General features: G+C 70.4%; 88 protein-coding genes and 1 pseudogene (2 of these 89 cut by a window edge). 58 read left to right on the forward strand and 31 right to left on the reverse strand.

All coding sequences use genetic code 11. The annotated features are described in order from the left end of the window. The 4 genes from PUR53_RS21245 to PUR53_RS21260 all read left to right on the forward strand — a co-directional run. Nucleotides 1-1,074, forward strand: partial view of a thiamine ABC transporter substrate-binding protein gene (locus PUR53_RS21245; protein ID WP_329909292.1) — the 3' portion only. The gene continues 6 nt to the left of window position 1, outside the view; only the last 1,074 of its 1,080 coding nucleotides appear in the window; the start codon falls outside the window, past its left edge; the stop codon is at nucleotides 1,072-1,074. A gap of 140 nt (nucleotides 1,075-1,214) precedes the next feature. Continuing rightward, complete coding sequence (locus PUR53_RS21250) at nucleotides 1,215-2,813, forward strand: ABC transporter permease (protein ID WP_329909293.1); 1,599 nt, start codon at nucleotides 1,215-1,217, stop codon at nucleotides 2,811-2,813. Further along, nucleotides 2,813-3,847, forward strand: a complete 1,035-nt coding sequence (locus PUR53_RS21255) for an ABC transporter ATP-binding protein (protein WP_329909294.1) — start codon at nucleotides 2,813-2,815, stop codon at nucleotides 3,845-3,847. Before PUR53_RS21250 ends, PUR53_RS21255 begins: the two co-directional genes overlap by 1 nt. An 11-nt stretch (nucleotides 3,848-3,858) precedes the next feature. Further along, the gene (locus PUR53_RS21260) at nucleotides 3,859-4,713 is read left to right on the forward strand and encodes a maleylpyruvate isomerase N-terminal domain-containing protein (protein WP_329898858.1); all 855 of its coding nucleotides are present in this window, start codon (nucleotides 3,859-3,861) and stop codon (nucleotides 4,711-4,713) included. 109 nt (nucleotides 4,714-4,822) lie between these two features. On the opposite strand, the gene PUR53_RS21265 is transcribed toward PUR53_RS21260, so the two are convergent. From PUR53_RS21265 to PUR53_RS21295, 7 genes and pseudogenes are all read right to left on the reverse strand, one after another. Further along, nucleotides 4,823-5,569, reverse strand: a complete 747-nt coding sequence (locus PUR53_RS21265) for an LAETG motif-containing sortase-dependent surface protein (protein WP_329898859.1) — start codon at nucleotides 5,567-5,569, stop codon at nucleotides 4,823-4,825. 105 nt (nucleotides 5,570-5,674) lie between these two features. Continuing rightward, nucleotides 5,675-6,820 carry an LOG family protein gene (locus PUR53_RS21270; protein ID WP_329909296.1) on the reverse strand — a complete coding sequence of 382 codons (1,146 nt, stop codon included), beginning with the start codon at nucleotides 6,818-6,820 and terminating at the stop codon, nucleotides 5,675-5,677. A gap of 151 nt (nucleotides 6,821-6,971) precedes the next feature. Further along, on the reverse strand, nucleotides 6,972-7,379 hold the full coding sequence (locus PUR53_RS21275) for a VOC family protein (RefSeq protein WP_239757509.1): 408 nt from the start codon (nucleotides 7,377-7,379) through the stop codon (nucleotides 6,972-6,974). A 109-nt stretch (nucleotides 7,380-7,488) separates the two neighbouring features. Next, nucleotides 7,489-8,793, reverse strand: coding sequence for a hypothetical protein (locus PUR53_RS21280; protein ID WP_329898861.1), 1,305 nt, complete (start codon nucleotides 8,791-8,793; stop codon nucleotides 7,489-7,491). Nucleotides 8,794-9,239: 446 nt separating this feature from the next. Continuing rightward, nucleotides 9,240-9,953: pseudogene (locus PUR53_RS21285) on the reverse strand (ABC transporter ATP-binding protein); the annotation flags it as partial. Between the two features lie 266 nt (nucleotides 9,954-10,219). Next, nucleotides 10,220-11,584, reverse strand: coding sequence for an aspartate aminotransferase family protein (locus PUR53_RS21290; protein ID WP_329909298.1), 1,365 nt, complete (start codon nucleotides 11,582-11,584; stop codon nucleotides 10,220-10,222). Between the two features lie 19 nt (nucleotides 11,585-11,603). Continuing rightward, the gene (locus PUR53_RS21295; RefSeq protein ID WP_239757512.1) at nucleotides 11,604-12,128 is read right to left on the reverse strand and encodes an Lrp/AsnC family transcriptional regulator; all 525 of its coding nucleotides are present in this window, start codon (nucleotides 12,126-12,128) and stop codon (nucleotides 11,604-11,606) included. Between the two features lie 177 nt (nucleotides 12,129-12,305). Between PUR53_RS21295 and PUR53_RS21300 the strand changes: the two genes are divergently transcribed. The 6 genes from PUR53_RS21300 (at nucleotide 12,306) to PUR53_RS21325 (ending at nucleotide 19,280) form a co-directional block, all read left to right on the forward strand. Continuing rightward, nucleotides 12,306-13,751 carry a gamma-aminobutyraldehyde dehydrogenase gene (locus PUR53_RS21300; RefSeq protein WP_329909300.1) on the forward strand — a complete coding sequence of 482 codons (1,446 nt, stop codon included), beginning with the start codon at nucleotides 12,306-12,308 and terminating at the stop codon, nucleotides 13,749-13,751. 99 nt (nucleotides 13,752-13,850) lie between these two features. Beyond that, nucleotides 13,851-15,008: an ABC transporter substrate-binding protein gene (locus tag PUR53_RS21305; RefSeq protein WP_329898864.1), complete on the forward strand. Its 1,158-nt coding sequence runs from the start codon at nucleotides 13,851-13,853 to the stop codon at nucleotides 15,006-15,008. Nucleotides 15,009-15,130: 122 nt separating this feature from the next. Then, on the forward strand, nucleotides 15,131-15,931 hold the full coding sequence (locus PUR53_RS21310; protein ID WP_329909301.1) for an MBL fold metallo-hydrolase: 801 nt from the start codon (nucleotides 15,131-15,133) through the stop codon (nucleotides 15,929-15,931). 204 nt (nucleotides 15,932-16,135) lie between these two features. Further along, nucleotides 16,136-16,795 (forward strand): YceI family protein, encoded by a 660-nt coding sequence (locus tag PUR53_RS21315; protein WP_329898866.1) that lies wholly within the window; start codon nucleotides 16,136-16,138, stop codon nucleotides 16,793-16,795. Nucleotides 16,796-16,879: 84 nt separating this feature from the next. Next, nucleotides 16,880-17,425 (forward strand): hypothetical protein, encoded by a 546-nt coding sequence (locus tag PUR53_RS21320; protein ID WP_329909303.1) that lies wholly within the window; start codon nucleotides 16,880-16,882, stop codon nucleotides 17,423-17,425. Nucleotides 17,426-17,582: 157 nt separating this feature from the next. Beyond that, the gene (locus PUR53_RS21325; protein WP_329909305.1) at nucleotides 17,583-19,280 is read left to right on the forward strand and encodes a sigma-70 family RNA polymerase sigma factor; all 1,698 of its coding nucleotides are present in this window, start codon (nucleotides 17,583-17,585) and stop codon (nucleotides 19,278-19,280) included. A gap of 58 nt (nucleotides 19,281-19,338) precedes the next feature. Here PUR53_RS21325 and PUR53_RS21330 read toward each other — a convergent pair whose 3' ends face one another. Together PUR53_RS21330 and PUR53_RS21335 are read right to left on the reverse strand one after the other, a co-directional pair. After that, the gene (locus PUR53_RS21330) at nucleotides 19,339-20,043 is read right to left on the reverse strand and encodes a glycerophosphodiester phosphodiesterase (protein ID WP_329909306.1); all 705 of its coding nucleotides are present in this window, start codon (nucleotides 20,041-20,043) and stop codon (nucleotides 19,339-19,341) included. 23 nt (nucleotides 20,044-20,066) lie between these two features. Continuing rightward, the gene (locus PUR53_RS21335) at nucleotides 20,067-21,170 is read right to left on the reverse strand and encodes an adenosine deaminase (RefSeq protein ID WP_443078196.1); all 1,104 of its coding nucleotides are present in this window, start codon (nucleotides 21,168-21,170) and stop codon (nucleotides 20,067-20,069) included. Between the two features lie 205 nt (nucleotides 21,171-21,375). Between PUR53_RS21335 and PUR53_RS21340 the strand changes: the two genes are divergently transcribed. Next, complete coding sequence (locus PUR53_RS21340; protein WP_329909307.1) at nucleotides 21,376-22,599, forward strand: DUF4190 domain-containing protein; 1,224 nt, start codon at nucleotides 21,376-21,378, stop codon at nucleotides 22,597-22,599. 94 nt (nucleotides 22,600-22,693) lie between these two features. Here PUR53_RS21340 and PUR53_RS21345 read toward each other — a convergent pair whose 3' ends face one another. Further along, nucleotides 22,694-23,260 carry an NADAR family protein gene (locus PUR53_RS21345; RefSeq protein ID WP_329898871.1) on the reverse strand — a complete coding sequence of 189 codons (567 nt, stop codon included), beginning with the start codon at nucleotides 23,258-23,260 and terminating at the stop codon, nucleotides 22,694-22,696. A gap of 211 nt (nucleotides 23,261-23,471) precedes the next feature. Between PUR53_RS21345 and PUR53_RS21350 the strand changes: the two genes are divergently transcribed. The 7 genes from PUR53_RS21350 to PUR53_RS21380 all read left to right on the forward strand — a co-directional run bounded on the left by PUR53_RS21350 (nucleotide 23,472) and on the right by PUR53_RS21380 (nucleotide 31,353). Then, a complete protein-coding gene (locus PUR53_RS21350; protein WP_329909308.1) occupies nucleotides 23,472-25,007 on the forward strand; it encodes a gamma-aminobutyraldehyde dehydrogenase in 1,536 nt (511 codons plus the stop codon). 82 nt (nucleotides 25,008-25,089) lie between these two features. Continuing rightward, complete coding sequence (locus tag PUR53_RS21355; RefSeq protein WP_329909309.1) at nucleotides 25,090-26,334, forward strand: polyamine ABC transporter substrate-binding protein; 1,245 nt, start codon at nucleotides 25,090-25,092, stop codon at nucleotides 26,332-26,334. An 8-nt stretch (nucleotides 26,335-26,342) separates the two neighbouring features. Beyond that, nucleotides 26,343-27,503, forward strand: a complete 1,161-nt coding sequence (locus PUR53_RS21360; RefSeq protein ID WP_329898874.1) for an ABC transporter ATP-binding protein — start codon at nucleotides 26,343-26,345, stop codon at nucleotides 27,501-27,503. Then, a complete protein-coding gene (locus PUR53_RS21365) occupies nucleotides 27,503-28,450 on the forward strand; it encodes an ABC transporter permease (protein ID WP_329909310.1) in 948 nt (315 codons plus the stop codon). The genes PUR53_RS21360 and PUR53_RS21365 overlap by 1 nt, the downstream gene beginning before the upstream one ends. Beyond that, the gene (locus PUR53_RS21370) at nucleotides 28,451-29,251 is read left to right on the forward strand and encodes an ABC transporter permease (protein ID WP_329898876.1); all 801 of its coding nucleotides are present in this window, start codon (nucleotides 28,451-28,453) and stop codon (nucleotides 29,249-29,251) included. Nucleotides 29,252-29,281: 30 nt separating this feature from the next. Beyond that, nucleotides 29,282-30,700 carry an NAD(P)/FAD-dependent oxidoreductase gene (locus PUR53_RS21375; protein ID WP_329898877.1) on the forward strand — a complete coding sequence of 473 codons (1,419 nt, stop codon included), beginning with the start codon at nucleotides 29,282-29,284 and terminating at the stop codon, nucleotides 30,698-30,700. A gap of 200 nt (nucleotides 30,701-30,900) precedes the next feature. After that, the gene (locus PUR53_RS21380; RefSeq protein ID WP_329898878.1) at nucleotides 30,901-31,353 is read left to right on the forward strand and encodes a hypothetical protein; all 453 of its coding nucleotides are present in this window, start codon (nucleotides 30,901-30,903) and stop codon (nucleotides 31,351-31,353) included. Between the two features lie 128 nt (nucleotides 31,354-31,481). Here the strand turns inward: PUR53_RS21380 and PUR53_RS21385 are convergent, their stop codons facing one another. Together PUR53_RS21385 and gabT are read right to left on the reverse strand one after the other, a co-directional pair. Then, the gene (locus tag PUR53_RS21385) at nucleotides 31,482-32,168 is read right to left on the reverse strand and encodes a phosphatase PAP2 family protein (protein ID WP_329898879.1); all 687 of its coding nucleotides are present in this window, start codon (nucleotides 32,166-32,168) and stop codon (nucleotides 31,482-31,484) included. 388 nt (nucleotides 32,169-32,556) lie between these two features. Then, complete coding sequence (gene gabT / locus PUR53_RS21390; RefSeq protein WP_329909311.1) at nucleotides 32,557-33,891, reverse strand: 4-aminobutyrate--2-oxoglutarate transaminase; 1,335 nt, start codon at nucleotides 33,889-33,891, stop codon at nucleotides 32,557-32,559. 272 nt (nucleotides 33,892-34,163) lie between these two features. Here gabT and PUR53_RS21395 point away from each other — a divergent pair, with 272 nt between their 5' ends. After that, a complete protein-coding gene (locus PUR53_RS21395) occupies nucleotides 34,164-36,320 on the forward strand; it encodes an ATP-binding protein (RefSeq protein ID WP_329909312.1) in 2,157 nt (718 codons plus the stop codon). Nucleotides 36,321-36,498: 178 nt separating this feature from the next. Then, on the forward strand, nucleotides 36,499-38,322 hold the full coding sequence (locus tag PUR53_RS21400) for a PucR family transcriptional regulator (RefSeq protein WP_329909313.1): 1,824 nt from the start codon (nucleotides 36,499-36,501) through the stop codon (nucleotides 38,320-38,322). A 56-nt stretch (nucleotides 38,323-38,378) separates the two neighbouring features. On the opposite strand, the gene PUR53_RS21405 is transcribed toward PUR53_RS21400, so the two are convergent. After that, nucleotides 38,379-38,981 (reverse strand): TetR/AcrR family transcriptional regulator, encoded by a 603-nt coding sequence (locus PUR53_RS21405; protein WP_329898883.1) that lies wholly within the window; start codon nucleotides 38,979-38,981, stop codon nucleotides 38,379-38,381. A gap of 91 nt (nucleotides 38,982-39,072) precedes the next feature. On the opposite strand from PUR53_RS21405, the gene PUR53_RS21410 reads away from it, so the two are divergent. Both PUR53_RS21410 and PUR53_RS21415 read left to right on the forward strand, forming a co-directional pair. Next, complete coding sequence (locus PUR53_RS21410) at nucleotides 39,073-39,519, forward strand: DUF1772 domain-containing protein (RefSeq protein ID WP_329909314.1); 447 nt, start codon at nucleotides 39,073-39,075, stop codon at nucleotides 39,517-39,519. 184 nt (nucleotides 39,520-39,703) lie between these two features. After that, a complete protein-coding gene (locus tag PUR53_RS21415; RefSeq protein ID WP_329909315.1) occupies nucleotides 39,704-41,200 on the forward strand; it encodes an aldehyde dehydrogenase family protein in 1,497 nt (498 codons plus the stop codon). Nucleotides 41,201-41,345: 145 nt separating this feature from the next. Here PUR53_RS21415 and PUR53_RS21420 read toward each other — a convergent pair whose 3' ends face one another. After that, nucleotides 41,346-44,198, reverse strand: a complete 2,853-nt coding sequence (locus tag PUR53_RS21420) for a glycoside hydrolase family 3 C-terminal domain-containing protein (protein WP_329909316.1) — start codon at nucleotides 44,196-44,198, stop codon at nucleotides 41,346-41,348. A gap of 386 nt (nucleotides 44,199-44,584) precedes the next feature. Between PUR53_RS21420 and PUR53_RS21425 the strand changes: the two genes are divergently transcribed. The 6 genes from PUR53_RS21425 to PUR53_RS21450 all read left to right on the forward strand — a co-directional run bounded on the left by PUR53_RS21425 (nucleotide 44,585) and on the right by PUR53_RS21450 (nucleotide 54,000). Next, nucleotides 44,585-46,276 (forward strand): extracellular solute-binding protein, encoded by a 1,692-nt coding sequence (locus PUR53_RS21425; protein WP_329898887.1) that lies wholly within the window; start codon nucleotides 44,585-44,587, stop codon nucleotides 46,274-46,276. Nucleotides 46,277-46,303: 27 nt separating this feature from the next. Continuing rightward, nucleotides 46,304-47,338 carry an ABC transporter permease gene (locus PUR53_RS21430; RefSeq protein ID WP_329909317.1) on the forward strand — a complete coding sequence of 345 codons (1,035 nt, stop codon included), beginning with the start codon at nucleotides 46,304-46,306 and terminating at the stop codon, nucleotides 47,336-47,338. Further along, nucleotides 47,335-48,297: a carbohydrate ABC transporter permease gene (locus PUR53_RS21435; RefSeq protein WP_329898889.1), complete on the forward strand. Its 963-nt coding sequence runs from the start codon at nucleotides 47,335-47,337 to the stop codon at nucleotides 48,295-48,297. The genes PUR53_RS21430 and PUR53_RS21435 overlap by 4 nt, the downstream gene beginning before the upstream one ends. A 562-nt stretch (nucleotides 48,298-48,859) precedes the next feature. After that, nucleotides 48,860-51,103, forward strand: a complete 2,244-nt coding sequence (locus PUR53_RS21440; RefSeq protein WP_329909318.1) for a 1,4-beta-glucanase — start codon at nucleotides 48,860-48,862, stop codon at nucleotides 51,101-51,103. Beyond that, on the forward strand, nucleotides 51,103-53,103 hold the full coding sequence (locus PUR53_RS21445) for a beta-galactosidase (protein WP_329909320.1): 2,001 nt from the start codon (nucleotides 51,103-51,105) through the stop codon (nucleotides 53,101-53,103). Before PUR53_RS21440 ends, PUR53_RS21445 begins: the two co-directional genes overlap by 1 nt. 171 nt (nucleotides 53,104-53,274) lie before the next feature. Beyond that, the gene (locus tag PUR53_RS21450; RefSeq protein WP_329909322.1) at nucleotides 53,275-54,000 is read left to right on the forward strand and encodes a glycoside hydrolase family 12 protein; all 726 of its coding nucleotides are present in this window, start codon (nucleotides 53,275-53,277) and stop codon (nucleotides 53,998-54,000) included. An 83-nt stretch (nucleotides 54,001-54,083) separates the two neighbouring features. Here PUR53_RS21450 and PUR53_RS21455 read toward each other — a convergent pair whose 3' ends face one another. Continuing rightward, nucleotides 54,084-56,543 carry a glycoside hydrolase family 36 protein gene (locus PUR53_RS21455; protein ID WP_329909323.1) on the reverse strand — a complete coding sequence of 820 codons (2,460 nt, stop codon included), beginning with the start codon at nucleotides 56,541-56,543 and terminating at the stop codon, nucleotides 54,084-54,086. A gap of 310 nt (nucleotides 56,544-56,853) precedes the next feature. On the opposite strand from PUR53_RS21455, the gene PUR53_RS21460 reads away from it, so the two are divergent. The 5 genes from PUR53_RS21460 to PUR53_RS21480 all read left to right on the forward strand — a co-directional run bounded on the left by PUR53_RS21460 (nucleotide 56,854) and on the right by PUR53_RS21480 (nucleotide 63,660). Beyond that, on the forward strand, nucleotides 56,854-57,891 hold the full coding sequence (locus PUR53_RS21460; protein ID WP_329909324.1) for a LacI family DNA-binding transcriptional regulator: 1,038 nt from the start codon (nucleotides 56,854-56,856) through the stop codon (nucleotides 57,889-57,891). A gap of 112 nt (nucleotides 57,892-58,003) precedes the next feature. Next, nucleotides 58,004-59,332: an ABC transporter substrate-binding protein gene (locus PUR53_RS21465; RefSeq protein ID WP_329909326.1), complete on the forward strand. Its 1,329-nt coding sequence runs from the start codon at nucleotides 58,004-58,006 to the stop codon at nucleotides 59,330-59,332. A 2-nt stretch (nucleotides 59,333-59,334) separates the two neighbouring features. Beyond that, the gene (locus PUR53_RS21470) at nucleotides 59,335-60,261 is read left to right on the forward strand and encodes a carbohydrate ABC transporter permease (protein WP_329898896.1); all 927 of its coding nucleotides are present in this window, start codon (nucleotides 59,335-59,337) and stop codon (nucleotides 60,259-60,261) included. An 8-nt stretch (nucleotides 60,262-60,269) separates the two neighbouring features. Continuing rightward, nucleotides 60,270-61,085, forward strand: a complete 816-nt coding sequence (locus PUR53_RS21475) for a carbohydrate ABC transporter permease (RefSeq protein ID WP_329898952.1) — start codon at nucleotides 60,270-60,272, stop codon at nucleotides 61,083-61,085. Between the two features lie 100 nt (nucleotides 61,086-61,185). Next, nucleotides 61,186-63,660, forward strand: a complete 2,475-nt coding sequence (locus tag PUR53_RS21480; RefSeq protein WP_329909328.1) for a carbohydrate-binding protein — start codon at nucleotides 61,186-61,188, stop codon at nucleotides 63,658-63,660. A 78-nt stretch (nucleotides 63,661-63,738) separates the two neighbouring features. On the opposite strand, the gene PUR53_RS21485 is transcribed toward PUR53_RS21480, so the two are convergent. The 4 genes from PUR53_RS21485 to PUR53_RS21500 all read right to left on the reverse strand — a co-directional run bounded on the left by PUR53_RS21485 (nucleotide 63,739) and on the right by PUR53_RS21500 (nucleotide 69,714). Then, nucleotides 63,739-64,926 (reverse strand): sulfotransferase family protein, encoded by a 1,188-nt coding sequence (locus tag PUR53_RS21485; protein WP_329909329.1) that lies wholly within the window; start codon nucleotides 64,924-64,926, stop codon nucleotides 63,739-63,741. A gap of 157 nt (nucleotides 64,927-65,083) precedes the next feature. After that, on the reverse strand, nucleotides 65,084-66,103 hold the full coding sequence (locus PUR53_RS21490) for an AI-2E family transporter (RefSeq protein ID WP_329898953.1): 1,020 nt from the start codon (nucleotides 66,101-66,103) through the stop codon (nucleotides 65,084-65,086). A 374-nt stretch (nucleotides 66,104-66,477) separates the two neighbouring features. Beyond that, nucleotides 66,478-68,529, reverse strand: coding sequence for a glycoside hydrolase family 31 protein (locus PUR53_RS21495; RefSeq protein WP_329909330.1), 2,052 nt, complete (start codon nucleotides 68,527-68,529; stop codon nucleotides 66,478-66,480). 171 nt (nucleotides 68,530-68,700) lie between these two features. Then, on the reverse strand, nucleotides 68,701-69,714 hold the full coding sequence (locus PUR53_RS21500; RefSeq protein ID WP_329898900.1) for a LacI family DNA-binding transcriptional regulator: 1,014 nt from the start codon (nucleotides 69,712-69,714) through the stop codon (nucleotides 68,701-68,703). A gap of 312 nt (nucleotides 69,715-70,026) precedes the next feature. Between PUR53_RS21500 and PUR53_RS21505 the strand changes: the two genes are divergently transcribed. The 3 genes from PUR53_RS21505 to PUR53_RS21515 all read left to right on the forward strand — a co-directional run bounded on the left by PUR53_RS21505 (nucleotide 70,027) and on the right by PUR53_RS21515 (nucleotide 73,677). Next, complete coding sequence (locus PUR53_RS21505) at nucleotides 70,027-70,836, forward strand: GH12 family glycosyl hydrolase domain-containing protein (RefSeq protein ID WP_329898901.1); 810 nt, start codon at nucleotides 70,027-70,029, stop codon at nucleotides 70,834-70,836. 122 nt (nucleotides 70,837-70,958) lie between these two features. Further along, entirely contained in the window at nucleotides 70,959-72,899 is a 1,941-nt protein-coding gene (locus PUR53_RS21510) for an acyl-CoA dehydrogenase family protein (RefSeq protein WP_329898902.1), read from the forward strand. A 151-nt stretch (nucleotides 72,900-73,050) separates the two neighbouring features. Further along, nucleotides 73,051-73,677, forward strand: coding sequence for a DUF6368 family protein (locus PUR53_RS21515; RefSeq protein ID WP_329898903.1), 627 nt, complete (start codon nucleotides 73,051-73,053; stop codon nucleotides 73,675-73,677). Between the two features lie 20 nt (nucleotides 73,678-73,697). Here PUR53_RS21515 and PUR53_RS21520 read toward each other — a convergent pair whose 3' ends face one another. After that, nucleotides 73,698-74,153 (reverse strand): lamin tail domain-containing protein, encoded by a 456-nt coding sequence (locus PUR53_RS21520; protein WP_329898904.1) that lies wholly within the window; start codon nucleotides 74,151-74,153, stop codon nucleotides 73,698-73,700. Between the two features lie 191 nt (nucleotides 74,154-74,344). Here PUR53_RS21520 and dxr point away from each other — a divergent pair, with 191 nt between their 5' ends. From dxr to PUR53_RS21550, 6 genes are all read left to right on the forward strand, one after another. Next, a complete protein-coding gene (dxr, locus tag PUR53_RS21525) occupies nucleotides 74,345-75,628 on the forward strand; it encodes a 1-deoxy-D-xylulose-5-phosphate reductoisomerase (protein WP_329898905.1) in 1,284 nt (427 codons plus the stop codon). Continuing rightward, a complete protein-coding gene (locus PUR53_RS21530; RefSeq protein WP_329898906.1) occupies nucleotides 75,625-76,929 on the forward strand; it encodes a M50 family metallopeptidase in 1,305 nt (434 codons plus the stop codon). The genes dxr and PUR53_RS21530 overlap by 4 nt, the downstream gene beginning before the upstream one ends. A gap of 157 nt (nucleotides 76,930-77,086) precedes the next feature. Continuing rightward, the gene (gene ispG / locus PUR53_RS21535) at nucleotides 77,087-78,244 is read left to right on the forward strand and encodes a flavodoxin-dependent (E)-4-hydroxy-3-methylbut-2-enyl-diphosphate synthase (RefSeq protein ID WP_239757556.1); all 1,158 of its coding nucleotides are present in this window, start codon (nucleotides 77,087-77,089) and stop codon (nucleotides 78,242-78,244) included. Between the two features lie 190 nt (nucleotides 78,245-78,434). Continuing rightward, nucleotides 78,435-79,289, forward strand: coding sequence for a GNAT family N-acetyltransferase (locus PUR53_RS21540; protein WP_329898907.1), 855 nt, complete (start codon nucleotides 78,435-78,437; stop codon nucleotides 79,287-79,289). Between the two features lie 143 nt (nucleotides 79,290-79,432). Further along, the gene (locus tag PUR53_RS21545; protein WP_329898908.1) at nucleotides 79,433-79,963 is read left to right on the forward strand and encodes a GNAT family N-acetyltransferase; all 531 of its coding nucleotides are present in this window, start codon (nucleotides 79,433-79,435) and stop codon (nucleotides 79,961-79,963) included. Nucleotides 79,964-80,065: 102 nt separating this feature from the next. Further along, complete coding sequence (locus tag PUR53_RS21550; protein ID WP_329898909.1) at nucleotides 80,066-81,772, forward strand: proline--tRNA ligase; 1,707 nt, start codon at nucleotides 80,066-80,068, stop codon at nucleotides 81,770-81,772. Between the two features lie 290 nt (nucleotides 81,773-82,062). Here PUR53_RS21550 and PUR53_RS21555 read toward each other — a convergent pair whose 3' ends face one another. Genes PUR53_RS21555 through PUR53_RS21565 form a run of 3 tightly spaced genes read right to left on the reverse strand, consistent with a single transcriptional unit; the run spans nucleotide 82,063 to nucleotide 84,000 of the window. Continuing rightward, nucleotides 82,063-82,995, reverse strand: a complete 933-nt coding sequence (locus PUR53_RS21555; RefSeq protein ID WP_329898910.1) for an aminoglycoside phosphotransferase family protein — start codon at nucleotides 82,993-82,995, stop codon at nucleotides 82,063-82,065. Between the two features lie 40 nt (nucleotides 82,996-83,035). Next, nucleotides 83,036-83,491, reverse strand: coding sequence for a ferritin-like domain-containing protein (locus tag PUR53_RS21560; protein ID WP_329898911.1), 456 nt, complete (start codon nucleotides 83,489-83,491; stop codon nucleotides 83,036-83,038). Beyond that, nucleotides 83,488-84,000, reverse strand: a complete 513-nt coding sequence (locus PUR53_RS21565) for a hypothetical protein (protein ID WP_329909331.1) — start codon at nucleotides 83,998-84,000, stop codon at nucleotides 83,488-83,490. The genes PUR53_RS21560 and PUR53_RS21565 overlap by 4 nt, the downstream gene beginning before the upstream one ends. Nucleotides 84,001-84,246: 246 nt before the next feature. On the opposite strand from PUR53_RS21565, the gene rimP reads away from it, so the two are divergent. The 9 genes from rimP (at nucleotide 84,247) to PUR53_RS21610 (ending at nucleotide 97,493) form a co-directional block, all read left to right on the forward strand. Further along, nucleotides 84,247-84,765: a ribosome maturation factor RimP gene (rimP, locus tag PUR53_RS21570; protein ID WP_329898913.1), complete on the forward strand. Its 519-nt coding sequence runs from the start codon at nucleotides 84,247-84,249 to the stop codon at nucleotides 84,763-84,765. Nucleotides 84,766-84,767: 2 nt separating this feature from the next. Then, the gene (gene nusA / locus PUR53_RS21575; RefSeq protein WP_033527005.1) at nucleotides 84,768-85,754 is read left to right on the forward strand and encodes a transcription termination factor NusA; all 987 of its coding nucleotides are present in this window, start codon (nucleotides 84,768-84,770) and stop codon (nucleotides 85,752-85,754) included. A gap of 148 nt (nucleotides 85,755-85,902) precedes the next feature. Further along, nucleotides 85,903-86,199, forward strand: coding sequence for a YlxR family protein (locus PUR53_RS21580; protein WP_215449264.1), 297 nt, complete (start codon nucleotides 85,903-85,905; stop codon nucleotides 86,197-86,199). A gap of 147 nt (nucleotides 86,200-86,346) precedes the next feature. Beyond that, entirely contained in the window at nucleotides 86,347-89,499 is a 3,153-nt protein-coding gene (gene infB / locus PUR53_RS21585; protein WP_329898914.1) for a translation initiation factor IF-2, read from the forward strand. Between the two features lie 315 nt (nucleotides 89,500-89,814). Continuing rightward, a complete protein-coding gene (locus tag PUR53_RS21590) occupies nucleotides 89,815-90,108 on the forward strand; it encodes a DUF503 domain-containing protein (protein ID WP_152172010.1) in 294 nt (97 codons plus the stop codon). Between the two features lie 63 nt (nucleotides 90,109-90,171). After that, entirely contained in the window at nucleotides 90,172-90,636 is a 465-nt protein-coding gene (gene rbfA / locus PUR53_RS21595) for a 30S ribosome-binding factor RbfA (protein ID WP_329898915.1), read from the forward strand. Continuing rightward, nucleotides 90,633-91,547 (forward strand): tRNA pseudouridine(55) synthase TruB, encoded by a 915-nt coding sequence (gene truB, locus PUR53_RS21600; protein WP_329909333.1) that lies wholly within the window; start codon nucleotides 90,633-90,635, stop codon nucleotides 91,545-91,547. Before rbfA ends, truB begins: the two co-directional genes overlap by 4 nt. 674 nt (nucleotides 91,548-92,221) lie before the next feature. Continuing rightward, entirely contained in the window at nucleotides 92,222-96,385 is a 4,164-nt protein-coding gene (locus tag PUR53_RS21605; RefSeq protein ID WP_329909334.1) for a trypsin-like peptidase domain-containing protein, read from the forward strand. A gap of 154 nt (nucleotides 96,386-96,539) precedes the next feature. Next, on the forward strand, nucleotides 96,540-97,493 hold the full coding sequence (locus tag PUR53_RS21610; protein ID WP_329898918.1) for a bifunctional riboflavin kinase/FAD synthetase: 954 nt from the start codon (nucleotides 96,540-96,542) through the stop codon (nucleotides 97,491-97,493). A gap of 108 nt (nucleotides 97,494-97,601) precedes the next feature. On the opposite strand, the gene PUR53_RS21615 is transcribed toward PUR53_RS21610, so the two are convergent. The 3 genes from PUR53_RS21615 to eccE form a co-directional block, all read right to left on the reverse strand. Then, entirely contained in the window at nucleotides 97,602-100,961 is a 3,360-nt protein-coding gene (locus PUR53_RS21615) for an SCO5717 family growth-regulating ATPase (protein ID WP_329909335.1), read from the reverse strand. Nucleotides 100,962-101,259: 298 nt separating this feature from the next. Beyond that, entirely contained in the window at nucleotides 101,260-102,033 is a 774-nt protein-coding gene (locus PUR53_RS21620; RefSeq protein ID WP_329898920.1) for a hypothetical protein, read from the reverse strand. Between the two features lie 5 nt (nucleotides 102,034-102,038). Then, nucleotides 102,039-103,424 carry a type VII secretion protein EccE gene (gene eccE / locus PUR53_RS21625; protein ID WP_329898921.1) on the reverse strand — a complete coding sequence of 462 codons (1,386 nt, stop codon included), beginning with the start codon at nucleotides 103,422-103,424 and terminating at the stop codon, nucleotides 102,039-102,041. Between the two features lie 205 nt (nucleotides 103,425-103,629). Here eccE and eccB point away from each other — a divergent pair, with 205 nt between their 5' ends. From eccB to PUR53_RS21640, 3 genes are read left to right on the forward strand one after another with little or no spacing between them, the layout of a single operon-like run. Next, on the forward strand, nucleotides 103,630-105,153 hold the full coding sequence (eccB, locus tag PUR53_RS21630; protein WP_329898922.1) for a type VII secretion protein EccB: 1,524 nt from the start codon (nucleotides 103,630-103,632) through the stop codon (nucleotides 105,151-105,153). 25 nt (nucleotides 105,154-105,178) lie between these two features. Next, the gene (gene mycP / locus PUR53_RS21635) at nucleotides 105,179-106,501 is read left to right on the forward strand and encodes a type VII secretion-associated serine protease mycosin (RefSeq protein ID WP_329898923.1); all 1,323 of its coding nucleotides are present in this window, start codon (nucleotides 105,179-105,181) and stop codon (nucleotides 106,499-106,501) included. Continuing rightward, a complete protein-coding gene (locus tag PUR53_RS21640; RefSeq protein WP_329898924.1) occupies nucleotides 106,489-106,713 on the forward strand; it encodes a hypothetical protein in 225 nt (74 codons plus the stop codon). Before mycP ends, PUR53_RS21640 begins: the two co-directional genes overlap by 13 nt. 389 nt (nucleotides 106,714-107,102) lie before the next feature. Here the strand turns inward: PUR53_RS21640 and PUR53_RS21645 are convergent, their stop codons facing one another. Continuing rightward, entirely contained in the window at nucleotides 107,103-107,456 is a 354-nt protein-coding gene (locus tag PUR53_RS21645; protein ID WP_329909336.1) for a DUF4333 domain-containing protein, read from the reverse strand. Between the two features lie 129 nt (nucleotides 107,457-107,585). Then, on the reverse strand, nucleotides 107,586-108,581 hold the full coding sequence (locus PUR53_RS21650) for an ATP-binding protein (protein WP_443080341.1): 996 nt from the start codon (nucleotides 108,579-108,581) through the stop codon (nucleotides 107,586-107,588). Nucleotides 108,582-109,130: 549 nt separating this feature from the next. Here PUR53_RS21650 and PUR53_RS21655 point away from each other — a divergent pair. Continuing rightward, on the forward strand, nucleotides 109,131-110,012 hold the full coding sequence (locus tag PUR53_RS21655; RefSeq protein ID WP_329909337.1) for a helix-turn-helix domain-containing protein: 882 nt from the start codon (nucleotides 109,131-109,133) through the stop codon (nucleotides 110,010-110,012). Then, a complete protein-coding gene (locus PUR53_RS21660) occupies nucleotides 110,009-110,230 on the forward strand; it encodes a DUF397 domain-containing protein (RefSeq protein ID WP_329909339.1) in 222 nt (73 codons plus the stop codon). Before PUR53_RS21655 ends, PUR53_RS21660 begins: the two co-directional genes overlap by 4 nt. 273 nt (nucleotides 110,231-110,503) lie before the next feature. Here PUR53_RS21660 and PUR53_RS21665 read toward each other — a convergent pair whose 3' ends face one another. The 3 genes from PUR53_RS21665 to PUR53_RS21675 form a co-directional block, all read right to left on the reverse strand. After that, entirely contained in the window at nucleotides 110,504-110,977 is a 474-nt protein-coding gene (locus tag PUR53_RS21665) for a hypothetical protein (RefSeq protein ID WP_329909340.1), read from the reverse strand. 92 nt (nucleotides 110,978-111,069) lie between these two features. Continuing rightward, nucleotides 111,070-113,388, reverse strand: a complete 2,319-nt coding sequence (locus PUR53_RS21670) for a hypothetical protein (protein ID WP_329909342.1) — start codon at nucleotides 113,386-113,388, stop codon at nucleotides 111,070-111,072. A gap of 113 nt (nucleotides 113,389-113,501) precedes the next feature. Next, nucleotides 113,502-114,008 carry a hypothetical protein gene (locus tag PUR53_RS21675; RefSeq protein ID WP_329909343.1) on the reverse strand — a complete coding sequence of 169 codons (507 nt, stop codon included), beginning with the start codon at nucleotides 114,006-114,008 and terminating at the stop codon, nucleotides 113,502-113,504. 601 nt (nucleotides 114,009-114,609) lie between these two features. On the opposite strand from PUR53_RS21675, the gene PUR53_RS21680 reads away from it, so the two are divergent. Together PUR53_RS21680 and PUR53_RS21685 are read left to right on the forward strand one after the other, a co-directional pair. Next, the gene (locus PUR53_RS21680) at nucleotides 114,610-115,056 is read left to right on the forward strand and encodes a hypothetical protein (protein ID WP_329909345.1); all 447 of its coding nucleotides are present in this window, start codon (nucleotides 114,610-114,612) and stop codon (nucleotides 115,054-115,056) included. Nucleotides 115,057-115,058: 2 nt separating this feature from the next. Further along, on the forward strand, nucleotides 115,059-115,343 hold the 5' portion of the coding sequence (locus PUR53_RS21685; RefSeq protein WP_329909355.1) for a hypothetical protein. It continues 1,485 nt past the right edge of the window; only the first 285 of its 1,770 coding nucleotides appear in the window; it begins with the start codon at nucleotides 115,059-115,061; the stop codon falls past the right edge of the window.

Consider the following 115,343-nt stretch of genomic DNA (forward strand, 5'->3'; position numbering starts at 1 on the left):
ATCAGAACGTTCGTCGCCGCGGCCGTCGGCCTCGGGCTTGTCACCCTGTCCGCGTGCGGCTCGTCCTCGGACGACACCGGCTCCGACGGCGGTTCCAAGACCGTCACCCTCGTCAGCCACGGCTCCTTCGCCTACTCCAAGGACGTGCTGAAGGCGTTCGAGAAGGAGTCCGGGTACAAGGTCAAGGTCCTCAAGAGCGGGGACGCGGGGCAGGCCGTCAACCAGGCCATCCTGACCAAGGACAACCCGCAGGGCGACGTCTTCTTCGGCGTCGACAACACACTGCTCTCCCGCGCGCTCGACAACGGCCTCTTCCAGCCGTACGAGGCGAAGGGGCTCGACAAGGTCGGCGCCGAGTACCAGGTGGACAAGGACGAGCACCGGGTCACGCCCATCGACTCCGGTGACATCTGCGTCAACTACGACAAGGCGTACTTCAGCGAGAAGAAGATCGAGCCGCCCAGCACCTACGCCGATCTGATCAAGCCCGAGTACAAGGATCTGCTCGTCACCGAGAACGCCTCCACCTCCTCGCCGGGGCTCGGATTCCTGCTCGGTTCGGCCGCGGAGTTCGGCGACGGCGGCTGGGAGGGTTACTGGGAGAAGCTCAAGGCCAACGGTGTGAAGGTCGTCGACGGCTGGGAGCAGGCCTACTACCAGGAGTTCTCCGGGTCGACGGACGGCAAGAAGGCCGGCGGTGACCGGCCGCTCGTCGTGTCGTACGCCTCCTCGCCGCCCGCCGAGGTCGTCTACGCGGAGCCGCGGCCCAAGACCGCGCCGACCGGGGTCGCCGAGGGCACCTGCTTCCGGCAGATCGAGTTCGCGGGGCTGCTGAGCGACGCGAAGAACGCCGAGGGCGGCAAGGCGCTGATCGACTTCCTGATCTCGAAGCGGTTCCAGGAGGACATGCCGCTCAACATGTTCGTGTACCCGGTGGTCGAAGGGGCGTCCGTGCCCGCCGAGTTCACCGAGTACGGGCCCGCGGCGAAGGACCCCGAGACCATGGCGCCGGAGAAGATCGCCAAGAACCGTGACCAGTGGGTCAAGTCGTGGACCTCGCTCGTACTGAAGTAGACGAGGCCGCCGTGCCGGCCGGGACCACAGAGGCCGAAGCCGCCGGGACCGCCGTGGCCGCGCCGCGGCGGTCCCGCCGACCTCGCGGCCCTGGCCGACCGGGTTCCGGTCGGCCAGGAGGCGCGGCCCGGCTCGGGCTCATGGTGGTGCCCGTCGTCTTCTTCGGGCTGTTCTTCGCCCATCCTGTGGCGGCGATCGTCGTCCGGGGGCTGAAGGCCGACGGGAGCTGGGACCTCGGGCGGATCGGGGAGGTGCTGGGGGACCCGGGGATCCGGCACGTGCTGTGGTTCACCACCTGGCAGGCGCTCGTCTCGACCGCGCTCACGCTGGCGATCGCGCTCCCCGGCGCATATGTGTTCGCGCGCTTCGATTTCAGGGGCAAGGAGCTGCTGCGGGCGGTCGTGACCGTGCCGTTCGTCCTGCCGACCGTGGTCGTCGGAACGGCCTTCCTGGCACTGGTCGGGCGCGGCGGGCTCTTCGACGAGCTGTGGGGCGTACGGCTCGACACAACGGTCTGGGCGATTCTCCTCGCTCATGTGTTCTTCAACTACGCGGTCGTCGTACGGACCGTCGGCGGCCTCTGGGCTCAGCTCGACCCCCGGCAGGAGGAGGCCGCGCGGATGCTCGGCGCTTCCCCGCTCGCGGCCTGGCGCAAGGTGACCCTCCCCGCTCTCGCGCCGGCGGTGGCCGCCGCCGCTCTGATGGTCTTCCTCTTCACCTTCACCTCGTTCGGGGTGGTGCAGATCCTCGGCGGGCCGACCTTCTCCACGCTCGAAGTCGAGATCTACCGCCAGACCTCGGAGATCTTCGACCTGACCACCGCCGCCGTGCTGACGCTGGTGCAGTTCGCCGCGGTCGGGCTGATCCTCGCCGTGCACGCCTGGACCGTACGGCGGCGGGAGACCGCCCTGCGCCTGGTGGACGCCTCGCTCACCGCCCGGCGGCCGCGCGGGGCGGGGCAGTGGGCCCTGCTGGGCACGGTCCTCACGACCGTCGTCGTGCTGATCCTGCTGCCGTTGGGCGTGCTGGTGGAGCGGTCGCTCGACGTACCCGGCTTCGGCTCCTACAAGGCGCTGACCAGCGACGAGAGCGGCATCTTCCTGGTCCCGCCGATCGAGGCGGTCGGCAACTCGCTCCGCTACGCGGCCGTCGCGACCGTCATCGCCCTGCTCGTCGGCGGACTCGCCGCCGCCGCGCTCACCCGGCGCGCGGGACGGCTCGTCCGGGGCTTCGACGCGCTGCTGATGCTGCCGCTCGGGGTGTCCGCGGTGACGGTCGGGTTCGGATTTCTGATCGCGCTGGACGAGCCGCCGCTGGACCTGCGGTCGTCCTGGATCCTTGTACCGCTCGCCCAGGCCCTGGTCGGCGTCCCCTTCGTCGTACGGATCATGCTGCCCGTGCTTCGCGCGGTGGACGAACGGCTGCGGGAGACCGCGGCCGTGCTCGGGGCGTCGCCGTGGCGGGTGTGGCGCGAGGTCGATCTGCCCATGGTGCGGCGGGCGTCGCTGGTCGCGGCCGGGTTCGCCTTCGCCGTCTCGCTCGGGGAGTTCGGGGCGACCGTGTTCATCGCGCGCGCCGACAATCCGACGCTGCCGGTCGCCGTGGCACGGCTGCTCGGACGGCCCGGTGAGCTCAACTACGGCCAGGCGATGGCCCTTTCGACGATTCTGATGGTGGTGTGCGCGGTGGCCCTGCTGGTGCTGGAACGCCTCCGTACCGATCGCACGGGGGAGTTCTGATGTTGCTCAGGCTGGAGGGCGCGACCGTAAGGTTCGATGGTCGGCCCGTGCTCGACGGGGTCGACCTGGAGGTCGCCGAGCACGAGATCGTGTGTGTGTTGGGGCCCAGCGGCAGCGGCAAGTCGACGCTGCTGCGGGTGGTCGCCGGGCTGCAACCCCTCGACGGCGGGCGGGTGTCGCTCGGCGGGCGGGACCAACGCGGCGTGCCCGCCCACAAGCGGGGTATCGGTCTGATGTTCCAGGACCACCAGCTCTTCCCCCAGCGGGACGTGGCCGGCAACGTCGCCTTCGGGCCCCGAATGCACGGCGCGACGAAGGACGAACGGGCCCTACGCGTACGGGAGTTGCTGGAGCTGGTCGGACTGCCCGGGGCCGGGCGGCGGCGCGTCGGCGAGCTGTCCGGCGGTGAACAGCAGCGGGTCGCGCTGGCGCGAGCCCTCGCACCGAGCCCCCGGCTGCTGATGCTCGACGAGCCCCTGGGGCAGCTGGACCGGTCGCTGCGGGAGCGTCTGGTCGTCGAACTCCGTGAGCTGTTCGGGGAGTTGGGGACGACCGTGCTGGCGGTCACGCACGACCAGGGCGAGGCGTTCGTGCTGGCCGACCGGGTCGTGGTGATGCGGGACGGGCGGATCGCCCAGTCCGGTACGCCCCTTGAGGTGTGGCGGCGGCCGGCGGACGAGTTCGTGGCCCGCTTCCTCGGCTTCGACAACGTGGTGGAGGCGACGGTGACCGGGCAGACGGCGGACACGGTGTGGGGCAAGGTCCCGGTGCCGGAGGGTTCGCCGCAGGGGGCGTGCGCGCTGCTCGTGCGGCCCGCCGGCGTACGGCTGGTGGACGCGGCCGGCGGGCTGCGCTGCACGGTGGCCGCCCGCACGTTCCGGGGCACGCATGTCGCCCTGCACCTCCAGCCGGAGGGCGCGCCGCGACTGGAGGCGGCGTGCGCGCTGCGGGACGCGCCCGAGCCCGGGGAGGACGTCGGCGTGAGCTTCGACGAGGCCGAAATCGTCGTGCTGGGAGCCGGTGCCGCCGCATAAGGTGCGGCACCATGGCGATGCTTACGCAAGAACCCCGGGCGCGGCATGAGCGCTACTGTGCCGAGATCGAGCTCCAGGTACGGAAGTTGCGGGACCTCGTGACCTCCGGGGCCGATCTGTCGGCGACCGTGCCGACCTGCCCCGACTGGTCGCTGGAACAGCTGCTGCGGCACACCGGAGGCGCCCTGCGCTGGGTCGAACTGAACGTACGGACCCGGGCGAAGGAGGAGGTCCCCGAGACGGACGTCCCGCTCCACGAGGGGCCGGAGCGGCAGGGGGACCCGGCCGCGCTGGACGCGTGGCTGGCGGAGAGCGGGGCGATGACCGTAACCGCACTGCGCGAGGCGGGTCCCGAGGCGCCCGTGTGGTCGTGGGGGTGGGAGCACAGCGCGGGGTTCTGGGCCCGTCGGATGGCGCACGAGCAGGTCGTCCACGGGGCCGATGCCGCGCTCACCGTCGGACGGGCGGTCGAGGTGGCGCCGGAGATCGCCGCGGACGCCATCGACGAGTGGCTGGAGATCGTCGAGTTCGTGCAGCGGACCATGCCGCACGACGAGGCGGTCGAACTGCGCGGCCCGGGGCGCAGCATCCACCTCCACGCCACCGACACGTCCGCTGAAGTCGACGCCGAGCGGAGCGAGATGGGGGTCCCCCCGCCCGAAGGGTGGGGGAGGGTGGTCGAGCTGACCGAGGACGTGGTGCGCTGGCGGCGCGGCCATGAGAAGGCGACGGTGGCGCTGCGCGGCCCGCTCACCGAGGTGCTGCTCGCCTTCTATCGCCGACTGCCGCCGGACGGTGGGGAGTTGGAGGTGCTGGGGGACCGGGAGCTGCTGGACTTCTGGCTGCGGCGGGCCACGTTCGGGTGAGTGCTCCCGGAACAGCGGGTGGCTCGTGCTTCGCGGTGCGCGCCTGGAACAGCGGGTGGCCCGTACCCCGTGGTGAAGGGGTACGAGCCACGGTCCTGACGGACCTGGGTCAGCGGGTGGAGGCTCCACGCCGCCGCATGCTGTAGTACACGGCACCGGCGCCGAGGGCGACCAGGGCCGCCGCGGCACCGGCGATCGTGCCGGTGTTGGAGTCGCCACCGGTCTCGGCGAGGCCCGAGTCACCCTCGGGGGAGGGGGCGTTGTCGCCGTTCGAACCCGCGGGGACGGTGCCCTCGGACGCGGACGGCGTGGGGTCCGTCTTGGTCCGGGACGGCTCGCCCTCGTCCTGCCCCTTCTCCTGCCCCGTCTCCTCGTCCTTCTCCTTCTGCTTCTCCTTGCCCTTGTCGTCGGTGGACTTCCCCGGGGCCTCGGACGCGGCCGGCGGGGTGATGGCTTCGGCCGTGCAGGCGTCGGCGGGGGCCACCAGGATCGGCAGGTCCTCGTCGACGTAGCCCTTCGCCTCGACGTGGATGCGGTACTCGGCGTTCGGCTCCCAGTCCTCGTCGAAGGTGACGGTGACACCCTTGGCGGTGGAGTCCTTGATCGTCCGGCTGCCGACCATGCGCAGGTCGGCGCCGTTGTTCTCCAGGTAGACCGTGATCTCGGCCTTGACGCCCAGCGGGTCCACGTCGGTCACCCGGATGACGCCCTCGTCGCCGTCGCACTCGGCGACGGCGGAGAAGTCCTTGATGCTGCATGCCATGGCGTTGCCCGCGACACCGAGCACAAGTGCGACGGAGGCGAAAGCAACACCGATGGAGCGCGAAGTCCGCGCGCTACGGGGAGATATGGACACGTTTGCCCTTCACGGGAAGCACAGGGGAGTGGGGGTGACGGAGGGCCGCCGGGGGAGCGGCCTCCCCATGTGCCTCACAGGTTTATAAGCGCGCCATAAGTCATGTCAATCCGAAGAAGTGTTTGGACGGTCGCCGAGTCGTGCCAGGGCCTCCGGCGCCTCCTCGATCCGGTCGACGAGGGCCATCCGGGACTCCATCGAACGGCCCCGCGCCAGCGATCGCAGCAGCGGCCAGGTCGGCAGCCTCTCCGTCCAATGTTCCCGGTCCACGAGGACCATGGGGGTCGGTTCGCCGCGCGACTCGTAGTAGTTGGGGGTCGCGTTGTCGAAGATCTCCTGGACGGTTCCGGCGGCCCCGGGCAGGAAGACGACGCCGGCGCCGCAGCGGGCGAGGAGACCGTCCTCGCGGGTGGCGTTGGCGAAGTACTTGGCGATGTGCGACGCGAACGGGTTCGGCGGCTCGTGGCCGTAGAACCAGGTGGGGACGCCGACGGAGGTGCCGCCCCTCGGCCAGCGGGTGCGCACCTCGAAGGCGGCGCTCGCCCAGTCGGTGATCGACGGGGTGAACTTCGGTGCCTTCGCCAGCAGTCGCAGCGACTCGGCGAGCATCTCGTCGTCGTACGGGGCCGCGTAGGCGCCCAGGTTCGCCGCCTCCATCGCGCCCGGACCGCCGCCGGTGGCGACCGTCAGGCCCGAGCGGGCCAGGGTGCGGCCGAGGCGGGCGGCGCCCTCGTACGCCTCCGTGCCGCGTGCCATCGCGTGGCCGCCCATCACGCCCACCACCCGGGCACCGGAGAGGAGTTCGTCGAGGGCGTCCGAGACGGAGTCGTCGTGGACGGCGCGCAGCATGGAGGCGTAGACGTCCCGGTCGGCCTTGGTGCGCTGGAACCAGGCGTAGGCGAGGGCGTCGGGCGTGGCCTCGTAACCGCCGTCGGACAGGGACGCGAAGAGTTCGTCGGGGGAGTAGAGCAGGCCCCGGTACGGGTCGAACGGTAGGCCGGGGACGGGCGGGAAGACCAGGGCGCCGTCCGTGCGTATCTTCGCCGCCGCCTCCGGTCGCATCGGGCAGCCGAGGAAGACGGCTTCCGCCGTGTCGGTGGCGAGCAGTTCGCGCGTACGGTCCGTCAGATCGACGGCCTGGACCCTGAATCCGGCGAGGGAGCCGCGCGCGGAGACGGTCGCGTCGAACTCCTCGATCGTCTCGATCTCGTGGTCGTCGTGGTGGGCCGCGTGGGCGGGCATCGTCTGCACCCCGCCCATGCTATTGCGCTCCGCTGGGCGGGCCGGGCGCCTATGGGGGTGGGGGCGACTGTGCTTGGCGGCTGCGGGTGGGTGGGGGTTGCTCGCGCAGTTCCCCGCGCCCCTGACGGGCGCGGGGGTACGCGGTGGACGAGCGGGGTCCTCAGCCCTCGATCGCCGACGGGTCCATCCATACGACCTCCCAGGTGTGGCCGTCGAGGTCGTCGAAGGCGCGGCCGTACATGAAGTCCATTTCCTGGACCTTGTCCGAGGCGGTGCCGCCGGCGGCGACCGCCTTCTCGACCAGCTCGTCGACCTTCTCGCGGCTCTCGGCGCTCAGACAGAGCATCACCTGGCTGGTCTTCGTGGCGTCCGCGATCTCCTTCGTGGTGAAGGTCGCGTAGAACGGCTTGGTGAGGAGCATCGCCACGATGGTGTCGCTGATCACGACGGAGGCCGCGTTCTCGTCGCTGAACTGCGGGTTGAGCGAGTAGCCGAGCTCCGTGAAGAACTTCTTCGAGGCGTCGAGGTCGTTCACGGGCAGGTTCACGAAGATCATCTGCTGGTACATGGCGAGGTCTCTCCCGTATCCGTCGTATGCGTTCCGGTCTGTTCGCAGGGGTAGACCGAGGGCCCCCGCGAAACTCATCGCCGCGCGCGAACTTTTTTCGTACGAGTTTTCAGGCGGCCAGCGGGAGCGCCGCCAGCTCGGCGATCGTCCAGGTCAGGGGGCCGAACACGGCGAGCAGGGCGCCCGCGCGGAGCAGGGCCGCCTGTCGGGGCAGCGCTCGGGGCGCCCCCATACGCACCAGCGCGGCCGTGGTGTCCGCGTGCGCCCGCCGGGCCTCGACGGCGGCTGTCGCGAGCGTGAGCACGGCGCAGCCGGCCACCACGAGCGCCCCCAGCGAGGCGAGTGGGCCGACGGTGGGGCGCACGCCGGAGGCCAGCGTCACCATGGCGTACGCGCCGGAGGCCACCGCGCACACCACGCCGAGCGGGCGCCCGATGCGCCGGGCGTCCTCCTGCAGCACGCGCCCGGAGAGGAGGCGCAGTGCGCCGGGGCGTACGGACTGGAGCAGGCGTCCGGTGAGGTGGGTGAGGCCGGGCCCGGTGAGGATCAACCCGAGTGCGGTGAGCAGCCAGCCGCCGAGGACACCTGCGGGGCTGTCCGCGAAGCCGCCGGGGAGGGTGAGGCCGGTGCCGTCGTCGAACCGGCCGGCGTAGGTCTCGAGGGCGAGGCCGACGGCGAGCACGGCGACGCCCCAGGGGAGACCGCCGGGGGCGGGGCGCGGAGCCGGTGGTTCCGGCGGCTCCTGGGCAGCCCCGGGGGCGGTCGCGCCCTCCTCGTCGGACTCTTCCTCGTCGAACTTCTCCTCGTACTTGGTGGCGCCCGCCGAGGGCGCGGCGCGGCGGGCGATCGCGAAGGTGTCGTACGCCATGAAGCGGGTCCGGGGGCCGGTGGGCCTGGCCCCGGTGTCCTTGGGGCGCAGGACGAGCGCGGTGGTGACGGAGGCGACGGCCGGCACGAGGGCGAGGAGGGTCAGGGTGGCGGGGAGGGGAAGGGGGCGGTCGGCGGCGAGGAGGTCGGTGGCAGCGCCGTCGAAGGGGAGGCCGGTGAGGTCGCCGCGCAGGTGGAGGAAGAAGAGGAGGGCGAGGAGGGAGCCGAGGACGGTGGACAGCGCCGTGGTGACCGCTGAGATGGCCATGAGCCGACCGGGGCCGAGGCCGATCGCGGAGAGGCCGGGGCGGGGGCGGGTGCCGGGGTCGGTGCGGGCCACCGTCACCGCGAAGTACACGGTGGCGGCGGCGGGCGCCGCGCACCAGGCCAGGCGGAGCGCCGAGCCGGACGGGGCGTGGGGGTGGGCCAGGGCGTGCCCGAGGGCGCAGAGCAGCAGGAAGCCGGTGCCGCCGGCGGCCGCGGCCACGAGCAGCCGGCGGAGCTGGACCACGGGGTGCGCCCGGCGGGCTAGACGGAGAGCGAGCACGCTGCCCGGCCTTCCCCGTCGGTGGCGGAGCGCGCCCCGGCCGGCTCGCCGTCGGTTTCGGCAGGTGGGTGGGCCTTCCCGTCGCCGGGTGGCCGTGCTTCGCCTTCGGCTGCGGGGCGGCCCACTTCTGTGGTGGGGGCCGGTCGGGCGGTGGTTTCGGCAGGCTGGTGGGTCTCTTCGTCGGCGGGTGTCCGGGGTTGGTCCTCGGTTGCGGGGCGGCTCGGCTCCGCGGCCGTGGAGCGGGCTGCCCGGGCTGGGGAGGCGACCCCTTTCGGGGTGGTCGGCCGGGGCTCTCGGGGTGCGGGGCGGCCCGCCTCCGCAGTGGTGGTCGGTGCGGCTTCGGGCGCGGTGTGGACCGGCGTCTCCGGGGTGGGGAGGCTCACGTCGACCGGGGTGTCGGGGGCCGTCCCGGGTGTCCCGGTGCGGCGGGGCCGGTCGGCGGGGATACGGCTCACGGACTCCGCGGCGCCGGGCAGGTGGACCGTCCTCACGTGGCGGCCGTCCAGGAGGGACACCGTACGGTCCGCGAGAGCGGCAGTGTCGGGGTCGTGGGTGGCGAGGACGACCGTGATGTGGTGGGAGCGCGCCGCCGTGGTGAGGGTGCGCAGGACGTGGGTGTGTTCGGCGCGGTGGAGCGGCGCGGTCGGTTCGTCCGCGAAGAGGACGGTGGGGGCGCAGACCAGGGCGCGGGCCACCACCACGCGCTGGCGCTCCGACTGCAGGAGCGCGTGCGGCCGCTTGCGGGCCGTGTCGCGGATGTCGAGGCGCTCCAGCCACTCCAGCGCGGCGGCCTTCGCGGCCCGCCGGCCGGTGCCGCGCAGCAGCAGGGGCAGGGCGGTGTTCTCCCAGGCGTTCAGCTCGGGGACGAGAACCGGCTCGGGGTCGATCCAGCCGAAGCGGTCCAGGCGCAGCCGTTCCCGGGCGTGCGCGCCCATCGTGTGCACGGGGACGCTGTTGAACCAGACCTCTCCCCGTTGGGGCCGCAGCTGTCCGGACAGGCACCGCAGGAGGGTGGTCTTGCCGCTGCCGCGCGGGCCGGTGACGGCGAGGATCTCGCCCTCCCGGACCCCCATCGACACACCGTGCAGGGCGGGCGAGCCGTCGTGCGCGTAGGTCAGACCACGTGCCCAGAGCACGTCGTTGTCCGGCGGGGCCACCATGGGCGTACACCTCGGTTCGGATCAGGATTGCCGGGGGAGCCCCCCGCCCGGGGGAACGAAGGCAGGGCCGATCGGTTACAGGGGCACGCTAGGGAGTCGGGGCGGCAGGGGGCGGACAGCACACGGCCCGGGACGCCCCCATCTCACTCGGATGGGGGCGTCCCGGGCCGTTTGAAAGGCCGTTGCCGTGCGGCCGTCGGAGGGCCTTGTCGTCGGCGGGGCTCGGTGCCCGGCGGGTCTCGGTACCGGAGGGTTTCGTGCCGCGACTACAGCAGCGTCCACGCCTCCGTCAGCGTCGCGCGCAGGATCTGTTCGATCTCGTCGAAGGTCGACTGGTCGGAGATCAGCGGCGGGGCGAGCTGGACGACCGGGTCGCCGCGGTCGTCGGCACGGCAGTAGAGGCCGTTCTCGAACAGCTTCTTCGACAGGAAGCCGTAGAGGATCCGCTCGGTCTCGCCGTCGTCGAAGCTCTCCTTCGTCGCCTTGTCCTTGACCAGCTCGATTCCGTAGAAGTAGCCGTTGCCGCGGACGTCGCCGACGATCGGCAGGTCGTGGAGCTTCTCCAGCGTGGATCGGAAGGCCGCCTCGTTGTCGAGGACGTGCTGGTTGAGCTTCTCGCGCTCGAACAGGTCGAGGTTGGCGAGGCCGACGGCCGCGGAGACGGGGTGGCCGCCGAAGGTGTAGCCGTGCAGGAAGGTGTTGTCGCCCTTGTAGAAGGGCTCGGCTATGCGGTCCGAGATGACGCAGGCGCCGATCGGGGAGTAGCCCGAGGTCATGCCCTTGGCGCAGGTGATCATGTCCGGCACGTAGCCGAACTTGTCGCAGGCGAACATCGTGCCGAGCCGGCCGAAGGCGCAGATGACCTCGTCCGACACCAGCAGCACGTCGTACTGGTCGCAGATCTCGCGGACCCGCCGGAAGTAGCCGGGTGGCGGCGGGAAGCAGCCGCCCGCGTTCTGCACCGGCTCCAGGAAGACGGCCGCGACCGTCTCGGGGCCCTCGAAGAGGATCTGCTGCTCGATCTGGTCGGCGGCCCAGCGGCCGAAGGCCTCCGGGTCGTCGCCGAAGTACGGAGCCCGGTAGATGTTGGTGTTCGGGACCTTGTGCGCGCCCGGCACCAGCGGCTCGAAGGGGGCCTTCAGGGCCGGCAGGCCGGTGATGGACAGGGCGCCCTGCGGGGTGCCGTGGTAGGCGACCGCGCGGGAGATGACCTTGTACTTGGTCGGCTTGCCCTGGAGCTTGAAGTACTGCTTGGCGAGCTTCCAGGCGGTCTCGACCGCCTCGCCGCCGCCGGTGGTGAAGAAGACCTTGTTCAGATCGCCGGGCGCGTACGAGGCGATACGTTCCGCCAGTTCGACGGCCTTCGGGTGGGCGTAGGACCACACCGGGAAGAAGGCCAGCTCCTGCGCCTGCTTGAACGCGGTCTCCGCGAGCTCGGTGCGGCCGTGGCCCGCCTGGACCACGAAGAGACCGGCGAGACCGTCGAGGTACCGCTTGCCCTTGTCGTCGTAGATGTACGTGCCCTCGCCCCGGACGATGGTGGGGACCGGGGAGTTCTCGTACGAGGACATGCGGGTGAAGTGCATCCACAGGTGGTCGTACGCGGTCTGGCTGAGGTCCTTGGGGCTCACGGTTATCGCGTCCTCACGGTTATCGGGTTCCCCACATGTAGGTCTGCTTCTTGAGCTTGAGATAGACGAAGCTCTCCGTCGACCGCACGCCGGGCAGGGTCCGGATGCGCTTGTTGATGACCTCCAGGAGGTGGTCGTCGTCCTCGCAGACGATCTCCGCCAGCAGGTCGAAGGAGCCGGCGGTGATCACGAGGTACTCCACCTCCGACATGGCCGTCAGCGCGTCCGCCACCGGATCCAGGTCGCCGTCGACGTGGATGCCGAGCATCGCCTGGCGCCGGAAGCCCACGGTAAGCGGGTCGGTGACGGCGACGATCTGCATCACGCCCTGGTCGAGCAGCTTCTGCACGCGTTGGCGCACCGCCGCCTCGGAGAGGCCGACGGCCTTGCCGATCGCGGCGTACGGCCGTCGGCCGTCCTCCTGCAGCTGCTCGACGATGGCGAGGGAGACGGCGTCCAACTGAGGAGTGCCGTTCCTGGGCTCCCGGGAGTCCCTGGAGTCCTTCGGGTCTGCGCTTCGACTGGCCACGGCCTCACTGTGCACGACGTCTCGACAGTTCCGCAAGGCTGAACCGATGAAATTCGTTGTTTACGGGGTTGTAGCTTGCGGATTTCGCAGTCAGCGAGGTGTCGGGGGTGTTGAAAACGTGGGGCGGCGGATTAGGGTGGTGTCTCAAAGGATGGACACCCCAACCTGGACACCCCACCTGGAGGGCCGGCAGTGAGCACCGAGCTGGGTCGACTGCGCAAGCTACGAAACTACGTCGATGGTGAATTCCGTGACGCCGTCGACGGACGGACCACCGAGGTGGTCAACCCCGCGACGGGCGAGGCCTACGCGACCGCGCCGCTGTCCGGACAGGCCGACGTCGACGCGGCGATGGCCGCCGCCGAGGCCGCGTTCCCGGGCTGGCGGGACACGACCCCTGCCGAGCGCCAGAAGGCCCTGCTGAAGATCGCCGACGCCTTCGAGGAGCGGGCCGAGGAGCTCATCGCGGCGGAGGTGGAGAACACGGGCAAACCGATCGGGCTGACCCGCTCCGAGGAGATCCCGCCGATGGTGGACCAGATCCGCTTCTTCGCGGGCGCCGCGCGGATGCTGGAGGGGCGCTCGGCCGGCGAGTACATGGAGGGCATGACCTCGATCGTGCGCCGTGAGCCGGTAGGCGTCTGTGCCCAGGTCGCGCCGTGGAACTACCCGATGATGATGGCCGTGTGGAAGTTCGCGCCGGCGATCGCCGCGGGCAACACCGTCGTGCTGAAGCCGTCGGACACGACGCCCGCGTCGACCGTGCTGATCGCCGAGATCATCGGGTCGATCCTGCCCAAGGGCGTCTTCAACGTCATCACCGGTGACCGTGACACCGGCCGGCTGATGGTCGAGCACCCGATCCCGGCCATGGCGTCCATCACCGGGTCCGTGCGGGCCGGTATGTCCGTCGCCGAGTCCGCGTCCAAGGACCTCAAGCGGGTCCACCTGGAGCTGGGCGGCAAGGCGCCGGTCGTCGTCTTCGCCGACACCGACATCGCCAAGGCCGTCGAGGACATCTCGGTGGCGGGCTTCTTCAACGCCGGGCAGGACTGTACGGCCGCGACCCGGGTCCTCGTCCAGGAGGGCATCCACGACGAGTTCGTGGCCGCGCTCGCGAAGGCGGCGGCCGAGACGAAGACGGGACAGCCGGACGACGAGGACGTGCTCTTCGGTCCGCTCAACAACCCCAACCAGCTCAAGCAGGTCGCCGGGTTCATCGAGCGGCTGCCGGCCCACGCCAAGGTCGAGGCCGGTGGCCACCAGGTCGGCGACAAGGGGTACTTCTACGCGGCGACCGTCGTCTCCGGGCTGAAGCAGGACGACGAGATCATCCAGCGGGAGGTCTTCGGACCGGTCATCACCGTGCAGTCCTTCTCCGACGAGGGACAGGCCGTCGAGTGGGCGAACGGCGTGGAGTACGCGCTGGCGTCGTCGGTGTGGACGAAGGACCACGGGCGGGCCATGCGGATGTCGAAGGCGCTGGACTTCGGGTGTGTGTGGATCAACACGCACATCCCGCTGGTCGCGGAGATGCCGCACGGCGGGTTCAAGAAGTCCGGGTACGGCAAGGACCTGTCGGGCTACGGGTTCGACGACTACACGCGGATCAAGCACGTGATGACGTCGTTGGACTGAGGGTTCGTCGACGGCTGAGGGTTGGTTGTGGCTGGTCGCGCAGTTCCCCGCGCCCCTTTTGGGCCTTCGGCCCATCGGGGCGCGGGGGGCCAAAAGGGCATGCTCACGCGTCGCTCCCTGCTGGGCGCGGGCGCGTCTCTCGGTGTACTGACCGGGTGCGGTGTGCCCGCCGCCTACGTGGCGCCGGGCGACCGGGCCGGGGTCGACCTCTCGGCCCGGGACAAGCGGCTGAGCTGGTCGAACTGGCCGCTCTACATCGACACGGACGACGAGGACGACACCCGGCGGCCGACCCTGGAGGCGTTCGAGGAGCGCACCGGGATCGCCGTCGACTACGTCGAGGAGATCAACGACAACGACGAGTTCTTCGGCAAGATCAGCCCGGCGCTGATGAACCACCAGCAGACCGGCCGTGACCTCGTGGTCGTCAGCGACTGGATGTGCGCCCGGTTCGTACGGCTCGGATGGGTGCAGGAGATGGACCGGGCCCGGCAGCCGAACGTCAGCCGTCATCTGGATCCGCAGCTCCGGTCGCCCGCCTTCGACCCCGGCCGGGCCTTCACCGTGCCGTGGCAGTCGGGGATCACCGGTATCGCGTACAACCGGCGGAGGGTGGGCCGCGAGATACGCCGGGTCGCCGACCTGTGGGCGGACGACCTCAAGGGGCGGGTGACCCTGCTCTCCGGGCTGGACGAGGCGTTCGCGTTGCTGATGCAGGGCAACGGAGTCGATGTCACGCGCTGGACGGCGGACGACTTCCACACCGTCTGCGACCAGGTCGCCTCCCGCGTCCGGGGCGGCCACATCCGCCGCTTCACCGGCAACGACTACATCAAGGACCTCTCCAGTGGGGACGTCCTCGCCTGCCAGGCCTATTCCGGGGACGTCATCCAACTCCAGGCCGACGACCCGGACATCCGGTTCGTCGTGCCCGAGGAGGGCGCCGAACTCTGGTCCGAGTCCCTGATGGTCCCCAACCTCGCACGCCACAAGACCAGCGCCGAGCGCCTGGTCGACCACTACTACGACCCCGAGGTGGCCGCCGAGCTCGCGGCCTGGGTCAACTACGTCTGCCCGGTCCCGGCGGCGCGCGACGTCCTGGCCTCCGCCAAGGACGAGGAGACCGCCGCCCTCGCCGAGGACCCCCTGATCTTCCCGGACGATGCCATGCGCGCCCGGCTCGCCGTCGCCCGGGACATCACGTCGGGGGAACGCCGTGAGTTCGCGCGGCGGTGGAACGGGATCGTGGGTCTGTAGGGCGGGCCCCGGCACGTCGGGGGAGCGGTTGGGGCGCGCCTGGGGGCGCCGGGGCGACTGGGGAGCGTGCCGGGGGTTGAAGGGTCACTTCGGGGTGGTGCCGGCGTTGGAGAAGGCGAGGGATGGCTGGGGACGGCCTCGTCGGCCTCGTCGTCCTCGTCGGTGTCGAACGCAGGAGGGCCGTCATGCGGCTGACCGACCATGTCACGCTCGTCGCCAGCGGAGCGTACGGGTTCGATCTCAGCGATCCGCTGGACTGTCATGTCTATCTGGTGCGCGGCACCCGGCACAGCGCGCTCGTGGACGCCGGTGCCGGACGGTCCGCCGAGGCGATCGTGCGCGCCGTGCGGGCCACCGGCGCCGACCCCCGGCATCTCCTCCTCACCCACGGCCACGCCGACCACGCGGGCGGCGCCGCCGCGCTCGCCGAACGGCTGCCCGGACTGCGTGTGCTGGCCGGTGCCGAGGCCAGGGGGTGGATCGCGGCGGGCGACGAGGCGGGCGTCAGTCTGGACCGGGGAAAGGCGTCCGGGTACTACCCGGCCGACTACACCTTCGCCCCCTGCCCCGAGGTCGAGGCCCTGTCCGACGGCGCGGAGATCGACCTCGGCGGCGGCGTGGTCCTGCGTGCCGTCGCGACGCCCGGTCATGCCGACGGCCACCTCTGCTACCACCTGCGCACCCCCGGCCACCAGGCGCTCTTCTCCGGGGACTGTGTCTTCACCGGGGGCCGCATCTCGCTCCAGAACCTGCACGACTGCCGGGTCCCCGAGTACGCGGCCAGTCTGAACCGGCTGGCCGCGCTCGACGTGGACGCGCTGTTCCCCGGCCACCACGAGGTCTCGCTCGCACGGGCGGGCCGGCATCTGGAGGCCGCCCGCGACACCCTCGCCCGTGGACTGCTGCCGAGGAGCACGACCTGACTGCGCGCGACTCCGGATGACTCCGTTTCTCTTCGGGTCGTTCCGGGGCGAATTGCGGCGGGACATTCGTGACCGCCCTGTGGAGATAATGCAATGGTCTGCCGCGCGGTGGCGTTTTATCAGCTTTTCGGGGTCGATTCGGGCCTGATGGATCCGCCGACGAAGGGTTGCGGCACATCCCGCCGTGCCGTAGTTACGTGAATCATGAACCTGTTCACCCGTGCTGCGTCCCTGCGCCGCCCGGCAGCCCCCACAGCCGCGCAACTCCCCCACGAGTCCGCGGCATTCGCTCCCGACGGTACGACCGACCCCGCCCTCGCGATGCTGACCGGCGAATGGATGATCGACGCGGCGCACAGTCGTATCGGTTTCTCCGTCCGGCACGCCCTGGTCACGACCGTGCGCGGGGCGTTCACCGAATATCAGAGCCGGCTCTATTTCGACGGCCGTGATCCCTCGCGTTCACGCGCCGAGATAGTGCTGTCCACCGCGTCCGTCGACACCGGAGTGGAACAGCGCGACGCCCATTTGATGGGTCGTGATTTCCTGGATGCCGCGACTTATCCGCGTATGCGCTTCGTCAGTACGGCTGTGCGGCTCGTCGGCAACGATGTCTACCGCATGGCCGGTGAACTCACGATCAAGAGCATCACCCGCCCCGTCGATCTGGAACTCACCTACATAGGGCACGTCATGGACCCGTTCGGATACGAGCGGGTCGGTTTCGACGGGACCACCACCATCAATCGTTCCGAATGGGGCCTCACCTACAACCAGCGGCTCGCGGAGGGCGGCGCCATGGTGAGCGAGAAGGTGCGCCTGCAGTTCGACATCGCCGCGATCCGCTCGATCCCCGGCGGCTGACGGTTCGACGCGTTCCCGTGGGGCCCGGCCCGGTGCCGGGCCCCCACTTTTGAACACGTTCAAGTGGGGGCGTACGCTCACCGCATGAGCGACAGAGCCGCCCTGCTCAAGGGCATCCGTGCGTGGCTGGTCTTCTTCGTGGTCTGTCTGGTGCTGAGCGGCGCCACGGCCTTCCCCCTGGTCCACGAGCTGCGTTGGACCGAGGAGTTGTTGCGGTCGCTGTCCGTCGGGGAGTACCTGCCGGCGCTCGTCGAGTGGATCGAGCGCGTACGGGCGGGGCTCGACGAGGCCGACGCCGAGTACCCCTTTCTCCTGTACGGCACGGACTGGCTGGCCTTCGCGCACCTGGTGATCGCGGTGTCCTTCTACGGCCCCTACCGCGATCCGGTGCGCAACATCTGGGTCATCGAGTTCGGCATGATCGCCTGCGCGGGGATCATCCCGCTGGCCCTGATCTGCGGGCCGATCCGGGGCATCCCCTTCTGGTGGACCGTGATCGACATGTCGTTCGGCGTCCTCGGGGTGATCCCGCTGTACGTCGTACGGCGGCGGATCAAGCGGCTGGAGGCCCTCACCGGCGGATGGGACCGGAAAACTGTTATCCCCGCCGCCTCCACACCGTCTCCGTAGGCACCCCTGTCTCCCCACATACAGGAGCGAGCCGTATGAGCAGTGTGCGCGGTGTGATCTCCGCCTCGGAGGTTCCCCAGGTCGGAGCGATGGCTGAGAAGGTACGGAACACAGCCGAGTGAACAGGGTGAGCCCAGCGGGACCGAAGGGGACGTACGTGGACGGGCGGCAGTGGCGCGCCACCATCGCGGCCGCGCAGGCGGGGGACCGGCGCGCCCTCGACGAGCTGGTCGAGGGCTGGTTGCCGCTCGTCTACAACATCGTCGGCCGGGCCCTCAACGGCCACGCCGACGTCGACGACGTCGTGCAGGAGACCATGCTGCGCGCCGTCGGCAATCTCGACACACTGCGTGATCCGGACAGCTTCCGTTCCTGGCTGGTCGCGATCGCGATGCGACAGATACGGGACCGGGCGCGCCGCCGCACCGCCGACCAGCTCGACGACCACGACGCCCACGATGCCGCCGACTTCGCCGAACTGACCGTGCTGCGGCTGCAGTTGGAGGGGCAGCGCAAGGAGGTCGCGGAAGCGGTCCGCTGGCTCGACGACGAGGACCGGCAGCTGTTGTCGCTGTGGTGGCTGGAGGTCGCGGGCGAACTCACCCGACGCGAACTCGCCTCCGCCGTCGGCATCAGCCGACAGCACGCCGCCGTACGCGTCCAGCGGATGAAGGCCCGGCTGGAGACCGCGCGCGGCATCGTCCGCGCCCTCGACTCCTCCTGCTCCGACCTGGGCCGCGTCACCGCACGCTGGAGCGGGCAACCCGACTCGGTGTGGCGCAAACGCATCGCCCGGCACATCCGCGGCTGCGCCCGCTGCGACGGTCACGGCCGCCCCGGCGAGGTCGTCGTCCCCGCCGAACGTCTCCTCGTCGGGCTCGCCCTGGTTCCCGTCCCCGTCGGCTTCACGCTGTCCCTGGCGTTCGGCGGCAAGACGGCCGTGGCGGCGACCGCCGCGACCGCCTCCGTAGGCTGGTCCGCCAAGGTGATCGGCGTCCTCACCAAGCCGGTCGTCGCGGTCTCGGCCGGCGCGACGATCGTCGCCGGGGGCGCGTACGTCGTGACGCAACCCCCGCAGGACCGGCCCGCGCAGGCCGCCCCGTCGGCGATGAGCACGGCCCGTGGGCCTGCGGCCCCGACGCCCCGCGCTCCGTCGCCCTCCTCGTCGCCGTCGTCGTCACCCTCGCCCTCGTCCTCCCCGTCGGCCACGAAGAAGAAGGCTCCGCAGGACCTGTACGGCACCGTCGTAGACGCGGCGGACGAGGCACCGGACCCGGACACCCCGCCCGCAGCCCTCCCTCGGCGGCCGGAGTCCGGCGTCACCAGCAGCGGTGGCGCGCGGACCGTGATGAACCACCGTGGCAACCACGTGACGTTCACGGGACAGGGGTACGTCCTGGTGCGCTGGCAGATCTCGCCCCAGTACCGGGCGGGCGGTCTGGTCATGCCGGCCTGGACCGGCCTCGACGGCAAGCTCTTCCACGTCGCCTCGGGCGGCGGGCGCCGCATGGACGACCCGACCTCCGCCGACGGCAGGACGTCGGGCATGGGCGGCCCCGACACCGGTTACACCGTCCTGCCCGACGGCACCCAACAGATGTGGCAGAACGAGTACTTCTACCTCGACGGCACGGTCACCCTCACCCAGAACGAACGCGGCGCCGACTACGGCATCACCGTGGCCCCCTCCAGCTGGGACGCCGTCACCGAGGACATCACCGTCGGACCCGAGCGGGGGGCCATCCGCTACGGCCTCGTCCGCGACGACGGCAAGGACTCGGCGCCGGTGCCGCAGTACGTCACCCGCGAGAAGCCGACGGACGCGGCGACCGTGCCACAGCGGTCCCAGGTGTAGCCGCGTCCGTGCGGACGGAGGCGGGGCCGGGGGCTGATCGCGTGGCTCCCCGCGTCCCTCAACGGGCCGGGCGCGCCTCGCCGGTGGCCCTGAGGGTGCACAGGGCATCGATCCGGTTGGTGGTGATCGAGTCGACGCCCCAGGAGAGCAGGCGGCGCATCGAGCGTCGGGTGTCCGGGGTCCAGGCGGACAGGAGGTAGCCGTCCCGGTGGACGCGGTCCGCCAAGGGGCGGGTGAGGAGGCCGAAGCGGTAGTTCAGCCAGCGCGGACGGATCGCGTCGAGGAGGGCGGGACGCGGTGGCGCGGAGGTCTTCCAGGTGAGGGCGAGCTCGGCCGTGGGGGCGGCGGCGCGGACGGCCAGCACGGTCCGCGGGTCGGCGCTGTAGTAGACCCGGTCCTCGGCATCGCACTCCCGTACGACGCCGAGGATCTGCCGCACCGCCCGGGGGTTCGCCGCACCCGGCAGGTCCACCATGACGCGGCTGCCCCCGGTGGCGAGCAGCGCGTCGGCCAGCGTCGGCACCCCGTCGGCCGTCAGCCCGCGCAGCTCCGCGGCGGAGAGCGCGGCCAGCGGGCGGTCCACCTCCCAGAGCCGGTTCAGCGTCGCGTCGTGGAGCAGGACCGGCACCCCGTCACGGGTCGTCCGCACATCGAACTCGACGGCGTCCGCACCCAGTTCGAGCCCGGCCCGCAGGGAGTCGAGCGTGTTCTCACGGTGGTGGTAGGGAGCGCCGCGATGGGCGACGGCTGTGACGGTGCGCATGAGGTGATTCGGTCCCGATCGGGTCAGGGGGTCAGCCAGGCCGAGGTGTAGGTGTCGATCTCGGCGGTCACCCGGGCCTTGCCGGGCTCGTCGAGGAAGGACGCCTCCACGGCGTTCTTCGCGAGCGCGGCCACGCCCTGCTCGTCGAGGTCGAGGAGGCGCGCGGCGACCGCGTACTCGGTGTTCAGGTCGGTGCCGAACATCGGCGGGTCGTCGGAGTTGACGGTGACCAGCACACCGGCCCGCACGAACTCCTTGATGGGGTGCTCGTCGAGGGTGCGGACCGCGCGGGTCGCTATGTTCGAGGTCGGGCAGACCTCCAGGGCGATCCGCTGCTCGGCGAGATGGGCCAGCAGCTTCGGGTCGCGGGCCGCGCTGGTGCCGTGGCCGATGCGCTCCGCGCGCAGTTCGCTCAGCGCGTCCCAGATCGTCTCGGGCCCTGTGGTCTCGCCGGCGTGCGGCACGGAGTGCAGCCCGGCCGCGATCGCCCGGTCGAAGTGCGGCTTGAACTGCGGCCTCGGCACCCCGACCTCGGGCCCGCCGAGACCGAACGACACCAGCCCCTCCGGCCGCAGCCGGTCCTCGGTGGCGAGCCGCAGGGTCTCGTCGGCCGCGGCAAGACCCGCCTCGCCGGGAATGTCGAAGCACCACCGCAGAACGGTCCCGAACTCGGCCTCCGCCGCCTTCCGGGCGTCCTCGATCGCGTCCATGAAGGCCCGCTCCTCGATCCCGCGACGGGTGGACGAGTACGGCGTGACAGTCAGCTCGGCGTAGCGCACCTGCTGCCGCGCCAGGTCCCGCGCCACCTCGAACGTCAGCAGCCGGACGTCCTCCGGGGTGCGGATCAGGTCCACGACGGACAGGTACACCTGGATGAAGTGGGCGAAGTCCGTGAACGAGAAGTAGTCCGCGAGCGCCTCGGGGTCCGTGGGCACCTGGGAGTCGGGGTGGCGGGCGGCCAGTTCCGAGACAATACGGGGGGAGGCGGAGCCGACGTGGTGCACGTGCAGTTCGGCCTTGGGCAGACCGGCGATGAAGGCGTGCAGATCGCGGGTGCCGGGAGCGGCGGCGGTGTCGGCGACGGCGGGGCTCAGGGGCACGCCCTGCGCGGTGCGGTGGTCGGTCAAGGTTCCTCCCCGGGAACGGCGTCCGCCCAGGACCGTGGTCCACCGCGGGGGACGCGGGTGATCGGCTGATCGATGACTCGGGGATCATCGTAGGCGGCCGTCCGCACGTCGATCCCCGGGCCTTAGCATGACCGAACGTACAGCTGCTCGCGTACGACGGAAAAGACGACGCAGAACGGCACGGAACGTCACAGGGGGACCCGCTATGTCAGCCGACGAGGCACCGATTCCGGACACACCCAACGCCCCACGGCCGGGCCAGTGGGCACCCCCACAGGGCGACGCCGAGCTGTCGCCGACGGTGGTCGACGGCGCCACCCTCCCGACGGTGACCGATGACGCCGCCCCGCTGACGGTGGTCGACGGTGCCGAGCTGCCGACGATGATCGACGACGCCGTGCCGCTGACGGTGGTGGACGGTGCGGCGCTCCCCACTATGACCGAGGACTCTGTTCCGTCGCCGTCGCCGTCGCCGTCGAGCGATGGTGCCGAACTGCTGACAGTGGCCGACGGTGTGCCCCTGCCGACCGCGCCGGACGTTCCGCAGCCAGAGGACGCGATACCGTCCCCGACGCTCGCCGAGGCACCCGCCGCGACAGCGACCCCGACGGTCGCCCTCGACAAGCCGAGCGCGCCGAGCCCTACGACCGCTCCGACCGCTCCGAGCCCGACGATCGCGTCCACCGCCTCCGCACCTCAGGCCCCGTACGACCCCTGGGCCGCACCGGCCGACATCCCGGCTCAGGGCAGCCCCGCGCACACGCCGACCCCCGCGCCGCAGCCCTGGGCGGGCCCGGGGGCGTTCGCACCCCCGGGTGACCGGCAGCCCGCGACGGCGCCCGCCCCCGCCCCCAACCCGTTCGCCCCGCCCGCGCCGGGCGCACCGCACGCGTCCTACCCGCCGCCCGCGGCCGCCGCGCCCTACACGGCCCCCGGCGCGGCCGTCCCCCCTCCGCCCATCGGTCCCGAAGGTCCGGGGCAGGTCCCGTACGGCTATTCCCAGCACCCGGCGTACCCGGGTGTCCACGCGCACCCCGGCGCCGGCTATCCCGCTCCGGGCGCGGGCTACGCCTGGCCCCTGTTGGCGCCGCCGCCGAGCAACGGGATGGGGATCGCGGCGATGGTGCTCGGTATCTGCGCCGCCGTGTTCTTCTGCCTCTGGCCGCTGGCGATCCTGCTGGGGGTCATGGCCATGATCTTCGGCTTCATCGGGCGGGCCAAGGCGCGCCGGGGCGAGGCGACGAACCCCGGGCACGCGCTGGCCGGGATCATCTGCGGAGTCGTCGGCATCCTGCTCGGCATCGGCTTCGTCGTCCTCCTCGTCCTGGCGGCCGAGAACGACGACTACGACTCGGACACCGACCCCTTCGACGACGGCTACTCCACGTCACTGTCCCTGGTGCTGCCGAGGCAAGAAGCCGCCCTGTAGCGCTGGGGAAGCGCGCCCCCGAAGGGGCGCGGGGAACTGCGCGACCAGCCACGACGCACCCGCAGCGGCCCGTCGCCCCGTCAATGGATGGCGCTCACACCTCGACTCCACTCGCGAGTCGCTCCCGCGCCGCCATCAGCGCGAACCCCAGCAGATTGGGGCCCCGCCACCGCGCGGGGTCCATCGCGCGCTCGTCGTCCGCCGCGAGGCCGATGCCCCAGATCCGGTCGACGGGGCTGGCCTCGACGAGCACGCGGCTGCCCGTGCCCAGCAGGAACGCCCGCAGGTCGGCGTGGGCGGCGAACTTGTGGAAGCTGCCCTCGACGACGATGCCGAAGCGCTCCCGCTGCCACAGGGCGTCGTCGAAGCCGCGCACCAGCCGCCCGACCTTCTTGGCCTGTGCGGGGCCCGACGCGGCCACGGCCTTGCGCTCCGCCTCCTGATCCCCGAAGAGACGGGCCTTCGAGGCCATCATCCAGTGCTCCGCCGTCGCGTACTCCACGCCGTCCACCGTGAACGGCGACGGCCACCACTGGCTCAGACAGCTCGCGCCGATGCGGCCGTCCGGCAGGGGACGGTGACCCCAGAAGTGCAGGTACTTGACCCTCGCCCCCGCGCGGACCGCTTCCGTCAGCGTGTCCCAAGAATCGATCTTCTCCATGCCGACGAGTCTGGCAGGAACCACTGACACACCGTCCTCGATTTCCTGTGTCGACTGGACACCTGGTCGACAGATTCCGTCGCGTAACCAAAAGGCAACAACGGAATCACTTGTTGGTGCCGCCTGGCTCTGTCAGGATCGGCACTCAAATCGAGCTGGAGCTACGCACCCGCCCCCGAGGACAGAGGGGGCACCGGCGGAGGAGAGCGACATGCAGAAGCCGGGCACCGCCACCCCGGGCCGATTCCCCGCACAGGACCGCTTCGCGGTCGGCGCGCAGTTCATCGCCGGCCGCCCGACCAAGGGAACATCGGGCCGCACCCACGCGGTCGTCGACCCCGCGACCGGCGAGGAGGTCCTCACCTACGAGCTGGCCGGCCCCGACGACGTGGACGCGGCCGTCGCCGCCGCCCGCGCGGCGTTCCCCGGCTGGGCGGCCACCACGCCCGGTGAGCGGTCGGACGCGTTGCACCGCTTCGCCGCGGTCCTGGCCGACCGGGCGGAGGAGTTCGCGCGGGCCGAGTCCCTGCAGTGCGGCAAGCCGCTCAAGCTGACGCGCGAGTTCGACGTACCCGGCACCATCGACAACACCGCCTTCTTCGCGGGCGCCGCCCGCCACCTCCAGGGCCAGTCGGCCGGCGAGTACTCCGGGGACCACACCTCGTATGTGCGCCGGGAACCCATCGGGGTCGTCGGGTCCGTCGCGCCCTGGAACTACCCGCTCCAGATGGCCGCGTGGAAGATCCTCCCGGCGATCGCCGCCGGCAACACGATCGTCCTGAAGCCCGCCGAGCCGACCCCGCTGACCTCGCTGCTCTTCGCGCAGGCCGCCATGGACGCAGGCATCCCCGACGGTGTGATCAACATCGTCACCGGCACCGGCAGGGAGGCCGGTGAACACCTCGTCGGCCATCCCGATGTGGTCATGACCTCCTTCACCGGGTCCACGGCCGTCGGCAAGCGCGTCGCCGAGGTCGCCACCGCCACCGTCAAGCGGATCCACCTGGAGCTCGGCGGCAAGGCGCCGTTCGTGGTCTTCGACGACGCCGACCTGGAGGCCGCCGTCCACGGCGCGGTCGCGGGCTCCCTCATCAACACCGGCCAGGACTGCACGGCCGCCACGCGCGCGTATGTGCAGCGGCCCCTCTACGAGGAGTTCGTCGCGCGGACGGCCGCCCTGATGGAGACCGTCCGGCTCGGCGACCCCTTCTCCCCGGGCACCGACCTCGGCCCGCTGATCTCGCACGCGCAGCGCGACCGGGTCGCCGGGTTCGTCGAGCGGGCACGCGCGTACGCGCGCGTGGTCACCGGCGGTGAGGCGCCCGGGGGCGAGTTGGAGAGCGGCGCTTTCTATCGGCCCACGCTGATCGCGGACGCCGCGCAGGACAGTGAGATCGTCCAGGCGGAGATCTTCGGCCCGGTGCTCGTGGTCCTGCCGTTCGACAGCGACGACGAGGGCATCCGCCTCGCGAACGACACCCCGTACGGCCTCGCCGCCTCCGCCTGGAGCCGGGACGTCTACCGGACGGGCCGTGCCACCCGGGAGATCAAGGCCGGGTGCGTGTGGGTCAACGACCACATCCCGATCATCAGCGAGATGCCGCACGGCGGCTACAAGGCATCCGGCTTCGGCAAGGACATGTCCGCGTACTCGTTCGAGGAGTACACCCAGATCAAGCACGTCATGTTCGACAATACGGCGATCGCCAGGAAGGACTGGCACCGCACGATCTTCGGGGACCGCTAGTCAGCCCGGGGACCGGCCGCCCGACCCCCGGCCGGTCCCGCCCACCCTCCCGAAAGGGCACCTCCGAAAGGGCACCACGCGCATGGAGCAGTACGAGCCCGACCGCCTCTCACCGGCCCGGGCGGCCGCTGTGCGGCGCAGCCTCACCCACGGCAGGGCCGCGCTCAGCCGCCGTTCACTGCTGCGCGCCGGAACGGGCGGCGCACTCGCGGTCGGCGGGCTCGGGGCGCTCAGCGCCTGCGGCATCCCCGCGGCGAAGAGCACCTCGGGCGGCTCGTCCGAGGACCACTCGGCCAAGGAGAAGGAGGTCAACTTCTCCAACTGGACCGAGTACATGGACGTCGACGACAGCGGCAAGCGCCATCCCAGCCTGGACCAGTTCACCCGCCGCACCGGCATCAAGGTCAAGTACACCGAGGACATCAACGACAACCTCGACTTCTTCGGCAAGATCAAGCCGCAGCTCGCCGCGGGCCAGGACACCGGACGCGACCTCATCTGTGTCACCGACTGGCTCGCCGCCCGCCTGATCCGCTTCGGATGGGTCCAGAAACTGGACGCGTCCAACCTGCCGCATGCCTTCACCAACCTCTCCCAGCAGTTCCGCGACCCGGACTGGGACCCGGGGCGGGCCTACTCGTACCCCTGGCAGGGCATCTCGACCGTCATCGCCTTCAACCGCAAGGCCCTGGACGGCGAGGAGGTGAGGTCCGTCTCCGACATGCTCGACAACCCCAAGCTCAAGGGGCGCGTCGGCTTCCTCTCCGAGATGCGCGACAGCATCGGGATGACCCTGCTCGACATGGGCAAGGACCCGGCGACGTTCGGCGACGACGACTACGACGCGGCGATCGCCCGCCTCCAGAAGGCCGTGGACAAGGGCCAGATACGCCGCTTCACCGGCAACGACTACACCTCGGACCTCACCAAGGGCGACTTCGCGGCCTGTATCGCCTGGGCCGGCGACGTCGTCCAGCTCAAGGCAGACAGCCCCGACGTCGACTTCGTCATCCCCGACAGCGGCTACATGACCTCGACCGACAACCTGCTGATCCCGAACAAGGCCCGGCACAAGACCAACGCCGAACGGCTCATCGACTACTACTACGAGCCGAAACCGGCCGCCGAACTCGCCGCGTACATCAACTACGTGTGCCCGGTCGACGGTGTGAAGGCGGAGCTGGCCGAGATCGACCCGGACGCGGCGAACAACCCGCTGATCATTCCGGACGCGGCCATGGCGGCCAAGTCCCGCGCCTTCCGCTCCCTGAGCCAGAAGGAAGAGACGGCGTACGAAGAGAAGTTCGCGAAGCTGACAGGGGCGTGAGAAGGACGATGACCAGCAAGAAGACGACGGAGCACGGCAGCGGTGACGTCCGCCTCTCCGGCATCGGCAAGACCTACGGCTCCTTCACCGCCGTGCACCCGCTCGACCTGACCGTGCCGGAAGGTTCCTTCTTCGCCCTGCTCGGCGCCTCCGGCTGCGGCAAGACCACCACGCTGCGCATGATCGCCGGCCTGGAGGAACCTTCCTGCGGAAGTGTCCGGCTCGGCGACCAGGACGTGACGAACCTGCCCCCCTACAAGCGGCCGGTGAACACCGTCTTCCAGTCGTACGCCCTCTTCCCGCACCTCGACATCTTCGAGAACGTCGCCTTCGGCCTGCGCCGGCGCGGCATCAAGAGCGTGAAGAAGCAGGTCGAGGAGATGCTGGAACTGGTGCAGCTCGGCGAGCAGGCCCGCAAGAAGCCACACCAGCTCTCGGGCGGCCAGCAGCAGCGGGTCGCCGTCGCCCGCGCCCTCATCAACCACCCCAAGGTGCTCCTCCTCGACGAGCCGCTCGGCGCCCTCGACCTCAAACTGCGCCGCCAGATGCAACTGGAGCTCAAGCGCATCCAGACCGAGGTCGGCATCACCTTCATCCACGTCACGCACGACCAGGAGGAGGCCATGACCATGGCCGACACGGTCGCGGTGATGAACGGCGGCCGGGTCGAGCAACTCGGCTCGCCCACCGATCTGTACGAGAACCCGCGGACCACCTTCGTCGCCAACTTCCTCGGCACCTCCAACCTCATAGAGGCCGAGGTCGACTCCAGGAGCGGCGACGAGCTCGTCCTGAAAGCGGGTGACAGCAAGCTCGTCCTGCCCGAAGCGCGATGTTCCGCGCCCACCCGGACCGGCGGCAAGGTCCTCGTCGGCGTACGCCCCGAGAAGATCACCCTCACCCACGCGGACGACGCCGGGGAGATCCCGGTCGGCCGCAACCGCGTCACCGGCCGGATCACCGCCACCAGCTTCATCGGCGTCTCGACGCAGTACGTGATCGACAGCTCGGTCTGCCCCGGGTTCGAGGTCTACGCGCAGAACATCGACCGCGACACCCGGCTCGTCCCCGGCGCCGACGTCGTCCTGCACTGGAGCCCGGCGCACACGTTCGGCCTGGACGCCGCCCAGGCCATCGACGCGGGCGTGGACGAGGGGGCGGCCGTCTGATGTCGACCGGAACCCTCACCGAGGCCGAGGCGCCACCGCCCGCACCCCTCGCACCCGTCCCGACCACCGGGAAGCCGCCCCGCAAGAGGGGCCGCTGGACGCCGTACCTGCTGCTCGCGCCCGGTCTGATCTGGCTGCTGGTCTTCTTCGCGATGCCGATGGTCTACCAGGCATCCACGTCCGTGCAGACGGGCTCCCTGGAGGAGGGCTACCAGGTCACCTGGCACGTCGCGACCTACTGGGACGCGCTGAGCGAGTACTACCCGCAGTTCCTGCGCTCGGTGCTCTACGCGGGCACGGCGACGGTCCTGTGTCTGCTGCTCGGCTATCCGCTGGCGTACCTGATCGCCTTCCGGGCCGGCCGCTGGCGCAATCTGATCCTGATCCTGGTGATCGCGCCCTTCTTCACCAGCTTCCTGATCCGCACCCTCGCCTGGAAGACGATCCTGTCGGACAGCGGTCCGGTCGTCGGCGCCCTCAACACGCTGCACGTCCTGGACGTCACCAGCTGGCTCGGCCTCACCGCCGGAGACCGGGTGCTCGCCACACCGCTCGCCGTGGTCTGCGGCCTCACGTACAACTTCCTGCCGTTCATGATCCTCCCGCTCTACACCTCCCTCGAACGCATCAACGGACGGCTGCACGAGGCGGCCGGCGATCTGTACGCCAGACCGTTCACCACGTTCCGCAAGGTCACTTTCCCGCTCTCCATGCCGGGCGTCGTCTCCGGGACCCTGCTGACCTTCATCCCGGCCAGCGGCGACTACGTGAACGCCGAACTCCTCGGCTCCACCAACACCCAGATGATCGGAAACGTCATCCAGAGCCAGTTCCTGCGGATCCTCGACTATCCGACGGCGGCGGCGCTCTCCTTCATCCTCATGGCCGCGATCCTCCTCATGGTCACGGTCTACATCCGTAAGTCCGGGACGGAGGATCTGGTTTAAATGGCCTTCGTCCAATGGCTCAAGCGCCGGCTCGTCGTCATCGCGGGACTGCTGACGCTCGGATATCTCCTCCTGCCGAACATCGTCGTCACGGTCTTCTCCTTCAATCAGCCCAAGGGCCGCTTCAATTACGAGTGGCAGGAATTCTCCACCGCCGCCTGGACCGACCCGTGCGGGGTCGCCGACCTGTGCGGCTCGCTCTCGCTCAGCCTCCAGCTGGCCGCTTGGGCGACCCTCGGCGCGACCGTCCTCGGCACGTTGATCGCCTTCGCCCTGGTGCGGTACCGCTTCCGCGCGCGCGGCGCCGTCAACTCGCTGATCTTCCTCCCGATGGCGATGCCCGAGGTCGTGATGGCCGCCTCGCTGCTCACCCTGTTCCTCAATCTGGGTGCGCAGTTGGGATTCTGGACGATCCTCATCGCGCACATCATGTTCTGCCTCAGCTTCGTCGTGGTCGCCGTCAAGGCACGCGTGATGTCGATGGACCCGAGGCTGGAGGAGGCCGCGCGCGATCTCTACGCCGGGCCCGTCCAGACCTTCGTCCGGGTCACCCTGCCGATCGCCGCACCCGGTATCGCGGCGGGCGCGCTGCTCGCCTTCGCACTCTCCTTCGACGATTTCATCATCACCAATTTCAACGCGGGCTCGACCGTCACCTTCCCCATGTTCGTCTGGGGTTCGGCACAACGCGGCACACCCGTGCAGATCAATGTCATCGGTACGGCCATGTTCCTCGTCGCCGTACTGTTCGTCATGGCCGGAATGGTCGTCACCCACCGCAGAAAGCGCCAGAAGGCGTAGCTTCCGATAACGCTGTAGGGAGTTGAAATCATGGCCCCGAGCGCCATGAACCGTTGGACAAAGTCTCTCTCCGACGCACAGCCGGTCCCGTACTGGCTCGAAGACCCGGGCAAGCCCCACCCCGAGCCCGCGCTCACCGGCGCCGAGACCTGCGACCTGCTGGTCGTCGGCGGCGGCTACAGCGGACTGTGGACCGCGCTGAACGCCAAGGAGCGCGATCCGGGACGGGACGTCGTCCTGCTGGAAGGCCGCGAGGTGGGCTGGGCCGCCTCCGGCCGCAACGGCGGCTTCTGCGCCGCCTCACTCACCCACGGCCTGGCCAACGGCCTCGCCCGCTGGCCGGACGAGATCCACAAGCTGGAGGAACTGGGCGCCCGCAACCTCGACGAGATCGAGGCGGCGGTCGCCCGCCACGGCCTGGACTGCGACTTCGAACGCACCGGCGAGATCGACGTCGCCACCGAGCCGTACCAGGCCTGGGAGCTGCGCGACTGGTACGACGAACTCGCCCGCAAGGGCCTCGCCGACGGCATCGAGTTCCTCGACGCCGACGCCGTCCGCGACCAGGTCGCCTCACCCACCTTCGAGGCCGGCCTGCACGACCGCCGGGGCGTGGCCATGCTGCACCCCGCCAAACTCGCCTGGGGCCTCAAGCGCGCCTGTCTGAACCTCGGCGTCCGGGTCTACGAGCACACGCCCGCGCTGAACCTGAAGGCGTACGGCACCGGGATGGCCGTCCGCACCCCCTACGGCCAGGTCCGTACCCGGCAGGTGGCGCTCGGCACCAACATCTTCCCCAGCCTGGTCAAGCGCGTCCGCGCGTACACCGTCCCCGTCTACGACTACGCCCTGATGACCGAGCCGCTCACCGCCGACCAACTGGCGTCGATCGGCTGGAAGAACCGGCAGGGGCTCGGGGACTCGGCCAACCAGTTCCACTACTTCCGGCTCAGCGCCGACAACCGGATCCTCTGGGGCGGCTACGACGCGGTCTACCAGTACGGCGGCCGGGTGCGCGCCGAGTACGACGACCGGCCGGAGACGTACGCCAAGCTGGCCGGGCACTTCTTCACCTGCTTCCCGCAGCTGGAGGGCGTCCGCTTCACCCACGCGTGGGGCGGGGCCATCGACACCTGCTCCCGCTTCTCCGCGTTCTTCGGCACCGCCCACCAGGGCAGAGTCGCCTACGCGGCCGGCTACACCGGGCTCGGCGTGGGCGCCACCCGGTTCGGCGCGGACGTCATGCTGGACCTCCTCGCGGGGGAGCGCACCGAGCGCACCGAACTGGAGATGGTGCGCAAGAAGCCGCTGCCCTTCCCGCCGGAGCCGTTCGCCTGGACCGGCATCGCCCTCACCAAGTGGTCCCTGGCCCGGGCCGACTCCCACGCGGGCCGCCGCAACCTGTGGCTGAAGGCCATGGACCGGCTGGGGCTGGGCTTCGACAGCTGAGGGCGCGGGGACGGAAACCGCGGTCGGCGGGGCGTGCAGGCGCACTCGTGATCAACAGGCGTACGCCCTGTCGGACCGCGTTACGCCATTCACCACCAAGAAGTGGTCGGAACCCGCGTAATGCCCGGCCGGAACCTCTGTCTGTGCTCCTGACGCGAAACCGCGTCCGCAGGAGCTCTAGAGAGAGGAAGGTCCCTGTCATGACTGGGGCCAAGACGGCGGTCGAGTGGCTGGCATCCGTGTCACCGGATCCCGAGGCCTGCCGCTGGGAGTGGGAGCGCAACCCCCTGGGGGTCGCCCTGCTGCCGGCCGGCAGGGCCTGGGACGTGCTGATCCTGCCGGGCGAACTCGGCTATCCCACGCTCGACGTCCTGACGCGCATCATCGATCAACCCGGGCCCGTGCTCGTCGACTTCGGCGACGACCGCATGGGGTTCTTCGTGCCGCCGGGCACGGCGTCACGGTGGCTGGGCACGGGGGTGCGCAGCGCCGGCGGCGGCACCTGGATCGTGGTGCCGTACCCGGGCCGGCAGACCGGCGGTGTCCGCTGGCTGATCCCGCCGGACGGCAGCGGCACCCTCACCGACCCGGCCCTCCTCGAACTGGCGATGCACGAGGCGGCGGCGAACCTGGCGAGGGACGAGGACCGCTAGCCGGGGCCCACCGCCCCGTCTCGTGACGCGCGGCCGTCCCCCGGCCGCACCGCGCTCTCGTCGGCCGCCCGTGCGGCCGACGCGGAAGCGGACATCGAACAGGCGCCGGCGGAGGTGGCCGACGCACGTCATCCGTGGCGGCGCCGCACCCCGAACCACAGCGAGGAGAGCAGCAGCGCGCACACGCACCAGCTCGCGACCACGTCGAGCGGCCAGTGGTAGCCCTGGCGCACCAGGCCGAAACCGACCCCGATGTTCACGACGACCGCGAGGACGACCACCGCGCGGCGCACGAGCACGCCACGCAGCCAGGGCAGCAGAAGCAGGACGGCGGCGCCGTACGCGACGGCGGCGGTCGCGGTGTGACCGGAGGGGTAGAAGCCCGTGCCGGGTCCCATGATCGGCGGGCCGGACCGGGCGATGAGCTCCTTCAGCGGGACGACCCAGAGAGGCACCAGGGCCATGAGGAGGGCCGCGGTGGCGGACGGCCGCCACCAGTGGTCCCGACCGGTGGCACGCATGCGCCACGCGACGAACAGGAGCACCAGGGCGAGCACCGGGACGGCGACCGTGATGTTGCCGAGGTCGGCCAGGAACTGCGTGGGGGCGCCCCGGTGCACGAGGGAGTCGCTGAGGCGTTCGTCCAGACGGGCCAGCGGGCCGCGCGCGAGGACCTGCCAGGTGATCAGCGCGAAGAGAAGGGCCGGGGCGCCGCCGAGAAGGAGGAGAGCGGCGCTGCGGCCCGAGGGGGTGGTCGGCCGTCCACGAACAGGGGGGGTGGTTCGAGGACGGCCGACCGGATCGGTGTGCCGCACGCCCCGGGGGGTTTGGGGCGGGCGGCCATCCGATCGGTGAGGAGATCCGGAGCCGGAAGCTCCGGGTGTGTGCGCGAGGGCACGACCAGGGCGAAGCTGGGGAGGCCCCGACCCGGTGTCACCCACAGTCCCCTGTGGGCGGGGTGTATCTCTCATCTGCGTCAAAACCTACGACAGGGAGGGCGGCGACGACAGGCGGAATCGCGACCCGACATGCACCTTGCACACCTTCTTCACGCCCTCTGACGCTTGTCCACAGGGACCGGAATCCGGGATCGGATTCCGGTTCCGGGAAGCGTGGGACGTCGGGGACGGATGGGGGGTTCCGTATGCGAGCGCCCTGCGTGACGGGGCCCTCGCACACGTGTCCGGCGGTCCCGGACGTGTGTCAGATACGGGTGAACGCCTGCTCGATGATGTCGAGGCCCTCGCCCAGGAGGTCGTCGCCGATCACGAGCGGCGGCAGGAAGCGCAGGACGTTGCCGTAGGTGCCACAGGTCAGGACCAGCAGCCCCTCCTGGTGGCAGGCCTTGGCCAGCGCGGCGGTCGCCTCCGGGTTCGGCTCCTTGGTCGTACGGTCCTTGACCAGCTCGATGGCGATCATGGCGCCCCGGCCGCGGATGTCACCGATGACGTCGAACTTCTCGGCCATGGCGGTGAGGCGCGCCTTCATCGTCGCCTCGATGTTCTTCGCGCGGGAGTTGAGGTCGAGCTCCTTCATCGTCTCGATCGAGCCGAGGGCGCCGGCGCAGGCGACGGGGTTGCCGCCGTAGGTGCCGCCCAGGCCGCCCGCGTGCGCCGAGTCCATGATCTCCGCGCGGCCGGTGACGGCGGCGAGCGGGAGACCGCCGGCGATCCCCTTGGCGGTGGTGATCAGGTCCGGGACGATGCCCTCGTCCTCGCACGCGAACCACTGCCCGGTGCGGCAGAAACCGGACTGGATCTCGTCGGCGACGAAGACGATGCCGTTGTCGGAGGCGAACTTGCTGATCGCCGGCAGGAAGCCCTTGGCCGGCTCGATGAAGCCGCCCTCGCCGAGCACCGGCTCGATGACGATCGCGGCCACGTTCTCGGCGCCGACCTGCTTGGCGATCTGGTCGATCGCCTGCGCGGCGGCCTCCGGGCCCGCGTTCTCCGGTCCGGTCGGCCAGCGGTAGCCGTACGCCACGGGCACGCGGTACACCTCGGGCGCGAACGGACCGAAGCCGTGCTTGTACGGCATGTTCTTCGCCGTCAGCGCCATGGTGAGGTTGGTGCGGCCGTGGTAGCCGTGGTCGAACACGACCACCGCCTGGCGCTTGGTGTACGACCGGGCGATCTTCACCGCGTTCTCGACGGCCTCGGCGCCGCTGTTGAACAGCGCGGACTTCTTGGCGTGGTCGCCCGGGGTGAGCTCGGCGAGGGCCTCGGCGACCGCGACGTAGCCCTCGTACGGGGTGACCATGAAACAGGTGTGCGTGAAGTCCTGGAGCTGGGCGGTCGCGCGGCGGACCACGGCCTCCGCGCTCGCGCCGACGCTGGTGACGGCGATGCCCGAGCCGAAGTCGATCAGCCGGTTGCCGTCGACGTCCTCGATGATGCCGCCGCCCGCGCGCGCGGTGAACACGGGCAGCACCGACCCCACGCCCGCCGCGACGGCGGCGACACGACGAGCCTGCAGTTCCTGGGACTTCGGTCCGGGGATGGCGGTGACTACGCGGCGCTCCTGGGGAAGTGCGCTCATGTGGGGCTCCTGGGGTGGTGCGGACGACGTGGCTTCTTTTCTCGCAGGCTAGGGCGGGGGCCGGTGGGTGGGCATGCTCCATGTGGGCGTTGTCGGGTGTTCGTCTTGTCCGGGTTGGACATGGAGGAACGGTGGGCACGGGTGTGCGCCCGGCCGCGTAATACGGTGAGCACACGGGTTCACCCGGCCGCGTAAACGGTGAACTCCCCATGCGGGAGCGTTAGATTGGCTCGCTGATGGTGGACGGAACGGCTGGTCAGGGGGCAAGCGCGATGAACAGCGACGGGACGCGGGACGCGCGGGGGACACATGCGAATCCTGTGCCGCGTCCGGCGGGGTCGCCGGAGATGCCGGCGGCACCTCCCGTGCCGCCGATGCCCGCGGGGGCTCCAGGCGGGCCGGGCGCGCCGGGTATGCCGGGGGTTCCGCCCAGGCCGGACGGGAACGCCTTTCTGTCCTGGCTGCGGACGCCTCGGCCCGACGCGGCGCTCGGAGTGTGGCGCTTCGGGCACCGGCCGCGGCCGGCGGAGGAGCCGGAGACCGTCCCCGCCCGGCAGTTGCTCGGCGGCGCCCTGATCGCCTTCCTCGTCGGCTGGCTGATCTGGTCCCTGCTCTGGAACGGCTACCTCGGCGGCTGGTGGCTGGTGCCGCTCTACGCGATGATCCCGGACTCCTGGGCGCCGGCCCACTCCTACTCCGCCGTGGTCCTCAGCTACGTCTGGTACACGGTCGTCGCCGTCGCGATCATGATCGGTGTGGGCCGCCTCGGCCGCTGGGGCGAGGTCTGGCGCCGGTACGGTGCCCCGCGCTTCCGGCAGCCGAGGGAGCGACAGGTCGTACCGCCGCCGCAGGACGACCCCGCCCAGTGGAATCAGCTTCGGGAGGCCGGGGCCGGGGAAGCCGCGGAGCGGCTGGTGGCCGAGGCGGGGGCCGGGCTGATGCGGGACGTGGACCACGCGCGGATCATGCGGGCGTGGCAGGGCGTACGCAGCGGCCGGCACAGTATGGCGACGTTCACCGGTGCCGTGCTGAAGGACGGGGCGGCCGCGTGCCTGCACCCCTCCGGAGAGCGGGACCTGCCCGCCCGGCTGGCCAAGCACGACCTGGTCACCGGGCAGGTCCGCCTGGGCGGCACCGTCGACGACCCGCGCAACCCGTACGCCTACCGGGGTACGGGCCTGGCCCTGGGCCCCGAACTGCTCGGCACGTCCCTGCTGGCCGTCGGGCCCGCCGGGTCGGGCAAGACGGGCAGCGTCGTCTGGCCCGTCGCCGAGTCGCTGTGTCTGCACGCGCTCGCCGGGCGGGCCGCCGTGGTGGTCGTGGGGGCGGCGGGCGCGGGGCTGGGGCCGACCGACGCGTACGACGTCGTCGTGCGGATCGGCAACCCGGAGTCCGTGTACGACCTCGATCTCTACGGCGGGACCACCGATCCCGACGAGGCGGCGGCCGTGCTCGCCGAGGCGCTCGTCGGCGATCTCGCCGACCCGCACCCCGGCGGCGACAGCCGGCGCTCCACCACGGTCCTCGCCCAGCTGCTCGGCCCCTTCCGGGCGGTGCACGGACGCTTCCCGTCGGTGCCGCAGTTGCGGCAGCTGCTGGACGGCGCCCCCGGCCCGCTGGGCGAGCTGCGCGAGGCCCTCCAGGACGCCGGGCAGGAGTCGCTGCTGCGGGAGCTGGACGCGCGGGAACGCCAGCTCGGGCACCCCGGGGACCTCGGGAGCGTCCTGGCGGACCGGGTCGCCCTGCTCGACCGGCCCGCCTTCGCCGCGTTCTTCGACACCTCCGGCCAGTCCCGGCCCTTCTCCCTGCGGGCCCTCGACCACCCCGTACGGGTCCGGATCGACCTCCCCGAGCGCGGTCACGCCGACGCCTCGCGCATCCTGGCGCGGCTGGTGCTCGCGCAGTTCACCGCGAGCGTCGCGGTACGGGAGGACAAGTCGCTGTTCGCCTGCCTCGTGCTGGACGACGCCACAGGGGCCGTCACACCGGAGGCCGTGCGCGGCATCCAGCGGCTGCGGTCCACCAACGCGGGGGCGGTCCTCACCCTGCGCACCCTCGACGACGTGCCCCGGCCGTTGCGCGGTCCGCTCCTCGGCGCGACCGGCTGCCGGATGGCGCTGTCCGGGCTCACCCCGTGGGACGGGCAGGACTTCGCCGAGGTGTGGGGCAAGGAGTGGACCGAGGCCCGGGACGTCACCGACCGGCAGATCATCGCCGACTCCCCGGCGGGCAAGGCCTGGCACGCGCTGCGCCGGGTCATGACCGGCCACGCTCCCACCGCGCGGGCCGTGACCGTACGGCAGGTGGAGCGGGAGCGGTGGTCCGCGTCCGAACTGGCGCACGGGGTGCCGCCGGGGCACGCGGTGCTGTCGCTGACGAACGTGCGGGGCGAGCACGCGCCTCCGTTGCTGGTGGACCTGCGGGGCTGAGCGGGGCACGTCAGGGGCGTCGGAGCGGCGTTCGATTTGAGCCATTCGGTGTGCGGTGCGTGGGACTTGTGATCGTACGGTGAGGCAGAATCGGGACAGGCCGTTCATACGCGGCGGCCAAGAGGTGTCTGCCTGTCCCTAGCCCCGCCCCCTCCCCCGTCGTCGACCTGAAGGTCCCATGCCCCCGACGCTCGCCTCGCTCATCCACCACTCCGCGCTCAAGCTGACCGTGCGGGCGGGCGAGGACCGCCTCGACGTGCCGGTGCGCTGGGCGCACGCCAGTGAGCTCGCCGACCCCGTGCCCTACATGGAGGGCGGGGAGCTGCTGCTGATCACCGCGTTGAAGCTGGACGCGGAGGATCCGGAGGCGATGCGGCGCTATGTACGCAGGCTGGTGGGGGCCGGGGTCGTCGGCCTCGGGTTCGCCGTCGGGGTGCATTACGAAGACATCCCCGAGGCGCTCGTCGACGCGGCCGAGGGGGAGGGGCTGCCCCTGTTGGAAGTGCCCCGGCGTACGCCCTTCCTCGCCATCAGCAAGGCGGTGTCGGCCGCGATCTCCGCCGAGCAGTACCGGGCGGTGACGGCGGGCTTCGCCGCGCAACGGGAACTCACCAGGCAGGCGTTGACCGCCGGGCCCGAGGGGCTGCTGGGTGCGCTCGCCGGGCAGGTCGACGGGTGGGCGGCCCTGTACGACGCCTCCGGCGCGGTCGTCGCGGTGGCGCCCGAGTGGGCGGAGCGACGGGCCGGGCGGCTCGTCGCCGATGTCGAACGGCTGCGCGACCGCCCCGCTCCGGCCAGCGCGGTCGTCGGCGGCGAGGACCGCGTCGAACTGCACTCCCTCGGCACCGGCCGCCGGGCCCGCGCCGCCCTCGCCGTCGGCACGGCGGCGGCGCTCGGTACGGCCGAGCGGTACGCCGTCCACTCCGCGATCGCCCTCCTCACCCTCACGACGGAACGGTCGGGCTCGTTGCACGCCGCCGAGCAGCGGATCGGCGCGGCGGTGCTGCGCATGCTGCTGGCCGGGGAGTGCGACCACGCGCGCGCCGTCGCCGGGGATCTGTACGGGGACCTCCTGGACGCCCCGTTCCGGCTGATCCTCGCGGAGGCGGCGTCGGCTTCGGCCGCGCGGGCGCGGGTGGAGGGTGCAGTGGGTGCGGTGAGTACGGCGGCGGCCGTGGAGGGGGTGGCCGGGGAAGGGGCTCGGACCGCAGTCGCCGGCGGAAGCAGGGAAGGGGCCCGTGCTTCCGGGGCGGGAGGTGCGGCTGCGGGCGTGGCCGCCGACGTCGTACGGGCCGCTGCGGGCGGGGCCGCCGGTGGTGACTCGGGTGGGGAACTGCTCGGACAGCTCGTCGAGGTGGTGGAGGCGGCCGCGGCGCGCGCCGGGGAGGCGGTGCTCGTGGTGCCCGACGGGGAGCGCCTCGTCGTGCTCGCCGTGGACGGGGGCGCGGCGGTCGCCGCGTGCGGGGAGTTCGCGGTGGCCTTGGAGACGGCTCGGGCGGCGGGGCGGGACCCGGTGTCCGCCGGCGGGTCCGCGTCCGCGTCCGCCTCCGTCGTGGGCTCGGTCGAGGAGGAGGAGCTCGTCGTCGGGCTGTCCGCACCGGCGGGGCCGATAGCGGCCGCCGCGGCGTACAAGCAGGCCGAGCAGGCGCTGTCCGTGGCTCGGCGCCGGGGGCGTTGTCTGGTCGAGCACGAGGAGCTGGCGGCGGGGTCCGTGCTGCCGCTGCTCGGGGACGACGCCGTGCGGGCCTTCGCCGACAGCCTGCTCCGTCCGCTGCGGGAGCACGACGCGACGGGGCGGGGGGATCTGGTCGCCTCGCTGCGGGCGTGGTTGTCGCGCCACGGCCAGTGGGACGCGGCTGCCGCGGACCTGGGGGTGCACCGGCACACGCTGCGCTACCGGATGCGCCGGGTGGAGGAGATCCTCGGCCGCTCGCTGGACGACCCGGACGTCCGGATGGAGCTGTGGCTGGCCCTGAAGGCGACGGCCGCGGCAGGGGAGTAGACCGCGCCCGCCCGCGAGGTGTGGCCGTGTGCCTGCTGGCGTGCTGGGGTGCTGGGTCAGAGCATGGGGAGTCGGTCCACCAGCAGCTCCACCCTGCGTTCGGTGTCCTCCGGCGGGAGGCGCCGCGCCCGGGTGAGGGTGGCCAGGCCGTGCAGGGCCGCCCAGAACATCTCGGTGAACAGTGCCGGGTGGACCCCCTCCCCGGCGACCTCGCTGAGGTTCTCCAGCAGGGCGGCGAAGGCGTCCTTCAGCGGCTCGGGGGTGTCCTCCTGCGCGAACGCCAGGCCGCCGTCGAGCCGGAACATGGCGTCGTAGACCGCCGGGTTGCGCTCGGCGAAGTCGAGGTAGGCGCGGGCCAGGGCGGTGACCCGGGTGCGGGGGCCGTCCGCAGCGGAGGGCGCGGCGGAGGCGACGGCTGAGGTCGCGGCCCGCAGCGCCGTGGCCATTTCGGCGGCCCCCTCCAGCGCGACGGCCCCGATGATCTCGCGCTTGCCGCGGAAGTGGCTGTAGAGGACGGGCTGGCTGTATTCGATGCGCTCGGCGAGCCGGCGGGTGGTGACCGCGTCCCAGCCCTGCTGCTCGGCGAGTTCGCGGGCCGTGGCCACGATGAGGCGCTCGCGGCCCGCCCGCTCGCGCTCCTTGCGTTCCTGTACCGACATGACGTGATTCTAGCACTGCTAGACAATCGAGCGGCAGTAGTACTAGCGTTGCCACATCAGCTAGCGCCGCTAGATTCCTGGAGGGCTCATCATGCTCGACGCACTTGAGGTGGTCACCACCGTCGTCATCGGACTGATGGTGGGGGTGGAGTTCTCGGTCGCCTTCGTCATCAACCCGATCCTCAACGCGCTCCCCGACGACAGCGCGGTGCTCGGCCGTGCCCACGGGGGGCGGATGCTGGGCGCGGTGATGCCGGTCTGGTACATCGCCTCACTCGTCCTCGTCGGGGTCTGGGCCGTCGCCGGACGGCAGGACGACGGCACGGGCCTCGTGGTCACCGCAGCCGGGCTGCTGATCGTCAGCGTGATCATGTCGCTGCTGCTGCTCGTCCCGATCAACAATCGGGGCAGGACATGGACGCCCGAGAACCGCCCCGAGGACTGGAAGGCGCAGATGAACCGCTGGGACCGCTTCCACTACGCCCGCGTGGCCGTCATCGTCGGCGCCTTCACTCTGCTGGTGGCGGCCCTCGCCTGAGCCCACGGGCCGATTGAGCCCACGGGGCGATGCCGGCTGGGTCTCGGTCCCGTACTCGTCCAATCTGGCGCAACCCCCGGCCGTACTCATACGTGCCGGACAAGCGACCCCTCGTCGTCGCGGCCCTACCGTGGAGCGGACGTCGAAGTGTCATTTATCGAATATCGAAGGGCCGGGAACGACTATGACCGCCACTCACGCCTTCTGGCTCGCCGGCCGTCAGGCCACCGGTGAGAGCACGTTCGATGTGACGTCGCCTTGGAACGGCCGGTCGGTCGGCAGGGTGAGTGTGCCGACGGACGAGCAGGTCGAGGAGGCCGTGGCCGCCGCGTACGCCGTACGGGACGAGCTCGCGGCGACGCCGGCCCATGTGCGGGCCGCGGTCCTGGACCGGGTCAGCAGGCGTCTGGTCGAGCGGACCGAGGAGATCGCGCAACTGATCTCCGCCGAGAACGGCAAGCCGATCAAGTGGGCGCGCGGCGAGGTCGGCCGGGCCGTCTCGGTGTTCCGGTTCGCGGCCGAGGAGGCCCGCCGGTTCAACGGCGGCGAGGCGCAGCGGCTCGACACCGACCTCGGCGGTCAGGGGCGACTGGCCCTCACGCGCCGCTTCCCCAAGGGCGCCGTCCTCGGCATCGCGCCCTTCAACTTCCCGCTGAACCTCTGCGCCCACAAGATCGCCCCGGCGATCGCCGCCGGTGTGCCGATCATCCTGAAGCCCGCCCCGGCCACCCCTCTCTCCGGTCTGATCATCGGAGAACTGCTCGCCGAGGCCGAGGCCCACGCGGAGGGCGCGGCCGGTGCCACCGGTACGGGAGCCGGGACCGTCCTTCCGGCCGGCTCCTGGAGCATCCTCCCCGTTGCCAACGACCGCATGCCCGCCCTCGTCCAGGACGAGCGGCTCCCCGTGATCTCGTTCACCGGCTCCGAGAAGGTCGGCTACGCGATCATGGACTCGGTGCCGCGCAAGCACTGCACGCTGGAGCTCGGTGGCAACGGCGCGGCCGTCGTCCTCGCCGACTACGCCTCCGACGCGGACCTCGACTGGGCCGCGACGCGTATCGCGACCTTCTCGAACTACCAGGGCGGCCAGTCCTGCATCTCCGTGCAGCGGGTGATCGCGGACGCGTCCGTGTACGACCGGCTGCTGCCGCGCATCGTCGCCGCGGTCGAGGCCCAGGTGACCGGTGACCCGTCCGACGGCGCCACCGACGTCGGGCCGCTGGTCGACGAGAACGCCGCCAAGAGGGTCGAGACGTGGGTCCAGGAGGCGGTCGACGCCGGGGCCACCCTCCTCACCGGCGGCAAGCGGGACGGCGCCACGTACGCGCCGACCGTCCTGGCCGACGTACCCACCGACGTGACCCTCTCCTGCGAGGAGGTCTTCGGGCCCGTCCTCACCGTACGGAAGGTGGACGGGGAGGCCGAGGCCTTCGCCGCCGTCAACGACTCCAAGTACGGCCTCCAGGCGGGCGTCTTCACCCATGACCTGCAGACCGCCTTCCGCGCCCACCGCGCGCTGGAGGTCGGCGGCGTGATCATCGGCGACGTGCCCTCCTACCGCGCCGACCAGATGCCCTACGGCGGCGTGAAGCAGTCCGGAGTGGGGCGCGAGGGCGTGAGGTTCGCGATGGACGACTACACCTACGAGCGGGTCATGGTCCTGACGGGGATCCAGCTCTGACGCCCCAGTGAGACCGTCCCGTCCCACCCCTAGCTTCTGATAACCGTTTTCAGGTAGCCTGGGGGCAGATCCCGGGATGAAGGGGCCCGGCACCGATGCCTTCCGGTGCCGGGCCCCTTCTGTGCGTCGGCCTGCTTCCGGACCCTCAACCGGAGAAGCCGACGTGCGCCAGCCGCAGTGGGCCGCGCAGCCTCAGGTGGACGTCGTGCACACCGGCGGCCGTCACGTCGGTGCGCAGCGTGGTGTAGGCATACGGGTCGCCGGTGGGGCGCTCCGGCGTCAGTGTCGCGAGGACCGGGCCGCCGACCAGGGAGAACTCGACGGTGCCCGACCCGGACACCTCCACCTCGACGGACGTGACCCCCGCGCCGAAGTCGCAGCTCTGGAAGATCAGTTCACCGGAGCCGCCGTCCGTCGGCGTCACGGCGTCGCCCGACACCTTGGTGCGGTCGACGATCTCCGTGCCGCGCTGTTCGTCGAAGTCCGCCGCGTCCAGGCCGTGCGTGACGACCGGGCGCGGAGCCACGGCTTCGCCCTCGACGGTGACGGTCGTACGGAGACGGATGTCCTCGCTCGACGCGCCGGCGAGGAGTTCGTACGCGCCGGGCTCCAGGTGCCAGGTGCCGTGGGCCACGTCCCAGAACTCCAGGGCGGACAGCGGGAGTCGGAAGGTCAGTTCCGTCGAGGCGCCGGGGGCGAGAGCGACCCGGCGGTGGCCGACCAGCTCGCGGCGGGGGCGCGGGACCGACGGGTCCACGGCGCGGACGTACAGCTGGGCGACCTCGTCGGCGGTCACCGCCCCCGTGTTGGTGACGGTGAAGGAGACCGTCAGGGCGTCATCACCCGTGTGGGCGACCAGGTTTCCGTACGCGAACTCCGTGTACGACAGGCCGTGGCCGAACGGGAAGAGCGGGGTGCCCTCGAAGTAGAGGTACGTCTGACGGCCGCCGATCACGTCGTAGTCGAGGAGGTCGGGGAGGTCCGCGTCGGCGGCGTACCAGGTCTGCGGGAGGCGGCCGGCGGGGGAGACGTCGCCGGCGAGGACGCGGGCCAGGGCGGTGCCCGCGGCCTGGCCGCCGTGCGCGGTCCACAGGACGGCGGGCAGGTCGGCGGGGTCGACCGCGTACGGGTAGGCCGAGACCAGGACCAGCGCGGTGTTCGGGTTGGCGGCGCGGGCGGCGCGCAGCAGGCGCTCCTGGTGGGCGGGGAGCGCGAGGCCGGTGCGGTCCTCGGTCTCGCGGCCGTTGATGTGCGGGTCGTTGCCCGCGACGACGAGGACCACGTCGGCCTCGGCGGCGACCCTGGTGACGGCCTCCTCACCGGGCTGGACCACCATGAGCTCGAAGATTTCCGGGTTTTCGTCGGCAACCTTCACGCCGTCGGCGCCGACAGCGACGTACCGGCCTGTCCCTGTGTGCTTGAGGAGGTGACCGTTCCCGTGGGATCCGGAGGGCTCCAGGCTGAACGTCTCCTGGACGATCCAGCCGCCCGGCTGATCCACCGACGCGCGCAGGTACCCGTCCTCGGCGACCGAGAGGTAACGGCCGTCGGGGGCGCGGAAGGTGAGGACGCCCCCGCCCCAGTCGACGAGGGCCAGTTCGGTGCCGTCCGCGTCCGTGGTGAGCGGTGGCAGGTCGGTGCGGCCGGCCAGGAGCGCCGGGTCGAGCGCGCCCTCCGCGCCCCGTACCTCGTCGTCGGCCTCGGCGGCCTCGGGCACGGAGACGAACGCGCCGGTGGACAGCGCCCTCAGGCGTACGCGGTCCACGCCCTCCGCGAACGTCACGCGCTCGGCGCCGAAGCGGTCGTACAGGCCTTCGAGCGGAGTGGAGCGGTGGAGGAGGGTGCCGCTGTACCAGTCGAGTTTGCACTCGTCGGCGAGCAGCCCGACGACGGCGATCCGGGTGTCGGCCGCGAGCGGCAGCAGGTCGCCCTCGTTCTTCAGCAGCACGACCGCCTGCTCGGCCGCCTCCAGGGCGAGGGCCCGGTGGGCCGGGGTGTCGAAGTCCGTGAGGCCTGCGTACGGGTCGGTGTCGGCGTCGAACTCGCCGAGACGGAAGCGGACCGAGAGCTGGCGGCGTACCGCCTCGTCGATGTCGTCCTCGGTCAACAGGCCCTTGTCCAGGGCGCCCTTGATGCGGCCGGTCATCGTCGAGCTCTCCGTGCCGTGGTCGGTGAAGCTGTCGACCCCGGCGCGCAGCGAGGCGGCCGTCGCCTCCTCGTGGGTGGCGAAGTAGTGCTCGGAGTCGACGAGGTTCGACGGCGCGCCCGCGTCCGAGCAGACCAGCAGGGGCTCCTCGGTCCAGCGGCGCAACTGCTCGGCCAGGTAGGGCGAGACGTGGTTGGGGCGGCCGTTGACCAGGTTGTACGCGGGCATGACGCCGACGACGGCGCCCGCCTCGACGGTCTCGCGGAAGGCGCGCAGGTCGTACTCGTGCAGGACGCGCGGGCGGACCGAGGAGGAGGTGGTGGAGCGGTCGGTCTCGTTGTTGTGCGCCAGCCAGTGCTTGAGCACGGGGGCCGTGCGCCAGTACGTGGGGTGGTCGCCGCGCAGGCCGCGGGTGTAGGCGGTGGCGATCGCCGAGGTCAGCTTCGGGTCCTCGGAGTACCCCTCCTCGTTGCGGCCCCACAGCGGGTGGCGCAGCAGGTTGACCGTGGGGGACCAGACGTTGAGGCCGACGCGGTCGTCGCGGGCCCGCATCGCGCGGACCTCGGTGGACACGGCCTCGCCGACGCGGTGCACGAGGTCGTCGTTCCAGGTCGCGCCGAGACCCACCGCCTGGGGGAACACCGTCGCGGGGCCCATCCAGGCCACGCCGTGCAGGGCCTCCTGGCCGGTACGGAAGGCAGCCACCCCGAGTCGGTCGACGGCGGGGGCGAACTGGTGCAGGAACGCGATCCTCTCGTCCAGGGTGAGCCGCTGGAGCAGATCGTCGATGCGCTTCGCGAGCGGCAGCTGCGGATCGCGGAAAGGCGGCGTGGGCGTCGTCTGTGCGGTCACGTTGGGGATCCCTTTGCGGTGGAGCGGCGAGGCGCTTTCGAAGCGCTTCGATGCTCATTCGACCGTGGGGTGGGTGTCAAGAGACCAAGGCGCAACAGATCCGTTTCCTCACCGTCATACAGGCCGGGATACCGAAGGTCGGAGGGCGCTGTTCCGGTCGTCCACACCGCTGAGGAATCTAGGAATCGACCCTTGTGCACCCCCGGTCGTTCACTTAACCTCGCAGCAACATCGAAGCGCTTCGACTGTGGAGGGAAACGCTTCGCGTGCTCACCTCCCTCCGCCGCTCGAGGGTTCACCCGCTTCAGCACAGCCAGATCCACTCAGACACCGCAGCCGACGGCCACCGCCGGGTGTCCTGGTGTGCGCCATGAAGGGTTGACGCAATGACGCCGAACTCCGCCACCTCCGCCGCGCCCAGCCGGAGAAGCTTCCTCGCCTCCACGGCGGTCGTCACCGCCGCAGTGGCGGGGGGCGTGCCGCTGCTGTCCGCCTGCGGCGGCTCGGACAGCGGCTCGCGTGAGGGCACCACGTCGGGCAAGGACGCCAAGAAGATCATTCCGACGTACGTGGCCAGCGACGTGGTGAAGCCGGACCTGCCGTCCAAAAACGGTTCGTCGATGGGCTTCACCACCAAGCTCGACGGCTCCGCCCTCAAGACCTCGGTCGCGAAGAAGCTCGGCAAGGGTGGCGAGCTCACCATCATGTCGCCGTTCTGGGGCTCGCCGCCGAAGGGCGACAACGCCTACTACACGGCGATGAACGACCTGATCGGCGTCGACGTCCGGTGGCGCAACCAGGACGGCAACACCTACGACCAGAAGCTCGGCGCGGTCCTCGCCTCCAGCGACGTCCCGGACGTGGTCGTCGTCCCCGGCTGGAACATGATGGGCAAGATACCCAGCGCCATCGTCGGCAAGTTCGCGGACCTCGGCCCGTACCTGTCCGGGGACAAGGTCAAGGAGTACCCGAACCTCGCGGCGATCCCCAGCGGCGCCTGGCAACGTTCCATCTTCGGCGGCAAGTTGATGGGCCTGCCCATGCCGGCCTCGTCCGTGCAGAACATCATTCCCCTCTACCGTCAGGACATCTTCGACGAGGAGGGCTACGAGGTCCCGACCTCCTCGGACGACTTCCTGGCCCTGTGCAAGGACATCACCAACGCCCGGGCCAAGCGGTGGGCGTGCGGTGACATGAAGTGGACCGCCATGAACAACTTCGGCGTACTCCCGGGAGGCGAGAAGCCGCTCTGGTGGAACCTGGTCGACGGCAAGCTGATCAACCGCATCGAGACCCAGGAGTACCTGGAAGCCATCGAGTGGACGCGCAAACTGTTCGCCGCCGAAGTCGTCCACCCCGACTTCAAGCTGGGCAAGAGCCAGGCGAGCGACCCCGCCCCCAAGTTCGCCGCCGGTGAGTTCCTGATCTGGGAGAACAACATCGTCCACTGGTACGGCCAGCAGGCCTCCCAGGCCACCCAGAACCCCGACTTCAAGATCTGGGGCATGGACATCTGGGGCCACGACGGCGGTGACCCGACGCTGTACGCCGCCAACCCGGCCGGCATCTTCGCCTTCATCAGCAAGAAAGCCTCCGAGTCCGTCATCCGCGACGCCCTGGCGGTCGCCAACGTCACCGCGGCGCCCTACGGCACCAAGGAGTGGATGATGACCAACTACGGGGTCGAGGGCACGCACTACACCATCAAGGACGGCATCCCGGTCAAGAACGACCGGGGCAACAACGAGGTCCTCAACGCCTACGTCATGGTGGCGAGCCCCGCCCCGACCACCGCCCACCCCGACCTGCCGGACTACACCAAGGCCATGGTCGAGTGGGAGCAGCGGATGGGCGCCCGCACCAAGAAGACCTCCTTCTGGGGCCTGCAGATCACCGAGCCCTCCCGTTACACCAACCTCGTCAACGACTTCGAGCAGCTCGAGGACGACATCATCCGCGGGCGCAAGAAGATCAGCGACATGCAGCAGGCCGTCTCCGACTGGAAGAGCAAGGGCGGCGACAAGCTGCGCGACTGGTACAAGAAGCTCCTCGACGAGAACGGCTCGGCGGCGAGCTGACCGGGCTCTGAGGCAAGGAGAGCGGCTGTGTCCCACAGCACGGTGCCCCGGAGCAGAGCCGAGGCCGCCACGCCGGAGAGGTCCCCCGTCACCTCGGACGGCGCCACCAGGTCCTCGGGGAAACCCCCGTCGGAGAAGCTGAGCCTCAGGCTCAGGTTCCGCCGCGACCGCGTCCTGCTCCTGATGACGCTGCCGGCCGTCGTGCTGGTACTCGTCTTCAACTACCTGCCGATCCTCGGCAACGTCGTGGCCTTCCAGGACTACGACCCCTACATCAGCGACAACGGCATCGTCGCCATGCTGAACAGCCCCTTCGTGGGCCTGGACAACTTCCAGCGGATCTTCGAGGACTCGGCGTTCTGGAACGCCGTCGAGAACACGCTGGTGCTGTTCGTGGTCCAACTGGTGCTGTTCTTCCCGGTCCCGATCCTGCTCGCGCTGCTCATCAACAGCGTGGTCCGGCCGAGGGTGCGGGCCGTCGCGCAGGCCGTGCTCTACCTGCCGCACTTCTTCTCCTGGGTGCTGGTCGTCGCCGTCTTCCAGCAGATGTTCGGCGGCGCGGGGATGCTCTCCCAACTGCTCAGGCAGAACGGGTACGACGGCCTCGACATCATGACCAACCCGGACACCTTCGCCTTCCTGATCACCGCGCAGAGCGTGTGGAAGGACGCCGGGTGGGGGATCATCGTCTTCCTCGCCGCGCTGGCCTCGGTACCCACGGACCATTACGAGGCCGCGGCGATGGACGGCGCCGGGCGCTGGCGCCGCATGTGGCACGTCACCCTCCCCGCCCTGCGTCCGGTGATCGCCCTCCTCCTCGTGCTGCGCGTCGGCGACGCCCTGACCGTCGGGTTCGAACAGATCCTGTTGCAACGCGACGGTGTCGGGCCGGGCGCGGGCGAGGTCCTCGACACCTTCGTGTGGTGGAACGGTGTGCGCAACCAGGACTTCGGCTACGCGGCCGCGGCGGGTCTCGTCAAGGGCGTGGTCAGCATCGGCCTGGTCCTCGCCGCGAACAAGATCGCTCATCTCATGGGCGAGCAGGGGGTGTACAAGAAATGACCTCCGTCATGTGGGAGCCGCGCCAGGACACCGAGCCGGCCCATCAGGAGAAGGCCCCCCGCTGGTGGCAGGCTCCGCCCCGGCCGTCGTGGGAGGAGGAGCCCTCGAGAGCCGGCCTGGCGGGCAAGAGCATCGCCCTGTCGTTCGCCTGCCTGGCGGTCCTCTTCCCGCTGTGGATCGTGATCGTCACCAGCCTGTCGTCGCGCAAGACCATCGACGAGGCGGGTGGCCTGGTGATCGTGCCCAAGGGCATCACCTTCGTGGCCTACCAGGAACTCCTCAGCGGCGGCCAGGTCACCCGCGCCGCGGTCATCAGCATCGTCATCACGCTGGTCGGCACACTGTTCTCGATGACGGTGTCCGTCCTGTGCGCCTACGGGCTGTCCCGCACCGGATCCTTCGCCCACAGCTGGATCCTGATGACGCTGCTGGCGACCATGTTCTTCAGCGCGGGCCTCATCCCGACGTACCTGCTGGTGCAGTCCCTCGGCCTGATGGACACCTATCTCGCGCTGATCCTCCCGAGCGCGGTGAGCATCTTCAACATCCTGGTGCTGCGCGGGTTCTTCATGGGGATCTCGCAGGAACTTATCGACAGCGCGCGCATCGACGGCGCCGGGGACTTCCGGATCCTCTGGCAGATCGTCATGCCGCTGTCGCGGGCCGTTCTCGCGGTGATCACGCTGTTCTACGCCGTCGGGTACTGGAGTGCCTGGTTCAACGCGTCGATCTATCTGAACGAGCAGGAGATGATGCCGTTGCAGAACGTGATGATCCAGCTCGTGCAGAAGCAGGAGGCGCCGGTCGGGCTGAGCCAGGCCATCAAGACCGGTCAGCTGTCGGGGCTGGCCATCCAGATGGCGGTCATGGTCATGGCCCTGCTGCCGGTGGCCGTGCTCTCTCCCTTTGTCCAGAAGCACTTCAAGAAGGGGATGCTGACCGGAGCGGTCAAGGGGTGACCGGGGCGCCTATGGGGTCGGGGGGTTCGGTGCGTGGGCGGCTGCGGGTGCGTGGGGCTTCTAGCGCAGTTCCCCGCGCCCCTGAAAAAGCAGGGGCTGCGCCCCGTGCTTTTTCACCCCGAGAGCCGGCCGCAGGTATCAAGGGCCGCAGGTATTAGCGGCCGTAGGCATTGAGGGCCGCAGGCATTACGGGCCGCAGGCCTTCAAGACCGTCCGCCGAAGGCCAACTGGCCCAAGGTTCTCCGTCCCAAGGCCGTCCGTCCGAAGGTCGGTTGCCGGAAGGTCGGTTGTCCCGAGGCTGTCTGCTCGAAGGTCGTCCGTCCGAGGTCGTCCGTCCCGCGGTTCTCCGTATCCGTCCCCAGGCCGTCCACCCCCAGGCCGCCCAACCCAAGGTCGTCCGTCCCGAGGCCCTTCGCCCAGGGCCGTCCCCGAAGGGCCGTAGGCCCTTGAGGGGCGCGGGGAACTGCGCGAGACGCCCCACCGGGCCCGCAGTCGCCGTCGCACCCGTACCCCCGAGCTACAAGGCGCTCACCCTCCCCTCCCCGTACGAACGAGGTATGTCATGCGCACCCCCCACCCAAGCCGCCGCACCGTACTCACCGCGACCACGGCCACCGCAGCCCTCACCGCCCTCCCCGCACTCGGCGCCCCGGCCCACGCCACCGAGGCCACCGCAGCCGATGCCAGCCCCACCACCCGCACCCCCACGTACCGTTGGCGCAACGCGGTGATCGGCGGCACCGGATTCGTCACGGGCATCCTCTTCCACCCGGCGAGACCCGGTCTCGCCTACGCCCGCACAGACATCGGCGGCGCCTACCGCTGGGACGACCGCAAGGCCCGCTGGACCCCCCTGACCGACCACCTCGGCTGGGACGACTGGAACCTCCTCGGCGTGGAGGCCATCGCCCTCGACCCCGCCCACCCGAACCGCGTCTACCTCGCCCTCGGCACCTACGCCCAGCCCTGGGCCGGGAACGGCGCGATCCTCCGTTCCGACGACCGCGGCGCCACCTGGACCCGCAGCGACCTCACCGTGAAGCTCGGCGCCAACGAGGACGGCCGGGGCGCCGGCGAGCGTCTCCTCGTCGACCCGCGCGACAGCGACACCCTGTGGCTGGGCACCCGACACGACGGCCTGCTCAGGTCGACGGACCGGGGCGCCACCTGGGCGGCGGCGACCGGCTTCCCGGCGACGCCGAGCGGCACCGGGCAGGGCGTCACCCTCCTCGTCGCCGCGGGCCGCACCCTCTACGCCGGCTGGGGCGACGGCGACGGCACCTCCGCCACCAGGAACCTGTACCGCACGACCGACGGCACCACCTGGGAGGCCGTCCCCGGCCAGCCGACCGGCACTTCCGCCAAGGTCCCGATCCGCGCCGCGTACGACCGGCACACCCGCGAGCTGTACGTGACGTACGCCGACGCCCCCGGCCCCAACGGCCAGTCCGACGGCAGTGTGCACAAGCTCCGCACCACCACGGGCAGGTGGACCGTGGTGACCCCGGTGAAGCCCGGCGGCACCACGACCGACGGCGGCGCCGACAGCTTCGGCTACGGCGGCGTCGCCGTCGACGCCCGCCGCCCGGGCACGGTGGTCGTCTCCACCAACAACCGCTGGGCCGAGATCGACACCCTCTTCCGGTCCACCGACGGCGGCCGGACCTGGACCTCCCTCAAGGACTCCGCCGTCCTCGACGTGTCCGAGACCCCGTACCTCAAGTGGGGAGCCGACAAGCCCAAGTTCGGCTGGTGGATCCAGGCGCTCGCCCTCGACCCGTTCGACTCCGAGCACCTCGTCTACGGCACCGGCGCGACCCTCTACGGCACCCGCGACCTGAAGCGCTGGGCGCCGCAGGTCCGGGGGCTGGAGGAGACGTCCGTGCGCCAGCTGATCTCGCCTCCGACCGGGCAGGCGCATCTGCTGAGCGGCTCCGGTGACATCGGCACGATGTACCACGAACGCCTCACGGCGTCCCCGTGGCGCGGCATGGCGTCGAACCCCGTGTTCGGATCGGCGACGGGGCTGGCACAGGCCTCGACGAAGCCGTCGTACGTGGTCCGCACCGGCTGGGGCGACCACGGAAACGGGGCCTCCTCCCACGACGGGGGCCGTACCTGGGCGCCCTTCGCGGCCCAGCCCGCCATCGCCAAGGACGCACCCGGGCCGATCGCCACCAACGCCGACGGCAGCGTGCTGCTGTGGTCCTTCGTGCACTGGGACGGCACGAAGTACGCGGCCCACCGCTCCGCCGACAACGGGGCGACCTGGACCGAGATCCCCTCCTTCCCGAAGGGCGCCACACCGGTCGCCGACCCGGCCGACGCCACGCGCTTCTACGCCTACGACACCGACACGGGAACGCTGTACGCCAGCACGGACAGCGGTGTCACCTTCACGGCCCGGGCGACCGGACTGCCCAAGGGCGACAGCCAGTTCAAGCTGGTCGCGGCGCCCGGCCGCACCGGGGACCTGTGGCTGAGCGCGAAGACGAACGGGCTGTACCGGTCCACCGACGGCGGGGCCGACTTCTCGAAGATCGACAGCTGCTGGGCCTCGTACACCCTCGGCTTCGGCAAGGCCGCCGACGGCGCCGACTACCCGGCGATCTACCAGGTCGGCTCGACCGAGTCCATCACCGCCGTCCACCGCTCCGACGACGGCGCGAAGACCTGGACCCGTATCAACGACGACGCCCACCAGTGGGGCTGGACCGGCGAGGTCATCGTGGGTGACCCGCGCGTGTACGGCCGCGTCTACCTGGCGACGAACGGGCGCGGCATCCAGTACGGGGACCCGGTCTGATGGCCGGTCCCGCCCGGCCGAGCCTGGCCGACGCCACCCGTGGCCGGATCCTCTTCGGCGGCGACTACAACCCCGAACAGTGGCCCGAGGAGGTGTGGCACGAGGACGTACGCCTCATGAAGGAGGCCGGCGTCAACACCGTCACCCTCGGGGTCTTCTCCTGGGCGAAGCTCGAACCCCGGCCCGGAGCACGGGAGTTCGGCTGGCTGGACCGGCTGATGGACCTCATGCACGAGCACGGCATCGGGGTCGTCCTCGCCACGCCCACCTCCTCCCCACCGCCGTGGATGGGGCGCCTCCACCCCGAGACCCTGCCGCGCGACGAGAACGGCCAGATCGAGTGGTGGGGCTCCCGCCAGCACTTCTCGCACTCCAGCGAGACCTATCGCCGGTACGCCGCCGCCATCACCGAGGACCTCGCCGCCCGCTACGGCGACCACCCGGCCCTCACGATGTGGCACATCAACAACGAGTACTGCACCTACGACTGGGGCGACGAGGCGGCGCGGACCTTCCGGGCGTGGCTCCAGCGGAAGTACGGGACCCTCGACACGCTCAACGAGGCCTGGGGCACGGCCTTCTGGAGCCAGGGCTACGACGGCTGGCACGAGATCCTCCCGCCGCGCCGCGCCCACTACCTGAAGAACCCGAGCCATGTGCTCGACTTCAAACGCTTCACGAGCGACATGCTCCTGGAGTGCTACGTCATGGAGCGCGACATCGTCCGCCGGCACACCCCGCACGTGCCGGTGACCACCAACTTCATGCCGATGTGGGTGGGCCAGGACGCGTGGCGGTGGGCCGAGCAGGAGGACGTCGTCTCGGTCGACCTCTACCCGGACCCGCGTGACCCGCTCGGCGCGCAGCACGGCGCCCTGGTCCAGGACATGACCCGCTCCCAGGCGGGCGGCGGCCCGTGGATGCTGATGGAGCAGGCCGCCGGACCGGTCAACTGGCGTGGCGTCAACCACCCCAAACCCCGGGGGCTCAACCGGCTGTGGTCCTTCCAGGCCGTCGCCCGGGGCGCGGACGCCGTCTGCTACTTCCAGTGGCGGCAGTCCCGGCAGGGCGCGGAGAAGTTCCACTCCGGCATGGTCGGTCACGCGGGCGAGCACGGTCGCACCTACCAGGAGGTGAGGCGGCTCGGCCGGGAACTGGCCGCCCTCGGCCATGAACTGGCGGGTCGTCACATCGAAGCCGACATCGCGGTGCTGTTCGACTGGAACTCCTGGTGGGCCAGCGCCCAGGACGGCCGACTGTCGTCCGAGGTCGATCTTCCCGAGGTCGTACGGTCCTGGCACCGCGCCCTCTGGGAGGCGAACCTCACCACGGCCTTCGCGCACCCCGAGCACGATCTCTCCCCCCACCGGCTCGTCGTCGTACCGCAGCTCTACCTCCTCACGGACGCGGCTATCGACAACCTCCTCGCGTGCGTGCGGGGCGGCGGCACCCTCGTCAGCGGCTTCATGACCGGCGTCGCCGACGAGGACGACCGGATACGCCCCGGCGGCATGGACGCCCGGCTCCGCGACCTCTTCGGCATCCGCACCCTGCACGAGTGGTGGCCCCTGGACGCGGGGGAGGAGGTCGAGTGCGACGGCCCCCGGGGCGTCTTCCGGGGGACCCTGTGGTCCGAGGAGATCGAGACGGCGGACGCGGACGAGGTCGTCCCCTACAAGGGCGGCGAACTCGACGGCCTCCCGGCGGTGTTGCGGAAGGGGCGGGCCTGGTACGTCTCCACGCTGCCCGAACCGGCCGAACTGCGGGCCCTGTTGAGTCGGGTCGCGGCCGACGCCGGGGTGCGGCCGGTCCTGGACGGACTGCCCGGCGGGGTCGAGGCGGTACGGAGAGGCGATGTGCTGTTCGTGCTCAACCACGGCCGCGAGGAGGTCACCGTCGACGTGCCCGACACCCATCGCGACCTGCTGACGGGGGCGACCGTCACCGGATCGCTGTCGCTCGGCCGGTACGGCGTGGCCGTACTGAAGCCGTCACCATGACTTCCCCCGGCGCCGGGCCCTTCGCAGCGGTCGGACGAACGATCGGACGAGCGGTCGGGCGAACGTCCGCGGCGATCGGCCTCGGCGCCGGAGAAGACCGCGTCCTCCCCACGAGGCCGCGGTAGCTCCCCACCCCGCACTTCCCCCCACCCATGGAAGGAACCGACACCCATGGCAACACGCACCCGCACCCGCACCCTGGGCCGGATCGGCAAGGCCCTGCTCGCCCCCGCGCTCGCGCTCGGCGCCACGATCGGGCTCGCCTCCGCCCCCGCCTCGGCCGCCGTCTGGAACTCCTGCGACCAGTGGGGCAACACCAGCCTGAACGGCTACACGCTCTACAACAACATCTGGGGCTCCGGCGCCGGCAGCCAGTGCATCTGGGCCAACTCCGGTACGAACTGGGGAGTCTGGGCCAACCACCCCAACACCGGCGGCATCAAGTCGTACCCCAACTCCAAGAAGGTGATCAACAAGACGATCACCTCGCTCGGCTCGCTCAACAGCAGCTACAACGTCACCGTCCCGTCCTCGGGCGCGTACAACACCTCGTACGACATCTGGGACACGGACTACGACTACGAGATCATGCTCTGGGTCAACTACAACGGGGCCGTCGGTCCGCTCGGCACCGCACAGGGCAATGTGACGCTCGGCGGTCACACCTGGAGCGTCTACAAGGGCAGCAACGGCGCCAACGAGGTCTTCTCGTTCCTGCGCACCTCGGACTCGAACTCCGGCACGGTCCAGATCCTCCCCATCCTCAAGTGGATCAAGGACACCAAGGGCTGGATGGGCAACGAGACCATCGGTGACGTGCAGTTCGGCTTCGAGGTGACCTCGTCCTCCGGGGGCCTGGACTTCACCACCAACAACCTGACGGTCAGCAGCAGTTGACCTGCGGCGGCCGGTGAGCCGTAGCCGGCCCACGTACGAGTCCGAGCCGGTGCCGCCCCCACGCGGTGCCGGCTCGGATCGTGTTAGGCCTCGGTCACGTCCTGCGGGGTCAGACGGATCAGCAGCACACCGGGGGAGCGTGGCACCGACACCCGCAGTTCGCCGGTGGTGGGGTCCCAGGACGCCGCCGAGTCCGCGCGCGCGGCGGACGGGTGCAGGATCTCCGTGCGCACGGGGACGCCCGAGGCCGCCAAGTGCCGTATGGGGAGCCGCACTTCGGACGCGCCGCCCCGCCGCCACACCGACACGTACGTCGGCCCCTGCCCGTCCGGGGCCCGCAGCCCCAGGGCCGACCACTCGTCCGTCCAGCCCGGCAGGCCGAGGGGCCAGAACGGCACGGACCGCGCCAGATTGCCGCGGATCGACTTGTACGTGCCCACCGCCTCGCGTACGAGGGCGAGTTGACGATCCGTCATGCGGTCCAAGTGTCCCGAAAGGTGGATACGGCCGAGAAGGGCGCCGCCGAGGGTGAAGGCGATCAGGTCGTCCTCGTACTCGGGCTGCGGGTAGGCCCAGACGGCGCCCTGTTCCGGGGGGACCGCCGTGGGCGCGGCGGCGGCGATCGGGGGGTAGCGGAGGGGGTCCTGCTGGTCGCTGGTGGACTGGAGCTGGGCCACGGCCAGGGTGGCGCCGTCCATGCGCATACCGCCGGAGGCGCAGTTCTCGACGACGAGGTGCGGGTAGCGGTCCAGGACGTCGGAGAGCCAGTCCAGGTACGCATGGGCGTGCCCCAGGAGGCCGGCGCCGGGGGAGAGGTCGCCCGGGGCGGTCGTACCGGGGTCGATCACGATGTTGTAGTCGAGCTTGAGGTAGCCCACGCCCCAGTCCCCGACGATCCGGTCCACCGTCTTGTCGAGGTGGGCACGGGCCGCCGGGTGGCGCAGGTCGAGCTGGTGACGACCCTGCTCGGCCAGCCGCACCCCGTCACGCTGGAAGAAGGCTTCCGGCGGCAGCTCCGCCGCGACCGCGCTGCGCACGCCGACGACCTCGGGCTCCAGCCAGAGCCCGGGAACCATGCCGCGCTCCCGAATCCGATCCAGCACGGCCCGGATCCCGCCGTCGGAGGGGGCGGCTGCTACGGCCTCGGAGTCGGATCCGTCCTCGGGCCCGGCGCCGGCTTCGGCTTCCGTTCCGGCCCCGCGTTCGGTATCGACCTCGGCTTCCGTTCCGGCCCCGGGTTCGGTGCCGGCTTCGGCTTCGGCCCAGGCCTCGGTTCCGGCCCAGGCTTCGGTTCCGGCCCAGGCTTCGGTTCCGATGCCAGCCTCGAGTTCGGTTCCGGTTCCGGGCCCGGTTCCGGCCTCGGCCGCCGTTCCCGCCCCGCCGCCTCCCCCGGACACGGCCCCGACCTCCGGCGCCGTCCCACCGCCCACGCCCCCCGGCGGGAACCGACGTGCCGACGGCAGCCATGCGCCGACGCCGTCCCACCAGCCGCCGTCCACCGTGTCGTCGTACCAGCCGGAGTCGATGCAGAAGTACTCCGCGCCCGCGTCCGCCGCCGCGTCGATCAGCGGCAGCAGCTTCGCCGTGGTCGGGTCGCCCATCAGGGTGTTCATGTAGTCGTTGAAGACTACGGGAAGCGTGTCGTGGTCGGGATGGGGGCGCCGGACGGCCCGGCGGTACGCGGTCAGCGCCGCCCACGCGTCGTCGAGCCCCGAGCCGCCCCCCGACCCGAGCGCGAGCGCCGCCGCCACGGTCGTGAACGTGTCGCCCGGCGCGAGCCGCATCCGCCACTGGTGCTCCGCATCCGTGGGCCCGTTGAGCGCGAGATACGTGCCGCGCGCGCGTTCCCCCAGGTCCCACCGCCACCCGGCAGGCGACTCCACCTGCCAGACCCAGGCCCGGCCCCGGCCGCCGCTCCCCTCCATGGGGACCGCGTCCCGGTCTCGGCCGCCTCCCCGCTCTGTGAGCGCCCCCATCGCCAGGTGCCCGTCGCTGGGCCAACTCCCGCGTCCGGTGAGGGCGAGCGCCGCCCGGCTGTCGTGCTGATGGGCGTCGACGCTGATGTCGGCGACCGTTGCCCGCAGCGGCTCGGCGTACCAACGGCACTCCGCGAGCCAGTCGTTGCGCGCCCGGTGCACGTCCAGGAGGTCGGGGGAGGGCAGCCCGCCGAGGAGAAGGCTGCTGACGGACTGCACGACGAGCGGCTCGGCCCCGTCGTTGCGCAGCCGCACCCGGGAGCGCAGGACGGCCACCCCGGCGGGCGAGGACAGCTCGACGAACGCGGTCAACCCGGTGGCGGGGTCGCGGAGTTCGACGGTCAGCCGCGCCCAGTCGCCCTCACCCGGGCCGTGATGCTCACAGTGCCCCCGGTACACGAGCCGCGCCCCGAACGCCGTCCCCGTGAACCGCGGCCCGGACCAGCCGCTGCCGTGCCCGAAGGCGGTCAACTCGACGAGCGGCAGCGCGGTCTCGGGATCCACGGTGTCACCGGAAGGCCCGAGCCGCACCAGCCGCAACGTCCCGTCCGAGGCCGTCGCGAACACGCTCTCGACTGCCGGATGCCCCCAGGTGAAGCTCGTGCCCGCACCGCCGGGCCCCGTCGACCCGCCTGTCCTGCCGCCCGCCGAACCCCCCGCCGCCCCGCCCGTAGCACCGCTTCCGTCGAAGTCGTTCGCACCCGAGTCCACGTCGCTTCCCCTCCCGAGCCGTTCCCAGCCGTTCCGTTCCGAGCCCTGCTGAGCTGTCCCCAGCCTCGCCCATCCGCCCGCCGCCGAAGGCGCCCGCGACCGCGCCCGCGTGAATCCATCGTTACGTTCTCTTGACGCCCGCTGTGTGACCGGTCACAATCCTGGCATGAATGTGACCGGTCACACAAGGCGCCCGGCGAGCATCCGGGACGTCGCGACCGCGGCCGGGGTCTCGTACCAGACGGTCTCGCGGGTGATCAACGACCACCCCAGCGTCAAGCCGTCCACGCGGGAACGCGTACTGGCGGCCATCGACGAGCTGGGCTTCCGGCGCAACGCCACCGCGCTCGCGCTGGCCAGCGGGCGCAGCCGGGCCGTGACCGTACTGACCGCGAACACCACGCACTACGGCTACGCCTCGATCCTCCAGGGCATCGAGGAGGCGGCGCGGGCGGCGTCGTACGCGGTCGGCATCGGTGTCCTCGAATCGGCGGACGAGACCGCGGTCGCCGCCGAGGTGCAGCGGGCGGCGGACGCGGGCGGCGGTCTCATCGTGATCGCCTACGATCCGGCCGGGGTCGCGGCCCTCGGTGCCGTGCCCGCCGAACTGCCGGTCGTGGGAGTGGTGGAGACGCCCGCGGCCCCGCCCGGCGGCGACCGCCCCTGGGTGTGGACCGACGACCGCGAGGCCGCCTACGCGGCGACCCGCCACCTCCTCTCACTCGGCCACGAGACCGTGCACTACGTCGCGATCCCGTCGAGCACCCGGCGGACCAGTGCCCGTACCAGCGGCTGGTTGCAGGCGCTCAAGGAGGCCGGTGCGCCCGAACCCCCTTCGGTACAGGGGAGTTGGGGCCCGGCGGGTGGTCACGCCGCCGGCCTGCGACTGGCCGGGGACCCGGCGGTCACCGCGATCCTCTGCGGCAACGACGACCTCGCGCTCGGTGTGCTGCGCGCGCTCCACGAGGCCGGACGGTCCGTGCCCGGGGAAGTCAGCGTCGCCGGTTTCGACGACGCTCCGCACTCGGCCTATCTGACCCCGTCCCTCACGACGGTGCGACTGGACTTCATCGGCCTCGGCCGGGCCGCGTTCGCCCTGCTGCACGGGGTCGTCGAGGAGTCCGCGCAGATCGCCCCGCACCCGGTCTCCGTACCCGAACTGGTGGTGCGGGAGAGCGCGGGACCACCGCCCGCCAGGCCCTGAACCCCGGCCGCCCTCCGCACAGTCCACGAACACGCCACCCGAACTCCCCGCACCAGCACAGCTGTTCCGCATCCTGCCCTGCCCTGAACCACCTGTTCTCGAAAGGCACGCGATGAAGACAAGAGCTCTCCCGACGCTGGCCCTCATATGTGCCCTCGGCCTGGCCGCCACCGCGTGCAGCGATCCCACGGCGGGGGCCTCCGGCGCGGACTCGGACACGAAGCGGACGGCCGTCGATCCCACCGCCCGGCTCGACGGCGTGAAGCTGACCATGTGGACCGCGCAGAACACGGTCACCGCGCCCCGCCAGGTCATCGACGCCTTCGAGAAGGCCACCGGCGCCGAGGTGGAGACCCAGGCCGTCCCGGACCCCTACGAGTCGAACGTGCCGACCAAGCTGGCCTCCGGCGACCGCCCCGACCTGATGTTCTGGCAGCCCTCCGTCTCCACGCTCCCCTTCATCCAGCCGCAGCAGAACCTGCTCACCCTCGACGGCGAGGAGTGGGTCTCCAAGCTCGGCGACACGGAGAAGTCGCTCGGGGTCATCGACGGCAAGCGGTACGCGGCCATCGTCACCAGCCCCGCCATGCTCGGCGTCTACTACAACAAGGACGTCTTCAGGAAGGCCGGCCTCGCGGAGAAGGACTTCCCGAAGTCGTACGACGAGCTGCTCGCCCTCGGCCACAAGGTCGTCGACGGCACCGACGCGGCCGCCTTCTACGAGGCCGGCGGCGACAAGTGGCCCCTGCAGTGGCAGATGCAGGTCCAGCTCACCGACCTCGACCAGCAGTGGTGGACGGATCTCAACGCCAACAAGGAGAAGTGGACCGACCCGGTCGTCGTCGGCGCGATCAAGAAGTACAAGGACAAGCTGCTCGACGCCGGGCTCGCCCAGAAGAACTACCGGACCGGGACCTTCACGGGTCAGGCCGACGCGCTGTGGAAGGGCGAGGCCGGCATGGTCCTCAACGTCACGTCCTTCCAGAGCCAGTTGCAGGCCAAGTACTCCACGAAGGAGATCGACGAGAGGATCGGCTGGTTCCCGGTCGCCAACTCGGCGGCCACCGGCCTGTACTCGCCCGACCAGACCAACGGTGTCGTCGCCTTCAAAACCGGTGACGAGAAGCGGCAGAACGCGGCCCGCCAGTTCCTCGCCTTCTGGCTCGGCCCCGACTACGCCGACTACATCAAGGCGATGAAGATCCCGTCCGTGCAGCCCTCGGTGCCCACTCCGGACGGCCTGCCGGAGGCTTCGAAAGCCCAGGTCGCGGCCCTGCCCACGGCCATCGGCGTCTTCCAGGCCAAGGCGATCGTCGCGCCCGACACCCACCTCTACCTCGCCGACATGCTCTTCGACAAGAAGAGCCCGCAGCAGGTCGCCCAGGCCATCCAGGACCAGTTCGCGCAGGTGGCCAAGGCCCAGGGCGCGCCCGGTTTCTAGCCATGGCGGACACAGTCGTACGCAGCGCGCGCAAGCAGGCCCCCGCGCCAGGCGCATCCAAGGGCGTGGGGCGGCTGCCCCGCGCCGCCGTGCACCACCCCTGGTGGTTCGCGCTCCCCGCGATCGTCGTCTTCGCGGGCTTCTTCCTGGTGCCCAACCTGCTCAACTTCTACTACCCGTTCACCAACTGGTCCTCCTACCACCCGGACATCGCCTTCACCGGCCTCGACAACTTCACGACCGTCGCCGACGACGGCACCCTGGTCCGCGCGATCCGCACCACCCTGCTGTACGCGCTGCTCGCGGCCGTCTTCCAGAACGTCTTCGGGCTGGTGCTGGCGCTGCTGCTGGAGGACGACACCCGCTTCAACCGGTTCTTCCGTGCCGTCTTCTTCCTGCCGGTGCTCATCTCGGCCCTCGCCACGGGCTATGTCTTCCAGGCGCTCCTCGACCAGGACGGCGCCGTCAACTCGACGCTCGGCACGGACATCCCCTGGCTGGGCTCGACGACCTGGACGCTCGTGATCGTCACCCTCATCCATGGCTGGAAGTGGATGGGCCTGTCGATGCTGATCTATCTGGCGGGCCTGAAGGGCATCCCGGGCGACATGCTCGAAGCCGCCCGGATGGACGGGGCCGGGCCCTGGCGAACGTTCTGGTCGGTGCGCTGGCCGATGCTCGCCCCGGCCCTCACCTTCAACGTCACCACGGCGCTCATCGGTTCGATGAACACCTTCGACATCGTGCAGGCCACCACCGGCGGTGGTCCGGCCGCCTCCACCGAGGTCTTCAACATCTACATGTTCCGGATCTTCGGCCAGGGCCTGTACGCACAGGCCTCGGCGATGAGTCTCGTCCTCTTCCTGATCGTGGTGGCCGTCGCGATTCCGCTGGTCATCGGGTTGCGCCGAAGGGAGCAGCTGCTGTGAGCGCGGTGATGTGGCGCTACGGCCGCCCGGCCCTCGTCCTCCTGCTCGCCGGGCTCGCCGTCGGCGTCCCCCTATGGCTGGTCCTCGTCACCTCCGCCAAGCCGCAGGCGGAGGCCATTAAGCCGAACCTGGACCCGCCGGCGCACTGGCAGCCGCGCGCCAACTACGAGGACGCCGTCGCCCAGGGCGAGATGCTGCGCGGCCTGCTCAACTCCCTGCTGGTCGTGGTCCCTTCGGTGGTCCTCGTGCTGATCCTCGGCGCGGGCGCCGCCTGGGTCTTCGCCCGCCGCAAGTCGAAGCTGGTCTCGGCGGCGTACGCGCTGTGCATCAGCGGACTGCTGCTGCCGCCCGCGGTCATCACCGTCGTGATGGAGCTGCGGCAGCTCGGCCTGGCGGGCACCCGGCCCGGAATGATCGCCGTCTACACCGGGATGTACCTCTCCACCTCGATCTTCTTCATGACGGGCTTCATCCGCGCCATCCCGATGGAGCTGGAGGAGGCGGCCCGGATCGACGGGGCGAAGCCGCTGCGGATCTTCGCGCGGATCGTCCTCCCGCTGCTGCGGCCGGTCATCGCCACCGCGACGATCATGGTGATGCTCTACGCCTGGAGCGACATCTTCTACGCCTTTTTCGTCCTCGGCGGCGGCGACCGGGCCACCCTCCCGCTCAACCTCTACAAGGTCGCGAGCGCCCAGCTCTACCTCAACAACTGGCATCTCGTCTTCGCGTACGTCGTGGTGATGAGCCTGCCCATGGTCGCCGTCTTCCTCGTCGGCCAGCGAAAGATCGTGTCCGGAATCACCAGTGGAGCCGTCAAATGACCGGAGGTCCAGCAGCGTGAGCCCCCACACCGGTACGAGCACCCCCATGCGAGCCCGTACCAGAACCGCCCTGGTCACAGCACTACTTGGAGTCACCGCCATGGCAGGCAGCACCCTCCCCGCCACCGGATCGGCAGCGGCAGCGGCCGCCGACCCGCAGCGCCTCACCGTCGACCTCTCGGCCTCCGAGGGCCCGGTGATGCGCGGCGCCAACGGCGCGCTGTACGGGCTCAGCGACGACGGGGTGCCCAGCGACGCGGCCCTCGCACCGCTGAAGATCACCAGCATCTCGCAGAAGCCGGAGGGCGGCGCCCAGCACCCCAACGGCGACGCGCTCACCGTCTCCAAGTCGTTCTTCCGCAACGGCGGGGGCGAGATCAACGTGATGATGCAGGACATCTACGCCAAGTGGCCCTACGAGGACCTCGGCATCGACGACTACCTCCCCAAGGTCGACAAGATCGTCAAGGAGGTGTCGGCGGACCCGAACGGCGACCGTTTCGTCTACATCCCGTTCAACGAGCCCGACCAGATCTGGTACAAGCTCGATGTCGCCGACCAGGCCCAGTACGAGATCAACCGCGACCGCTTCTTCCGCGACTGGAAGACGGTCTACCAGCGCATCCGCGCCATCGACCCCGACGCCCGGATCGCCGGCCCCAACGAGGCCGCCTACCACAACCGCCTGCTCAAGGACTTCCTCGCCTTCGCCAAGCGCGAGAACGTCCTGCCCCAGGTGATGACCTGGCACGAGCTGGGCTCCGGCTCCCTGCGCGACTTCCAGGGCCACTACGACGACTACCGCGCCCTGGAGCGGGCAGCGGGCATCGCCCCGCTGAAGATCAACATCGACGAGTACGCCAACCGCCGCGACCTCTCCGTCCCCGGCCAACTCGTCCAGTGGGTCTCGATGTTCGAGCGCAACAAGGTGTACGCCAACCAGGCCTACTGGGACGCGGCCGGCAACATGGACGGCAATGTCGTCCGCTCCAACATCCCCAACGGCGGCTGGTGGTTCTTCCGCTGGTACGCGGGCCTGACCGGGAACACCGTCAAGGTCACCCCGCCGCAGGCCAACACCGTCGACACCCTCCAGGGCCTTGCCTCCCTCGACACCTCCCGCCGCCAGGCCCAGGTCCTGCTGGGCGGCTCCGCCGGTGACACGGACGTCGTGGTCCGGAAGGTCCCCCGCTCCCTTTTCGGACGCACGGTCAGCGCGACCGTCGCCGAGGCCGCCTGGTCCGGCTACGAGGGCCAGCACGCCACCCCGCGCGTCCTGACCCGGACGAAGGTGCGGATCGCGGACGACGGCACGGTCACCGTCCCGCTGCGCGGCCTGCACAAGATGTCGGCCTACCGCGTCGTCCTCACCCCGGGCGGCACCGGCACCCCGACCACGCCCTCCGTCCCCTGGACCGCCTCCTACGAGGCCGAGGACGCCGCCATCACCGACGGCAAGGTCTACACCCAGGGCACGGTGAGCAACGCCAACGGCTACGCCGCCTCCGGCACCAAGGACGTCGGCTCGCTCAACCAGCCCGGCAGCAAGGTCGACTTCACCGTGTCGGTCCCCAAGGACGGCACGTACGACCTGGCGATCCTGTACGGCAACCAGTCCGGGACCCCGGCCACCCAGAAACTGAGCGTCGACGGCGGCGAACCGGTCACGGTCACCTACCCCTCCACGGAGAACTGGACCTACCGCGCCAAGAAGGACCTCACCGTCCGACTCTCGGCGGGCACCCACCGGTTGACGCTGGCCAAGGGCGACACCGAGGTCACCCTCGACCGGATCGACCTCACCGCCCGCACCGCCGAACCCGCCGCCTCCTACGAGGCCACGCTCGCCGACGTCAGCGGGAAGCCGTCGTACGACTACTCCTCCTCGGCCGGTGTCGGCACCGGCGCGCTCGTGCTGCGCTCCGGCGACAAGGCGGTCTTCGACGTGTACGCCCCGCGCGACGGCTACTACCGGGTGGTGCCCCGGGCGTCGGCGCCCGTGCGGCTCGCCCTGCACGGCCAGTCGGTGGCGGCGGTGCCCGACCGGCCGCTGCGGCTCTACCTGGTCGCGGGCAACAACCGGATCACCGCGACCGCCAAGCACACCGCCGTCCGCGCCCTCGACGTCACGGGCGCCGGCTCGACCACCGGGACCCTGACCTACGAGGGCGCCACGGCCACGCTCGCCGGCGGGGCCAAGCTCGTCGACTCCGCGTACGCCACGGCCGGTTCGTACATCGGCTGGCTCGGCAACAGCGCGGACAGCACGGCCGAGTTCACGGTGAACGCCCCCACCTCGGGCCGCTACGTCCTGGTCGTCCACTACGCGCACAACGACCGCCGCGACAACGGCCACGCCTACAACACCGACATCATGTCCCGCACGGCGGACATCACGGTCGGGGACGGTGAACCGCGCACGGTCACCTTCAAGAACACCTGGAGCTGGGACGACTACTGGACCGTGGGCGTCCCCGTCGACCTGAGGAAGGGGGCCAACAAGGTGACCTTCGGCAACGCGGGCGCCTGGGCGCCGAACATCGACCGGATCGAGGTGGGCCGGGTCGTGGGCTAGGACGCACACCCGACCTCGGCTTCCGGTGGGGGAGCGGCTTCCCCGTCCGGTGGCCGAGGTCCGGCGCGTCCAGGGGCCTCAGGCCCGGTCGACCTCGGCCCGCAGTGCGTTGTACTCCGTGAACTCGGCCTCGACGCCCGCGCGGGTCAGGCCGTAGCGGGCCAGGTCGTAGCGGTGCGGCCGGCTGCCCTTGGCGTGGGTGGCGGCCTCCGGGAGCCGGGCGGCGTCGGCCTCGGTCCAGCGGGCGCCGATGGCCTCGTACAGCTTCGGGGCGCCCGCGGCCGGGTCGGTGCCGAGCGAGGAGTACGGCACGTCCACCACCGCCTCGCGGGGGAGGTCGGCCCGGGCGGCGAGGCCCCGCCGTACCGACCGGCTCAGCAGGTCCAGCCAGGTGGCGCCGAGGTGGTGCGGGTCGACCGTGCGGCGGGAGAGGACCATGCCCACCTCGACCAGGCTGCAGAACGAGGCGACGGCGGTCACCGGATCACGGTGCGTCCACACCAGCGTGGCGTCCGGGAACACGGAGAACAGGGCGTCGAGGTTGCCGGTGTGGAAGGGGGACTTCAGGATCCAGCGGCGGCGCGGGCGTCCGTACTGGAGCACCTGGAACGCCTGCTTGAGGTGGCGGTAGTCGGGGACGAAGTCCCGCTCGAAGTGCCAGGCGTGGTAGCCCGGCAGCTGCGCCTGGGACAGCGGCACCAGGGCGTGCGGCAGCAGGAACGTGTCCTCCTCGGGGCCCTCGGCGGTCATGGGGTGGATCTCACGGAAGCGCGGAGCGAGCCGATGGGTGCCGTCGAGCATCCGGCGCGCCGACGTGATCGCCTTCCGCCGCTGCTCGGGCGACGGTTCGAGGCCCGGAGCGAGCAACTCCCACAGCCGTGGGCAGCGATGGTCGTCCGAGAGGGAGAGGACGCCGTGGGTGAGCGTGGTGGCCGTGCGCGGCAGCCCCACCACGAACACCGGGCGCTCGACGGGTTCCTCCTCGATGGCCGGGTTCTCGGCGATCAGCCGCCGGATCCGGGCCCGGTTGGTGAGATGTCGGCGCACATGGGCCTGCGCCGACTGCCAGCCGACCGGGGACAGGCCCGGGTCCCGCGCCCACTGGCGCAGCAGGAACCGGAAGCCGTCCACGAAGTCCTCCTCACCCTCCGCCCACCCGGCCCGGTCGAGGATCCGTGCGAGGACCCGGTCCGGATCGCGACGGGAACGGAGCGTGGGCCGGAGTAACAGGTTGGCCAGGGCGAGGGCCGACGGCGTGGAGGGCACAGGCGGTGTCCTTTCCGGGGGAGCGACGGACGGCGCGCGCCTCGTCGCACCGGCTGGGACCCCCAGCATAAACGGGGAGTGGTCCCCGGTACGTGTCGGCGTGCATACGCCGACGGTCCCGGTGCCCGCCGCGGGCCCCGGGACCGTCACCTCAGGCCTACTCCGCCGGGACCGTGGCCCCCTGCCCGTCCCCGTACCGCGCCCGCAGCTCCGACAGCACTCCGGTGGCCGCCGCGACGAGCGGCACCGCCAGCAGCATGCCGAGGATGCCGGCGATGGACGCCCCCGCCGTCAGGGCCAGCAGGATCGCCGCCGGATGCATCTGCACGGTCCGGCTGTGGATCATCGGCTGCAGCACGTTTCCCTCGATCAGCTGCACCGCGAAGACGACCCCGACCGCCCACAGCGCCGTCACCAGGCCCCGGTCCGCGAACGCGACGAGGATCGCCACCGCGCCGGAGAGGAACGCGCCGAGATACGGGATGTACGCGCCGACGAACACCAGCGCGCCGAGCCCCACGGCGCCCGGCACCTGAAGGATCAGCAGGCCGATGGCGATCAGGGCACCGTCGATGAAGGCGATGAGCGTCGTCCCGCGCATATAGCCCTCGATCGCCCGGAACGCGCGCCGGGCCATGACCTCCAGGGTGTCCCCGGTGCCGCGCGGCGCGAGCGAGTGCAGGGACGCGACGGCCTTGTCGGAGTCCCGCAGGAAGAAGAACATCAGCAGCATCGCCAGGACCGCGCTGGCCACGAACCCACCGACCGCGCTGACCCCGGTGAGCACCCCGGAGGCGGCGGTGCCGCCGAACTTCGACAGCAGCTCCTTGGCGTTCTTCGCGAGGTCGTCCAACGACGTCCCCGCCAGCCCGAACTCCTCGCTGAGCGACTTCGCCGCGTCCCTGAGCGAGGAGATGATCTGGTCACCGGTGTCGATCAGCGCGGCCACCACGATGTACGCGGCCCCGCCCATCACCACGAGCACGGCCGCGCAGGTCAGCCCGGCGGCGAGGGACTTGTTGAACCGCATCGCCACCAGCCGCCGGTACAGCGGGCCGAGCAACGCCGTGCCCAGCAGCGCGATCAGCAGGGGCGTGACCGCCGTCTGGAACGTCACACAGATCCACACGGCCACGTACACGACACCCGTCACCAGCAGGGTGAGCGCGCTCCACACCGCGATGTGCCGCGCCGGCCCCGGCAGGAATCCCCGGGGCGCGACCGGCTCCGAGGGCGCCGCCACCGCCCGCGGCGCCTCCACGTACCCCCCGCGCCCGTCGTATCCGCCGTATCCGCCGGTGGTACGTATCGTCGTACGCGTCCGATGAACCGGTCTGCGCGCAGGCCCGCCCCCACGACCGCGCCGTCCCCCGCGCACTGCGCCGGAGTCTCCCGTACGGCTGCTCATCCTCTGTCATCTCCACTCACTCGGGGGTCGCGCACACCCCCTGAGGATCATGGGATGGCCGTGGCGCCATAGCGTAGACCGGGGTCGCCAGGGCGCCGTCGACGGCGTCGCCCCCTCACGCAACCGCCCCCACCACAGGCCCGCTACCCGGCGATCGGCAAGGACACCCCGTCCCGCAGGAACACCGGGATCCGCTCCAGCGGAGCATCCACGGTCACGGCCGTACCCCCCTCGTACGTCTCCCCGGTCCACGCATCCGTCCACCGTGCCCCCGCCGGAAGGTAGGCCGTCCATCGCCGCGCCCCCGCCTCCAGCACCGGCGCCACCAGCACGTCCCGCCCGAACAGATACGCGTCGTCCACGGACCAGGCCCGCTCGTCCTCGGGGAACTCCAGGAACAGCGGCCGCATCACCGGCAGCCCCTCCTCGTGGGCCTCCCGCATCACCCGCAGCACATACGGCTTCAACCGCTCCCGCAGCCGCAGGTACGCCTCCAGGATCGCCCCGGCCTCCTCCCCGTACGACCACACCTCGTTGGGCCCGCCGGTCATGTCCGGCCCCAGCGGCATCCCGGGCTCCCGGAACCCGTGCAGCCGCATCAGCGGCGAGAACGCCCCGAACTGGAACCAGCGGACCATCACCTCCCGGTACGCCGGATCGTCGGGGTCGCCCCCGTGGAAGCCGCCGATGTCCGTGTTCCACCACGGGATGCCGGACAACGCCGTGTTGAGCCCCGCCGCGATCTGTCGCCGCAGGGTCGGGAAGTCGGTCCCGATGTCACCGGACCACAGCGCGGCCCCCCACCGCTGACTGCCCGCCCACGCCGAACGGTTCAGGGAGACGATCTCCTCCTCGCCGGCCGCCCGCAGCCCCTCGTAGAAGGTGCGCGCGCTCTCGGCCGGATAGATGTTGCCGACCTCCAGACCGGGCCCCGCCCAGTACCGCAGGTTCTCCTGGAAGCCCGGCTTGAGCTCCGGCTCGCAGGCGTCCAGCCAGAACGCGTTGATGCCGTACCGGTCCAGGTAGTTCTCCTTCACCCGCGACCACACGAACTCCCGGGCCTCGGGGTTCGTCGCGTCGTAGAAGGCGACCTGGACCGTCGACGCGACCTCCTTGTCCGGCCAGTCGGCGTGCGCCATCGGGCCGTACTGCGTCCCGATGAAGTACCCGCGCTGCTCCATCACGGGGTGGTTCTCGCTCAGCGGCGACACCGAAGGCCACACGGACACCACCAACTTGATGCCCAGCTCGTCCAGTTCACGGACCATGGCCGCCGGATCGGGCCACTCGTTCAGGTCGAACTTCCACTCGCCCAGATGCGTCCAGTGGAAGAAGTCGCACACGATGACGTCGATGGGCAGGCCCCGCCGCTTGTACTCCCGCGCCACCGCGAGGAGTTCGTCCTGGGTGCGGTAGCGCAGCTTGCACTGCCAGAACCCGGCCGCCCACTGGGGCAGCATCGGCGTACGGCCCGTCGCCGCGCTGTAGCGGCGCTGCGCGGCGGCCGGATCGCCCGCGGTGATCCAGTAGTCGATCTGCCGGGCCGAGTCCGCGACCCAGCGGGTGCCGTTCCCGGCCAGCTCGACGCGGCCGATCGCCGGGTTGTTCCACAGCAGCGTGTAGCCGCGGCTGGAGGTCAGCACCGGGATGCCGACCTCCGCGTTGCGCTGCACCAGGTCCAGCACCAGCCCCTTCTGGTCGAGCCGTCCGTGCTGGTGCTGCCCGAGGCCGTACAGCTTCTCGTCGTCGTACGCGGCGAACCGCTGCTCCAGGCGGTGGTAGCCGTTGCCGACGGCCGTGTAGAGGCGCGGGCCGGGCCACCAGAAGTGGGCGCGGGCCTCCGACAACAGCTCGCTTCCGTCGGCCGTACGGCTGTAGCGGACCAGACCCTCCGCGTTCACCTCGACGGTGAGCGCGCCGACGGTCAGCCGCCCCAGCCCGTCCTCGATCTTGATGCTGCTCTCGGTGGACTCGGCCTCGTCGAGCAGCGCGCCCGGAAGTCCGTCGAGCACCGGGCCACCGAGGCGGGCGCGGACCCGGACCGCGTCCGGGCCCCAGGGCTCGATCCGCAGGGTCTCCTGACGTCCGCTCCACTCCAGGGCACCGTCCCGCTCACGGAACGTGCCGACGGTGGGGGAGGACTGGGCGAGGCTGACCGCACCCGTCGGGGTCTGGTTCTCGGCAGGCTGATTCACGAGAGGTCTCCTGGAAGGGAGGAGTGAAGGAAGGCGGGTGGAGAGCGAGAAGCGAAAGGGGGAGAAGGGGGAGAAGGGGGGACGAGGAGAGGGGGCCGTACGGCGGCTTCCGTACGGCGCGGTCGGTGGGCGGTGGCCTGTGTACGGCCCCGGCTCGTGTACGACGTCGGCTCAGCCGGTGTGGGACAGCGGCCCCGTGCTCGCGCGGACCGTCAACTCGGGGGCGAGGAGCACCACTTCGTCGGTGTCCCGGCCCTCCAGCTTGGCGACCAGCTGCTCCACGGCCCGGCGGCCCATCTCCTGGGCGGGGATGGCCACGGACGTCAGCCGCACCGAGGCCTGCACGGCGACCTGGTCCGGGCAGACCGCGATCACCGAGACGTCCTCCGGCACCGCGCGCCCCTGCTGCCGCAACAGCGCGAGCAGCGGCTCCACCGCGGACTCGTTCTGCACGACGATCCCCGTGGTGCCGGGCCGTTCGTCGAAGATCCGGGCCAGGGTCGCGGCCATCGCGTCGTAGCCGCCCTCGCAGGGGCGGTGCAGGACGCGCAGGCCCAACTCCCGCGCACGGGAGCGCAGTCCGTCGAGGGTGCGCTCGGCGAACCCGGTGTGCCGTTCGTACACCGCGGGGGCCTCGCCGATGACCGCGATGTCGCGGTGGCCAAGCATCGCCAGGTGCTCCACGCAGAGCGCGCCCGTCGCCCCGAAGTCGAGGTCGACGCAGGTCAGACCGCTGGTGTCGGCCGGCAGTCCGATGAGTACCGACGGCTGGTCGGTGCCGCGCAGCAGCGGCAGCCGCTCGTCGTCGAGTTCCACGTCCATCAGGATCATCGCGTCGGCGAGCCCGCTGCCCGTGACCCGTCGCACCGCGTCCGGGCCCTCCTCACCGGTGAGCAGCAGCACGTCGTAGCCGTACGTACGAGCCGTGGTGGCCACCGCGATGGCGATCTCCATCATCACCGGTACGTACATGTCGGTACGCAGCGGGACCATCAGGGCGACGATGTTCGACTTGTTGCTCGCCAGGGCGCGGGCCCCCGCGTTCGGGTGGTAGCCGAGCTCCTGGATGCTCCGTTCGACCCGCTGCCGGGTGCCGACGGAGATGGACCGCTTGCCGCTGAGGACATAGCTCACCGTGCTCGCCGAGACTCCGGCGTGCTGGGCGACCTCGGCGAGGGTGACCATCCAGCTCTCCAAGCGTGTTTAAGCGCTTCGACTGCGCGTTGTTTCTGAACCGGGCGTGTGAGGGTGGCTCGACAGTAGCTCGGCGGTGGGTGGGTGTCCATAGGTTGTCGAAGCGCTTCGATTATTCGCCGTGCGCCTGAGGGATGGTGGGGGTGTGTGGGGTGGCGGTTGCGGGTCCGTGGGGCTTCTCGCGCAGTTCCCCGCGCCCTTGCAGGGCGCTCTTGGCGCCCCCAGTTTAGGACTCGGCGGCAACTTCAGGAGGGTCCGGCGGCGACCAGCACCCGTAACCGCACCGCCCCCGGAAGGAACCCCATGCAACACCGTCGCCCCCGCCTGACCCGTACCGCCAAGATCGGCGCGGCCGTCGTCACCGCTCTCGCGGTCGGGGCCTCCGTGACCGTCGCGATGGCGGGGGAGGAGGCCAAGAAGTGCACGGACTTCGACACGATCACGCTCGGCAAGTACTACGTGAACAACAACGTCTGGAACCGCGAGAAGGCCACCGGCACCCAGTGCGTCTGGGACAACTCCCACTCGGGCTCGACGATCTCGTGGGGCACCAGCTACAGCCTGGCCAACAGCGGCGCCGGCAAGGACTACGACGTGAAGTCGTACGCGAGCAGCGTGCTCGGCTGGCACTGGGGCTGGAAGGTCGACAAGGCGGCCACCCAGCTGCCCGTCCGGGTCGGCGACCGCAAGCCGGTGCGGACCAGCTGGGAGTTCTCGGTCAGCTCCAACCCCGGCACCATGAACGTCGCCTACGACCTGTGGCTGCACTCCAAGAACACCGCCGACTGGCAGGACCAGCCCACCGACGAGGTCATGATCTGGCTCAACCGGCAGGGCGGCGCGGGCCCCCTCGGCACCAAGTACGGCAGCGTCAGCCTCGGCGGGGCCATGTGGGACATCTACACCGGTGACATCGGCTGGAAGGTGTTCTCCTTCGTCCGCCGCACCAACACCAGCAAGGCGACCCTGAACCTCGACGACTTCACCCAGGCACTCGTCCGCCGCAAGCTGCTGAGCAACGACAAGTACGTCTCCGGCATCGAGGCGGGCACCGAGGTCTTCAAGGGAACCGGGCGCCTGGACACGAAGGCGTACTCGGTGAACATCGGCTGAGTGCGGACGCGAGGGGTGGCGGGGTCACCCCGGATCGGGTACCAACGATCGAGTAGCACCCATCGGTAACCATTCAGGTACCCATCCGGTACAAGATCCCGATTCGCGGCGAGGTGAGCCTCATGTCCGCCCCACCCCTCAAGAAGCCCGTCGTCACCGAACGTGAGGCCCGCCAGGTGGCGGAGGCCGCCCGGGAGCAGGCCTGGCGCAAGCCCAGTTTCGCCAAGGAACTGTTCCTCGGCCGCTTCCGCCTCGACCTCATCCACCCCCACCCGCTCCCCACGGACGAGGCCGTCCGGCGCGGCGAGCAGTTCCTGACCAAGCTCCGCGCGTTCTGCGAGACCAAGGTCGACGGGGCGCTGATCGAGCGCGAGGCCCGGATCCCCGACGAGGTGATCAACGGCCTCAAGGAACTCGGCGCCCTCGGCATGAAGATCGACCCCAAGTACGGCGGTCTCGGCCTCACCCAGGTGTACTACAACAAGGCGCTGGCCCTGGTCGGGTCGGCCAGCCCGGCCATCGGCGTCCTGCTCTCGGCGCATCAGTCGATCGGCGTACCGCAGCCGCTGAAACTGTTCGGCACCCCCGAGCAGAAGGAGAAGTTCCTCCCGCGCTGTGCCCGCACCGACATCAGCGCCTTCCTCCTCACCGAGCCCGACGTCGGCTCCGACCCCGCCCGGCTGGCCACCTCGGCGGTCCCCGACGGCGACGACTACATCCTCGACGGCGTGAAGCTGTGGACGACGAACGGCGTGGTCGCCGACCTCCTGGTCGTCATGGCACGCGTCCCCAAGTCCGAGGGGCACAAGGGCGGCATCACCGCCTTCGTCGTGGAGACCGACTCGCCGGGTGTCACCGTCGAGAACCGCAACGCCTTCATGGGCCTGCGCGGCATCGAGAACGGCGTCACCCGCTTCCACCAGGTCCGGGTCCCCGCCGCGAACCGCATCGGCCCCGAGGGCGCGGGCCTGAAGATCGCCCTCACCACCCTCAACACGGGCCGCCTCTCGCTGCCGGCGTCCTGTGTGGCCGCCGGCAAGTGGTGTCTGAAGATCGCCCGCGAGTGGTCGGCGGCCCGTGAGCAGTGGGGCAAGCCGGTCGCCCATCACGAGGCGGTCGGCCAGAAGATCTCCTTCATCGCGGCGACCACCTTCGCCCTCGAAGCCGTCCTGGACCTCTCCTCCCAGATGGCCGACGAGGACCGCAACGACATCCGTATCGAGGGCGCCCTCGCGAAGCTGTTCGCCTCCGAGATGGGCTGGAAGATCGCCGACGAGCTGGTCCAGATCCGCGGCGGCCGGGGCTTCGAGACCGCGGACTCCCTCCGGGCGCGCGGCGAACGGGCCGTCCCCGCCGAGCAGATCCTGCGCGACCTGCGCATCAACCGGATCTTCGAGGGCTCCACGGAGATCATGCACCTGCTGATCGCCCGCGAGGCCGTCGACGCCCACCTCACCGTGGCCGGCGACCTCATCGACCCGGAGAAGTCCCTCTCCGACAAGGCGAAGGCGGGCGCGAACGCGGGCGTCTTCTACGCCAAGTGGCTGCCCAAGCTGGTCGCAGGTCCCGGCCAACTCCCGCGCACCTACGGCGACTTCCACCCAGCGGGCCACCCCGACCTGGCCACGCACCTGCGCTATGTCGAACGGAGCGCCCGCAAGCTGGCCCGCTCCACGTTCTACGCCATGTCCCGCTGGCAGGGCCGGATGGAGACCAAGCAGGGCTTCCTGGGCCGGATCGTCGACATCGGCGCGGAACTCTTCGCGATGAGCGCGGCCGTCGTCCGGGCGGAACTGCTGCGCACCACCACCGACCACGGCCGCGAGGCCTACCAACTGGCCGACACCTTCTGCCGCCAGTCCCGCATCCGCGTCGAGGAACTCTTCGGCCGCCTGTGGACCAACACCGACGACATCGACCACAAGGTCGTCAAGGGCGTCCTCGGCGGCGCCTACACATGGCTGGAGCAGGGCGTGATCGACCCGTCAGGCGAGGGCCCGTGGATCGCGGACGCGACCCCGGGCGAAAGCGAGAAGGAGAACGTCCACCGCCGCATCCGCTGACCCCGGACACCGCCCCTGAAGACCGGCCCGCAGGGCCGTCTTCAGGGGCGCGGGGCTGTGTCGATACGCGGCTCCGCCGCGTCGGCGTGCCCAGCCCCTACGGCGCCGCACCCGCCCGACACCGGACCGCGGCACCCCCTAGGCTCCCAGCATGTCTGGTCCGACGTTGGTGATCGATGTGGCGGAGCCGCTCTCCCCGGCTCAGCTGCGGGAGTTCCGCGCGTTGATGGTGAGGCTCTCCACCCACTTCGTGGAGAAGCGGCCCGGGTTCTTCGACGTCAACGTGCCCGCGGAGCGACTGGGCGTCGAGGACAGGCGAGAGGAGGACTGGCGAAAGCCGTTCCCGCTTCCCCTCCTCGGCAACGCCTCCGCGGACGAGGAGCTCACGGCCCTGGTGGGGTTCAATCCGCAGCGCGAGGACTGGGGCCGGCCCTTCTTGGTCTACTTGATGGGGCCGGGCGTCGGCGATGAGAGCACCTTCGAGGCTGAGCACGCGGACGAGCCCGAGGTGGAGGCCGTCCTCGGCTTCAGGCCGACTCATGCCGTCAATGTCAGCGCCTGCTGCAATCGCGAGATCGACCACGTGGCCACGGCTCTGCTGACCGCCGCTGTCATGGACGTCATCGGGGGCGTGGCCAAAGCCGAGTTGCTGGACGGGCAGGAGTCGGTCGTCGCCGGCCTTCCAGGGGTGTTGGGGTTCGCGGACTGGATGGCGCTGGGAACGGCGGAGTTCCTGCGGGCCTGGGTCAGGCACCCCGCCTTCCGGCTGGTCAAGTAGCCCGGACGCTGTCCTCGTCCCTAGCAGTACTTGTCGCTGGCGTCCCGGGTCGTCCACGAGCAGGAATCCACCGTCGACCCGTTCGACTTCGTCAGCTTCGCCGTGTCGCTGGTGTTGTTCCAGACGTAGGCCTTGCGGTTCTGGTACTTGGTCGCGGTCGTGTCCGTGCCCGACCCCGTGCGGACCTTGATGTACTTCTTCGCCCCGATCTTGATGTTCGGGAACGTGTACTTGTGGTTGTCGAGGTCCTTCAGCACCCAGCCCTTGAGCGAGATCGCCGACGAACTCGTGTTCTTGATCTGCACCCACTCGCCGTTGTACTGCGCGTTCGTCCGCGTGTCCTTGCCGGGACTGTCGAAGTACACGCGGTAGATGATCACCCCGCCCGCCGCTTCGGCCGGGCTGCTCAGCAGCGTGCCGGTCAGGGCCACCGCTCCGGCGAGCGCGGGCAGGGCAGCGCGTATGCGCTTGTGCATGGATCCCCCCAGGGTCCTCGTTCAGATCGGTTGATCGGACAATCGGATCAACCGGTCAGAAGTCATATCACCCCTTCTTCACGCGTGCTTCACAAACGGAGAAACAGCCCCGTCAATCACAGACGGCACGAAGCGGGTCATCAGGGGGACGCGCGGTCCTGACGGGCACCGGATGCGGCCACAATGGGGGGATGAGCGACAGTCCAGCCCCTCTCGCCGATCCGCATCTCGTCTACGACCCGGTCGACGGCGTACGGGACGTAGTGATCCTCGGATCGACCGGATCGATCGGCACCCAGGCCATCGACCTCGTCCTGCGCAACCCGGACCGCTTCCGCGTCACCGGGCTCTCCGCCGCCGGAGGGCGGGTGGAGCTGCTGGCCGAGCAGGCACACCGCCTGCGGGTGCGGACCGTCGCCGTCGCCCGCGAGGACGCCGTACCGGCCCTGCGCGAGGCCCTGACCACGGCGTACGGCACCGCCGAGCCGCTGCCCGAGATCCTCGCCGGCCCGGACGCCGCCACCCACCTCGCCGCCTCCGACTGCCACACCGTGCTCAACGGCATCACCGGCTCCATCGGCCTCGCCCCGACCCTTGCCGCCCTGGAAGCCGGCCGCACCCTCGCGCTCGCCAACAAGGAGTCGCTCATCGTCGGCGGCCCGCTGGTGAAGGCCGTGGCGAAGCCGGGTCAGATCATCCCGGTCGACTCCGAGCACGCCGCCCTCTTCCAGGCCCTCGCCTCCGGCACCCGGGCCGACGTACGCAAACTCGTCGTCACCGCCTCCGGGGGCCCTTTCCGCGGCCGTACGAAGGCGGAACTGGCCGACGTGACACCCGCCGACGCGCTCGCGCACCCCACCTGGGCCATGGGCCCGGTCATCACCGTGAACTCCGCGACCCTCGTCAACAAGGGCCTGGAGGTCATCGAGGCGCACCTCCTCTACGACATTCCCTTCGACCGCATTGAGGTCGTCGTGCACCCCCAGTCGTATGTCCACTCGATGGTTGAGTTCACGGACGGATCGACGATGGCCCAGGCGACGCCCCCCGACATGCGCGGTCCCATCGCCATCGGCCTCGGCTGGCCGCAGCGCGTCCCCGACGCCGCGCCCGCCTTCGACTGGACCAAGGCGTCCACCTGGGAGTTCTTCCCCCTCGACAACGAAGCGTTCCCGTCCGTCGGGCTCGCCCGGCACGTGGGAGAGCTCGCGGGCACCGCCCCGGCGGTGTTCAATGCGGCGAACGAGGAGTGCGTCGACGCGTTCCTGCACGGCGGTCTCCGGTTCGACGCGATCATGGAGACCGTCACACGGGTCGTCGAGGAGCACGGCACCCCCGCGGCGGGAACTTCCCTCACCGTGGCGGACGTCCTCGAAGCGGAGACCTGGGCGCGAGCCAGGGCCCGTGAGCTGACCACATCGACCATCTCGACCGGCAAACCCACCGAGCGGACGACCGCGGAGGCCCGTGCATGACGACCCTGATGTTCATCCTCGGCATAGTGGTCTTCGTGATCGGCCTGGCGTTCTCGATCGCGTGGCACGAGCTGGGCCACTTCTCGACCGCCAAGCTCTTCGGCGTCCGCGTGCCCCAGTTCATGGTGGGCTTCGGACCCACCCTCTGGTCGAAGAAGAAGGGCGAGACCGAGTACGGCGTCAAGGCGATCCCGCTCGGCGGCTACATTCGCATGATCGGCATGATCCCGCCCGGCGAGGACGGCCGGATCGAGAGCCGCTCGACCTCCCCGTGGCGCGTGATGATCGAGGACGCCCGCGCGGCCTCCTTCGAGGAGCTGCAGCCCGGCGACGAGAAGCGCCTCTTCTACACGCGCAAGCCGTGGAAGCGCGTGATCGTGATGTTCGCCGGCCCCTTCATGAACCTGGTCCTGGCCGTCGTGATCTTCGTCGGCGTGATGATGACGTTCGGCGCGCAGACCCAGACGACCACGGTCAGCAAGGTCTCCGACTGCGTCATCGAGGCCAGCGAGAACCGCTCCAAGTGCCGGACCGGCGACGAGGAGGCCCCCGCCAAGGCCGCGGGCCTGAAGCCGGGCGACAAGATCGTCGCGTTCAACGGCGAGCCCGTCGACGACTGGGCCGCCCTGCAGTCCGACATCCGCTCCAACCCCGGCGAGCAGGTCACCGTCACCGTCGACCGTGACGGCAAGCAGCTCGACCTCACCGCCACCCTGGTGAAGAACCAGGTCAGCAAGACCGACGGCAACGGCGGCTACGTCGCGGACAAGTACGTCTCCGCCGGCTGGTTCGGCTTCACCCCCGCCTCCGGCATCGTCCCGCTCTCCTTCGGCGAGTCGGTCGACCGCATGGGCGACATGATGGAGAACGGCGTCGAGTCCCTGCTCGCCCTGCCCTCCAAGGTCCCCGCCCTGTGGGACGCCACCTTCGGCGACGGCGAGCGCGAGGCCGACTCCCCCATGGGCGTGGTCGGCGCGGCCCGCGTCGGCGGCGAGATCTTCACCATGGACATCCCCGCCACCCAGCAGCTCGCCAGCTTCCTCATCCTGCTGGCCGGCTTCAACCTCTCCCTCTTCCTGTTCAACATGCTCCCGCTCCTGCCGCTCGACGGCGGCCACATCGCGGGCGCCCTGTGGGAGTCGCTGCGCCGCAACGCGGCCAAGGTGCTCCGCCGGCCCGACCCCGGCCCGTTCGACGTGGCGAAGCTGATGCCCGTCGCCTACGTCGTGGCCGGCATCTTCGTCTGCTTCACCCTCCTGGTCCTGATCGCGGACCTCGTGAACCCGGTGCGCATCTCGTAGTCATCCGACGTTCACGGCGGCCGGGCACACTCACGCGGTGGAGCCCGGCCGCCGGACGGTGATGTGCCCGCGCCCACGCCCGTGCCGTAATCTCGAAGCCTGGAGCCCGCCCTTACCGGGACCCGATCCTGATCCACAACTTGGGGTTGCACAGCAGATGACTGCGATTTCTCTCGGCATGCCGTCCGTTCCGACCAAGCTCGCCGAGCGCCGCAAGAGCCGGCAGATCCAGGTCGGGTCCGTGGCCGTCGGTGGAGACGCCCCGGTGTCGGTCCAGTCGATGACCACCACCCGTACGTCGGACATCGGCGCCACGCTGCAGCAGATCGCCGAGCTGACGGCCTCCGGCTGCCAGATCGTCCGGGTCGCCTGCCCGACGCAGGACGACGCCGACGCCCTCCCGGTGATCGCCAAGAAGTCGCAGATCCCGGTCATCGCCGACATCCACTTCCAGCCGAAGTACGTCTTCGCCGCGATCGAGGCCGGCTGCGCCGCCGTCCGCGTCAACCCGGGCAACATCAAGCAGTTCGACGACAAGGTCAAGGAGATCGCCCAGGCGGCGAACGACCACGGCACCCCGATCCGCATCGGCGTCAACGCGGGCTCCCTCGACCGTCGCCTCCTCCAGAAGTACGGCAAGGCCACCCCCGAGGCGCTCGTCGAGTCCGCCCTCTGGGAGGCCTCCCTCTTCGAGGAGCACGGCTTCCGCGACATCAAGATCTCGGTCAAGCACAACGACCCGGTCGTCATGGTCAACGCCTACCGCCAGCTCGCCGCCCAGTGCGACTACCCCCTCCACCTCGGCGTCACCGAGGCGGGCCCCGCCTTCCAGGGCACCATCAAGTCGGCGGTGGCCTTCGGCGCGCTCCTCTCCGAGGGCATCGGCGACACCATCCGCGTCTCCCTCTCGGCCCCGCCGGTCGAGGAGATCAAGGTCGGCAACCAGATCCTGGAGTCGCTGAACCTCAAGCCGCGCCGCCTCGAGATCGTCTCCTGCCCCTCCTGCGGCCGCGCCCAGGTCGACGTCTACAAGCTCGCCGAAGAGGTCACCGCCGGCCTCACCGGCATGGAGGTCCCCCTCCGCGTCGCCGTCATGGGCTGCGTCGTCAACGGCCCCGGCGAGGCCCGCGAGGCCGACCTCGGCGTCGCCTCCGGCAACGGCAAGGGCCAGATCTTCGTCAAGGGCGAGGTCATCAAGACCGTCCCCGAGTCCAAGATCGTCGAGACCCTCATCGAGGAAGCGATGAAGATCGCCGAACAGATGGAAGCAGACGGAGTCACGTCGGGCGAACCGACGGTGGCGGTAGCGGGCTGAGGGGCCGCAGGCCCCCTCGGGGGCGCGGGGAACTGCGCAACAAGCCACGACGCACCCGCACCCGCCTAAGCGCAGTAGCCCCCGAGCTACCAGGCGCCCCCGGCCGCGGCGCAGCCGCAGGACGCCCCGCCACAGCCCGGCAGGGTATCGTGCGGAGACCAGCGCAGACCCCAGGGTGAGGCCCCCGCACGTGTTGACCCAGACCACCACCAGGGTCCTCGAACCGAGTGACCTGGACGCCGCACTCGCCGTCCTGGACCGAGACCCCGTCGCGAACGCCTTCGTGACCTCCCGCGTCCAGGTCGCCGGGCTGGACCCGTGGCGGCTGGGCGGCGAGATGTGGGGCTGGTACGAGGACGGCGCCCTGACCTCCCTCTGCTACGCCGGCGCCAACCTCGTCCCCATCTGCGCCACCCCCCGCGCCGTGCGCGCCTTCGCCGACCGCGCCCGCCGGGCCGGCCGCCGCTGCTCCTCGGTCGTCGGCCCCGCCGAACCCACCGCCCAGCTCTGGCGCCTCCTCGAACCCAGCTGGGGCCCGGCCCGTGAGGTCCGCTCGCACCAGCCCCTCATGGTCACCGACCGGCTGCCCGACCCCGCCGAGGTCACACCCGACCCGTACGTCCGCCGGATCCGCAAGGACGAGATGGACACGATCATGCCGGCGTGCGTCGCGATGTTCACCGAGGAGGTGGGCGTCTCCCCGCTGGCCGGCGACGGCGGACTCCTCTACCAGGCCCGGGTCGCCGAACTCGTGGGCTCCGGCCGCTCGTTCGCCCGCCTCGACGCCGACGGCCGCGTCGCCTTCAAGGCCGAGATCGGCGCCGCCACCCCAAAGGCCTGCCAGATCCAGGGCGTCTGGGTCGCCCCCGAGTACCGGGGCCAGGGCCTCGCGGCCCCCGGCATGGCAGCGGTCCTCCGCTACGCCCTCGCCGACGTGGCCCCGTTGGTCAGCCTGTACGTCAACGACTTCAACACGGCGGCGCGGCGCACGTACCAGAGGGTGGGCTTCCAAGAGGTGGGCGCGTTCATGAGCGTGCTGTTCTGAGCGATCGGCCAAGGAGGCTCAACGGCTCAACCACTGAGCGCCGGGCAAGGAACGCGCCCTGAAGGGGCGCGGGGAACTGCGCGACCAGCCACATCCCGCCCGCGCCCCGCAGACAACCCGAACCCCCCTGTAGCATCCGCAACATGGACCTCGTCATCGGCCCCTTGGACCTCTCCGCCCACGTAGACGAGGCCCTAGCCGTACAAGCCGTAGCCTTCGGCCTGGGCCCGGACGAGGTGGCCGTCCGCCGCCAGATCGTCCTCCGTCACATGACGTACCCGGGAGCGAGGGCACTCGGCGCCACGTCCGAAGGGCGGCTCGTCGGCTTCGTCTACGGCATGCCCAACGACCGCACCCACTGGTGGTCCACCGTCGTCGAGCCCTACCTCCGCGCCCTCGGCCACGACCACTGGCTGGACGACTCCTTCGTCATCACCGAACTGCACGTCCACCCCCGCCACCAGAACCACGGCATCGGCCGCGCCCTCATCACCACCATCACCGACAGCGCCGTCGAACCCCGTTCGATCCTCTCCGCGATCGACGTCGACAGCCCGGCCCGCGGCCTCTACCACTCCCTCGGCTACACCGACCTGGCCCGCCGGGTCGTCTTCCCCAGCGCTCCCAAGCCGTACGCGGTGATGGGCGCCGCCCTGCCCCTGCGCCGCAGGTAGCCGACCCGCCACCCCCTCACCGCCACCACCGGATTTCCACGGGCCCCCGCCCCCCGGCTAACCTCCTGCCATCACCCCATCCCGGCAGGAGTACGAGAAGCCATGGCGAACGCACCGGTCCAGCGCATGTCCCAGTTGATGGCGAAGACGCTGCGCGACGACCCCGCGGACGCCGAGGTGCTCAGCCACAAACTCCTCGTCCGCGCCGGTTACGTCCGCCGCACCGCGGCCGGCGTGTGGACCTGGCTGCCGCTCGGCAAGAAGGTCCTCGCCAACGTGGAGCGGATCGTCCGCGAGGAGATGGACGCGATCGGCGCCCAGGAGGTGCTGCTCCCCGCGCTGCTGCCGAAGGAGCCGTACGAGGCGACGGGCCGCTGGGACGAGTACGGCCCGGAGCTGTTCCGTCTGAAGGACCGCAAGGGCGGCGACTACCTCCTCGGCCCCACCCACGAGGAGATCTTCACGTTGATCGTGAAGGACCAGGCGTCCTCCTACAAGGATCTGCCGGTGATCCTCTACCAGATCCAGACGAAGTTCCGTGACGAGGCCCGCCCCCGCGCCGGCATCCTGCGCGGCCGTGAGTTCCTGATGAAGGACTCGTACTCCTTCGACACCGAGGACGAGGGCCTGGCCCAGTCGTACGCCCTGCACCGCCAGGCGTACCAGAAGGTGTTCGAGCGCCTCGGCCTCGACTACCGCATCTGCGCCGCCACCGCGGGCGCCATGGGCGGCTCGAAGTCCGAGGAGTTCCTCGCCCCGGCCGGCGCCGGCGAGGACACCTTCGCGGACTGCCCGGCGTGCGACTTCGCGGCCAACACCGAGGCGATCACCTTCGAACTGAAGCCGGTGGACACCGACGGCGTGCCCGCCCTCGAGGAGATCCCGACCCCGGACACCCCGACCATCGAGACCCTCGCCGCGCACCTCGGCGTCGAGGCCTCCGCCACCCTGAAGAACCTCCTCGTGAAGGTCGACGGTGAGATCGTCGCCGTCGGCGTCCCCGGCGACCGCGAGGTCGACATGGGCAAGGTCGAGGCGCACTTCGCCCCGGCGGTCGTCGAGATGGTCACCGAGGCGGACTTCGCCGGCCGCCCCGACCTGGTCCGCGGCTATGTCGGCCCGCAGGGCCTCGGCGAGAAGGTCACCTACATCGCCGACCCGCGCGTCGCCCCGGGCACTTCCTGGATCACCGGCGCCAACAAGCCCGGCACGCACGCCAAGAACGTCGTCGCGGGCCGTGACTTCGAGGTCGGCGAGTACGTCGACGTCGTGGTGGTCCAGGAGGGCGACCCCTGCCCCAACTGCGGCACCGGCCTCAAGCTGGACCGCGCCATCGAGATCGGCCACATCTTCCAGCTCGGCCGCAAGTACGCCGACGCCCTCAAGCTCGACGTCCTCGGCCAGAACGGCAAGCCCGTCCGCGTCACCATGGGCTCCTACGGCATCGGCGTCTCCCGCGCGGTCGCCGCCCTCGCCGAGCAGTCCGCCGACGACAAGGGCCTGTGCTGGCCCGCCGAGGTCGCCCCGGCCGACGTCCACGTCGTCGCGGCCGGCAAGGCCCTCCAGACCGAACTGGCCCTCGACGTCTCCGAGAAGCTCCGGGCGGCCGGCCTCCGTGTCCTGGTCGACGACCGGGCGGGTGTCTCCCCGGGCGTGAAGTTCACCGACTCGGAGCTGATCGGCGTACCGAAGATCCTGGTCGCCGGCCGCCGCTCCGCCGAGGGGGTCCTGGAGCTGAAGGACCGCCGCACCGGTGAGCGCGAGGAACTGACGGTCGACGAGGCGATCGCCCGCCTCACGACCGCCTGAAGCAAACCCTCAGAGAGTTCTCCCGGGGCCTACAGGCGCCTCGCGGGTTTCTCTCGGACCGTTCCCCGACCGTAGGGCGTGACAGAACGTCACTACGGAGGGGAACGGTCATGACGACCAGAGGACGAGGTGCCGTCGCGGGCATCCGCCGAGGCGCCCGGACTACGGCCGCCACCGCGGCGGCGGTGACGCTCGCGGCGGCCGCCGGGCGCGGGGAACCGCGCGACCAGCCACGAACGACCGTCACCGTCCGAATGCTCCGGACCGACTCAGCTCCTCATCCGCCCAGGTCAAAGCCACCCGGCGAACTCCAGCAACAACTCCGCGTCCCTGGGCCGCCCCACGCGCAGTGCCCGCACCCCCGACTCCACGGCCCGGAACAACGTCCACCCCCGCAACCGCTCCTGATCCACCTCGAGCGACTCGGCCAACTTCTTCACCCGCCGCCGAGTGATCGCCGCCCCCGAGGGCGAGGCGATCAGATCCTCCACCCGGTCCCGCACCAGACGCGCCAGATCGAACGCGCACTCGCCCACCACCGGATCCGGCCCCACCGCCAGCCACGGCAACCGCTCCCCGGCCAGCACCTTGCTCTGCCGGAACGTCCCGTGCAGCAACCGCTCCTCGGGCGCGGATTCCAGCAGCTCCGCCCGCACTCCGAGGGCCGCGTCGACCAGCCCCCGCACCTCGGAGTCCTCCTCGGCGCCCGCCCGCAGGGCCGCCGCCTGCCGCTCCGTCCGCTCGGCCACGGTCTCGAAGACATGCGCCTCGGGCGGCTCGACCCACAGCCGTCGCAAGGTCGCGGCCGCCTCCAGCAGTGCCTTCGCCTCGGGCAGTGACCGCACCGACAGATCGGGACGCAGCCGCTCCAGCAGCAGCACGCCCTGACTGTCCCCGGGGTTGAGCAGCTGCACCGCGCCCCGCCCGTCCCAGTGCGCGAGGGCCGCCCGCTCGGCCTCCGGCCGGGCCCGCCCGGGCGCCAGCTTCAGCACGGCAGGGGTGTCGTCGATCATCCGCACCAGGAGTACGAGACTGCTGCGGCCACCGGGTGCCTGCACCCGCTCCACGGTCAACTCGCGTAGATCTACGGCCTGTTGAAGCAGCCCGGGGAGGGTTTCCAGCCACTCGCCGACGCCGTCACCACCCTCCGGCCGACGGGTCTCGGCGAGCGCTCGCACCAGCCGCTGCGGCGGTTCGAAGTCCTCGAAAGCCATGCGAGCCATGGGCGAGTCGTTCCCTTCCGGAGCGTGAGCAGGGCCGTGATCAGGTGTGGGGTGTCGCCGACGGGCCGGCGGCGGCCGTCCGCTCGGCGAGACCAGGGAAGGCTACGCTTCCGCCCCGCCACCGCACCGCCCGCACCGCCGCCTCCCGCAGCGCCTCGGCGGCCGTGGCGCGCCGCTCGCCCTCGGCCGCCCGCACGAGATCGGAGTACACACCGGCCACGCGCTCCTCCAGCTCCGCGGCGAGCCGCACGGCGGACTCGGAATCGACCACCCGGAAGGGCAACGCGTACCCGGCGGCCGCCACGGCAGGCTTGCCGCCCAGGTCCCGTACGGCCCGGGCGAGCGTGTCCCGGCGGGCCCGGTGCGCGTCGTACGCCTCCCGGGCCTCGCGCTGCCGCGCCTCGCCGATCTTCCCGCCGACGACGCCGTAGCCGTACACGGCGGCGTGCTCGGCCCCGAGCGCCGCCTGGACCGCCTTCAGCTCCCCGCTGCTCACTTCGCTCCCTCCGTCAACACGTACGCGTGCCCGGCACCCGACGCCGCCACCGAGGCCATCAGTCGCGCCACCTCACCCGGCACCCGCTGCAACGCCTTGGCCCGCTCGTCGGCGAGGGCCCGCTCGGCGGCAGCCAGCTCGGCGAGTGCGGCCCCGGGGTCGTCGGGCACGGGGGAGGCCGAAGCCGATGCGGACGGGGAGGGCGAACCGGACGGAGAAGCGCTCCCCTCGCCCGCGCGCCCCGCGCTCGCGCCTGCCTTGCCCGCCTCCTTCGCGCCCCCGAACGCCTCGGCGTGCCGTACGACCTCCGCCCGCAGCGGCGAAAGCAGCGCGGCCAGGTCCGGATGGGCGGCGATCACGAGGTCGTACCGCGCCACGAGCCCCTCGCTGTCCCGCGCCACCCGCGCGCGTGCCCGCTCCACCCGCGATGCGCCGCTCCCGCCGTCGGACCCCTCCCCCCCGGACGAGCACCCCGCGAGCAGCCCCGCACCGGCGGCCCCGACGAGCAAACTCCTTCTGCGCGGCCCCGACAGGGCACGCGACGACAAGCTGAACGACACAGCAGACGTCCTCGGGGGGTCGTACGAACAAAGAAGCGGTGCGATCACCGTACCCGTGAAACGTGCTGTACCCCGCTAGGACCTGCCCCAGGGGCACGGGGAACTCGTGGACGGCAACACCCCAGCGGAGCGGCTACCCTTTGACCTGACACGCGCCCTACCCACAACAGCACACGCGGCCGAGGAGTCACCCGGATGAGCACCACCCAGAGCGAGAGGCTGCGAGAACTGCTGGAACCGCTCGTACGCTCCCAGGGCCTGGATCTCGAAGAGATCGCAGTGGACTCGGTCGGACGTAAACGGGTGCTGCGGGTGGTCGTCGACTCGGACGAGGGCGCGGATCTGGACACCGTCGCCGACGTCAGCCGCGCCGTCTCCGCCAAGCTGGACGAGACGGACGCGATGGGCCAGTCGGAGTACACCCTGGAAGTCGGTACGCCGGGCGCCGAGCGCGCCCTCACCGAGCACCGTCACTACCGCCGTGCCGTGGACCGTCTGGTGAAGTTCACGCTCCGCGAGGACGGGGAACTCATCGCCAGAATCCTGACCGTGGACGACGACGGCCTCGACCTCGAAGTGCCCGGAGTGAAGGGCCGCAAGGCCACCACCCGCCGGCTCGCCTTCGCGGAGATCGACAGGGCCCGCGTCCAGGTCGAGTTCAACCGCAAGGACACGAAGGACCAGAAGGACATGACGGAAGAGGAGGAGGCGTAGCCGTGGACATCGACATGAGTGCCCTCAGGGGCTTGGTGCGGGAGAAGGAGATCTCCTTCGACCTGCTCGTCGAGGCGATCGAGGCGGCCCTCCTCATCGCCTACCACCGCACCGAGGGAAGCCGCCGCCACGCGCGCGTGGAGCTCAACCGGGAGACCGGCCATGTGACCGTGTGGGCGAAGGAGGACCCCGAGGACCTGGAGGAGGGGCAGGAGGCACGCGCGTTCGACGACACCCCGTCGGACTTCGGGCGTATCGCCGCCACCACCGCCAAACAGGTGATCCTGCAGCGACTGCGGGACGCCGAGGACGACGCCACGCTCGGTGAGTACGCCGGACGCGAGGGCGACATCGTCACCGGTGTCGTCCAGCAGGGCCGCGACCCGAAGAACGTGCTCGTCGACATCGGCAAGCTGGAGGCCATCCTGCCCGTGCAGGAGCAGGTCCCCGGCGAGACCTACCAGCACGGCATGCGGCTCAGGTCGTACGTCGTACGGGTGGCGAAGGGTGTGCGCGGCCCGTCCGTGACGCTCTCCCGCACGCACCCCAATCTGGTGAAGAAGCTCTTCGCGCTGGAGGTGCCGGAGATCGCCGACGGGTCCGTCGAGATCGCCGCCATCGCGCGCGAGGCGGGGCACCGCACGAAGATCGCCGTCCGCTCCACCCGCAGCGGCCTGAACGCCAAGGGCGCCTGCATCGGGCCGATGGGCGGCCGGGTGCGCAACGTCATGGGCGAGCTGAACGGTGAGAAGATCGACATCGTCGACTGGTCGGACGACCCGGCCGAGATGGTGGCGAACGCCCTCTCCCCGGCCCGGGTCTCCAAGGTCGACGTGGTGGACCTCGCGGCCCGCTCCGCGCGCGTGACGGTGCCCGACTACCAGCTGTCGCTGGCGATCGGCAAGGAGGGCCAGAACGCCCGCCTCGCCGCCCGTCTCACCGGCTGGCGGATCGACATCCGACCGGACACCGAACAGCCGTCGGAGTAGGTGCCGGAGCCGGCCTCGGAGCAGGCGTCGGAGCAGGCAGGGAATAGATCCAAGCCGCAGGTCGCTTAGATCACGTCAGTTAACGCGCGGCAGGTGTTCGATTCTTGCCCCATAGGGGTGAGGTCGCTGCGGGGAGGTAGACTTAGCAGTGTCTGGCCGGACGCGTGCCCGCGCATGCCCTGAACGCACCTGTGTGGGGTGCAGGCAGCGAGCGGCCAAGACCGAACTGCTGCGCGTCGTGGCGATCGAGGACGAATGTGTCCCCGATCATCGCGGTACGCTGCCCGGCCGGGGTGCGTACGTTCACCCCGCCCAGGTCTGTCTCGACCAGGCGGTACGCCGCCGGGCGTTCACCAGGGCGCTGCGTGCCCAGGGAGCGCTCGACACAAAGGCGTTGCGCCGATACGTGGAGCAGACAACAGTTGCCGAGCAGGCAACACCGTAAGACGTGTCGCACGGAACCTCCGTGCGGCCCTGGTACCCCGCGAGTTGGAAGTAGGTCGAGATTGCGATGAGCACTCGATGAGCACGCGATGAGTACGCCCATGAAGTAGCGACGGTCCGGACGCACCCGGACCTAAAAAGGAGCGAAGTGGCTAAGGTCCGGGTATACGAACTCGCCAAGGAGTTCGGGGTTGAGAGCAAGGTCGTCATGGCCAAGCTCCAGGAGCTCGGTGAATTCGTCCGTTCGGCGTCCTCGACGATCGAGGCGCCCGTTGTACGCAAACTGACTGACGCCCTCCAGCAGGGCAGCGGCGGCGGCAAGCCCGCCCCGCGCAAGGCCGCCCCGGCCCGTCCGGCGGCCCCCTCTCCCGCGCAGGCCGCACGTCCGGCCGCGCCTCGTCCCGGCCCGGCCGCGCCGAAGCCGCCCGCCGCCGAGCGGCCCGCCGCTCCGGCCCCGGGTCCGCGCCCGACGCCCGGCCCCAAGCCGCCGACGCCGAAGCCCGCTCCGGCCTCCCCGGCCCCGAGCGTGCCCGAGTTCCAGGCGCCCCCGTCGGCGCCCCCGTCGGCACCGGCCGCCGCGTCCGCTCCGCCGTCGTCCCCGCGTCCGGGCGCTCGTCCCGGCCCGGGTGCGCCGCGTCCGGGTGGCCAGCAGCGTCCGGGTCAGGACCGCCAGGACCGTCCGGACCGCCAGGACCGTCCGGACCGCGGCCAGGCGCCGCGTCCCGGTGGCCAGCGTCCCGGTGGCCCCGGCGCGCCCAAGCCGGGCGGTGCCCGTCCCGCGGGTCCGCGTCCCGGTAACAACCCCTTCACCTCCGGTGGCTCCACCGGCATGGGTCGCCCGCAGGGCCCCCGTCCCGGCGGTGCGCCCCGACCTGGTGGACACGGCGGCCCGGGTGGCCCCGGCGGTGCCCAGGGCGGTCCGCGTCCCGCGGCTCCCGGCCAGGCGCCCCGTCCGCAGGGTGCCGGCGGCGGTCCCCGTCCGCAGGCTCCGGGCGGCGCCCGTCCGACCCCGGGCGGCATGCCCCGTCCGCAGGGCGGCGGTCCCCGTCCCGGCGGTGGCCCCGGTGGCCCCCGTCCGAACCCCGGCATGATGCCGCAGCGTCCGGCTGCCGGCCCGCGTCCCGGCGGCGGTGGCCCCGGTGGCCGCGGTCCCGGTGGCGGCGGTCGCCCCGGTGGCGGTGGCGGCGGTCGTCCCGGTGGCGGCGGCGGCTTCGCCGGTCGTCCCGGTGGCGGCGGCGGTGGCGGTTTCGCCGGTCGTCCGGGTGCTCCCGGTGGTGGCGGCGGCTTCGCCGGTCGTCCCGGTGGTCCGGGTGCCGGCGGCGGTGGCCGTCCCGGCTTCGGTGGCCGTCCCGGTGGTCCGGGTGCCCGTGGTGGCACGCAGGGCGCCTTCGGCCGTCCCGGCGGTCCCGCGCGTCGCGGTCGCAAGTCGAAGCGGCAGAGGCGCCAGGAGTACGAGGCCATGCAGGCCCCGTCGGTCGGCGGCGTGATGCTGCCTCGCGGCAACGGACAGGCCGTCCGCCTGTCGCGCGGTGCCTCCCTCACCGACTTCGCGGAGAAGATCAACGCCAACCCGGCGTCGCTCGTCGCCGTGATGATGAACCTCGGCGAGATGGTCACTGCCACGCAGTCCGTCTCCGACGAGACCCTCCAGCTGCTCGCCGGCGAGATGAACTACGTCGTCGAGATCGTCAGCCCGGAGGAGGAGGACCGCGAGCTGCTCGAGTCCTTCGACATCGAGTTCGGCGAGGACGAGGGTGGCGAGGAGTTCCTCGTCGCGCGTCCGCCGGTCGTGACCGTCATGGGTCACGTCGACCACGGTAAGACCCGACTGCTGGACACCATCCGCAAGACGAACGTCGTCGCGGGTGAGGCCGGCGGTATCACGCAGCACATCGGTGCGTACCAGGTCGCCACCCAGGTCAACGACGAAGAGCGCAGGATCACCTTCATCGACACCCCGGGTCACGAGGCGTTCACCGCCATGCGTGCCCGTGGTGCGAAGTCGACCGACATCGCGATCCTGGTCGTCGCGGCCAACGACGGCGTCATGCCGCAGACGGTCGAGGCGCTCAACCACGCCAAGGCGGCCGACGTCCCGATCGTCGTCGCGGTCAACAAGATCGACGTCGAGGGCGCGGACCCGACCAAGGTGCGCGGTCAGCTGACCGAGTACGGTCTGGTGGCCGAGGAGTACGGCGGCGACACGATGTTCGTCGACATCTCCGCCAAGCAGGGTCTCAACATCGACAGCCTGCTGGAGGCCGTGGTCCTGACCGCGGATGCCTCGCTCGACCTGCGGGCCAACCCGGAGCAGGACGCGCAGGGCATCGCGATCGAGTCCCACCTCGACCGTGGCCGCGGTGCGGTCTCGACGGTCCTGGTCCAGCGAGGCACGCTGCGCATCGGCGACACGATGGTGGTCGGCGACGCGTACGGCCGAGTCCGGGCCATGCTCGACGACAACGGCAACAACGTCGAGGAAGCGGGTCCGTCGACCCCCGTCCTGGTCCTGGGTCTCACCAACGTCCCGGGCGCCGGCGACAACTTCCTGGTCGTCGACGAGGACCGTACGGCCCGTCAGATCGCCGAGAAGCGGGCGGCGCGCGAGCGCAACGCCAACTTCGCCCGGCGTGGCGTCCGGTTCTCCCTGGAGAACCTGGACGAGGCGCTCAAGGCCGGTCTGGTGCAGGAACTCAACCTCATCATCAAGGGCGACGCGTCCGGTTCGGTGGAGGCCCTCGAGTCCTCGCTGCTCCAGCTCGACGTCGGCGAAGAGGTCGACATCCGCGTCCTGCACCGCGGCGTCGGTGCGGTCACGGAGTCCGACATCGACCTGGCGATGGGCTCCGACGCCATCGTGATCGGCTTCAACGTCCGCGCGGCCGGTCGTGCCGCGCAGATGGCCGAGCGCGAGGGTGTGGACGTCCGCTACTACTCGGTGATCTACCAGGCCATCGAGGAGATCGAGGCGGCCCTCAAGGGCATGCTCAAGCCGGAGTACGAGGAGGTCGAGCTCGGCACGGCGGAGATCCGCGAGGTCTTCAAGTCGTCCAAGCTGGGCAACATCGCCGGTGTCCTGGTCCGCTCGGGCGAGGTCAAGCGCAACACCAAGGCGCGCCTCGTCCGCGACGGCAAGGTCATCGCGGAGAACCTCACCATCTCCGGTCTGCGTCGCTTCAAGGACGACGTCACCGAGATCCGCGAAGGCTTCGAGGGTGGTATCAACCTCGGAAACTTCAACGACATCAAGGTCGACGACGTCATCGCGACGTACGAGATGCGCGAGAAGCCGCGGGCGTAACCAGCGGTGGTTCATGCCGGCCGGGGGTGCCATTCGGTGCCCCCGGCCGGTGTGGCCGTTTTCGCCCGGTTCCCCGCGCCCCGATGAAACGGCCGCAGGCCTTTCAGGGGCGCGGGGAACTGCGCGAGAAGCCCCACCGGACGGACGCCTGGGGGTCGAAGGGGCGCAGCCCCTTCCGGACGGGACGGGTAGGGGCGGCGGGGGCGACACAAATCCTGTCGAGCCCCCACCGGCTTCGATGTACGGTTCTGATGTTGCCGCCCGGCCTACGGGTGGGCCATCTATCCCGTACCGGCGGGTGAACCGGATACACACATGTACGTGGGGACTCTGTCCTTCGATCTCCTCCTCGGCGACGTACGGTCACTGAAGGAGAAGCGCTCCGTCGTCCGCCCCATCGTGGCCGAGCTGCACCGCAAGTTCGCGGTGAGCGTGGCGGAGGTCGACCATATGGATCTGCACCGCAGGGCCGTGATCGGCCTGGCGGTCGTCTCCGGCGACACGGGGCACCTGACCGACGTACTGGACCGGTGCGAACGGCTGGTCGCCGCGCGTCCCGAGGTGGAGCTGCTGTCGGTACGGCGGCGCCTGCACGGCGACGACGACTGAACCGGCGGCGCGGGGACAGTTGAACAAGCAGTAGTCACGAAGAACGAGCTAGGAGACGGACCAGTGGCCGACAACGCGCGTGCCAAGAGGCTGGCGGACCTCATCCGAGAGGTGGTGGCCCAGAAGCTGCTGCGCGGGATCAAGGACCCGCGGCTCGGCTCCCACGTCACCATCACGGACACCCGGGTCACCGGGGACCTGCGGGAGGCGACCGTCTTCTACACGGTGTACGGGGACGACGAGGAGCGGGCGGCCGCCGCCGCGGGGCTGGAGAGCGCCAAGGGCATCCTCCGTTCCGAGGTCGGCCGTGCCGCCGGTGTGAAGTTCACGCCGACGCTCACCTTCGTGGCCGACGCCCTCCCGGACACCGCCAAGACCATCGACGACCTCCTCGACAAGGCGCGGGCCTCGGACGCCCAGGTGCGCGAGAGCGCCTCGGGTGCCAAGTACGCCGGTGAGGCCGACCCGTACCGCAAGCCGGGCGAAGACGCCGATGACGCCGCCGACGAGGACGCCGCCGCCGAATGACCCAGCAGCGCCAGAAGACCACCACGCCCGACGGCCTTGTCATCGTCGACAAGCCGTCGGGCTTCACTTCGCACGATGTCGTCGCCAAGATGCGGGGCATCGCCCGAACCCGACGGGTCGGGCACGCGGGGACGCTCGACCCGATGGCCACCGGAGTGCTCGTCCTGGGGGTGGAGAAGGCGACCAAGCTCCTCGGTCACCTCGCGCTCACGGAGAAGGAGTACCTCGGCACCATCCGGCTCGGACAGACGACGGTCACCGACGACGCCGAGGGCGAGATCACGGCGTCGGTCGACGCGTCGAAGGTCACCCGGGACGCGGTCGACGCCGGTGTGGCCGAGCTGACCGGCCGGATCATGCAGGTGCCGTCCAAGGTCAGCGCCATCAAGATCGACGGCGTGCGGTCGTACAAACGGGCCCGCGACGGCGAGGACTTCGAGATTCCCGCCCGGCCCGTCACCATCTCCTCCTTCGCCGTGTACGACGTCCGCGAGGCCGTCGCCGAGGACGGCACCGCCGTTCTCGACGTGGTGGTGTCGGTGGTGTGCTCCTCCGGGACGTACATCCGTGCCCTCGCCCGTGATCTGGGCGCGGGCCTCGGCGTCGGCGGCCACCTCACGGCGCTGCGCCGCACGCGCGTCGGCCCCTACAAGCTGGACTCCGCGCGGACCCTCGACCAGCTCCAGCAGGAGCTGACCGTCATGCCGGTCGCCGAGGCCGCCGCGGCCGCGTTCCCCCGATGGGACGTGGACGACAAGCGCGCCCGGCTCCTGCTGAACGGGGTCCGCCTGGACATGCCCGAGGAGTACACGGCCCGCGGCGCCACCGCCGTCTTCGACCCCACGGGCCGCTTCCTGGCCCTGGTGGAAAGCCACAAGGGCAAGGCGAAAAGCCTGGCCGTCTTCGGCTGACCCTGCCCGCGCCCGAGGGGCTTGCGGGGGAGCACGCTGTGCCACGGGCCGGCGCGGGGCACGAGGGGCAGCGAACTCTGCGGGCTTGTGCGGGTCATGGGGCTCTGCGGGCTTGCGCGGGTCATGGGGCTCTGTGGGCTTGTGCGGGTCATGGGGCTGTGAGGGCATCTGGCCGTGCGGGGCTGTGCGGCCTTTGCGGAGCGCGGGGCTCTGTGAGCCTGTGGGGGCAAGAGGCTCGGCGGGCATGTGGCGCGTGGGGCCTCGTGCGCCTTCCAGCGCGAGGCGCACTGCAGGTTTTTAGGGGCGCGGGGAACTGCGCGATCAGCCACGCACGACCCGCACCCGCAGAACCCACCGCAGCAGCTCGAGTCACCAGGCGGGGGTCACAGGGGCACAGCCCCTGCCCAGCCCGGCACCCCAGGCCCCCGGCACGACTCGGCGAACCCAGCGGAGCGTGGAGCGGCGGTCACGGGGTAGCTGTTCCCGCCGCTCCACGGTCCCCCCTCGGTTCCCCCACCCAGAGGTGTATCCATCTGCTCGGGGCTATTCACCCCTACGTGCAGGCGCTCGGAGTGAACCGAGGGAGCGGAAGGGGGCGCGTTCGCCGCGCGATCTGTTCCGCTGATCTTCACGTGCCTACCGTCGGAACACAGGTACGACGGGGAGGTCAGGACATGGCGGTACGGGGCCGTCGGGCAACCGACGACGGCCGCCGGGCGGCGCGGGACGAAGTCCTGGTGCGGGTCGGCGATCTGTCGGGACGACCACGCGGCACGGGCTTCGTCGCCGACCACCACGGCACGGTCGTCACCAGCCACGAGGCGGTGGACGGGCTGGCCCGGATCGTGGTGCGCTCCACCGGCGACCGTGTCTGTGTGGTGACGTCCGACGCGGTCACCCCGCTGCCCGCCCTCGATCTCGCGCTCATCCGCACCCACGGCCTGTGTGTGGACCCGCTGCCGTTCGCCCTGCGGGACGAGGTCGAGACGGGCGCGTACGTCCGTATCGCGGCCGGCGGCTGGCGCGAGGCACGGGTGCTGGGCACGGCGGACGTCACGTACACCGCGACCGACGGTTTCCATCTGCTGCGCGGCGCCCTGGAGTTGGCGATCGGCACCGCCGGGAGCGAGGCGCTGCGGCTGGGCGGGGGTGCGGCCGGGGGACCCGTGCTCGACATGACCACGGGCGCCGTGCTGGGCGTCCTCGGCACGGCCCTGGAGGCACAGCACCGGTCCACCGGGTTCGCCGTGCCCCTGCGCGGCTGGCGGGTCGAGCAGCCACTGGCCGAACTGCTCGCACGCAACGCGGCGACCGTACCGGCGTACGGGACGGATCTGAACCTGGCGGGGGTGCTGGAGCTCACGGCCACGACGGTGGGCTCGGACGGGCCGGGTGCGAGTGCGGGTGCCGGGGCCGTGGCGGCGGCCGACGCCGATCCCGTCGAACGGGTCGACGTCGTACGGGAGTTCACCGCCTTCGCTGAGGGCCCCGCCACCGTTCTCGGTCTCGTCGGACCACCCGGCAGCGGCCGTACGACGGAACTGGCCGCCCTCGCCGCCCGACGCGGCCGGGGTCCCGCCCCCGCCCCCACCCTCTGGCTCCGGGGCGCCGACCTTCTCTCCGCCGACACCTCCGTGGCGGACGCGGCCCGACGCGCCCTGGAACGGGCGGGACGGATCGTGGCGGCCTCCGCGTCGGCATCGTCGGCATCGTCGGCGGGGTCGGGCGCGGAGAGTTCGGGGGAGTGGGGGACGGATGGGCCGCCGGGGTCGGTCGGGACCGCCGGGGCCGGGGTGGAGGACGGGTTCGCCACGTCGGGCGGGTGGGCCGCGTCGGACTTCTCGGCCGCCTTCGCCGCGTCCGCGGGTGGCCGCGGCGGTGAGGGCTCCTCGGCCGGGGCTGCGGGAGAGGGGGCGGCCGGGGCCGAGCGGCCGTGGCTGCCCGGCCGCTACCAGGGCGAGTTGGGGGACATCCGGCCGGAGCGGCTCGCGCGGCTCGCGGCGGCGGAGGGACGACCGCTGCTGTTGCTGCTCGACGGGCCCGAGGAGATGCCGCCGACGCTCGCGCACCGGTTGGCCGAATGGACCGCGGGGACGGTCGCATGGCTGCGCGCGAACGGGGCCCGGCTCGTGGTGGCCTGTCGCGCCGAGTACTGGGAGCGGGCCGGGGCGCACTTCCCCGCGGAGCTGTTGCACGGGGAGGCTCCCGGCGCGGAGGGGCAGCTGCTGCCGGCCTGTGTGCGCCTGGGCGACCTGACCGAGAGCGAGGCCCGCCGGGCCCGCCTGCGGTACGGCATCCCCGAGGACGCGCTCACCGCCGCGGACGCCCGCCACCCCCTCACCCTGCGCCTCCTGTCCGAGATCCGAGCGGCCCTGCCGACCCCCTCGCACGGCGGGGCCGACGAGGATGCCGGCTCCGCCGGACCACCGGACGGGCACCCGACAGAGCCAACCTGGGCATCCAGGCCCGACGAAGAGCAGGAGGACTGGGTTCAGGCCAGCGGCCTGGGCCCGGACACCCAGGGCCCGTCCGAACCCGCCCACCACCGGCTCCACCCCCCACAATTCGCCGCCGAGCCCCCTCCGCCCGAGCACACGACGACGACCGCCTACACCTGTGGCCCCACCCCACCCCCCGCCCTCTCAGCCCGCCCCGGCAGGGACGACGTGTTGGGTGCCTATCTGGATCTGATGTGTCTGCGGGTCGCCGTGCGGCTCGCCGCGGTGAACGGGGTGCGAGGGGCTGCCGTGCGGCGGCTGGCGGCGCAGGTCTCGGGGCAGGTGCACGAGGCCGCCCGGCGATGTCTCGGCCCCGGGCAGGGGGAGTTGGACCGGGCGGCGTTCGAGGCCGTCTTCCCCTGGGGACCCGTGCCGGGACGGCGGCTCGGCGGCACCACCGGCTGGGCCTCCGCCGTGCTCACCGAGGGCCTGCTCGTCCCGGCCGGCGACGGCTACCGCTTCGCCCACGAGGAACTCGCCGACTGGATCCAGGGCGCCCACCTGGACCTCGACGCCGCCCTGCACGCGCTGGTGCACCACGGCTGGGTCGCCCAGGCCGAGTCACGGCGGGGCTGGGGCACGATGCCCTCGGAGGCCCGCGTGCGCAGGCAGGCGCGCCGGGCCACCCGTAACCTCCCCGTGCCACGCCACCGTATCGGCCCCGTCGTCCACGCCCTGCTCCTCCTCGGCCGGCAACAGGGCCCCACCGAACTCGCCGGACGCCTGGAGGAGTTGCTCGACGCCCTGGACGCCCTGCTGCCCCCGGGCACCCCCGCCCCCGACGACCCCACCTGGTGGGCCACCCGTCTCCTGGCCGACGTCCCGCTCCGGGTGCCCGACGCGACGCCGTACACCAGGGTGCTGCGGTTCCTCACGGAACGGATCGGCGCCTGGCGGGCCCAGGGCCGGGGCGTGCCGGCCGAGTTCGGGCCGGACTTCTGGGCCTCGCTGCCCCTGCCCGAGGCGGAACGGTTCGACCTGCTGCGACGCCTGGTCGTGGCCGACCCCGCCACCGGCGAGGGACCCCGCTACCTGGATGCGGTCTCCCGGCTGCTCGCGGCCGACCCCGCCGCCGTACAACCGCTGCTCACCCGCTGGTTCCCCGACGACACCCCCTTGGTCGCGACCCCGGACGCCACCGTGGCGACGGCCGCGCAGGCGCTGCTGCACACCCATCGCCGCTGCGCCCTGGACGACCTGACCGAGGCACTCGTCGACAGCGCGCACCGACGTGGCGACGAGCTCCTCGCCGTGCTGTCCGAGGAGGAGCCCTCCGCGGTGTGCCGGGCCGTCGACCGCTGGGCGCACGACGACCGTCCGGACCGGCGCGTCGCGGGGCTCGCGTACGCGCTGCGGACCGCTCCGCACGTGCGGACGGACGCCGACCGCGAGCTCCTGCGCTACGCGGCACTCGCCCTCCTGGGCCGCCCCGCCGACGTCACCCTGCACAGTGGCGCCCTCGCCCTGCTCGTACGGGATCCGCTGACCAGGTCGCGGTATCTGCCGCAGGCGCTGGAACGCTTCGCGGCCGGTGACCCGCAGCTGCCCGCGAGCGCCGTGGTCACCGCTCTCGCCACCGACCCGGACCCGATCCTGGACGCCTTCCGCGCGCGACTGCGCACGCCGGGTGCCGAGGGCTCGGACGGAGAGGCCCTGCGTACGCTCGCCGAGGTCACCACGCCCGGCCTCGCGCGCCGCGTCACCACCCTCGTACGGGAGGTCGTCGCACAGCGCCCCGAGGTGGCCGGGCACGTCGCCGGGTACGTCGACCGCAGACTGGAACACGGCCCGGGCACCCGCGCCGTATTGTTTCCGCTGGTCAGCGGCCTCATCGTCGACGGTCCCGTCCAGGTGCGCGCGGCCCTCGCGGCGGTCTTCGCCGAGCCGGGCACCCCGGTCTCCGGCCCGCTGCGGCGCGAACTGCTCGACCTGCTGATGGCGACCGAGCGGGACCCGTCCGTTCTAGACGCCCTGCTGCGGGCGGTCGTCGCGGGCACGGCGGTTACGGCGGGTAGGACGGATGTGGCGGGCACGGCGGTTACGGCGGGTAGGACGGATGTGGCGGGCACGGCGCTTACGGCGGGATCGAGCGAGGGCGCGGGCGCGGCCGTCCGGGTGTTGGTCCACCGGATCGGCCTGCTGCTCGTCCGTACGCCCGAAGGAGCCACCCGCTTCGACTGGGCGCTCGTCGACCTGGCCCGCCACGTGCCCGGTTTCGCGGAGCTGGTGGCCGGGTGGCTCAACGGCACGCCCCAGGAATGGGCGGCGGTGGTCGGCCCCAGCACCCGTCGGATGATCGAGAACCTGGCGGGGGTGCCGGGCGTGCGGGTGCCCGCGTGAGGAGGGAAGCGCCTTCCGCGTCGCGCGCCGGGATCCGTGCTCCGGGTCACAGGCCGGATGCCGATGCGGGCGGAGAGCACCGGGCATGGCACCCTTAGACCTGCGCAAGGGTTAAGCGTCAATACGGACACGGGTTCGACGAGGAGCGGTCACAGTGCAGCGCTGGCGTGGCTTGGAGGACATCCCCGAGGACTGGGGGCGCAGCGTCGTCACCATCGGTTCCTACGACGGGGTGCACCGCGGGCACCAGCTGATCCTCAGCCACGCCGTGGAACGCGCGCGTGAGCTGGGCGTTCCCACCGTCGCCGTCACGTTCGACCCGCACCCCAGCGAGGTCGTGCGCCCCGGCACGCACCCCCCGCTGCTCGCCCCGCACCACCGCCGCGCCGAACTGATGGCCGAGCTGGGTGTGGACGCGGTCCTGATCCTGCCCTTCACGACGGAGTTCTCGCGGCTGTCCCCGGCCGACTTCGTCGTCAAGGTGCTGGTGGACAAGCTGCACGCCAAGGCGGTCGTCGAGGGCCCCAACTTCCGCTTCGGACACAAGGCCGCCGGGGACGTGGCGTTCCTGGCCGAGCAGGGCAAGACGTACGACTTCGAGGTCGAGGTCGTCGACCTGTTCGTCACGGGCGAGGCGGGCGGCGGTCAGCCGTTCTCCTCGACGCTGACCCGACGGCTGGTCACCGAGGGCGATGTCGAGGGCGCGCGCGAGATCCTCGGCCGCCCCCACCGCGTCGAGGGCGTCGTCGTACGCGGCGCCCAGCGCGGCCGCGAACTGGGCTTCCCGACGGCCAACGTCGAGACCCTCCCGCACACCGCGATCCCCGCCGACGGCGTCTACGCCGGCTGGCTGCACGTCGCGGGCGAGGCCATGCCCGCCGCGATCTCCGTCGGCACCAACCCGCAGTTCGACGGCACCGAGCGCACGGTCGAGGCGTACGCCATCGACCGCGTCGGCCTCGACCTCTACGGCCTCCATGTCGCCGTCGACTTCCTCGCCTTCGTGCGCGGCCAGGCGAAGTTCGACTCGCTGGAGGCGCTCCTCGTCGCGATGGGCGAGGACGTGAAGAGGTGCCGGGAGCTGATCGGGGCGCACGAGGCGCAGTAGCCGCCGGGCTCTGGACGCGTCCGTCCGCATGTGCCCGAAGCACGGCCGAGGGCCCGTACCGTTCACGATCCGTGAGCGGTACGGGCCCTCGGCCGTCTCGTCGTGCGGTTACTGCTGCGGCGGTGCCGGCGGGTAGGGCTGCTGGCCCTGTTGCGGCGGGTACGGCTGGCCCGGGCCGGGCTGGCCGGGGTGGCCGGGGTGGCCGTAGGGCCCCGGGGCCTGACCGGGGGCCGGCTGACCCGGGTAGGGCTGGGGCTGACCGGGGTAGGGCTGCTGGCCCTGCTGCGGCGGGTACGGCTGGCCCTGTTGCTGCTGGGGCGGATAGGGCTGGCCCGGCGTCTGCTGACCCGGCATCGGCGGGGCGACGACCGGCGGCGGGTTGCCGTCCGACGTCCACAGACCGTGCGACTGCTGGTGCCGGGCGATGTCCTCGGCGACCATCGCGGCGAGCGTGAAGTACGCCTCCCGCACCTTCGGCCGCATCATGTCGAGGTCCAACTCGGCGCCGGCCGACAGGTGTTCGTCGAAGGGCACGACGACGACACCCCGGCAGCGCGTCTCGAAGTGGGAGACGATGTCGTCCACCTTGATCATCTTGCCGGTCTCGCGCACCCCCGAGATGACCGTGAGAGAACGGGCCACCAGGTCCTGGTACCCGTGCGCGGACAGCCAGTCCAGCGTCGTACTGGCGCTGCTCGCACCGTCCACGGACGGCGTCGAGATGATGATCAGCTGATCGGCGAGGTCGAGCACCCCGCGCATGGCGCTGTAGAGCAGACCCGTGCCGGAGTCGGTGAGGATGATCGGGTACTGCTTGCCGAGGATGTCGATCGCGCGCCGGTAGTCCTCGTCGTTGAACGTCGTGGAAACGGCGGGGTCGACGTCGTTGGCGATGATCTCCAGTCCGGAGGCCGCCTGCGAGGTGAACCGCCGGATGTCCATGTACGAGTTGAGGTACGGGATCGCCTGGACGAGGTCACGGATGGTGGCCCCGGTCTCGCGCCGCACCCGACGGCCGAGCGTGCCGGCGTCCGGGTTGGCGTCGATCGCGAGGATCTTGTCCTGCCGCTCGGTGGCGAGGGTCGAGCCGAGGGCCGTGGTGGTCGTCGTCTTGCCCACGCCGCCCTTGAGGCTGATGACCGCGATGCGGTAGCAGGACAGCACCGGCGTCCTGATCAGCTCCAGCTTCCGCTGCCGCTCGGCCTCCTCCTTCTTGCCGCCCAGCTTGAAGAGCCCGCCTCCCGAGGCCGGACGGCTGCTCTTCTGCTTCTGCTTCTTGCTGTTCAGCAGCCGGTCGGAGGAGAGCTCGACGGCCGCGGTGTAACCGAGCGGCGCCACACCCGGGTTGGTGGGCTGACGGTGGTCGTGCTGCACGGGCTGCGGCCAGGCGGCGCCGGTGCGGGGGTCGACGGGGGCGGAGGGGTGGTGCTGCCCGCCGGGCTGGGCCTGCTGCCCGGGCTGACCGGGGAAGGGGGGTTGAGGCTGACCGGGGTGCTCCGGCTGGCCGGAGTGGGCGGGCTGCCCAGGGCCTCCGGGCTGCCCGGGGAAGGGGGCGTGGGGCTGACCGGGGTGGCCCGGCTGCCCGGGTTGCCCGGGTTGCCCCGGCTGGGCCGGGGGCTGGGGGAACCCGTAACCGCCTTGCGGCGCAGGGGAGTTGGGCGGCCCTGGCGGGGTCGGCGCCGGAACGCCCGGGGCACCGGTGGGCGGGAACCCGTAGCCGGGCTGGGGGGCCGGGGGGTACTGGGGGCCGGGCTGGGGCGGCCCTTGAGGAAAGCCGTAGCCCTGCTGCTGAGGCACGGGGGCACCGGGAGCCCCCTGCTGCTCCGGCTGTGCCGGCTGTCCCGGTTGACCCGCCTGTCCCGGCTGGTCGGGCTGGACCGGGGGTTGGGGGAAGCCGTAGCCGCTCTGCTGGGGGATGGGTGCGTGCGGGGGGACGGGTGCGCTGGCGGGGGGCGGGAAGCCATAACCAGCGGGGGAGGGAGTGTTGGGGGCCTGGGGTGTCGGGCCGGGGGCGGTCGGCGCACCGGAGGCGTCGGGCGCGCCGGGTGACACAGGGGCACCAGGGGTGGCGGGTGCCCCTGGCGTGCCAGGCGCACCGGGCACGCCAGAGGCACCGGGCGCGGCGTCGATCGGGTTGCCCCACGGCGCGGGCGCGCCCTGGGGGGCCTGCGGGTGGAACGGCTGCTGCTGGGGCACGGACGGCTCGCCCAGCTCCGAAGGCGAAGGCGAAGGCGCGGACCCGGGCCACTGCGCCGCGGCCGGCGCGGCGGGCAGGTACGCGGGCGGCAACGGCGGAAGCTCACCCCGTGGCCCCGGCGGGGGTGCCCAGGCGGGGGGCGACTGCGGTACGCCCGGCGCGGCAGGCGGGGCGTACCGCGGAGCGCCCGACTGAGGCGCGGCGTCCTGGTCCGGGAGGTCCTGCGGAGCCGAACTCTGCGCAGCGGTGTCCTGTGGAGCGGCATCCGCCGACTCGCCCCCGTCGGAGACACGGTCCGGCTTCGCGGAGCCGTCGGGCTGCTCGCCCGCAGCCGCTGCGGCTTCGTCGGGCTGCTCGCTCCCGGTGTCAACTGCCCCGGTGGCAACGGCCTCGCCGGACGCGTCCACGGGCGCCGAACCCTCGGCGGTCACACCACCATCACCAGCACTGCCCTGCGCGTCCTGACTCCCGTCGGACGAGCCGGCCTCGGCTGACTGCACGACGGCGTCATCACCGGCACCCGCATACGTACCGACACCAGCATCCGCACCTGTATCGACAACCGCCCCGGCTACGACGGCACTCGCGCTGTCCGGTCCCTGAGGCTGCGCCTCCGCGACCGTGGCCGTACCGGATGGCGCCACGCCCTCGGCGTCGGGCCCCCCGGCACCGTCACTCTCACTGCCGCCGACCACGGACGAGGTTTCCGGCGGTCCGTCCACCTGCGGCGCATTCAACTCGAAGTGATCGGCACCAACTTCACCACCGGAAGCATCACCTGCGGCCACACCTGTACCCGCATCCGCATCCGCCCCAGCGCTCGCAGCGGCACGCGTTTCGGGCGTATCCGCACCCGCGATCTCACGCTTCAACGCGGCAGCGGAAATCCGCATGGTCGCACCGCTCTCGACGTCCCCGTCGGCGACACCGGGTTCGGGCGCGGCGGCAACCGGTGGCCAGGGGGGCGGAAACGCGCCACCCGGACCGGCACCGGGCACGCCGGACATGTCGACGGAAGGACCGACCGGCGGAGCGGACGGGGGCGTCGCGGCACTCCCGGCCGGAGGAACACCCCCCGCACCCGCGCCGGTCTCAGCAGCCGTACCCGTTTCCGAACCGGCCCCTCCCGACGAGGCGTTCTGCGTGTACCAGGCAGGCGGCGCGTAGTCGATGGTGAACTCGCCCGTCATCTCGACGGCGGACTCCGCGTCGGGCTGGTCATCGTCGGGTGTGGCCCAGCCCCCGCGGATCCCGTCCCGATCGCTGCTCACAGTTCCTCCTGGTGTGGTCGAGCACCCTCATGCCGTGCTGGGGCGACCGTTCCTGTCGTCTGATTCGCCGGGCTGGTCCCCCCTCGGGCCCCGGGTCGTGTCGCACCGCCCGTACCACCCGCTCGCGGGCAACTCGCGACGTGCTGTACCCCAGCCTAATCATCAAAACCGCGGACCCGGCAGGCCCGTCTCTCCTGACCAGGTTCGATGAAGGGTGCGACTGCCTCAATGGTGGAGGAACATGGACATATGGCATCGACTCGATCTCAGTACGTCTGCCTCGTCCTGAACTGTCGGCTCAGTCCATGCGACGTGCCACACCCAGCAGACCGGTCTCCGCGTCCGTGGCCTGCGTCTTCACGTACTGCCGGTCCCGCTCCGTGCACCACAGCGTGATGCCGTCCTGCAGCCCGGGTAGTGACCGGATCTCGGGGTGCGGCAGCCCTATCACGCGCCCGATCTCCGTTGCCTCGTCCGGCGACACCCGCTGCACGCCCACGAGGCGAGCCTGGCGCATCAACCGCGGTGCGACCGGACTCAGATAGGGAAGAAGCGTGAGTACGGACTGCCAGGGTGACGACGCCACGCGCCCGCGCGGCGGTCGCATGCCGCAGTCACGCACTACCAGCACCGGTGTGCCGGCCGACGCGCCCTGGGGCGGCACTCGCCCCACGTCGTACACGGCCAGGCCGTTCTGACCGCCGCCCATGGCGTGCACCAGCGGCATCCAGGCCTGTGCCCGTCCCGTCTCCACGGCAACACGCGCCCCCGTCGCCGCCGAACGGAGTGCCAGGACCTGGGCCGTCCACAGACCGCCGATGAGGACGACGTCGAACGGGGTCGGGCGGTTGATCCCGAGAACGGCGGGCTGGCCCTGTTGGTTGACACCCACCACCACACCGTCGTCTCCGATGGGCAGCGAGAGCGCCCCCACCTGTTCCACGGGCAGTGTGTGCCGCGGGTGCCGGGGACCCAACAGTCCGAACCCGGTGCGCAGTCGCTGTCCGAGGCCCGTGACCTCCGAAGTGCCTTCGGGTGCGGACGCGGATGACGGCGATGCCGATGCCCTCATGGCCATCAGCGGGTACCTCCGAGCGGCAGGGTGGCGAGAACGCCAGGGAGTTGTTCACGGTCCAGACGCACGAGCCCGGTCCGCACCTGACGCGCGGCCTGCTCCAGATCGCGTCGCGCGTCGGTCAGCTCCTGCATGCTGCGACCGGTGATGCGAAGGTGACCTGCAAGGGTGACGTCCTGCCGACCGCCTTTGGCCAGCGTCAGACTGAAGGTCGTCGCCAGCGCGGGAACCGCGGTCAGATGCGCCACCAACTGTGCCAGCGAGGTGCCGGAGCCGCCCAGTTGAGGCCAGCGGCGCACCCAGTACGTGGTGTGGCGACGATTGTCACAGCGCCAGCTGCGGCTGGACTCCTCGGTCCGCCGCTGTGGTGCCTCGTCCCGCCCGGTCTGTGCGGCCTGCGCGGTCACCATCGGGTTGGCGCACGCGGAGGTGGCGATGGCAGCTGTCAGCCCCTCCTCCGTCAAGAGATTGGCCCGGAAGCCGGCGCCGGTCAGTCGACTGGACAAGTGCTCCGCCGACCGCACCAGACACTTCTGCGCCCCACGGAGCCCGCCGCCGCGCGCGGCCACCGCTTCAGGGCACGACTCGGGGTCGAGTTTCAACGCTATCCACATGATGCGCACCGCCGGAGCGCCGGTCTGGGCCTGGAGCGGTGCGTAATTGCTCACGACGACCGACTGCTGGGGCAGATGCAGCGCGGGCGCCGGCTGGGTGTGCACCAGGATCTGCGCCGACTCCAACCGGATTCCGTCGACTTCGAGGACGTCCTGCACGAGCGCGACGGGCAGCGGTCGGCGACTGCGCTCGGCGCGCAGCGCACCGGCATCCGACTCCAGCTGGAGCACCGCGGTGAGGAATCCTCCGTCGCCCACCATGCCGACCGGCCGCCGATCGCGACGGTCGCCGCGGTGGAAGCTGTACGTCCGCAGGCTGGGATCACACTCCACGGCAGGGGCGAAGCCGGAATCGATCCCCGAAGGAGCCGGTGCGCTCGCGGCCCTGCGCATACGGGCCCGCAGTGCCAGCAGCGAGCCCAGCCACTCGGGCAGGGAGTGTCCGCGGCGTCGTACGAGAGCGAGCACGACCAGCACGGCAGCGACCGCGACGGCCGGAATGAGCGCGGCCGTACCGACGAGCCATCCGACGACCACGAGGGCGGCCGCCATCTCCAGCATCACCAGTCGCTGTACCGCGAACGAGCCACCGTGCCCCGAGTGGGACCTCAGATGGGGCGACACGGACCCGCGGGAAGACGCGGCGGCGTCAGGCGCCGCTCCCGACCGCGCTGTCGGAGAAGGAGAGGACGAACCGCGCGAACGCGACCGAAGCGTGCCACCTGATCGCGGCCCCGATTGCGATCGCGACCGGGCCCGTGTTGCGGAAGCCATTGCTCCAAACCCCCCGAACTCTCCCGAAAACCCATGCCCTCAGGACCCTGCACAGCCTGAGCGCCCTGCCCGTGCCATCAGCACAGTCACGCAACAGGCATAGTAGGGGGCGCCTCTGACAGCCTGGGCGCCAGAGGCAATTGAGGACAGGGGCGGATCTTCACAGTTCCCCCCGCGGCTCCGCACGGGGAGAGAGCGGACACAGATGGCATCACGGCGGGACGAACTCAACGCCTACACCTTCGCGAAGCGCCGTACGCTCGCATCCTTCCTTCAGCCGTCTCCGTCGGGTTCGGAGGAGGGCGCCCCCAAGCCGCTGCGGGCGCTGTGGCCCGGCGCCGTCGTCGGGGTGGTGATTCTCGCGGTCTTCGGGGGCATCGGTGTGTTCAGCCCGAAGGCACCCAAAGACTGGGCCAAGGCGGAGGAGCACGTCATCGTGGCGAGCGATTCCACCACCCGATACGTGGTGCTGAAGACGAATGGTCGCGAGCAGCTGCATCCGGTTCTCAACATGGCATCGGCCAAACTGCTCCTGGATCCCGGCAAGGCCGACATCATCACCGTCGACGAGGAGATCCTCGACAGCGGCGAGCCGCCGCACGGTGCCACGATCGGGATTCCCTACGCCCCCGACCGTCTGCCCTCCCCCGACGAGGCGGAGGTCGCCAAGCGCTGGGCCGTGTGCGAGCGTCCCGGTGACGGCGGCCGCGCCATCCAGAAGGCCGCGTTCGTCCTGGCCGAGAAGGAGTTCGACAAGACGGGAGGCTCCGAGAAGCTCTCCGGCGGCGACTTGATGTACGTCGTCGGCCCGGACGGCAAGACGCAGTACGTGGTCGACGCGCGGGGCACGGCGTACCAGCTGGCCGACCCGACCGACGCCGAACTGCTCAAGGCCCTCGACACCCAGGGCAGAGACCCGCAGCGCGTGTCCCAGAAATGGCTCGACACCCTCCACAAGGGCGACCCGATCTCCATCCCGGAGATCGACGGTACGCCTGGCACGAAGGCGAACGCCTCCATCGGCCTTGAGCAGTACGACAAGGTCGGTGAGGTCATCAAGGCATACGACGGCCGGCGGATGCAGTACTACGTGGTGCTGCAGGGCGAGGTGGCCCGGATCTCCGAGTTCGTCGCCACGCTGCTGCTCAACAGCGGGGACCTCGTCGACGTCGGACAGGCCGGAGAGGCACAACAGGTCCACCCCGGTGCGGTCGCCGACAGTACGACCTTCGAGGCGGACAAGACCTGGCCGGCGTTCAAGCCGAGAACGGTGAACGACGGCTCCAGCGCCACCTCGGGCCGCAACACCGTCTGCAACGTCCTGCTGTCGGTCGGCTCGAAGGGAAAGACGAAGCTGTCCACCTGGGTGGGCACCGACTTCCCCGCTCAACTGCCGACCGGATCCTCCAGCGCGTATGTCACTCCGGGCTCCGGCCAGCTCTACCGCCAGTTCAAGGGCGCGGAGACGAGGGCAGGTGGCGTCTTCCTGGTCACGGACACGGGCCTGCGTTACGCGCTGCAGTCCAACAGCGACAGCACCACCGGGGACGAGGGCATCGGCACCTCGGCCAAGCAGCGTGAGGAAGCGCTCAACGAGGCGAAGATCGCCCAGACCCGGCTCGGCTACGAAAGGGTGACGCCCTCTCCCATCCCGGCGCAGTGGTCGACGTTCCTGCCAACGGGGCCACGCCTGTCGGAGGCTGCGGCGCGGCAGCCGCAGGGTTCGTAGGCGTGCGGTGGAGGGGAGCGAAGCGATGTCGAAGGCGAACGCGAGGGCGCTGAGTGCGCGGATCAGGCGGAACACAGAGAGGTGGGGGCTCCGGAGCGGCTGGGGTACGAGAACGGCCGCCCGGGCCGCCGCGACCGCGCTGATCGCCTCCACCTCGGTACTCGCTCTGCCCGCGACCACTGCTTGGGCCGACGCCGGCCAATGCACGTTCCCGTCGAAGGACTACGCGGGCCGTCCCTGGGCGCTGCAACGCGTCAACCTCGACGAACTGTGGGCGCTGTCCACGGGGAAGAACGTCCAGGTGGCCGTGATCGACACGGGGGTGGATGTCAAGAATCCCCAGCTCACCAAGGCCGTGGACGCCGCCAAGGGCGCGAACTACCTCCCCGCGAAGAACTCCGAGGGCGAGAAGATCGACCGCGGCAACAGCCAGGGCACCACCGACACAGTGGGCCACGGCACACGCGTGGCCGGCATCATCGCGGCCCGACCGCTGAAGGGGACCGGCTTCGTGGGCCTGGCCCCGGACGCCAAGATCATTCCGATCAAGCAGAACAACGCGGAGGGCGACGGAACGGCCCTCACTCTGGCGTCGTCGATCCGTCACGCCGTCGACGTGGGCGCCGATGTCATCAACATCTCGCAGGACACGGCCAACGCCGTGAGGCCCGATGTGAGACTGGAGGACGCCGTCGACTACGCCCTCGACAACAAGGTCGTGGTCGTCGCCTCGGCCGGCAACGACGGCCTGGGCGGCAACGTCAAGGTCACCTACCCGGCGTCGTACAAGGGAGTCCTGGCAGTGGCGTCCTCCGACCGCAACAACGAACGCGCCCCCTTCTCACAATCAGGGGAATTCGTAGGAGTCGCAGCCCCAGGCGTCGACATGATCTCCACAGTCCCCGACGGCGGCCACTGCTCCGACAACGGCACGAGCTTCTCCGCGCCGTACGTGGCCGGTGTGGCGGCTCTCCTGAAGTCCAAGTACCCGGACTGGACCGCCCAGCAGGTTGTCGCCCAGATCGAACAGACAGCGGAACGCTCGATCCCCGGCCATGACCCCTTGGTGGGGTGGGGAGTGGTCGACCCCGTCAACGCGCTGACGAACGTGGACCCGGAGCGCCCTGTCGAGAGCCCGAAGCCCGAGGGCGGAGTAGCCAGGGGCGAGGCCCCCTCGGTCACCCCACTGCACTTCGGTGAGTCCGCGGAGGAACGAAACACGCGCCTGGCGACGTATGTGACCGTAGGCGGCCTCGTCCTGGTGGCGGGGCTGAGCGGCACGGCGGTGGCGGTGCGGGATTCGCGGCGCAAGCAACGACGGCCGGGAGGCAACACATGGACCCACTGACCCAACTGACCGTACTGGGCCTGATTCTGTCCGTGGTACTTCTGGCCATGGCCTGCGTCAAGGCGGACTGGGTCCGCGCCTGGCGCTCCCGCGTCAACCCCTCGGCCGAGGAACTGCCCGACTCCGCCTTCATCGTCGCCCGCATCGCCCTCATCACGATGGCCGGCATGGGCATCTACCTGGCCGTCCAGAGCTTCGGCGTCTCCCGATGACGCGGCGCGGGACGACAGCGACCTGACGGGGGCGGTGCAGGGGCCACGGACGGCCTGGGCGGCTGCATGTACCGCCGTCTCGGGTGTAGACACCGAACCGGCTGACGCCAACACCGACTTCGAACGTCTACTTCATGGTCAGGGGGAACGGAACTGGCGTCGTGTTCTGTATGTATATCGAAAGCTTTCGGTCGAGAGGGGACGACTGCATGCAGACGGGCATCACCGGCGTCGAGGGACGCTCACTCATCGAGCTTGTCGGCTCGCAGTGGAGGGGGAGGACTGTTACGGGTCGACCCGGACCGCATCATTTCCGTGCCCCGCGCACCGTTCGCGATCAGACGTGGACGATCGTCACTCGTGAGGGGTAGCTAGGAAATGCTCAGTTGTCAGTTCGGAGCCGGGGAAGCCGCGCTGTCGGCCTTGATGTCGAAGTTGATCTGGTCTCCATCGACAGAGGTCACCTTGACCGCTACGCCCAAGGTGCTGCCGTCGTCTGCTGTGAGCGTGCAACGCGTCGTAGTGCCAACCTTCCCGGCGAGGTCCTCGGGGCAGGAGATGTCTGGCTTCGGCTGGCCGGTTGTGGCGGCGAGCTTCTCGGCGACGATGGTGGCCAGTTTGTCCGAGGACATCTTCGTCGTGGACGTTCCGACGTCGACCGAGGCCGAGCAGCCGCCGAGCAGCACGCCGACGGAGACGGCCGCGAGGCTCCAAGTTGCTGCGGACAAGCGGACTATGGTCATGGGTGGTTCCGTTCCTAGTGATCAAGACAAGAGACTCTGGAAGCGTACTGGGCATGCTGGAGAGGCTCTTGGGTGCAGAGGACGCTGCCCTAGAGGACGGGAAGCTGGTGCTGGCCAAAGGGCGGAAGCTCAGGAACCTTCCGATTGTTGGTTGTGACCCCGCGGCGCCGCTCGGAACGTCGTACCTACTACGCCGCCCACAGCCGCCCGCCGTCGGCCCGCAGCCTGCGCGATACCGAGCTCACCGAACAGATACGCCGGATCCACGCCGACAACTACGGTGCGGGACCCCTTGCCAAAAGGGGTCCTCACAAGGTGATGTTCGTGGATATCACCTGGCGACCGAGTGGCGAATTCGGCCCAGAACGTCAGGCCGCTGCCCGCCCGGCGCTGCCCCCAGCGGGTGGCCAGGGCAGCCGTGATGAGCAAGCCGCGCCCGTGTTCTTCTTCTGCATCTACTTCCGATTTCGGAGGTCGGGACGGCGGGAACGGGACCATGGCCCCCTGCCCTGCACTCGTGCCTTCGTCGGTCACGCTCACGGTGGCTGTAGTGATGCCGAGCGCGAGAGTGATCGCGATGAGACGGCAGTCGCTGTGCTCCAAGGCATTGGCCACCAGCTCACCCGTAACGGTTTCCAAGTCGTTCACGGCATCCGGCGCGAGCCCCCACCACTGAGCCGCGTCACGCACGTAGCGGCGTGCGACACCTGCGGAGGCGAAGTCTGCCCCGGGCAACGTGAGCAGACCGAAGGCCCGCGGTTCGACGGGGCTTGTGCATGACAGCGCCTCGGGCACGCCAGGGATGTTTTCCACCGACGGAGGTGCTGCCTGGGCTCCACCAAGATGAGCGCCCCGAGAGCGAGCGATCAACAATGCGTCCGTGAGCGCATCACTCAACTGAGTTGCGAGAGAAACAAGGTGCCCGTCCTTCTTCCCGCCGCTGTCTGTCAGGAGATCCCGCGCACGGCTGAGCAGCCGCTCCGCCAGGTTCAGTTGCCCGCTCTCGCGATCGGTCAGCCGGGAGACAGAGCCGCTCTCGCCGCCGTCCGCGAGGAGGAGGCACGCCTGACGGTGCGCACCGGTCCATGGCAGGAGCCTTACGTGAGTCGCTTCCTTGTCACCCATCACGCTGCCTCCAACTGTGCATGAATGTCACGGGTGTTGAGGTAGATCCGGTGCGTCACAGACCACAGGGTGTCGTCTCGACGCCGCTGGAGCCGGGCCTCCTCGTCAGTTCGTACACGGTGAGATATGGGCGAACGAGGCGGGTCGTGGTGTCGTCGATGGGCTCGTACCAGGCTTGGACGGTGGGGGAGATGAGGGGGCGAAGCCGAGCTGGCGTCGACGGGTGCGGGGTCAGTGGTCGCCCTCCTCGATGACGCCCAGTCGGAACGAAGAACCCCCTTGCTCGATTACCGAGTTGTGAGATCAGCCGCCTCATGACGACTCCTTCAGAGCAATGGATGCATTGACCTGTAATGAGCAGGTATGAGCGCTTGGTGCGCCCGTCGAGCATGGTTTCCATTGAATTTCAATGGTCGATAGTCGCTTGGCTGGGCTCTCACTCGATCTGGTGAACGTGGCAGTGGGGTATGCGCCAACGCCTGCGTAGGCTCTGGGCGTTGGCACCGAGAGCTGGGGACCCATACCGAAAGCGGCCGGGTAGGAGACGAGATGACGACGGTACGAGGATCAGTAGGCCCCGCCGGCCGCATGCAGATCGCCCGCGCACTTAAGGCACTTCGCTCCAGGGTGAACCTCACGCAGTCCGAAGTCGCCAAGCGGTCAGGTGTATCTGTAGGGACCGTGAACCGGTACGAGACATGGCAGGACCGCGCCAGGCTTCGGGTGCCCACCATGCGGGCCCTCGCCGACTCCTGCGATGCGACGACCGAGGAACGGGACACGTTGGTCGAGCTCGTCCGGAACCTGGACAACGGCTGGTGGATGGACCACCCGGCCGTGCCGGAGGTCATGGACCCACTGATGTCCTTCGAGGATGTCGCCACGTACGAGCACGTCTTCGCGAACGCGCTGGTACCGGGCCTGCTCCAGACCCCGCGCTATGCGCTCGCGCTATATGAGGCACAGGACGTCCGCACTGAAGCGGACGTGATCGCGAACAAGGTGGACGCCCGCATCAAGCGGCAGGCCATCCTCGACCGCATTCCTGCGCTCCACCTGTGGGTGGTTCTCGACCACTCGGTGCTCCGGCGACTCGTCGGCGGCACGGACGTGATGGTCGAGCAGATCAATCATCTGCACGCCATGGCTCAACGCCCCAACGTCGACATCCAAGTACTCCCATTCACCGCGGGCGCCCACGCAGCCGGCTCCGGCGGCCACTTCCTCGTCCTCGGACGCGACAGCGAGGACCCCCTACTCAGCAGCATGAACGTGGTCTATCTCGAACTCCACAGGCGGGGGCTCTACCTTGACGCTCACACCGAAGTCCAGAACTACAAACTCATGTTTGACTACCTGCGTTCACAAGCCGCCGACACCTCGGCCAGCCTTGATCTACTGACTGCAGCACGACAGGAGTTCACTCGATGAACGATCTACCGGCCTCTGCCAAGCTAGCGACAGCAGCCTGGTTCAAGAGCAGCTACAGCGCAGCGGACAACGAGTGCGTTGAAATAGCCCTGGCGTCGCCGTGGGTCGGGGTACGCGACTCGAAAGCGCTCCATCGAGGTGCACTGGCCATCAACACCAACGCATTTACGAGGTTCGTCAACGCGACGAAGACAGGGAACAGCTTGCGAATATTTTGATCGCGCTCCCGGACGTTTCACCAAGGAACTTCTGGATCAAGGTACGGGTTGGCGTGCTCGACTCTCCCTACCATCGTCCAGCCCTTGTCGCGGTCCGGATCCGACAGCAGCCCCTCGATGCACCAGCCACTCCACAGGATCAAGCCGACTTTGCAACAGCCCTGCGGCCTCCGCGAGTTCAACCTGAGTAGCTGGTCAGGTCGGGTTGACGTGGTTGTTGCCGGGTGCGGTTCATCAAGAAAGCCACGAGCGGTTTGGTGAGTTTTTCCTGCGTTAGTTGCACTGCGTGGAACTCTCGGCAGCCTTGGTGAAGCCGGCAATGAGCTGCTTCATTGCAGCAGCGTCTCTATGCTTCGAGCCGGGTGCTTGAACGGCGGTAAAGAGAACTTGTTCTTTATACTTACTGTTCTGGCAGTTTGCCGCCTTGCCGAAAGCTTGGTAGCCCGAGAAGGCATACTTGCCGTCATCTGTTTGATGATTGGGATCATCCAAGGTCATGCCGCGGGCGAACTGAAGAATGCTCATGTCGTTCCACCATTCCTGAGAAGTCTGAACGATCAGTTTTCCGTCCACGGAGATGGAACATTTGGCGACCCCTTGAGGGTTTGAGGTCGCCTTGCTTGTGAGTTTTTCTCCGGAAGGCAAAAAGGGGGACAGTGCCTTTGCGTTGATTGAGGTTCCGCATGCTGAGTCGGGAACTGTGTATTCGCGTTTCTCCTGATCTCCGGAGCACCCCGAAATAATCATGAGGGACGCAATCGTCCCAACTGCGGTGGACGTGCGGTGCTTTCGAGTGCAGATATGAGAGTAACTCACAGTGTGCTCGCTAAGTTGAGAGTTTATCCGGGAGAGGTTGTGCTACCGGGGGCCTGGCCGTCAAGGAGGGCGCGCGCATTGACGTAACCTTGTCGAGCTCCTTCTCTAGACCAGGTTTCGATATCTTCGGCATTGGACAAGCCGTGTTCAGTGGCTGCGGTGTGTGCTCCAATGCCGACGTACTCGTTGTTCGTGACAAGAGCGGCTTGCCAGGCGTCGCCCATTTGTTGGTACTTGTCTGCCAGGGCGTTCCCCTCGGCGTCCTTGAATACTTGTTCCAGGACCAGGCTTGTCGCTGTGCCGGCGCCGCCACCCACCAAAGCCCCGATCCATGGCGTCGCAATGAAGGAAGTGCCGACCCCTACGGCAGTTCCGACACCACCGGAAATTGCGTTCTTGTACTGAGCCATAGAGTGGTCGAATTCCTTGTCCTCGTCGGAACCGGGGTTTCCAATGGCTTCCTGACGTCCGAGTCCGAGGGTGCCTGATAGCTCACCGGAGCGTGAGGAGATGTACCGGACAGTGGTCTCTGTATTCTCGGAGAATCTTTGGTCGGCTGGCAAATCCGGATCAAGGTGGTAATCCATCAATTTTGCCATGTATGCTTGCTGCCCGACTTCGACAGCGGCGTATCCCTCGTCATTCTGTCCCAACGCGAAGAGGAATTTGGTGACGTCTGGGTGATTCAGGGAGGCGTCGGTACCTGCAACGGGGTAAAGCCTCTTGATGTCGTTCCAGGCGTGCGAGTCCTCATCCCTCGCCACGTCGCTCACTGCCCTATTGATGTCCGGCAGATACTCCGAGGCCATCTGTCCCATGCTGTCTGACATGTACCCGTTATCGGTCAGGCGTCCAGAGTCATCTCCCACGGAAGCGACGATGGCGTTGAAAAGCTTCGCTTGCTGATCATTGTGAGCAGGCGTATCCGGGGTTGGCAGCTCGCCGGCCGGGTGTCCCGTGGTGGCAGCTTCCAGCGCCAACGCAAGGTTGTTCTGACCCGTGTGGAGATCATCGCCCTTCGAGTCGGCCTCCTGCGGCCACTGCCGCTCCTCAAACAAGTACTGGAAATTGGACAGTGACACCTTGCCCTTGTAGGTGTTGGCGTCGTCCGAGTCCCGTTCGAAGGGGTTGTCGGGGTCGTCCTTCGACACGTATTGCTGATTGAAGAAATCGGTAGCTGCCGCAGGGCTGTTGGACAGGCCCTTCAAGTAACCCGTGAGTGGGTCGGAGCCGCTGTCCTCTCCAATCCGGTTCAGTTGGGGACTGCTGCCGATCTGCTGCCAGACCCCGTTCCCATGCTCGCCATTTCCGGTGAGCCTGCGCTCGGCGTCCATGAGCTTGGTGCCGTAGTCGTGCAGGAACTGGTCATCGTAGTCACCGGTTCGCATCAGGTTGCTCATGACCTGGAAGCCCATCGGACCGCCGCTGGTGCCGTAGATCGGCTTGTCGCCGATGTCGATCATCTGGCGCTTCCAGTCGGTCATGGCCAGGGAGTCGCTCTGCGAGGCGTGGGCCAGCGTGGTGCCAAGGTTGCGCTGGAGGTCGTCGAACTGGTCGAGGCGCTTGTGGGTGAGTTCGTAGTTTCCCCTGTTGGTGTCGGTGACACCGGTCCAGAACTCAAGAGTCTTCTTCGGACCGAGGGTCGTCGCGAACGTTTCGCCGAAGAGGGCATCGTTTGCGTACTTCTTGAGTCCGTCGTTGAGCCTGTCGAAGTCCTTGACCGTCAGGTCGTCGGGGTCCTTCTTCGCGAGCTTCGCCAGTTCCTTGGCCGCCTTGACGGCTGCGGCCGCGGAATCCCGGTCGGAGTAGTTGGCGTCCGAGAAGCCCAGCCTGCTCTGATCGGCGATTGCTTGGAGGACGGTGCTTGCCGAGTCATCGCTCTGGGTGGCTTTGTTCAGAATTCCCTGGACCTCGTCGCGAAGCGCGGTGATGTCCCCCTGGTTGTCCGTGTCCGCCTTGGCGCGGCCTTCCGGAGGAACGTCCGAGGTGACTGTGAATCCGCCCTCGTACCCGATGACTTTCAGGTTCTTCTTCCGGCCGCGGTCGATGGCCTCGGTCAGCTGCCGGTGATAGCCCTTCAGCTCGCCCCGGGTGTCGCTGAGGATGCTGTGAATGGTTTTGGCCTGCGTGTGGGCATCGGCAAACTCGCCTGCCGTCTTGCCGATGAACTCTTTGGAAACCTGGGCGTTCATACCAGCCCAGTTGGCCTTGTTCGCGGCCTGGTGCAGCCCGTCTTCGGCGTCCTTCTTCAGTTCTTCGAGGCGATCGACGAGTGTCGACCAGTCGGTGACGGCGTCGTCGAGCAGTTTGAAGCTGGCATGGAGGAGAGTGTCGAGTTGCATCGGATTTCGTCCTCAGGGCAGGGAAGTAGGGGGAGTAGGCGTGGGTGCTTCACGGCGCAGATGTCGGTACTGGATGGCGCGGTGGGCCATGCCGCCGACGGTCCGAGCCGCCGCTACTCCTTCTTCTTGTTCTCCTCCGGGTAGTAGGCGCGGTTCTTTTCACCAGGTGTTCCGACGCGTTCGTCGAATCCGGCGTCCAGTGCGTCGATGCTGCTCATCTGGCGTTGGATGAAGCCATCGTCCCCGGTGTGCAGCTTCGTGGTGACATGCATGTGGTTCGAGATGTGCGCGACGGCATCCCTCAGGGACTTGAGCTGCTCTTCCCAGCGGGTCGACACATGCTTGAGGCCCGCGCCGAGGGCGAAGCCCTGCTTCGACAAGTCGCCGGCCGCCGAGTCACTGCTGGGGACGGCGACGCGGGCCTTGTCCCAGAGATCGTTGTAGAGGGTGTGCGCGATCTTGCCGATCTTGCTCAGATCGGTCTGATTGGCCTTGAGGACCCCGAACTTCTCCGGAAGCGCAGAAGAGCCGCCACCACCCTCGACCTGGTTCAACTGCATGTGCGTCGACTGCCGCTCGGCTGCCTCCGCCTTGAGCTGCTCCCACTCTTCCCATGCCATGGGTAGAACCCTTCCCCCAGTGTGCTCGGCCAGCGCTCCTCATGCCACCGTCTGGACAGACGCTGCTGTTCCGATGGTGTGGTGGCGAGTCAAGTTAGCAACCCGGCCCATGGTGAGTTTGGATCATGTCCACTGTACGTAGATTGTCGGTCGTGAACGTTCGCAGGAGACGTGTGCTCGGGACCACGGTGACGGCTGGAAGGGGGAGGGGACCCGTGGCTGGGCGCCGCTTCGGCTACGACACGCAGGAGTTGACGCGGAGACCCGATGGAGCGCCTGCGCGAGTCTGATGAAGATCGCAAGCAGTGTGACGCCGTCGTCCGTGGTGACCCTGCATCATGGGGTAGAGCCACGCGGGCCCGGTGCACGGCCCGTCATGTGCACCCGTTCACAGTGAACAGACAGGACGGGCAAAGGGTGACAGTCGATCGGTCTCGTAACCGGACTGACGTACATCGCTGTTGGCCCGGTTGTGCAGGTTGACTACAGTGGCGAGAGCGCCGTGAGGCCCGGCTCGCTTTGCGAATCGCACGGCGCGTGGTTGGCCGGGTCCCGATCAAGGTCGGGGCTGGCGGTGTACGGGGCAACGGGGAGGGGCATCGTGCTTCCGGCAGAGATGGCGGGGGGTGTGTCGGCGGCCAGGGCGGCGAACCTGGAGGCCAGTGGTGAGGCCCTGGACAAGTTCGTGAAGCGGGTGGACGCGGTTCTCCGCGACCTTGAGACGTCGGCCGGTAACCCGACGAAGGTGGGCGCTCAGACCATCAGGGCGACGTCGCTGAGCGCTGGGGCGGACGGCGTCTTCCCTGAGGCCGACGGCTTGTACACGCAGTACAACCGGGTCCATCAAGAGCTCACTTCCCTGTCCAAGACCCTGCATCTGCAGATTGAGGCGACCGCCATCGCGGTTCAGGGTGCGCATCGGGGCTTCGACAACCTTGAGGAGGAACTGCGGCAGCGGTTCTATGCCATCCAAGGAGAGATCACGGAGATCCAGGATGCCAAGGACGGCAAGCAACGCGTCGGTGACAGCCGCACCATGGTGAAGTGACGATGACTGACAAACGGCATGAGGCGGACGTCGACCGCGTCGAAGGGCAGAACGGCGTCACGGATATTGTCCGAGGGTTTGAGGACCGTCCGCAAGGTGGCTTGCTCAACCGTATGGTGCGCTCGGCCTTCGTGGACAGTTCGCTGGGGCGGACCATCGCGGATCGGACGGACTTCGAGAAGCGTGACTTCGACCTCAATCAGCTGATTGACCTCGTCGAGCGAACGGACCCGGAGGACCTGGAATCCTCAGGCAAGGCGCTGTGGGATGCGCGCGACGCCATCAAG

The organism is Streptomyces sp. SP18BB07 (assembly GCF_036322545.1).
GTDB lineage: Bacteria > Actinomycetota > Actinomycetes > Streptomycetales > Streptomycetaceae > Streptomyces > Streptomyces deccanensis.

Excerpts from the sequence above, each read along its gene's own strand:
- PUR53_RS21670 (WP_329909342.1), bottom strand. The coding sequence starts at position 113,388 with ATGCAACTCGACACTCTCCTCCATGCCAGCTTCAAACTGCTCGACGAC.
- PUR53_RS21555 (WP_329898910.1), bottom strand. The coding sequence starts at position 82,995 with ATGGCTCGCATGGCTTTCGAGGACTTCGAACCGCCGCAGCGGCTGGTG.
- PUR53_RS21345 (WP_329898871.1), bottom strand. The coding sequence starts at position 23,260 with ATGGAGAAGATCGATTCTTGGGACACGCTGACGGAAGCGGTCCGCGCG.
- ispG (WP_239757556.1), top strand. The coding sequence starts at position 77,087 with ATGACTGCGATTTCTCTCGGCATGCCGTCCGTTCCGACCAAGCTCGCC.
- PUR53_RS21665 (WP_329909340.1), bottom strand. The coding sequence starts at position 110,977 with ATGATTATTTCGGGGTGCTCCGGAGATCAGGAGAAACGCGAATACACA.
- PUR53_RS21470 (WP_329898896.1), top strand. The coding sequence starts at position 59,335 with ATGGCGGACACAGTCGTACGCAGCGCGCGCAAGCAGGCCCCCGCGCCA.
- PUR53_RS21415 (WP_329909315.1), top strand. The coding sequence starts at position 39,704 with ATGACCGCCACTCACGCCTTCTGGCTCGCCGGCCGTCAGGCCACCGGT.
- PUR53_RS21520 (WP_329898904.1), bottom strand. The coding sequence starts at position 74,153 with ATGCACAAGCGCATACGCGCTGCCCTGCCCGCGCTCGCCGGAGCGGTG.
- PUR53_RS21605 (WP_329909334.1), top strand. The coding sequence starts at position 92,222 with ATGGCGGTACGGGGCCGTCGGGCAACCGACGACGGCCGCCGGGCGGCG.
- PUR53_RS21410 (WP_329909314.1), top strand. The coding sequence starts at position 39,073 with ATGCTCGACGCACTTGAGGTGGTCACCACCGTCGTCATCGGACTGATG.
- PUR53_RS21660 (WP_329909339.1), top strand. The coding sequence starts at position 110,009 with ATGAACGATCTACCGGCCTCTGCCAAGCTAGCGACAGCAGCCTGGTTC.
- PUR53_RS21505 (WP_329898901.1), top strand. The coding sequence starts at position 70,027 with ATGCAACACCGTCGCCCCCGCCTGACCCGTACCGCCAAGATCGGCGCG.
- PUR53_RS21360 (WP_329898874.1), top strand. The coding sequence starts at position 26,343 with ATGACCAGCAAGAAGACGACGGAGCACGGCAGCGGTGACGTCCGCCTC.
- PUR53_RS21510 (WP_329898902.1), top strand. The coding sequence starts at position 70,959 with ATGTCCGCCCCACCCCTCAAGAAGCCCGTCGTCACCGAACGTGAGGCC.
- PUR53_RS21340 (WP_329909307.1), top strand. The coding sequence starts at position 21,376 with ATGTCAGCCGACGAGGCACCGATTCCGGACACACCCAACGCCCCACGG.
- PUR53_RS21365 (WP_329909310.1), top strand. The coding sequence starts at position 27,503 with ATGTCGACCGGAACCCTCACCGAGGCCGAGGCGCCACCGCCCGCACCC.
- PUR53_RS21320 (WP_329909303.1), top strand. The coding sequence starts at position 16,880 with ATGAGCGACAGAGCCGCCCTGCTCAAGGGCATCCGTGCGTGGCTGGTC.
- PUR53_RS21425 (WP_329898887.1), top strand. The coding sequence starts at position 44,585 with ATGACGCCGAACTCCGCCACCTCCGCCGCGCCCAGCCGGAGAAGCTTC.
- PUR53_RS21500 (WP_329898900.1), bottom strand. The coding sequence starts at position 69,714 with ATGGTCACCCTCGCCGAGGTCGCCCAGCACGCCGGAGTCTCGGCGAGC.
- PUR53_RS21515 (WP_329898903.1), top strand. The coding sequence starts at position 73,051 with ATGTCTGGTCCGACGTTGGTGATCGATGTGGCGGAGCCGCTCTCCCCG.
- eccB (WP_329898922.1), top strand. The coding sequence starts at position 103,630 with ATGGCATCACGGCGGGACGAACTCAACGCCTACACCTTCGCGAAGCGC.
- dxr (WP_329898905.1), top strand. The coding sequence starts at position 74,345 with ATGAGCGACAGTCCAGCCCCTCTCGCCGATCCGCATCTCGTCTACGAC.
- PUR53_RS21260 (WP_329898858.1), top strand. The coding sequence starts at position 3,859 with ATGGCGATGCTTACGCAAGAACCCCGGGCGCGGCATGAGCGCTACTGT.
- PUR53_RS21620 (WP_329898920.1), bottom strand. The coding sequence starts at position 102,033 with ATGAGGGCATCGGCATCGCCGTCATCCGCGTCCGCACCCGAAGGCACT.
- PUR53_RS21310 (WP_329909301.1), top strand. The coding sequence starts at position 15,131 with ATGGCTGGGGACGGCCTCGTCGGCCTCGTCGTCCTCGTCGGTGTCGAA.
- PUR53_RS21440 (WP_329909318.1), top strand. The coding sequence starts at position 48,860 with ATGCGCACCCCCCACCCAAGCCGCCGCACCGTACTCACCGCGACCACG.
- PUR53_RS21305 (WP_329898864.1), top strand. The coding sequence starts at position 13,851 with ATGCTCACGCGTCGCTCCCTGCTGGGCGCGGGCGCGTCTCTCGGTGTA.
- PUR53_RS21675 (WP_329909343.1), bottom strand. The coding sequence starts at position 114,008 with ATGGCATGGGAAGAGTGGGAGCAGCTCAAGGCGGAGGCAGCCGAGCGG.
- PUR53_RS21460 (WP_329909324.1), top strand. The coding sequence starts at position 56,854 with ATGAATGTGACCGGTCACACAAGGCGCCCGGCGAGCATCCGGGACGTC.
- PUR53_RS21275 (WP_239757509.1), bottom strand. The coding sequence starts at position 7,379 with ATGTACCAGCAGATGATCTTCGTGAACCTGCCCGTGAACGACCTCGAC.
- PUR53_RS21370 (WP_329898876.1), top strand. The coding sequence starts at position 28,451 with ATGGCCTTCGTCCAATGGCTCAAGCGCCGGCTCGTCGTCATCGCGGGA.
- gabT (WP_329909311.1), bottom strand. The coding sequence starts at position 33,891 with ATGAGCGCACTTCCCCAGGAGCGCCGCGTAGTCACCGCCATCCCCGGA.
- PUR53_RS21330 (WP_329909306.1), bottom strand. The coding sequence starts at position 20,043 with ATGCGCACCGTCACAGCCGTCGCCCATCGCGGCGCTCCCTACCACCAC.
- PUR53_RS21395 (WP_329909312.1), top strand. The coding sequence starts at position 34,164 with ATGAACAGCGACGGGACGCGGGACGCGCGGGGGACACATGCGAATCCT.
- PUR53_RS21655 (WP_329909337.1), top strand. The coding sequence starts at position 109,131 with ATGACGACGGTACGAGGATCAGTAGGCCCCGCCGGCCGCATGCAGATC.
- PUR53_RS21405 (WP_329898883.1), bottom strand. The coding sequence starts at position 38,981 with ATGTCGGTACAGGAACGCAAGGAGCGCGAGCGGGCGGGCCGCGAGCGC.
- truB (WP_329909333.1), top strand. The coding sequence starts at position 90,633 with ATGACCCAGCAGCGCCAGAAGACCACCACGCCCGACGGCCTTGTCATC.
- PUR53_RS21315 (WP_329898866.1), top strand. The coding sequence starts at position 16,136 with ATGAACCTGTTCACCCGTGCTGCGTCCCTGCGCCGCCCGGCAGCCCCC.
- PUR53_RS21465 (WP_329909326.1), top strand. The coding sequence starts at position 58,004 with ATGAAGACAAGAGCTCTCCCGACGCTGGCCCTCATATGTGCCCTCGGC.
- PUR53_RS21355 (WP_329909309.1), top strand. The coding sequence starts at position 25,090 with ATGGAGCAGTACGAGCCCGACCGCCTCTCACCGGCCCGGGCGGCCGCT.
- PUR53_RS21640 (WP_329898924.1), top strand. The coding sequence starts at position 106,489 with ATGGACCCACTGACCCAACTGACCGTACTGGGCCTGATTCTGTCCGTG.
- PUR53_RS21650 (WP_443080341.1), bottom strand. The coding sequence starts at position 108,581 with ATGGGTGACAAGGAAGCGACTCACGTAAGGCTCCTGCCATGGACCGGT.
- PUR53_RS21400 (WP_329909313.1), top strand. The coding sequence starts at position 36,499 with ATGCCCCCGACGCTCGCCTCGCTCATCCACCACTCCGCGCTCAAGCTG.
- PUR53_RS21480 (WP_329909328.1), top strand. The coding sequence starts at position 61,186 with ATGGCAGGCAGCACCCTCCCCGCCACCGGATCGGCAGCGGCAGCGGCC.
- rimP (WP_329898913.1), top strand. The coding sequence starts at position 84,247 with ATGAGCACCACCCAGAGCGAGAGGCTGCGAGAACTGCTGGAACCGCTC.
- PUR53_RS21645 (WP_329909336.1), bottom strand. The coding sequence starts at position 107,456 with ATGACCATAGTCCGCTTGTCCGCAGCAACTTGGAGCCTCGCGGCCGTC.
- PUR53_RS21550 (WP_329898909.1), top strand. The coding sequence starts at position 80,066 with ATGGCGAACGCACCGGTCCAGCGCATGTCCCAGTTGATGGCGAAGACG.
- PUR53_RS21375 (WP_329898877.1), top strand. The coding sequence starts at position 29,282 with ATGGCCCCGAGCGCCATGAACCGTTGGACAAAGTCTCTCTCCGACGCA.
- PUR53_RS21450 (WP_329909322.1), top strand. The coding sequence starts at position 53,275 with ATGGCAACACGCACCCGCACCCGCACCCTGGGCCGGATCGGCAAGGCC.
- PUR53_RS21530 (WP_329898906.1), top strand. The coding sequence starts at position 75,625 with ATGACGACCCTGATGTTCATCCTCGGCATAGTGGTCTTCGTGATCGGC.
- PUR53_RS21250 (WP_329909293.1), top strand. The coding sequence starts at position 1,215 with ATGGTGGTGCCCGTCGTCTTCTTCGGGCTGTTCTTCGCCCATCCTGTG.
- PUR53_RS21435 (WP_329898889.1), top strand. The coding sequence starts at position 47,335 with ATGACCTCCGTCATGTGGGAGCCGCGCCAGGACACCGAGCCGGCCCAT.
- PUR53_RS21590 (WP_152172010.1), top strand. The coding sequence starts at position 89,815 with ATGTACGTGGGGACTCTGTCCTTCGATCTCCTCCTCGGCGACGTACGG.
- PUR53_RS21475 (WP_329898952.1), top strand. The coding sequence starts at position 60,270 with ATGTGGCGCTACGGCCGCCCGGCCCTCGTCCTCCTGCTCGCCGGGCTC.
- PUR53_RS21350 (WP_329909308.1), top strand. The coding sequence starts at position 23,472 with ATGCAGAAGCCGGGCACCGCCACCCCGGGCCGATTCCCCGCACAGGAC.
- eccE (WP_329898921.1), bottom strand. The coding sequence starts at position 103,424 with ATGGCTTCCGCAACACGGGCCCGGTCGCGATCGCAATCGGGGCCGCGA.
- mycP (WP_329898923.1), top strand. The coding sequence starts at position 105,179 with ATGTCGAAGGCGAACGCGAGGGCGCTGAGTGCGCGGATCAGGCGGAAC.
- PUR53_RS21255 (WP_329909294.1), top strand. The coding sequence starts at position 2,813 with ATGTTGCTCAGGCTGGAGGGCGCGACCGTAAGGTTCGATGGTCGGCCC.
- PUR53_RS21545 (WP_329898908.1), top strand. The coding sequence starts at position 79,433 with ATGGACCTCGTCATCGGCCCCTTGGACCTCTCCGCCCACGTAGACGAG.
- PUR53_RS21445 (WP_329909320.1), top strand. The coding sequence starts at position 51,103 with ATGGCCGGTCCCGCCCGGCCGAGCCTGGCCGACGCCACCCGTGGCCGG.
- PUR53_RS21380 (WP_329898878.1), top strand. The coding sequence starts at position 30,901 with ATGACTGGGGCCAAGACGGCGGTCGAGTGGCTGGCATCCGTGTCACCG.